The 114,041-nt window shown below is 67.0% G+C and carries 102 protein-coding genes and 4 pseudogenes (1 of these 106 running past the window's edge); 37 read left to right on the forward strand and 69 right to left on the reverse strand.

Features of this window, described 5'->3' with window-relative positions:
- Positions 1-44 precede the first annotated feature (44 nt).
- From RR42_RS31565 to RR42_RS31575, 3 genes are all read right to left on the reverse strand, one after another.
- Complete coding sequence (locus tag RR42_RS31565; protein ID WP_043355798.1) at positions 45-524, reverse strand: DUF1348 family protein; 480 nt, start codon at positions 522-524, stop codon at positions 45-47.
- Between the two features lie 200 nt (positions 525-724).
- On the reverse strand, positions 725-1,345 hold the full coding sequence (locus RR42_RS31570; RefSeq protein WP_043355800.1) for a flavin reductase family protein: 621 nt from the start codon (positions 1,343-1,345) through the stop codon (positions 725-727).
- A gap of 151 nt (positions 1,346-1,496) precedes the next feature.
- Positions 1,497-2,180 carry a GntR family transcriptional regulator gene (locus RR42_RS31575; protein WP_043355802.1) on the reverse strand — a complete coding sequence of 228 codons (684 nt, stop codon included), beginning with the start codon at positions 2,178-2,180 and terminating at the stop codon, positions 1,497-1,499.
- A 73-nt stretch (positions 2,181-2,253) separates the two neighbouring features.
- Here RR42_RS31575 and RR42_RS31580 point away from each other — a divergent pair, with 73 nt between their 5' ends.
- From RR42_RS31580 to RR42_RS37990, 4 genes are all read left to right on the forward strand, one after another.
- Positions 2,254-3,018 carry an enoyl-CoA hydratase/isomerase family protein gene (locus tag RR42_RS31580; protein ID WP_043355804.1) on the forward strand — a complete coding sequence of 255 codons (765 nt, stop codon included), beginning with the start codon at positions 2,254-2,256 and terminating at the stop codon, positions 3,016-3,018.
- Positions 3,019-3,114: 96 nt separating this feature from the next.
- The gene (locus RR42_RS31585; protein WP_052495103.1) at positions 3,115-4,092 is read left to right on the forward strand and encodes a Bug family tripartite tricarboxylate transporter substrate binding protein; all 978 of its coding nucleotides are present in this window, start codon (positions 3,115-3,117) and stop codon (positions 4,090-4,092) included.
- Positions 4,093-4,154: 62 nt separating this feature from the next.
- Complete coding sequence (locus RR42_RS31590; protein ID WP_043355805.1) at positions 4,155-5,330, forward strand: CaiB/BaiF CoA transferase family protein; 1,176 nt, start codon at positions 4,155-4,157, stop codon at positions 5,328-5,330.
- 90 nt (positions 5,331-5,420) lie between these two features.
- On the forward strand, positions 5,421-6,545 hold the full coding sequence (locus RR42_RS37990; protein ID WP_052495104.1) for a tetratricopeptide repeat protein: 1,125 nt from the start codon (positions 5,421-5,423) through the stop codon (positions 6,543-6,545).
- Here the strand turns inward: RR42_RS37990 and RR42_RS31600 are convergent.
- The gene (locus RR42_RS31600; RefSeq protein ID WP_043358280.1) at positions 6,536-7,249 is read right to left on the reverse strand and encodes a hypothetical protein; all 714 of its coding nucleotides are present in this window, start codon (positions 7,247-7,249) and stop codon (positions 6,536-6,538) included. The two genes, RR42_RS37990 and RR42_RS31600, sit on opposite strands and share 10 nt — an antisense overlap.
- A gap of 523 nt (positions 7,250-7,772) precedes the next feature.
- On the opposite strand from RR42_RS31600, the gene RR42_RS31605 reads away from it, so the two are divergent.
- Complete coding sequence (locus RR42_RS31605) at positions 7,773-9,191, forward strand: NCS2 family permease (protein ID WP_043355806.1); 1,419 nt, start codon at positions 7,773-7,775, stop codon at positions 9,189-9,191.
- 207 nt (positions 9,192-9,398) lie between these two features.
- Here RR42_RS31605 and metC read toward each other — a convergent pair whose 3' ends face one another.
- Genes metC through RR42_RS31630 form a run of 5 tightly spaced genes read right to left on the reverse strand, consistent with a single transcriptional unit; the run spans position 9,399 to position 13,888 of the window.
- Positions 9,399-10,607, reverse strand: coding sequence for a cystathionine beta-lyase (gene metC / locus RR42_RS31610; RefSeq protein WP_043355809.1), 1,209 nt, complete (start codon positions 10,605-10,607; stop codon positions 9,399-9,401).
- Between the two features lie 34 nt (positions 10,608-10,641).
- Positions 10,642-11,499, reverse strand: a complete 858-nt coding sequence (locus RR42_RS31615; protein WP_043355810.1) for an amino acid ABC transporter ATP-binding protein — start codon at positions 11,497-11,499, stop codon at positions 10,642-10,644.
- Entirely contained in the window at positions 11,486-12,307 is an 822-nt protein-coding gene (locus tag RR42_RS31620) for an amino acid ABC transporter permease (RefSeq protein ID WP_082055171.1), read from the reverse strand. Before RR42_RS31620 ends, RR42_RS31615 begins: the two co-directional genes overlap by 14 nt.
- Positions 12,294-13,040, reverse strand: a complete 747-nt coding sequence (locus RR42_RS31625; protein WP_043355812.1) for an amino acid ABC transporter permease — start codon at positions 13,038-13,040, stop codon at positions 12,294-12,296. The genes RR42_RS31620 and RR42_RS31625 overlap by 14 nt, the downstream gene beginning before the upstream one ends.
- Positions 13,040-13,888, reverse strand: coding sequence for a transporter substrate-binding domain-containing protein (locus RR42_RS31630; protein WP_043355814.1), 849 nt, complete (start codon positions 13,886-13,888; stop codon positions 13,040-13,042). The genes RR42_RS31625 and RR42_RS31630 overlap by 1 nt, the downstream gene beginning before the upstream one ends.
- 241 nt (positions 13,889-14,129) lie before the next feature.
- On the opposite strand from RR42_RS31630, the gene RR42_RS31635 reads away from it, so the two are divergent.
- The gene (locus tag RR42_RS31635; RefSeq protein WP_173430740.1) at positions 14,130-15,146 is read left to right on the forward strand and encodes a tripartite tricarboxylate transporter substrate binding protein; all 1,017 of its coding nucleotides are present in this window, start codon (positions 14,130-14,132) and stop codon (positions 15,144-15,146) included.
- Between the two features lie 448 nt (positions 15,147-15,594).
- Here the strand turns inward: RR42_RS31635 and RR42_RS31640 are convergent, their stop codons facing one another.
- Positions 15,595-17,856, reverse strand: a complete 2,262-nt coding sequence (locus RR42_RS31640) for a rhodanese-like domain-containing protein (RefSeq protein ID WP_082055172.1) — start codon at positions 17,854-17,856, stop codon at positions 15,595-15,597.
- A gap of 286 nt (positions 17,857-18,142) precedes the next feature.
- On the opposite strand from RR42_RS31640, the gene RR42_RS31645 reads away from it, so the two are divergent.
- The 3 genes and pseudogenes from RR42_RS31645 to RR42_RS39085 all read left to right on the forward strand — a co-directional run.
- Entirely contained in the window at positions 18,143-18,745 is a 603-nt protein-coding gene (locus RR42_RS31645) for a cysteine dioxygenase family protein (RefSeq protein ID WP_043355816.1), read from the forward strand.
- 49 nt (positions 18,746-18,794) lie between these two features.
- Positions 18,795-20,298: pseudogene (locus RR42_RS31650) on the forward strand (rhodanese-like domain-containing protein).
- Between the two features lie 279 nt (positions 20,299-20,577).
- A pseudogene (locus RR42_RS39085) lies at positions 20,578-21,186 on the forward strand (DUF3363 domain-containing protein); the annotation flags it as partial.
- Between the two features lie 671 nt (positions 21,187-21,857).
- On the opposite strand, the gene RR42_RS31660 reads toward RR42_RS39085, so the two are convergent.
- The 10 genes from RR42_RS31660 to RR42_RS31705 form a co-directional block, all read right to left on the reverse strand.
- Positions 21,858-23,234 (reverse strand): MFS transporter, encoded by a 1,377-nt coding sequence (locus tag RR42_RS31660; RefSeq protein ID WP_043355818.1) that lies wholly within the window; start codon positions 23,232-23,234, stop codon positions 21,858-21,860.
- Positions 23,235-23,289: 55 nt separating this feature from the next.
- Complete coding sequence (locus tag RR42_RS31665; protein ID WP_236702089.1) at positions 23,290-24,186, reverse strand: SDR family NAD(P)-dependent oxidoreductase; 897 nt, start codon at positions 24,184-24,186, stop codon at positions 23,290-23,292.
- 3 nt (positions 24,187-24,189) lie between these two features.
- On the reverse strand, positions 24,190-24,954 hold the full coding sequence (locus RR42_RS31670; protein WP_043355820.1) for an SDR family NAD(P)-dependent oxidoreductase: 765 nt from the start codon (positions 24,952-24,954) through the stop codon (positions 24,190-24,192).
- A gap of 165 nt (positions 24,955-25,119) precedes the next feature.
- Complete coding sequence (locus tag RR42_RS31675; protein WP_043355821.1) at positions 25,120-25,908, reverse strand: enoyl-CoA hydratase/isomerase family protein; 789 nt, start codon at positions 25,906-25,908, stop codon at positions 25,120-25,122.
- A 28-nt stretch (positions 25,909-25,936) separates the two neighbouring features.
- Positions 25,937-26,833, reverse strand: coding sequence for an alpha/beta hydrolase (locus RR42_RS31680; protein WP_011295809.1), 897 nt, complete (start codon positions 26,831-26,833; stop codon positions 25,937-25,939).
- A gap of 157 nt (positions 26,834-26,990) precedes the next feature.
- Positions 26,991-27,611: a flavin reductase family protein gene (locus RR42_RS31685; RefSeq protein WP_043355822.1), complete on the reverse strand. Its 621-nt coding sequence runs from the start codon at positions 27,609-27,611 to the stop codon at positions 26,991-26,993.
- Positions 27,612-27,837: 226 nt separating this feature from the next.
- A complete protein-coding gene (locus tag RR42_RS31690; protein ID WP_043355823.1) occupies positions 27,838-28,251 on the reverse strand; it encodes a tautomerase family protein in 414 nt (137 codons plus the stop codon).
- Between the two features lie 63 nt (positions 28,252-28,314).
- A complete protein-coding gene (locus RR42_RS31695; protein ID WP_043355824.1) occupies positions 28,315-28,725 on the reverse strand; it encodes a hypothetical protein in 411 nt (136 codons plus the stop codon).
- A gap of 46 nt (positions 28,726-28,771) precedes the next feature.
- Positions 28,772-29,665 (reverse strand): alpha/beta hydrolase, encoded by an 894-nt coding sequence (locus tag RR42_RS31700; RefSeq protein ID WP_043355825.1) that lies wholly within the window; start codon positions 29,663-29,665, stop codon positions 28,772-28,774.
- An 8-nt stretch (positions 29,666-29,673) separates the two neighbouring features.
- A complete protein-coding gene (locus RR42_RS31705; protein WP_043355826.1) occupies positions 29,674-30,657 on the reverse strand; it encodes an MBL fold metallo-hydrolase in 984 nt (327 codons plus the stop codon).
- A gap of 82 nt (positions 30,658-30,739) precedes the next feature.
- Between RR42_RS31705 and RR42_RS31710 the strand changes: the two genes are divergently transcribed.
- Both RR42_RS31710 and RR42_RS41320 read left to right on the forward strand, forming a co-directional pair.
- Positions 30,740-31,246 carry a winged helix-turn-helix transcriptional regulator gene (locus RR42_RS31710; protein ID WP_043355827.1) on the forward strand — a complete coding sequence of 169 codons (507 nt, stop codon included), beginning with the start codon at positions 30,740-30,742 and terminating at the stop codon, positions 31,244-31,246.
- Between the two features lie 189 nt (positions 31,247-31,435).
- Positions 31,436-31,623 (forward strand): annotated as a pseudogene (locus RR42_RS41320) (IS5/IS1182 family transposase); the annotation flags it as partial.
- Positions 31,624-31,710: 87 nt separating this feature from the next.
- On the opposite strand, the gene RR42_RS40580 reads toward RR42_RS41320, so the two are convergent.
- A complete protein-coding gene (locus RR42_RS40580) occupies positions 31,711-31,884 on the reverse strand; it encodes a hypothetical protein (protein WP_158408328.1) in 174 nt (57 codons plus the stop codon).
- A gap of 1,080 nt (positions 31,885-32,964) precedes the next feature.
- Between RR42_RS40580 and RR42_RS31720 the strand changes: the two genes are divergently transcribed.
- On the forward strand, positions 32,965-33,258 hold the full coding sequence (locus tag RR42_RS31720; RefSeq protein ID WP_043355829.1) for a helix-turn-helix domain-containing protein: 294 nt from the start codon (positions 32,965-32,967) through the stop codon (positions 33,256-33,258).
- The gene (locus RR42_RS31725; RefSeq protein ID WP_043355831.1) at positions 33,255-34,556 is read left to right on the forward strand and encodes a type II toxin-antitoxin system HipA family toxin; all 1,302 of its coding nucleotides are present in this window, start codon (positions 33,255-33,257) and stop codon (positions 34,554-34,556) included. The genes RR42_RS31720 and RR42_RS31725 overlap by 4 nt, the downstream gene beginning before the upstream one ends.
- Before the next feature lie 41 nt (positions 34,557-34,597).
- Here RR42_RS31725 and hutG read toward each other — a convergent pair whose 3' ends face one another.
- The 6 genes from hutG to RR42_RS31755 all read right to left on the reverse strand — a co-directional run bounded on the left by hutG (position 34,598) and on the right by RR42_RS31755 (position 39,580).
- Entirely contained in the window at positions 34,598-35,539 is a 942-nt protein-coding gene (hutG, locus tag RR42_RS31730) for a formimidoylglutamase (protein WP_043355833.1), read from the reverse strand.
- The gene (locus tag RR42_RS31735) at positions 35,536-36,297 is read right to left on the reverse strand and encodes an amino acid ABC transporter ATP-binding protein (protein ID WP_043355834.1); all 762 of its coding nucleotides are present in this window, start codon (positions 36,295-36,297) and stop codon (positions 35,536-35,538) included. Before RR42_RS31735 ends, hutG begins: the two co-directional genes overlap by 4 nt.
- On the reverse strand, positions 36,294-36,962 hold the full coding sequence (locus RR42_RS31740; protein WP_043355835.1) for an amino acid ABC transporter permease: 669 nt from the start codon (positions 36,960-36,962) through the stop codon (positions 36,294-36,296). The genes RR42_RS31735 and RR42_RS31740 overlap by 4 nt, the downstream gene beginning before the upstream one ends.
- 14 nt (positions 36,963-36,976) lie before the next feature.
- Positions 36,977-37,726 (reverse strand): glutamine ABC transporter substrate-binding protein, encoded by a 750-nt coding sequence (locus RR42_RS31745; protein ID WP_043355837.1) that lies wholly within the window; start codon positions 37,724-37,726, stop codon positions 36,977-36,979.
- Positions 37,727-37,802: 76 nt separating this feature from the next.
- A complete protein-coding gene (locus RR42_RS31750) occupies positions 37,803-38,570 on the reverse strand; it encodes an IclR family transcriptional regulator (RefSeq protein WP_043355839.1) in 768 nt (255 codons plus the stop codon).
- A 293-nt stretch (positions 38,571-38,863) separates the two neighbouring features.
- Positions 38,864-39,580 carry an SDR family NAD(P)-dependent oxidoreductase gene (locus tag RR42_RS31755; RefSeq protein WP_043355841.1) on the reverse strand — a complete coding sequence of 239 codons (717 nt, stop codon included), beginning with the start codon at positions 39,578-39,580 and terminating at the stop codon, positions 38,864-38,866.
- Positions 39,581-39,788: 208 nt separating this feature from the next.
- On the opposite strand from RR42_RS31755, the gene RR42_RS31760 reads away from it, so the two are divergent.
- Both RR42_RS31760 and RR42_RS31765 read left to right on the forward strand, forming a co-directional pair.
- Entirely contained in the window at positions 39,789-41,888 is a 2,100-nt protein-coding gene (locus RR42_RS31760) for a TonB-dependent siderophore receptor (protein WP_043355843.1), read from the forward strand.
- A gap of 92 nt (positions 41,889-41,980) precedes the next feature.
- Positions 41,981-42,865, forward strand: coding sequence for an EamA family transporter (locus tag RR42_RS31765; protein WP_082055174.1), 885 nt, complete (start codon positions 41,981-41,983; stop codon positions 42,863-42,865).
- On the opposite strand, the gene RR42_RS31770 is transcribed toward RR42_RS31765, so the two are convergent.
- Positions 42,862-43,497, reverse strand: a complete 636-nt coding sequence (locus tag RR42_RS31770) for a GNAT family N-acetyltransferase (protein ID WP_043355845.1) — start codon at positions 43,495-43,497, stop codon at positions 42,862-42,864. The two genes, RR42_RS31765 and RR42_RS31770, sit on opposite strands and share 4 nt — an antisense overlap.
- A gap of 88 nt (positions 43,498-43,585) precedes the next feature.
- Here RR42_RS31770 and RR42_RS31775 point away from each other — a divergent pair, with 88 nt between their 5' ends.
- From RR42_RS31775 to RR42_RS31800, 6 genes are all read left to right on the forward strand, one after another.
- Positions 43,586-44,089, forward strand: a complete 504-nt coding sequence (locus tag RR42_RS31775) for a winged helix-turn-helix transcriptional regulator (protein WP_043355846.1) — start codon at positions 43,586-43,588, stop codon at positions 44,087-44,089.
- Positions 44,090-44,436: 347 nt separating this feature from the next.
- A complete protein-coding gene (locus RR42_RS31780) occupies positions 44,437-45,759 on the forward strand; it encodes an MFS transporter (RefSeq protein WP_043358285.1) in 1,323 nt (440 codons plus the stop codon).
- A 91-nt stretch (positions 45,760-45,850) separates the two neighbouring features.
- Positions 45,851-48,400, forward strand: a complete 2,550-nt coding sequence (gene nirB, locus RR42_RS31785; RefSeq protein WP_043355847.1) for a nitrite reductase large subunit NirB — start codon at positions 45,851-45,853, stop codon at positions 48,398-48,400.
- Positions 48,401-48,445: 45 nt separating this feature from the next.
- The gene (gene nirD, locus RR42_RS31790; RefSeq protein WP_043355849.1) at positions 48,446-48,817 is read left to right on the forward strand and encodes a nitrite reductase small subunit NirD; all 372 of its coding nucleotides are present in this window, start codon (positions 48,446-48,448) and stop codon (positions 48,815-48,817) included.
- Positions 48,814-50,043: an NAD(P)/FAD-dependent oxidoreductase gene (locus RR42_RS31795; protein WP_052495107.1), complete on the forward strand. Its 1,230-nt coding sequence runs from the start codon at positions 48,814-48,816 to the stop codon at positions 50,041-50,043. Before nirD ends, RR42_RS31795 begins: the two co-directional genes overlap by 4 nt.
- Before the next feature lie 65 nt (positions 50,044-50,108).
- The gene (locus tag RR42_RS31800) at positions 50,109-52,901 is read left to right on the forward strand and encodes a nitrate reductase (protein ID WP_043355851.1); all 2,793 of its coding nucleotides are present in this window, start codon (positions 50,109-50,111) and stop codon (positions 52,899-52,901) included.
- 47 nt (positions 52,902-52,948) lie between these two features.
- Here RR42_RS31800 and RR42_RS31805 read toward each other — a convergent pair whose 3' ends face one another.
- From RR42_RS31805 to RR42_RS31825, 5 genes are all read right to left on the reverse strand, one after another.
- The gene (locus RR42_RS31805; RefSeq protein WP_144410002.1) at positions 52,949-53,203 is read right to left on the reverse strand and encodes a hypothetical protein; all 255 of its coding nucleotides are present in this window, start codon (positions 53,201-53,203) and stop codon (positions 52,949-52,951) included.
- A 302-nt stretch (positions 53,204-53,505) separates the two neighbouring features.
- A complete protein-coding gene (locus RR42_RS31810) occupies positions 53,506-54,069 on the reverse strand; it encodes a TetR family transcriptional regulator (RefSeq protein WP_063778471.1) in 564 nt (187 codons plus the stop codon).
- Between the two features lie 18 nt (positions 54,070-54,087).
- Positions 54,088-54,501: a nuclear transport factor 2 family protein gene (locus tag RR42_RS31815; protein WP_082055175.1), complete on the reverse strand. Its 414-nt coding sequence runs from the start codon at positions 54,499-54,501 to the stop codon at positions 54,088-54,090.
- 27 nt (positions 54,502-54,528) lie between these two features.
- A complete protein-coding gene (locus RR42_RS31820; RefSeq protein ID WP_043355858.1) occupies positions 54,529-55,314 on the reverse strand; it encodes an SDR family NAD(P)-dependent oxidoreductase in 786 nt (261 codons plus the stop codon).
- A gap of 56 nt (positions 55,315-55,370) precedes the next feature.
- Positions 55,371-56,219, reverse strand: a complete 849-nt coding sequence (locus tag RR42_RS31825) for an alpha/beta fold hydrolase (RefSeq protein WP_043358288.1) — start codon at positions 56,217-56,219, stop codon at positions 55,371-55,373.
- A 150-nt stretch (positions 56,220-56,369) separates the two neighbouring features.
- On the opposite strand from RR42_RS31825, the gene RR42_RS31830 reads away from it, so the two are divergent.
- Positions 56,370-57,146: an SDR family oxidoreductase gene (locus tag RR42_RS31830; RefSeq protein ID WP_043355859.1), complete on the forward strand. Its 777-nt coding sequence runs from the start codon at positions 56,370-56,372 to the stop codon at positions 57,144-57,146.
- A gap of 13 nt (positions 57,147-57,159) precedes the next feature.
- Here RR42_RS31830 and RR42_RS31835 read toward each other — a convergent pair whose 3' ends face one another.
- On the reverse strand, positions 57,160-58,026 hold the full coding sequence (locus RR42_RS31835) for an SDR family NAD(P)-dependent oxidoreductase (protein ID WP_043355860.1): 867 nt from the start codon (positions 58,024-58,026) through the stop codon (positions 57,160-57,162).
- Between the two features lie 270 nt (positions 58,027-58,296).
- On the opposite strand from RR42_RS31835, the gene RR42_RS31840 reads away from it, so the two are divergent.
- The 6 genes from RR42_RS31840 (at position 58,297) to RR42_RS31865 (ending at position 64,571) form a co-directional block, all read left to right on the forward strand.
- On the forward strand, positions 58,297-59,886 hold the full coding sequence (locus RR42_RS31840; protein WP_052495108.1) for a DUF1302 domain-containing protein: 1,590 nt from the start codon (positions 58,297-58,299) through the stop codon (positions 59,884-59,886).
- Positions 59,887-59,991: 105 nt separating this feature from the next.
- Positions 59,992-61,320, forward strand: a complete 1,329-nt coding sequence (locus RR42_RS31845; RefSeq protein WP_419188922.1) for a DUF1329 domain-containing protein — start codon at positions 59,992-59,994, stop codon at positions 61,318-61,320.
- Positions 61,321-61,405: 85 nt separating this feature from the next.
- Entirely contained in the window at positions 61,406-62,188 is a 783-nt protein-coding gene (dmpE, locus tag RR42_RS31850; RefSeq protein ID WP_043355862.1) for a 2-oxopent-4-enoate hydratase, read from the forward strand.
- 55 nt (positions 62,189-62,243) lie between these two features.
- Entirely contained in the window at positions 62,244-63,155 is a 912-nt protein-coding gene (locus RR42_RS31855; protein ID WP_043355864.1) for an acetaldehyde dehydrogenase (acetylating), read from the forward strand.
- 10 nt (positions 63,156-63,165) lie between these two features.
- Entirely contained in the window at positions 63,166-64,188 is a 1,023-nt protein-coding gene (gene dmpG / locus RR42_RS31860) for a 4-hydroxy-2-oxovalerate aldolase (protein ID WP_043355866.1), read from the forward strand.
- Positions 64,189-64,337: 149 nt separating this feature from the next.
- Positions 64,338-64,571 (forward strand): type II toxin-antitoxin system Phd/YefM family antitoxin, encoded by a 234-nt coding sequence (locus RR42_RS31865; RefSeq protein ID WP_043355867.1) that lies wholly within the window; start codon positions 64,338-64,340, stop codon positions 64,569-64,571.
- A 213-nt stretch (positions 64,572-64,784) separates the two neighbouring features.
- On the opposite strand, the gene RR42_RS31870 is transcribed toward RR42_RS31865, so the two are convergent.
- The 19 genes from RR42_RS31870 to RR42_RS31960 all read right to left on the reverse strand — a co-directional run bounded on the left by RR42_RS31870 (position 64,785) and on the right by RR42_RS31960 (position 85,966).
- The gene (locus RR42_RS31870; protein WP_043355868.1) at positions 64,785-65,861 is read right to left on the reverse strand and encodes a Rieske 2Fe-2S domain-containing protein; all 1,077 of its coding nucleotides are present in this window, start codon (positions 65,859-65,861) and stop codon (positions 64,785-64,787) included.
- Positions 65,862-66,003: 142 nt separating this feature from the next.
- Positions 66,004-67,194 carry an NADH:flavin oxidoreductase gene (locus tag RR42_RS31875; protein WP_043355869.1) on the reverse strand — a complete coding sequence of 397 codons (1,191 nt, stop codon included), beginning with the start codon at positions 67,192-67,194 and terminating at the stop codon, positions 66,004-66,006.
- Positions 67,191-69,653: an efflux RND transporter permease subunit gene (locus RR42_RS31880; protein ID WP_043355870.1), complete on the reverse strand. Its 2,463-nt coding sequence runs from the start codon at positions 69,651-69,653 to the stop codon at positions 67,191-67,193. Before RR42_RS31880 ends, RR42_RS31875 begins: the two co-directional genes overlap by 4 nt.
- Before the next feature lie 55 nt (positions 69,654-69,708).
- Positions 69,709-70,689: a WD40/YVTN/BNR-like repeat-containing protein gene (locus tag RR42_RS31885; RefSeq protein ID WP_043355875.1), complete on the reverse strand. Its 981-nt coding sequence runs from the start codon at positions 70,687-70,689 to the stop codon at positions 69,709-69,711.
- Between the two features lie 72 nt (positions 70,690-70,761).
- A complete protein-coding gene (locus RR42_RS31890; RefSeq protein WP_043355877.1) occupies positions 70,762-71,964 on the reverse strand; it encodes an acetyl-CoA C-acyltransferase in 1,203 nt (400 codons plus the stop codon).
- A 19-nt stretch (positions 71,965-71,983) separates the two neighbouring features.
- Positions 71,984-72,439 (reverse strand): MaoC family dehydratase, encoded by a 456-nt coding sequence (locus RR42_RS31895; RefSeq protein ID WP_043355879.1) that lies wholly within the window; start codon positions 72,437-72,439, stop codon positions 71,984-71,986.
- Between the two features lie 305 nt (positions 72,440-72,744).
- Complete coding sequence (locus RR42_RS31900) at positions 72,745-73,563, reverse strand: SDR family oxidoreductase (protein ID WP_052495109.1); 819 nt, start codon at positions 73,561-73,563, stop codon at positions 72,745-72,747.
- Positions 73,564-73,568: 5 nt separating this feature from the next.
- Entirely contained in the window at positions 73,569-74,795 is a 1,227-nt protein-coding gene (locus RR42_RS31905; protein WP_043358290.1) for an acyl-CoA dehydrogenase family protein, read from the reverse strand.
- Positions 74,796-74,806: 11 nt separating this feature from the next.
- Positions 74,807-76,051, reverse strand: a complete 1,245-nt coding sequence (locus RR42_RS31910; protein WP_043355881.1) for an acyl-CoA dehydrogenase family protein — start codon at positions 76,049-76,051, stop codon at positions 74,807-74,809.
- A 14-nt stretch (positions 76,052-76,065) separates the two neighbouring features.
- Entirely contained in the window at positions 76,066-76,941 is an 876-nt protein-coding gene (locus RR42_RS31915; RefSeq protein ID WP_043355882.1) for an SDR family oxidoreductase, read from the reverse strand.
- A gap of 50 nt (positions 76,942-76,991) precedes the next feature.
- The gene (locus RR42_RS31920) at positions 76,992-78,143 is read right to left on the reverse strand and encodes an acetyl-CoA C-acetyltransferase (RefSeq protein ID WP_043358291.1); all 1,152 of its coding nucleotides are present in this window, start codon (positions 78,141-78,143) and stop codon (positions 76,992-76,994) included.
- Between the two features lie 22 nt (positions 78,144-78,165).
- Complete coding sequence (locus RR42_RS31925; protein ID WP_052495111.1) at positions 78,166-79,275, reverse strand: acyl-CoA dehydrogenase family protein; 1,110 nt, start codon at positions 79,273-79,275, stop codon at positions 78,166-78,168.
- Positions 79,276-79,329: 54 nt separating this feature from the next.
- Positions 79,330-80,499, reverse strand: a complete 1,170-nt coding sequence (locus RR42_RS31930) for an acyl-CoA dehydrogenase family protein (RefSeq protein ID WP_043355883.1) — start codon at positions 80,497-80,499, stop codon at positions 79,330-79,332.
- Positions 80,500-80,508: 9 nt separating this feature from the next.
- Positions 80,509-81,327, reverse strand: coding sequence for an enoyl-CoA hydratase family protein (locus tag RR42_RS31935; protein ID WP_052495112.1), 819 nt, complete (start codon positions 81,325-81,327; stop codon positions 80,509-80,511).
- A 12-nt stretch (positions 81,328-81,339) separates the two neighbouring features.
- Positions 81,340-82,449: an NAD(P)H-dependent flavin oxidoreductase gene (locus RR42_RS31940; protein ID WP_043355887.1), complete on the reverse strand. Its 1,110-nt coding sequence runs from the start codon at positions 82,447-82,449 to the stop codon at positions 81,340-81,342.
- Positions 82,446-83,336 carry an enoyl-CoA hydratase gene (locus RR42_RS31945; RefSeq protein ID WP_043355888.1) on the reverse strand — a complete coding sequence of 297 codons (891 nt, stop codon included), beginning with the start codon at positions 83,334-83,336 and terminating at the stop codon, positions 82,446-82,448. Before RR42_RS31945 ends, RR42_RS31940 begins: the two co-directional genes overlap by 4 nt.
- Positions 83,337-83,344: 8 nt before the next feature.
- Positions 83,345-84,148: a CoA-transferase subunit beta gene (locus RR42_RS31950; protein WP_043355889.1), complete on the reverse strand. Its 804-nt coding sequence runs from the start codon at positions 84,146-84,148 to the stop codon at positions 83,345-83,347.
- 26 nt (positions 84,149-84,174) lie between these two features.
- Positions 84,175-85,065 (reverse strand): CoA transferase subunit A, encoded by an 891-nt coding sequence (locus RR42_RS31955; RefSeq protein ID WP_043355890.1) that lies wholly within the window; start codon positions 85,063-85,065, stop codon positions 84,175-84,177.
- A 4-nt stretch (positions 85,066-85,069) separates the two neighbouring features.
- A complete protein-coding gene (locus RR42_RS31960) occupies positions 85,070-85,966 on the reverse strand; it encodes a VOC family protein (protein ID WP_043355891.1) in 897 nt (298 codons plus the stop codon).
- Positions 85,967-86,383: 417 nt separating this feature from the next.
- Between RR42_RS31960 and RR42_RS31965 the strand changes: the two genes are divergently transcribed.
- Together RR42_RS31965 and RR42_RS31970 are read left to right on the forward strand one after the other, a co-directional pair.
- A complete protein-coding gene (locus RR42_RS31965; protein ID WP_043355892.1) occupies positions 86,384-87,583 on the forward strand; it encodes a helix-turn-helix transcriptional regulator in 1,200 nt (399 codons plus the stop codon).
- A 202-nt stretch (positions 87,584-87,785) separates the two neighbouring features.
- Complete coding sequence (locus RR42_RS31970) at positions 87,786-89,288, forward strand: DUF1254 domain-containing protein (protein ID WP_043355893.1); 1,503 nt, start codon at positions 87,786-87,788, stop codon at positions 89,286-89,288.
- Between the two features lie 89 nt (positions 89,289-89,377).
- Here the strand turns inward: RR42_RS31970 and RR42_RS41850 are convergent.
- The 10 genes and pseudogenes from RR42_RS41850 to RR42_RS32015 form a co-directional block, all read right to left on the reverse strand.
- A pseudogene (locus tag RR42_RS41850) lies at positions 89,378-89,515 on the reverse strand (IS66 family transposase); the annotation flags it as partial.
- Between the two features lie 92 nt (positions 89,516-89,607).
- Complete coding sequence (locus tag RR42_RS31975; protein WP_043355894.1) at positions 89,608-91,248, reverse strand: FadD3 family acyl-CoA ligase; 1,641 nt, start codon at positions 91,246-91,248, stop codon at positions 89,608-89,610.
- Between the two features lies 1 nt (position 91,249).
- Positions 91,250-92,278, reverse strand: coding sequence for a ferredoxin--NADP reductase (locus RR42_RS31980; RefSeq protein WP_043355895.1), 1,029 nt, complete (start codon positions 92,276-92,278; stop codon positions 91,250-91,252).
- Between the two features lie 11 nt (positions 92,279-92,289).
- Positions 92,290-93,057 (reverse strand): SDR family oxidoreductase, encoded by a 768-nt coding sequence (locus RR42_RS31985; protein WP_043355897.1) that lies wholly within the window; start codon positions 93,055-93,057, stop codon positions 92,290-92,292.
- Positions 93,041-94,819: an FAD-binding protein gene (locus RR42_RS31990; RefSeq protein ID WP_082055176.1), complete on the reverse strand. Its 1,779-nt coding sequence runs from the start codon at positions 94,817-94,819 to the stop codon at positions 93,041-93,043. Before RR42_RS31990 ends, RR42_RS31985 begins: the two co-directional genes overlap by 17 nt.
- 27 nt (positions 94,820-94,846) lie before the next feature.
- Positions 94,847-95,365, reverse strand: a complete 519-nt coding sequence (locus RR42_RS31995; protein ID WP_043358295.1) for a flavin reductase family protein — start codon at positions 95,363-95,365, stop codon at positions 94,847-94,849.
- A 58-nt stretch (positions 95,366-95,423) separates the two neighbouring features.
- The gene (locus RR42_RS32000) at positions 95,424-97,166 is read right to left on the reverse strand and encodes an FAD-dependent oxidoreductase (protein ID WP_043355899.1); all 1,743 of its coding nucleotides are present in this window, start codon (positions 97,164-97,166) and stop codon (positions 95,424-95,426) included.
- A gap of 19 nt (positions 97,167-97,185) precedes the next feature.
- Complete coding sequence (locus tag RR42_RS32005; RefSeq protein WP_043358296.1) at positions 97,186-98,379, reverse strand: acyl-CoA dehydrogenase family protein; 1,194 nt, start codon at positions 98,377-98,379, stop codon at positions 97,186-97,188.
- Between the two features lie 121 nt (positions 98,380-98,500).
- Positions 98,501-99,652: an LLM class flavin-dependent oxidoreductase gene (locus tag RR42_RS32010; RefSeq protein ID WP_043355900.1), complete on the reverse strand. Its 1,152-nt coding sequence runs from the start codon at positions 99,650-99,652 to the stop codon at positions 98,501-98,503.
- Positions 99,637-99,825 carry a hypothetical protein gene (locus RR42_RS32015; protein ID WP_043355902.1) on the reverse strand — a complete coding sequence of 63 codons (189 nt, stop codon included), beginning with the start codon at positions 99,823-99,825 and terminating at the stop codon, positions 99,637-99,639. Before RR42_RS32015 ends, RR42_RS32010 begins: the two co-directional genes overlap by 16 nt.
- Before the next feature lie 50 nt (positions 99,826-99,875).
- Here RR42_RS32015 and RR42_RS32020 point away from each other — a divergent pair, with 50 nt between their 5' ends.
- Together RR42_RS32020 and RR42_RS32025 are read left to right on the forward strand one after the other, a co-directional pair.
- Entirely contained in the window at positions 99,876-100,811 is a 936-nt protein-coding gene (locus RR42_RS32020) for a 5'/3'-nucleotidase SurE (protein WP_052495113.1), read from the forward strand.
- 14 nt (positions 100,812-100,825) lie between these two features.
- Complete coding sequence (locus RR42_RS32025; RefSeq protein ID WP_043355904.1) at positions 100,826-101,185, forward strand: VOC family protein; 360 nt, start codon at positions 100,826-100,828, stop codon at positions 101,183-101,185.
- A gap of 5 nt (positions 101,186-101,190) precedes the next feature.
- Here the strand turns inward: RR42_RS32025 and RR42_RS32030 are convergent, their stop codons facing one another.
- A complete protein-coding gene (locus RR42_RS32030; protein WP_043355906.1) occupies positions 101,191-102,378 on the reverse strand; it encodes a helix-turn-helix transcriptional regulator in 1,188 nt (395 codons plus the stop codon).
- 440 nt (positions 102,379-102,818) lie between these two features.
- On the opposite strand from RR42_RS32030, the gene RR42_RS32035 reads away from it, so the two are divergent.
- The 3 genes from RR42_RS32035 (at position 102,819) to RR42_RS32045 (ending at position 105,806) form a co-directional block, all read left to right on the forward strand.
- Entirely contained in the window at positions 102,819-103,628 is an 810-nt protein-coding gene (locus RR42_RS32035) for an SDR family NAD(P)-dependent oxidoreductase (protein ID WP_043355908.1), read from the forward strand.
- Positions 103,629-103,692: 64 nt separating this feature from the next.
- Positions 103,693-104,685 (forward strand): alpha/beta hydrolase, encoded by a 993-nt coding sequence (locus RR42_RS32040; protein WP_043355910.1) that lies wholly within the window; start codon positions 103,693-103,695, stop codon positions 104,683-104,685.
- Positions 104,682-105,806, forward strand: coding sequence for a 3,4-dihydroxy-2-butanone-4-phosphate synthase (locus RR42_RS32045; protein ID WP_043355912.1), 1,125 nt, complete (start codon positions 104,682-104,684; stop codon positions 105,804-105,806). Before RR42_RS32040 ends, RR42_RS32045 begins: the two co-directional genes overlap by 4 nt.
- A gap of 149 nt (positions 105,807-105,955) precedes the next feature.
- Here RR42_RS32045 and pcaD read toward each other — a convergent pair whose 3' ends face one another.
- The 4 genes from pcaD to pcaH all read right to left on the reverse strand — a co-directional run bounded on the left by pcaD (position 105,956) and on the right by pcaH (position 110,048).
- Positions 105,956-107,149 (reverse strand): 3-oxoadipate enol-lactonase, encoded by a 1,194-nt coding sequence (gene pcaD, locus RR42_RS32050; protein WP_043355914.1) that lies wholly within the window; start codon positions 107,147-107,149, stop codon positions 105,956-105,958.
- Between the two features lie 71 nt (positions 107,150-107,220).
- Positions 107,221-108,633, reverse strand: a complete 1,413-nt coding sequence (locus RR42_RS32055; protein ID WP_082055177.1) for a 3-carboxy-cis,cis-muconate cycloisomerase — start codon at positions 108,631-108,633, stop codon at positions 107,221-107,223.
- Between the two features lie 107 nt (positions 108,634-108,740).
- Positions 108,741-109,319, reverse strand: coding sequence for a protocatechuate 3,4-dioxygenase subunit alpha (pcaG, locus tag RR42_RS32060; protein WP_043355916.1), 579 nt, complete (start codon positions 109,317-109,319; stop codon positions 108,741-108,743).
- A gap of 3 nt (positions 109,320-109,322) precedes the next feature.
- A complete protein-coding gene (pcaH, locus tag RR42_RS32065) occupies positions 109,323-110,048 on the reverse strand; it encodes a protocatechuate 3,4-dioxygenase subunit beta (RefSeq protein ID WP_043355917.1) in 726 nt (241 codons plus the stop codon).
- Positions 110,049-110,143: 95 nt separating this feature from the next.
- On the opposite strand from pcaH, the gene RR42_RS32070 reads away from it, so the two are divergent.
- A complete protein-coding gene (locus RR42_RS32070) occupies positions 110,144-111,094 on the forward strand; it encodes a LysR substrate-binding domain-containing protein (protein ID WP_043355919.1) in 951 nt (316 codons plus the stop codon).
- Positions 111,095-111,134: 40 nt separating this feature from the next.
- On the opposite strand, the gene mdtD is transcribed toward RR42_RS32070, so the two are convergent.
- A complete protein-coding gene (mdtD, locus tag RR42_RS32075; RefSeq protein WP_043355921.1) occupies positions 111,135-112,586 on the reverse strand; it encodes a multidrug transporter subunit MdtD in 1,452 nt (483 codons plus the stop codon).
- A 334-nt stretch (positions 112,587-112,920) separates the two neighbouring features.
- On the opposite strand from mdtD, the gene RR42_RS32080 reads away from it, so the two are divergent.
- Positions 112,921-114,041: the beginning of a hemagglutinin repeat-containing protein gene (locus RR42_RS32080; RefSeq protein ID WP_043355924.1), read on the forward strand. Its footprint extends 6,913 nt past the window's final position; the window shows 1,121 of its 8,034 coding nt (coding positions 1-1,121); it begins with the start codon at positions 112,921-112,923; its stop codon lies off the right edge, out of view.

Here is a 114,041-nt window from a genome sequence, read left to right on the forward strand (position 1 = left end):
GCCAGAATCTTTTTGAAATGGCCTCTAAGAGGTTGAAATGGCCTCTAAAGGCCGAGATCGCTCAGGCTGGCGTGGTCGTCCGGCCGGCGCCCCAGGGGCCAGAAGAACTTGCGCTCGGACGCCTTGATCGGCGCATCGTTGATGCACGCAAAGCGCCGCTGCATCAGGCCGGCTTCGTTGAACTCCCAGTTCTCGTTGCCGTAGGAGCGATACCAGTTGCCCGAATCGTCATGCCACTCGTACGCAAACCGTACCGCGATGCGGTTGCCGTCGAAAGCCCACAGTTCCTTGATCAGGCGGTAGTCCAGCTCCTTCTGCCACTTTCGCGCCAGGAAGCCGACGATGGCCTCGCGCCCGTTCACGAACTCCGCGCGGTTGCGCCACGCGCTGTCGACGGTGTAGGCAAGCGCCACACGCTCGGGGTCGCGGCTGTTCCAGCCGTCTTCGGCGCCGCGTACTTTCTGGATGGCGGTTTCACGGGTGAACGGGGGCACGGGCGGGCGGATTTCGGGGTTGGACGGCATCGACTTCTCCTGGCTGTGACAGCAATGCATTGAAAAAAGGCGGCCTGCAGCGCATTCGGCGAATCCATAATGATACAGACCTGTCTACATTATTTTAGTAGACAGGTCTGTCTGTCAAGGAAAATCTGCAGGCGTGAAAAAACCGGCAATCCGCCGGCCTGGAATCCGCCATCGACGCCGAGAAGGCGTCGAGGAAGCGCTCAGCGCGGGCGCCGCATGCGGAACAGCGCCTCGGGTCCGATCTCGAAGTAGTCGGCCGGCCCGCCGCCGCGCAGGATCGGCCGGGCCGCGGCCGTGTCATAGATGCCGTCCTTCAACAGCGCCTTGTCCACGTGCACGCCGACCACCTCGCCCAGCACCAGCCAGGTCGGCACCTGATGGCCATCGGCGCCCTCGAGCTGGATCAGCTGGGTGAGCTTGCACTCGAACGAGACCGGGCTTTGCGCCACCCGCGGCACCGCGACCAGGCGCGACGCTACCGGCGTGAGTCCTGCCAGCTCGAACTCGTCGACCTCCGGCGGCACGGCCGCGCAGCTCGCGTTCATGGCGTCGGCCAGCGGCCGCGTGGCCAGGTTCCAGCAGAACTCGCGGGTCTGCTCGATATTGCGCACGCTGTCCTTGTAGCCAATGCTGGAAAAACCCACGATGGGCGGCGTGTAGTTGAAGGCGTTGAAGAAGCTATAGGGCGCGAGATTGACGATCCCATCGCCCGCGCGCGACGAAATCCAGCCGATCGGGCGCGGCCCGACGATGGCGTTGAAGGGATCATGCGGCAGGCCATGCCCGTTGGCGGGCTCGTAGAAATAGGGTTCGGCAGACACGAAGCGGGAGACTCGGGAAAACAGCGTTGAGAAGCGGAGGCAGCGCCGCCGCCCCCTTGACCAGATGTTACCGGGCGCCCGTGAGCGCCAGACAAGCCGTCTGCGATGCTACCAGTTGGCGCGCCAGCGCGTTCGGCGCGGCGCGGTTGGCTCAGCGCCCTCCCGCGGCGGCGGCCGGCTCGTCATAAGCGTCCTGCGCCAGCAGCACCAGATCGGCGACGGCCTTGCCACCCGCCGAAAGATGCGCGCGCATCGCGGCGGCCGCCGCGTCCGCGTCGCCCGCCAGTACCGCCGCCACGATCACGCCATGCTCCTGGAAGGAACTCGGCACGCGAGCGGGGTTGATGAGTCCGCGATGGCGCCAGTAGATCGCCAGCCGCCGCCGCAGCATGCGAATCTGCTCAGCCAGATACGGGTTGGCTGTCGCCTGATAGAGCACGTCGTGGAAATCACGGTTGGCGTCCACATAGCCCGGCGTATCGGCCGCCTCCACAAAGGCCCGGCCATGCTCGAACGCCAACGACAGCGCCGCCCTGCCCGCCTCGCTGATGCGCTGCGTTGCCAGCCGGGCCACCACGCCCTCCATCTCAGCCAGCGTCTCGAACATTGCCACCAGTTCGGCCACGGTTGGCTTGTGCACGAAGATCCCCGCGCGCGGCACGATCGTCACCAGGCCTTGCGCCGCCAGCATCAGCAATGCCTCCCGCACCGGCGTGCGCGAACTGTCGAACTGCTCGGCCAGCGCCCGCTCGTCCAGCTGCGATCCGGGCTTCAGCTTGCCGGCGTGAATCTCTTCCTCAATCGCCTCCCGGATCCGGTCCTGGAGTGACTGCACGGGTAAACCTCGATTTGATGCTTCCTTTGGCATATCTAAAATCTACCTCAATATATCTAAACATCAATCTTATATGCAAATACACGGCGAACCCCGGCTCAGCATCGATGGAAGCGTTGCAACCATCACCTTTGAACGCCCCGAAGTGGCGAATCGGCTAAGTCCGCGTGATTTGCTGGTACTTCGCGAGCATATCAACTCCATCAATGCGATGGAGCGTGTTTTGGTTCTGCGCTTCACCGGTACCGGCAAGTATTTCTGCAGCGGCTACGACATCGGCGCGCTGGCCAACGCCGACGAGGCGGGGGCGCCGGCCTTCGGCGAGATGATCGACCTGATCGAAGCCGCTCGCCCGGTCACCATCGCGGCGGTCAACGGCGGCGTCTATGGCGGCGCCACGGATCTGTGCCTGGCCTGCGACTTCCGCGTGGGCGTGCCCCACTGCGACATGTTCATGCCAGCGGCCAGGCTCGGCCTGCATTTCTACCGGGGCGGGCTGGAGCGCTATGTCAGCCGGCTGGGCGTGGACACCGCCAAGCGCCTCTTCCTGACGGCTGACCGGCTCGATGCGAATGAAATGCTCAAGGTGGGCTTCCTGACCGAGATCGTCGCGGCCGACACCCTGGCGCAGCGTGTCGATGCGCTCAGCGCCACGCTCGCCGGCATGGCGCCCATTGCCCTGCTGGGCATGAAGCAGGCCCTGAACCAGATCGCGCGCGGCGCGCTGGACACGGCCGCGCTGGAACGCGAGATCGCGCGGGCCGGAGCGTCGGCGGATTTGTGCGAGGGCGCAGCCGCCTGGCGCGAGAAACGCGCCGCGGTATTCACCGGCAGGTAGGCGCGCCGCGCAAAGCAGAAAGCGGAAGACAGAAGACAGAAGACAGAAGACAGAAGACTGAACACGGTACGCAAGAAACAAAACCCGGAGACAACGATGACAAAGCGGCACCCCACCCTGCTGTTCCTGCTAGCATCCGCATCCGCTCTGGCCGGCCCCGCGCTGGCGGCGGACGCCTTCCCGATCAAGCCGATCCGCGTGGTGATCGGCTTTCCTGCTGGCGGCGGCGCCGACAACGTGGCGCGGCTGTATGGCGACGCGCTCTCCAAGGAACTCGGGCAGCCGGTTATCGTCGACAACAAGCCTGGCGCGGGCACCACCATTGCCGCCGAGACCGTGGCCAAGGCGCCGGCCGATGGCTACACGCTGTATATCGCCTCGGCCAGCCTGATGGGCGGCGACAAGGTGCTCTACAAGAACATCCGCTACGAGCCCACGGACTTTGCGCCCATCACGCGGCTGACCGTCTCGCCGCTGCTGCTGGCGGCCAACAAGGAATCCGGCATCACCAGCGTGGCCAGCCTGCTGGCAAAAGCCCGCCAGCACCCCGGCGCGCTCAACTACTCGTCCTCCGGCAACGGCGTGATCACGCACCTGGCCGGCGTGCAGTTCACCAGGCTGGCCGGCGTGCAGCTTACCCACGTGCCCTACAAGGGCGGCGCGCCGTCCGCGCAGGCGGTGGCCGCCGGCGATGCGCAATTCACCTTTGCCACGCCAGCTTCCGTGCAGGCCATGATCGATACCGGCAAGGTGGTCGGCATTGCCGTCACCTCCGCCAAGCGCTCTTCCGTGCTGCCGAACTATCCGACCGTCGCCGAAGCCGGCATCAAAGGCTACGACGTGACCAACTGGTATGGCCTGTTTGCCCCGGCGCAAACGCCGCCCGCCGTGATCGAGAAGCTCTTCGCCGCTTCCGCCAGGGCACTGGCCAAGCCGGAATTGCGGGCCAGGCTGGCCAGCCGCGGCGAGGAAGTCTCGCCGTCCGCATCGCCCGCGGAGTTCCGGCAGTTCGCGCAGCGCGAAGGCAAGACCGTGGCAGACCTGACGCTGAGCAGCGGCGCCAGGATCGACTGAGCCGCACGCCCTTCCCGCACTCGTTCGATGTACCCGGGGCCTCCCGGCCCAAAAGGATTTCCATGAATCGCAATGCCGCAAACCTCCCGCTCGCGGGCTTTACCGTGGTAGACCTGACCCGTGTGCTGGCCGGTCCCTACTGCACCATGATGCTGGCCGATCTCGGCGCGCGCGTGATCAAGATCGAGAACCCCGCGGGCGGTGACGACTCCCGGCATGTCGGCCCGTTCGTGGATGGCGAGTCGGCGTACTTCGCCTCGGTCAACCGCAACAAGGAATCCATCGCGCTCGACCTGAAATCCCCGCGCGACCGTGAAGTGCTGGCGGCGATGATCGCCGGCGCCGATGTGCTGGTGGAAAACTTCCGTGCCGGCGTGATGGAAAAACTCGGCTTTACATGGGAAGCCTTGCACGCCGCCAATCCGCGCCTGGTCTATGCCTCGATCTCCGGCTTCGGCCAGACCGGCCCCTACCGCGACCGGCCCGCCTACGACATGGTGGTGCAGGCAATGGGCGGCCTGATGAGCGTGACCGGCCAGACCGGCGGCGACCCGGTGCGGGTCGGCGTGTCCATCGGCGACCTTGGCGCGGGACTGTATGCCGCCATTGGCATTCAGTCCGCGCTGCTCAAGCGCAGCCGCACAGGGCTTGGCGAGCGCGTCGATATCGGCATGCTCGATTGCCAGGTCGCGCTGCTGGAAAACGCCATCGCGCGCCACTCCGCCACCGGCGCCGTGCCCGCGCCGCTGGGCACGCGCCATCCCTCCATCACGCCGTTCGACATGTTCAAGACCGCTGACGGCTTCATCGTGATTGCAGCGGGCAACGACACCTTGTTCCAGAAACTCTGCGCCGCGCTCAGCCTGCCGGCGCTGGCGGCCGACCCGCGCTTTGCCACCGTGCTGGCGCGCAACCAGCACCACGCCGAACTCAAGACTGGCATGGAAGCGCGCCTGGCTGATGCGGACAGCGCCACCTGGTCGGCCACGCTGGAAGCCGCCGGCGTGCCGCACGGCCCGCTGCAAAGCGTGGCCGACATCGTGCAGGACCCGCACGTGCAAGCGCGCGGCATGCTGCTGCAAGCCAGCATCGGCGAGGACCGCCCGATCACCCTGGCCGGCAACCCGATCAAGATCGGCAGCCAGGCAGGCGCGAGCCGCTTCCGGCGCTCGCCAAGGCTGGACGAGCATCGCGCAAGCCTGCTGGAGGAGTTTGGCCAGCATGTCAACATTGACTGACGTTGGATGGCGGTGAACGAAACCAGCGCGGGCACGCCGCATACCCGCCAGACCGGTTAAGCTTGCGCCACCGCAACCACGCCGCTTGCCATGACCAAGCCGAGTACGGACCCGAGCGCGCCCGAAGCCGCGCTGGCAGTTGAGTTGGACGTTGAACTGGAGGCCGGGCTGACGGCGGCCATCACGTATCTGAACCAGGGCAACGTCGATGCCGCCGCCAGCCATGCGGCCGCGCTCATCGGCCGCTACCCGGCGCATCCCGCCGTGTGCCAACTGAGCGCGCAGATTGCCCTGCAGCGTGGTGATGCCACGCTGGCGCGGCGCCATATCGCGCAGGGACTCTTGCTGCGGCCGGATCACCTGCCCTCGCTACTGATCGCCGGCCGGGCGGCGCTGGCCGATGGCGCGGCGGCAGAGGCGCTGCCGCCCCTGTTGCGCGCCTGCGCGCTCAGCGGAAATGCCCTGGAGCCGAGCTATCTCGCTTGCGTCGCCCGGTTGCAGAGCGGAGCGGCGGACGCTGTGGCGGAACTGGGCCTGCTGATCCAGCGGGCGCCGGGTTTTGCGCCGGCGTGGATCGAACTGGCGGAGGCGATGCGCCAGGGCGGCGAGCTGCAAGCCGCGCTGGCGGCGCTGGACCGCGCCCTGGCGCTGGACGGCAATATCGCGCGCGCGCAGTTCCAGCGGGGCAAGGTGCTGCATGCGCTCGGGCGCAAGGCCGAGGCTGCCGGCGCCTTTGCCGGTGCCGTGGCGCTGGAGCCGCGCAGCCGGGAGGCGCGCCTGAACCTGGCCATCGCGCAGCAAGAACTCGGCGAGCTGAGCGCCGCGCAAGCCACGCTGGAAGCCCTGGTCGGCGCGCATCCGCGGGACTACGACGGCTGGATCCAGCTTGGGCTGGTGCGGCAAGACCGGCGTGACCTGCGCGGTGCGCAGGCCGCCTTGCGCAGCGCCCTGGCCTGCCAGCCGGACGCTGCGCCGGCGGCGGTCAACCTTGGCATCGTGCTGCAGGAAGACGGCCAGCCGGATGCGGCCCTGGCCGCCTATGCCCACGCCTACCGCGTTGCACCGGAGACCTTCGGCCGCATCGCGCAGGCGCTGTGCTCGGGACCGCACGGCCGGCTATGGGCCGACCTCGGCGCCTTGCGTGCCTTGCTGGCCAGCCTCGGCGTACCGGGCAACCCAGGCAACCCAGGCAACCCGGGCAGCATTCAGGACTGACCACCCCGCTCGCGCGGCGCGCGAAAGCGCTTGCGGTACACGCCGGGCGTGGTCAGCACCTCCGCCGCCAGCTTCTCGTAGCGCCCGGCGCCCTGCGCGTCGATCGTGCCGAAGGACAGCGCGAGCTCCGCTCGCGGCACCGGGCAGCACTGGGCGACAGGCGTGCCTTTGGGCAGCACACCGTCGAATTGCGCATCGGTCCATAGCGCCGGGAAATTGATGCCCACGTCATGGAAGCGGTCCGCATCGACGAGGCCGCTCAGCGTGCGGAACGGCAGATCCCAGCGGTTGGCCGGATGCATCGCCAGCAGCGACCACCCCGGCGGCAGCTCGATCGTCCAGAAACTGTTGAATTTCAGGGCGACGGCATCCGAGTGCAGCGGCGTGCCGCCCAGTTGCTCCGGCACGTGAAAACTCAGCGGCGCGCGCGGATGGCCGTCGATGCCCGGCTCAGGCAAGTCCCAATCCCACGAGAACACGCCCCGCTCCACGCGCACGTCGCATGGCAGCAGGATCACAAAGCCATGGGTCATGGCATCGATAAACGGCGGGCATTGCTTGATGGTGCGGATGTCCCGGCCGTGCAGGGGCGAGAACGCCTTGGGACGCATCGCCCGCACCCAGTCCGGCAGCGCCTGCTGGGCTGGCCGCGGGCGCGGGAGGTGGTCCTGCAGCAGCGGATCGCAACGGAAGGTCACTTGCATGGCGTGCATGGCTTGGCTAGGTGGAGGCGCTCGATGGGCCGGAGTGGCCATGCAGTGTAGGGGCGAAGTGGCGAAACCGTCTAGTTGCAGTGCCCGCCACCGCACCCCTTACCCAAGGTCCCGGCAGTCCTGACAATTTGGGCGGCATTCGCACGATCGCCGCTTTGGTAGTTGCCTTCCTGCCCGCGTCCAGCCACAATCCGCGCATTTCTGAATGCCGCGCCAGCCGCCAGCGCAACCTGCCACTCATATTCAATTCCCAATGTCTGCCATGTTCCGGCCGTTATGAACGAAAGCCGGCCCTCCCTTAGTCTTGCGCCATGTCGGACCGGCAGCGCCAGCACGGAGTGGCGAGCAAGCGGCCGACAGCGGCGTACCGGGCCGCATGCGGTGCCGAACGCGACACAAAGCTTGTGCGCGGCGGCCCGCAGACAGCCTCGGCAACGACAACGAAAAAGCGAGACAGCCTGGGGTTGAGCGACGTAGCCGCCGCCCCAGCGCACCACAAAGGAGACACTCCGCCATGCTTGAACAGCCGTTCCCCGGACATGCCGCCGCCCCCGGCACCGACGCGATCGAGGCCAAGGCCATCGACGCCATCGCGTCCGTGCAAGCCAAGGGCTTGCTCGACCGTTACTTCCAGATCAGCGAGCGCGGCAGCACCGGGCGCCGCGAGACATTGGCCGGCGCCACCACCTTCATGGCCATGGTCTACTCCGTGTTCGTCGTGCCGGGCATGCTCGGCAAGGCGGGCTTCGATGGCAGCGCCGTGTTCGTCGCCACTTGCCTGACCGCGGCGTTCGGTTCCTTGTTGATGGGCGTGTGGGCCAAGCTGCCCATCGCCATCGGCTGCGCGATCTCGCTGACCGCTTTCACCGCCTTCGGGCTGGTGCTCGGGCAGGGGCTCTCCCCAGCCGTTGCGCTTGGCGCGATCTTCCTGATGGGCGTGGTCTTCACCACCATTTCCGTGACCGGCGTGCGCTCCTGGATCCTGCGCAACCTGCCGGCGGGCGTGGCGCACGGCACGGGCATCGGCATTGGCTTGTTCCTGCTGCTGATCGCGTCCAACGACGTGGGCCTGGTGATCAAGAACCCTGGCGCGGGCCTGCCGGTCGCACTGGGCAAAATCACCGCCTTCCCGGTCGTCATGTCGATCCTCGGCCTGGCCGCCATCTTCGGGCTGGAGCGGCGCCGGGTGCCGGGCGGCATCTTGCTGGTGATCGTCGCCATCTCTGCGCTGGGCCTGGCCTTCGATCCCGCCGTCAAGTTCACGGGTGTGTTCGCGCTGCCCGCGCTGAGCGCGCCGGGCCATGCCTCGCTGATCGGTGCGATGGACATCAAGGGCGCGCTGTCGCTGACGGTGCTGCCCAGCGTGCTGGCATTGGTGATGACCGCCGTGTTCGACGCCACCGGCACCATCCGCGCCGTCGCGGGCCAGGCCGGCCAGCTCGATGCGAAGGGCCAGATCCCCAACGGCGGCCGTGCCCTGACCACGGACTCGCTCAGCTCGATCTTCTCGGCCTTCTTCGGTGGCGCGCCCGCCGCGGCCTACATCGAATCGAGCGTTGGCGTGGCCGCCGGCGCAAAGACCGGCCTGGCCGCGGTGGTAGTCGGCCTGCTCTTCCTGGCAGTGATCTTCTTCTCGCCGCTGGCCGGGCTGGTGCCTTCGTACGCGACGGCACCTGCCCTGATGTATGTGGGCCTGTTGATGCTCAGCAGCGTCAGCAAACTGCATATGGACGATATGGTCGACGCCATGGCCGGCCTGGTCTGCGCGGTCTTTATCGTGCTGACCTGCAATATCGTCACGGGCATCATGCTGGGCTTCTGCACCCTGGTGATCGGCCGCATCGTGGCCGGTGAATACCGCAAGCTGAACGTGGGCACCGTGGCCATCGCGCTGGCGCTGGCCGTGTTCTACGGCGGCGGCTGGGCAATCTGAGCCTTGACGGCCGTGGCACTGCCCGCGGCCGGCATCGAGAGGCGACACCGCGCGGTCCGGCGGGCCATGCGGTGTTGCCACGCAAGCGGGTACTGAAAGCCAGCGCAACGATGACACTGGCTTTTTTGCGAAGCGGGCAAACATCCCGTCCCGCTTCTTTTTTTTAGCGGCCTTGCCCTTTCGCGAACGGCCGCAAATCGCACAGCCTCAGGCCGCCGCGCGCCGTTGCGGCACGGATGCCTGCACCGTCGCTGCCAGCCCCTGCGCCAGGTCGGCGATCAGGTCCTCCGGTGCTTCCAGGCCGATATGCAGGCGGATCACCGGCTCGGCGCCGCGCCAGTACGAGTGTTCCGCCAGGCGCTCCGGCGCTGCCACCTGCACCAGGCTTTCATAGCCGCCCCACGAAGCCCCCAGCCCGAACAGGCTCAGCGAATCCACCAGCTTGCGCGCCGCTGCCACGTCGGCGGTGGGCAGCGAAAACGAGACCAGCCCGTTGGCGCCTGAGAAATCCCGCAGCCACAGCGCGTGGCCGGGGTCCGAGGGCAAGGCAGGATAGAACACCCGCCCTACCGCCTCGTGCGCTTCCAGGAACTGTGCCACCGCCAAGGCATTGCGCTGGTGCTGGGCCAGCCGCACGGCCAGCGTGCGGATGCCGCGCAGCGCCAGGTAGGCATCGTCCGCGCTGATGGCCAGGCCGAAGCCATCGTGGGCGTCGGCAATGCGACGCGCCAACGCCTCGTCCTTGACCACCACCGCGCCCTGCATCAGGTCGGAATGGCCGCTGATGTACTTGGTCGATGCCAGGATCGATATATCCACGCCAAGCGCCAGCGGCTGCAGCGCATGGCCGGAAGCCCACGTATTGTCGGTGGCCACCACCACGCCGTGGCGGTGCGCGATCTGCACAAGGCGCGGCAGGTCCAGCACCTCGTACAGTAGAGAGCTGGGCGACTCCAGGTAGAGCAGACGCGTGTTCGGGCGGATCAGCGCGTCCAGATCGTCCTGGCTGGGAGAGAAGTAGCTGACCTCGATGCCCAGGCGGCGCAGCAGCGTTTGCTCCAGCCTGCGTACCGGCGCGTAGACGCTGTCCACCACCAGCGCATGGTCACCCGGCGACAGCAGCGCCAGGAAGGTCAGCGAGATCGCCGCCAGCCCCGAGGGCGCCAGGAAGGCGCGGTTGCCGCCTTCGAGTCCGGCAATCGCGTCTTCGAGCGCGCGGTGGGTATCCATGCCGTGCCGGCCATAGGAGCTGACACGCTCGCCGCGCGCATGGCGGGCCCGGATATCGTCATAGGCGTCCGAGTTCTCGAAGCGCACGGTGCTGGTGCGCACCACCGGCACGTTGACCGGGCCGTGGCCTTGGACGAAGGGCGGCGTGCCGGCGTGGATCAGTTGGGTATCGCGATGATGGCTCATGGTTCCTGGATCGGGATGGTGGCTTGCGCCGCGCTCAGACGGCGAAACGCAGCTTGTCGAAGGAGAAGACAAAGGGATCGGCCTGCGCGCGCGGGGCCGCGCCAAGCGAGCGGTTGAGAAAGGCACGCGTGCGCTCGCTGCGCGGCGCGCTGAAAATGCGGCTGGCCGGGCCATGCTCGACAATGCGCCCGCCTTCGGTGAAGTAGACCTCATCGCTGATGTCGTGGGCAAAGCGCATCTCGTGCGTCACCAGCAGGCAGGTCAGCCCCTCCTCGACCAGGTCGCCGATCACGGTCAGCACCTCGCCCACCGTCTCCGGGTCCAGCGCGGAGGTCACCTCGTCGAACAGGATCAGCTCGGGCTCCATGGCCAGCGCGCGGGCGATCGCGACGCGCTGCTGCTGGCCGCCGGACAGCTCGCCCGGATACGCGCCTGCCTTGTCGGCCAGGCGCACCTTGCGCAGCAACGCGATGGCGGTGGCCTCAGCCTGGGTGCGGCCACGCCCCAGCACGCGCAACGGCGCGATGGTGAGGTTCTGCAGCACGGTCAGGTGCGGAAACAGGTTGTACTGCTGGAAGACGAAACCCACGCGCTTGCGCAGCGCAATGCGCTCGGCCTCGCTGCGCAGCTCGCGCACGGAAACGCCGCCGACCGTCACCGTGCCCTGCTGCGGCTCCAGCAGGCCGGTAAGGCAACGCAGGATGGTGGACTTGCCCGAGCCGGACGGGCCGATGATGGACACCGCCTGCCCGCGCCGCACTTCCAGGTCGATGCCCTTGAGCACCGGGTTGCCGCCAAAGGCAAGGTGCACGTCCTTGAGCGCAACCAGCGGCGCGGCAGCCTCGGTGGCCACGGACAATACGGGTCCGCCGTTATGTTCAGGCAACAGCATATTTTTGTTCCAGGAAACGGGTGAAACGCGAAATCGGGTAGCACCAGGCAAAGAACATCGCCAGCACGGTGAAATAGATCAGCACGGTAAAGGCGGTCTGGTTGACGGTATTGCTGGCGATCTGCGCGGTATCGAGCAGATCGTGCACGCCCACCAGCGAGGCCAGCGCGGTGCCCATGGTGAGCGTGGCGTACAGGTTCATCCACGGCGGCAGCATGCGGCGCACGCACTGCGCAACGATGATCAGCCGCAGGATCTGCCAGCGCGAGAACGCCATCGAGCTGGCCGCCTCCCACTGCGTGAGCGGGATCGACTGCACCGCGCCGCGCAGCACCTCGGCCACATTGGCGCTGGCCGGCAGCGCCAGCCCCACCACCACCTTGAGCCAGTCGGGGAACGGCACGATATGGCTGCCGATACTCACCTCGAACGGGAAGACGTAGGTGGAGAAGTAGATCAGCACCAGCCAGGGCGCATTACGGAACACCTGCACGTACAGATGTGCCGGGCGCGACAGCAGCGCCACCGGCGACAGCCGCAACGCGCCGACCAGCAGCCCGCCGGCTGTGCCCAGCAAGATCGCCAGCAGGCTCACGCCGATATTGACCAGGAAACCGCGCACCAGCGCCGGCGACCATTGCCAGGCGCTGGCCAGCGCGCGGGCCAGGTCCGGATGGCGGGTCGCCGCGAGCGCCACCGCCACCAGCGGCAGCAGCCACAGCCACCCCGCATAGCGACCGGCGCGACCGGCACGGCCGGCGCGCGACGTTGCGGGCGCGGCGGGAAAAGTGGAATCAGCGCTCGCCATAGCCGGGCATCCTTAGTCGAAGTTCCAGCCAGTTGCCCGCCTGGCTGACCACCCAGGTCAGCAGGCCGAAGAACAACAGCAACAGCACCATCAGTTCCAGCACGTTGTCGCGCTGGGTCCAGATCATGATGGAGGCGTAGGTGATATCGCCCACCGCAATCGCGGACGCCACCGCCGTGGCCTTGACCAGCTCCACGGAATTGTTGACCAGGGCAGGCAGCGCGAAGCGCACCGCCAGCGGCAACTGCACGCGCCAGAGCAGCGTGCGGCGATCAAAGCCCAGCGACGCCGCCGCCTCCAGCGTGACCTTGGGCACCGCCTCGATGCCAGCGCGCAAGGCTTCGGCATGAAACACGCCCTTGTGCAGCGACAGCACCACCACCACCCACAGGAACGGCGTGAGCGGATTGGTCCGCTGCGCGTCCTGCAAGGCATGGGTGATCAGCATGTTGAGGACCAGGAAGGCGCAGTAGAGCTGCACCAGGGTTGGCGTGTTGCGGGTGACTTCCACAAACGCGCGCGTGGCACCGGCCAGCAGCGCGTTGCGCGAGGTCAGCGCCGCCGCCATTCCCACGCCGGCGACCAGGCTGCCGGCAAGGGTGCAAAGCACCAGCTCGATGGTTACCCAGGCGCCATGCACGAAGGAGGCGCGGTCATAGGCATCGGCGAGGAACGCGTAGTTCAGGCCGATGCGGTGCGCCGCATCGATCCACCAGGCAATCGCTGCTTCCATCAGGAACGGCCGCCCTTGAACTTGTCATGCAGCTCGGTCAGCGCCGGCGACGGCGGCAGGATGCCGGCCTTCTTCTCGGTGGCAACCAGCCAGCCGCTGCGATGCCAGTCCTGCACGATGCGGTCCACCGCAGAAATGGTGTCCTGCTCGCCCTTGCGGGTCCAGATCACGGTCGGCGCGGGATTGAGTTCAGGCAGCACGATGCGGTAGTTCTGCCATTCCGGGTTGCCCCGCACCAGCGGCTGCAGCAGCGTGTTGTCGTGCACGGCGCCGGCGCAGTTGTCACCGCGCAGCGCCAGCAGCGATTCCGCCGAGCCCTTGAAGCCCTTCGGGATGGCGCCGTATTCCACCTGCACCGGGCGCGTATAGCTGCTGCCCTGCGAGATGCACACCGTCTTGCCCTTCAAGTCTTCCCAGCGGCGGATATCGCTTTGCCTGGGCACAATCACCGCGCCGCCCACGCGATAGTAAGGCGTAGGCACGTGGCCCAACTGCTCACCGCGCTCGGCGTTGTATTCCATCGCCGCGATCAGCACGTCGACCTTGCCCTGCTGCAGGAACTGCACGCGATTGGACGGCTGCACCTGCACCGTTTCCAGCTCCACGTTGAGCTGCCTGGCCAGGTCCTGCGCGAGGTCCGCATTGAAGCCGACAGGCTTCTGCGTGGCGGGATCGATCGAGCCGAAGGCGCTGCCGGACAGCATGATGCCGATCACGATCTTGCCGCGCTGGCGGATCTTGTCGAGCGTGGCGTCGGCCTGCGCGGCGCCGGCAAGGAAAGTGCCGGCCAGCAAGGCGGCAGCAAAGACGAGAGGACGCGGGGAGCGCAGCGAAAGAGTGCGGGTCATGGTGTGTTCGAGTTTTTGTTGGCTACGTCGTGGTTGTCTAAGTCATGGTTGGTGCAATGCAGCCGGCAAACTGTACGCAAGCGCCGACGGGCGCGGAACGAATAAAAGAGCCAATCGTTATGCGCATTCCGTTGCCCGTGGCAGCACAGTGCGGCCGCATATCCATGCGCGGAAAGATTCGTTGGCCGCGGGGGCCACGCTTTCTAAGCTTTGCGCTCGATTCGCCTCAGGCAAACCCATCATGCAACGTCGCGCCCTGCTCCGCTCCCTTCTCTGCCTGCCCGTCGCCGCTGCCGCGGCTGCCATCGCTGGCGTACCCGCTGGCGTACCCTTTCACGGCGACGCCACGCCGGCCCCGCAGGCCTTCCCCGCGCGTCCCGTGCGCATCGTGGTGCCGGTGGCGCCCGGCGGCAGCGCCGACAAGCTCGCGCGTACGCTGGCGCTCAAGCTCAGCGAGAAATGGGGCCAGCCCGTGGTGGTGGAGAACGTGGTGGGCGCCAGCGGCACCCTGGGTGCCGCGCAGGTGGCGCGGGCCAAGCCCGACGGCTACACCTTGCTGCTGGGTGGCGAAGGCGTGACGCTGAACGCCTCGCTGTTCAAGACACTGCCGTACGATGCGAGCCGCGCGTTTCGCGGTGTCAGCAAGGCCGTGGTGAATCCTCAGATCCTGGTCGCCAGGCCGGATCTTGGCGTGCGCAGCCTGCAGGACTACATCGCGCTGGCACGCAAGAGGCCTGGCGAAGTCACGCTTGGCCTGCCAGGCAATGGCGGCATTGCCCACGTGGCCCATGAAATGCTATCGCGCCAGACCGGCATCAAGGTCAACTACATTCCCTACGCCGGGGGCGCGCCCGCCACGGTCGACCTGCTTGGCGGGCATATCGACGCAACGCTGATCACGCTCGCGGCGGTGACCGACTACGTGCGCTCCGGCCGGCTGACCGCGCTGGCGGTGACAACGCCTTATCGCTCGAAGGCGCTGCCACAGGTGCCGACCATGGCGCAGGCAGGTGCTGCGGGTTTCGCGGTGGAAAGCTGGCAGGGGCTGCTTGCGCCTGCGGCTACGCCGGCTGATGTGGTGGATCGCATTAGCCGCGATGTCGCTGCAGTGCTTGATGTGCCGGCTACGCGGGGGCAGTTGGAGGATGCGGGGTATGTTGTGGTGGGGTCTTCGGCACAGGAGCTGGATGCTGCTTTGGCTCGGGATTTGCCTAGGTATGCTTCGGTGATTTTGGCTTCGGGGATGTCGTTGAGGTGATGGTTTTTGGGTGGGGTTTTGCTGCGGCTGCGCTGCGGCTGCTTAACGTCAAAGTCAAAAGCAACTGCCGTTTCACCACCCCTGCGGGGCGGCGACCTACTTTCTTGTCTTGCCAAGAAAGTAGGCAAAGAAGGCGCGCCGGATGGGGCGACACCCCCTCGTCGGCAGGCAAAAAGAGCGGCCGGGACCCAAACTCGCATCGCCTTACGGCGATACTCAGACATGGGTCCCTCTTTTCCGCTCTTTTTGCCTGCCGACGAGGCGCCCCATACGGCCTGGTACACCTACACGGCTCGCTTCGCATCGCGTTGGGGTGTGGCCCGCCCTTCGGGCGCCTCACACGGCTACCACAGTTGGTTGATCTTGCCGCTGGTTGGCTCCCCTCTCCCGCTTGCGGGAGAGGGGACGGGGGAGAGGGCGGGGGCTGGCCGATGCGATGCCTTTGCGCTTACTGCTGCCTGTAGTCCACCAGCCGCACCGGCAAATCACCGTCGCGCTCGAGTTGGTCGACCAGGCCGATTTCCCAGTTCAGGTAGGCGTGCATCTCGGACTTCCGGCGGTCTTCATCCTCGTAGGCGTAGGCGCTGTACCACGCGTCTTCGTCGCCGGTCAGGATGCGCGCTGCGGCGGGCGTGCCGGCCTCGCCGGTTTCCGTTGGCAGGCCAAGCGCTTGCCAGCGTGCGTTGCCGCCGAGCAGTGCGCGTACGTCGCGCTGGCTGGTGCGGCGCAGCTCGGCCGCTACCGCTTGCGCCAGCACGCCGTCGGATGACGTCACCACGATGATGTCGTCGGCACTGGCGTGCTCCAGCACCAGCGCGACCTTTTCTGGCGTGGCGAACCATGCGCCGGGCAGGTGGCCGCGTCGGAATGCCAGGCTGCTATCCACGTCCACCACCGTTGCCCCGCCCTGCGCTTGCAGCGCGAACAGCGATGCGGCTTCGATCCACGGCGCTTCGGCCTCGGAGGCGCGCAGCACGCGCACGGGCTCTGGGCCGGATTCGCGCGGTGCCAGCGGTGCCGGGCGGAACAGGTAGACCTCGTGGCCGCTGAACTGGGCCAGCCAGGCCGCCGTGATCTGTGCGCGCACGCCATCCCAGTCAGCCAGCACGATGCGGGCGCGACGGGTGCCGGCGTAGGCGTCGGTGGCCTGCACCAGCTGGCCACCGGGGGCGCTACGCCAGCCCGGCAGGTGGCCTGCGGCGTATTCCTCGGGCGAGCGGACGTCGAAGCGGTACAGCGTGCGGTCATCCGCCTGCTGCGCGAAAGCGGCTAGCTGCGCCGCATCGATATGTTGCACGCCAGCGCGCTGCGCCACGCGGGCAGCCCGTTCACGCGCCGCGGCCTGGGCGGCTTCGTCGGGCTGTGGCGCGCAGCGGGTCTGGCCGTGGTCGAGCTGGTAGCCGGCCAGCAGCCATGCCATGGTGCCGTCCTTGAGCGACACCACGCGATTGGGAATGCCGGCGTTGATCAGCGTCTGCGCGCCCACGATGCTGCGCGTGCGGCCGGCGCAATTGACCACCACCAGCGTCTCGGGATCGGGTGCGATCTCGCCGATGCGGTAGACCAGCTCAGCCCCCGGGCAGTCCACCGCGCCGGGGATGCTCATGTTCTGGAATTCCGTGAAGGGGCGGCTGTCCACCACCACCACGTTGTCGCCACGCGTCTGGTGCAGCTTGAGCGCCTCGGCGGTGATCCACGGCGTGTGCAGCTCGTGCTCGATCACCTCGCCGAAGGCTTTGCTGGGCACGTTGGTGCCGCTGAATACCTCATAACCCGCCGCCTGCCAGGCGCGCGTGCCGCCTTCCAGCACGGAGACGTTCGTGTAGCCGAAACGCAGCAGCTTGGCCGCGGCCGCATGGGCGATGTCTTCCGCCAGGTCCGTTACCACGATGCGCGTGGCCCGGCGCGGTACCAGGCGGTCGATGGTGGTCTCGAGCCGGCCCAGCGGCGCGGGCACCGCGAACAACAGGTGTTCACGCGCGAATGCGCCCTCTTCCCGCGCGTCCAGCACCGCGAGCTCCTCCCCCTGGGCAATGGCGCGCTTAAGCGCGGCCGGGCTCACCAGCGGATGGCGGATCAGCGCAGGCGCGGCAAAGGTGCGGTAGCTGTATTGCGTGCCCCCCTCGGGCGCGGGGTCGAACTTCACGCGGCCGGCGAGGCGGGTCAGCGTGAGGCCGTAGAAGTGCAGGTGCAGCCCGGGCGTGTCGCCGATCAGCTCGATGGTATGCACATCGGTGGGCGACAGCGTAATGGCATTGCCCGCCCGCACATCGAGCTGGCGCAGCGGCTCCAGCGTGTCCTGGCCGGGCTTGCTGCCCTGGCTGCGGTGAAAGATGACATTGCGCTCCACGCCGCGCACTCCGGCGATCACTGCCCAGGTGGTGTGGTCGTGCGGCGGCTGCGCCTTGCCGGGCAGGCCGGCGGATGCGAACAGCGCGAAGCCGCCGTCCGGATCTTCGGCCAGCCGGTAGATGGCGGCTGGCCGGGCCGCGTCCACGGGGAAGTGTTCAGGCGGGAACAGGTGCGCCTGGCCGGCCAGCGCCACCAGCTCGTCGGCCAGCGCGGCCAGCGGCGCCCTGTCGGCGGTGTAGGTGGCCGCGATCTCGCGGGCGTGGGCGATAAAGGCCGCGACGGCGGCGGCGCGGGCATCGCTTACGTCGCCGGCGGCCGCGTCATCGGCAAGGGTCTGGGTCAGGTCGGTAATGGTCATGGCGGGGAAATCTCGATAATGGGGGGAGAGTGCGAGTCTTGCGCGGACAATGGCTGAATGGCTGGCCTGCGCACAGGCACTAGAGCCTAAGAGAAGTTGCGCCGCCGGCTAACGAATCAGATCGCAGATCGTTATGCCCTGGCCGCCGCGCACGGGCGCGCTTCGCCCGCCGGCACGGCTTCGCATATGCATCGTCGATATTGTTCGTTCTTGCGCAGCCGCACATTCCTTAGAGTGGAGCCCTGCCGCCATCCGCCGCGGCTTCGCACCGACCAAGGATTCCCCCATGACGACTCAGAGCCAGCGCAATGCCGCCATTGCCACCACCCTTGCCGAAGTCCGCGCGCTGACCGCGCAGCGCGACATCGACCGCGCCACGCTGGCACAGGTCGCCGCGGTACTGCAGAACCTGGCCAGCCGCAAGGACCTGTTCAGCTTTGCGGACTTCCCGCCGCCCAGCGACGGCACCACCACCTCCACCCGCTACCGCCTGAGCGAGGAGGGCCAGCTGCCGGCGCTCTACCTCAACGCGATTGTGCCGGGCAAGAAGACGATCCCGCATAACCACGACACGTGGGCCGTGATCGTGGCCGTGCAAGGCGATGAGCTCAACCGCGTCTACCGCCGCACCGACGACGGCGGCAGCCCCGGGCAGGCCAGCATCGAACTGGAGCGCGAACTGGTGGTGCGCCCGGGCACGCCGATCAGCTTCCTGGCGCAGGACATCCATAGCATCCACGTGGTGGGCGACGCCCCCACGCTGCACTTCCACCTCTACGGCCGCCCGCTCGAAACCCTGACGGGGCGCATCGGCATCGAGCCGGAAACCGGGCGCATCGTCAACTACAACGCCACCCAGATGAACCGCAGTGAGAAAGCAGCAGCCTGACATTGCGGCCAAGACGACAGCCCCATTCCTTGTTCACGCGGAGCACGCCATGACCCGATCCATCGACGCCGTCGCCTTGCGCGGCTGGCTTAACGACGGCCAGCCGCTGGCGCTGTTCGACGTGCGCGAGCACGGCCAGTATGGCGAGGGCCATCCCTTCTTCGCCGTGCCGCTGCCCTACAGCCGGCTGGAGCTGGACGTGTCCCGCCTGGCGCCGCGCCTGGCCGAGCGCATCGTGCTGCTCGACGACGGCGACGGCGTGGCCGAGCGCGCGGCGCGGCGGCTGGCGGAACAGGCCTACCGGGACGTCACGCTGCTGGTCGGCGGCGCTCCGGCCTGGGCCGCGGCCGGCTTCACGTTGTTCAAGGGCGTCAACGTGCCGTCCAAGACGTTTGGCGAACTGGTGGAACACCTGCAGGAAACGCCGCGCCTGAGCGCCGCGGAACTGGTGGCGCGCCGCGACAGCGGCGAGCCGCTGCTGCTGGTGGACGGCCGCACCTTCGAAGAACACCAGAAGATGACCATCCCCTGCGCGCACAGCCTGCCCAACGGCGAGCTGGCCCTGCGCCTGGCGACGCTGCTGCCGGATGCGCAGACCACCGTGGTGGTGCACTGCGCCGGGCGCACGCGCAGCATCATCGGCGCGCAGACGCTGCGCAACCTTGGCCTGCCCAATCCCGTGCTGGCGCTGGAGAACGGCACGCAGGGCTGGTACCTGGCCGGCCACGCGCTCGAGCACGGCAGCCAGCGCCGCTACCCGGCGGCCCGCCGGCCAGCGAGCTGGCCGAGGCGCGCGCTCGCTCGGCCCGGCTGCTGCAGCGCGCCGGCTTGCCCGCGCTGTCGGCCACGCAGGCGCAGCAGTGGCTGGACGACGAGAGCCGCACCACCTACCTGCTGGATATCCGCACCGCCGAGGAATTCGCGCAAGGCTCGATCGACGGCGCGCGGCACGCACCCGGCGGCCAGCTGGTGCAGGCCACCGACCAGTACATCGGCGTGCGCGGCAGCCGCGTGATCGTGTTCGACGACGACGGCGTGCGCGCACCGGTGGTGGCCAGCTGGCTTTACCAGCTGGGCTATGAGAGCGCTGTGCTCGCGCACGGCGTCAATGCCGCCATCAAGGCACCCGCGCCGCCGCGCACCCTGCCCGCCCACGCCCTGCCGGTGCTCGACGCCAACCTGCTGCGCGCGCTGCACGCCGAGGCGCCCGACGTGCTGCGCATCGACCTGCGCGACAGCGCCGAATACGCGCGCGGCCATGCCGAAGGCGCGGCCTGGTCGATCCGCCCGCGCCTGCCCGTCACCCTCGAGCGCCTCGGCGCCACCCACGCACCTGGCGGGCAGCAGGGCTGCCCGAAGCGGCCAAGCCATTCGGGCTGCCGCCGGAAGCGCGTATCGACTACCTGTTTTTCGTGCACGACCGGCACGAGGGCAACAAGGATGCCGCGCGTGCCTACCTGGCCTGGGAAACCGGGTTGATTGCACAGTGCGCACCGGATGAGCTGGTGTTGAAGATCGTCATTCGTGCGAGCCGCGCTCATCATTCATGCTAGCGTAGCCTTTTCACGCTCAGCATTCATGCGACTGTAGCTTTTCAATGCGAACCAACGTTCCTGTCGGACGTTGCGCAAGCTTTGCGAAGCAACTGCGATTTTGGCGAGTTCGACGTAGTCTCACGAATGCTGAGCATCCATGGCCTTGACGTTGCCTTTCAGCAACTGTCGAAAAGCGTACTTACGGAACGAATTCGCTTAGAAATCAAAGTGTTTTGGCAATGTGATTGGTTTTACACATTGTGTACATCGCTCGCACGATTCCTGTTCCTCAACAACCGCGCCGATCACCACCTGGCCATCGAACAGGGCCGGGCCAAGGAGAGACGCGACCCGCAGGAAGTCGTCGCCGCTCACGTTCGGCGGCTAGAGGCACTGCGTCGGGCCGGCATCGTGGCGCGCATTTCCGAAGGGCTATGGAAGGTGCCGGACGACCTGGCCGAGCGTGGCCGCCGGTACGATGCGCAGCGCCTGGGCGGCGTGGCCGTAGAGCTGAAATCGCACCTGCCAATCGAGCGGCAGGCCCGCGTCATCGGCGCGACTTGGCTTGACCAGCAACTAATTTGCCGCGGCCGAGGACTTGGCGACCTGGGCTTTGGCGGCGATGCCAAGCAGGCCATGCAGCAGCGCGCCGACTTCCTCGAAGAACTGGGGCTGGCGCAGCGGCGCGGGCAGCGCGTGATCCTGGCGCGCAACCTGCTAGGCACGCGGCGCAATCGGGAGCTAGCGCAAGCCGCCAAGGACATCGCCGCCGAAACCGGCTTGGAGCATCGCCCGATGGCGGACGGGCAGCGCGTGGCCGGCATCTACCGACGTTCCGTCATGCTCGCCAGCGGCCGATACGCGATGCTCGATGACAGCATGGGATTCAGCATGGTGCCGTGGCGGCAATGGCCGCAGTCAGGTGCCGAGAGGGGCCTGATTGTTCGCCGGCGTGGGCGGGTCGATGAAGCTTGGCTTGGCGCTGCATATCTGCGTCGTGTGCATAAGCGGGCGGCCGCTGAACACACTTTGGGTCCTCCCTGTTACCCTACTGCGTCACCTCGGTGCGGACTCGACATCGAGGTTCCCTACCTTGCGTCGCTGCGATCGCTGTATACGCACGCGCATTCTGTCGAGCCATCAGCATCTGGCCTGCGAGACTGCTGGGTTCCGCCGGACCAGCGAACCCAGCGCCGAGCGCTAATGCGGGTTCTGCGCGACGAAGTGCAGTGCCGCGTCGATCGTGGACAACTTTTGGTGCATGTAGGTCAATGGCTGTATGAGCCACCCGGTGATCATCGCGATTGGGATGTCGAGATCCCCACGCACGACGGAATGGTCACGAAGGCGACACCACCCCTCGGCCCGCGCGGCCGTGCTACGTCGACTGGCAACGCTGCCCATGTCGACCTCAACGCGTCAGCGCCGATATTTTTCGACCAGACGGCCGGCCGTCTTCCGATGCTGATGTCGTGCTGCTCGTACGGCCGCATCGCCATACTGCACGAGCCGCTGGTCGTAATAAGACTACCCAACCATCCCGAACGACCAGAAGGACCAGAAGGACCATTCGAGGGTCAGGTTCGCAAACTGAGTGCCTGTGAGCTACCTATTTCACTATGCTCAATACGCGTACGCTCATTGCGCATGCCCAAAACGGCGACGGCGCAGGCTGCTACGACCATCGGCACCGCCAGCGCCAGGAAAATCTGTCCGAGTCCCCATCCCCAGCCCATCATGGTTGCGCCGATAAAGCCGCTGGCAATAGCGCCCAAGCGGCCGAAGCCATGCATCCAGCTGATCCCTGTCGAGCGAGCCGCTGTTGGGAATGACATGGCCGAGAGCGCCTGCAAGCCAGTCATTGATCCGTGGAAGAAGCACCCCAAGGCAAACATCAATACGCACAAGGCACCAAAATTTCTTGGTGCGACGCTGAGGGAGGCGAGGAATGCGCCAGCGATCAGAAACGTCGGTACCAGTACCCAGTGCGGACGTACGCGATCCATGATCGCACCGATACAAATCGATCCAATCGGACCGCCGAGCGTGATCAGGGTCGTAATGACCACGCCCTGCCCGAGGGTGAAACCGGCGTCCTTGGCAATGACTGGCAGCCAGTTGACCATTACGTACGTGGCGCACACGCCCATGAAATACGCGACGCACAACAAAAATGTCCCCATGGCATAGGCTTTTGTGAACAAGATGGCGACAGATCCCTTTGATTGATCAACGGGCGTTGGAATCCAAAACGTGGCATCCGAGAGGACGCTGGAGCCTCTGTCGATTTTGCGGAGAATTTTAGGAATGGCAGCAAGGCGCTTTCCTTTAAGCGTGAGAAATGCCACCGATTCAGGCAGCCAAATAGCTAGGATAAGGGCCAATACGATCGGGAGTAGCCCGCCGATTGCGATCATGACGCGCCATCCAAACACCTGGAGTAGCCACGCCGCAATCAGGCCGGCAACGGCAGCCCCGCCAGTAAAGCCGCTGTAGACGATCGTTACGATTAACGAACGTTTCCTCACGGGTACATACTCGGAAATGAGCGTAACAGCATTCGGCAATGCCGCGCCGAGGCCGAGGCCTGTCAAGATCCGCAAGGTGATCAACGTATTGACGTCTGGCGCCTGAGAGGAAACCAGAGTCAGCACCCCGAACCAGAACACGCTGGCGGTCAAAATGAGCTTGCGACCGTAGCGGTCGCCGATTGGGCCTGCAATGAGGGCGCCGACTGCTACGCCGAAGAAGACCGCCCCCAAGATTGAGCCCATTTGCGACTTTGTAATGCCCCAGGTGCGAATGATTTCCGGTGCAGCGAAGCCCATGATCGCGACATCCATTCCATCAAATGCAACGACCAGAAAAACCAAAATAATAATGAATATCTGATAGCGCCCAACCGGGCGCTCATCAATAAACGAAACGACATTAATTTTTTTCTTATCCGACATTGTTGTCTCCGTATTTTTTCGTTTAATTGCAGCGTATATCGCGCCGTGGTACGGCTTAAATAATTGAGCGCCCCCCGTCGATGAGCAGGGTCTGGCCAGATATGTACGATCCGGCTGGCGACGCCAACAAAATCGCGGCGCCAACGATGTCGTCTGGTTCGGCGATGCGGTTAGAGGGGGATTTGGCGGCCATCGCTTTTACGGCGTCCGGGGTGCTCAACATGACTTGCGAGAACGCCGTGCGCACCATCGATGGGGCCAAGGCGTTGGCGCGAATGTTCCATTGCCCCCATTCGGCCGCGATGCTGCGTACCACGCCGTTCAGCGCGGCCTTAGCCGCACCATAGGCGCCAAGAGCCGGACTGGCGCGTTCCGATGCGATACTGGACGTCATGAGAACGCTCCCGTAACGGCGTTCCGCCATCTCTGGCAAGAATTGACGGATCAACACCAAGTTATTTCGCACTGTTGTGAGGAGCAAAGAGTCCAGTAGATCAATATCGGTTTCGGCAATTGGCCCGACCGGGACCGGACCTGCCGCATGGCAAACGACAATATCGACATGACCGAAGGCGCGCTTAGACTCTTCAGAAAAATTCTTGACGTTGTCGAGATTGGTGATGTCGCAGGGGATACCCTTAACGTCGAAACCCTCACTTGCCAATAACAACGCTGCCGAGTCGGTGTCCGACTGGAGATGGCTTGATACGACGACTTGCGCACCGCATTGGGCCAAGCCCCGAGCAATTGCCAAGCCCATTCCAGAAGTGGATCCGGTCACTACTGCAACTCGTCCAGTAAGGTCAAATCCCTTGTAATTCATAGTTTTTCTCTCTCCGTTAAAGTAAATGAGAATTTTAAGGATGGAATCGGAAAATTCTGTTGAACATTGAGCAGGAAACTTGCGCACCCAGATCTGGATAATCGATCCGGTGGGGCAGGCTCCGTTCAAATGTTATTGCGCCAATACGCCGCCATCAACGGGAAGGATGTGGCCGGTAACCATGCTCGATGCGGCAGTAGCAAGAAACAATACTGGCCCGGTCATGTCCGCAGGTTCGCACAGTCGTCCTAGCGGTGTCAGCGCTTCGAACTTCGCAACCACATCCGGCTGACTTGTGAGCGCTTCGGTCATTGGAGTGCGAATAATGCTCGGCGCTACAGCGTTGACGCGGATGTTGTAGGGCGCCCATTCGACAGCCCACGAACGGGTCATGTTGACCACCGCGCCTTTAGTAGCCTGGTAGACAATATTCGGATACCAACCGCCGGAAATACCAAGTATCGATGCGGTGTTGACGATTCGCCCGCCACCGCCATCGCGCATGTGCCGCGCGGCGGCCCTGGCGCAAAGAAACATGCCGGTCATGTTTACTGCTACAACCGCATTCCAATCCGCGATCGTCAAATCAAACGAGGTGTTGCGCCGATTGACACCTGCGTTGTTGAATAGCACGTCGATTCGACCGTGTTGGCGGGCGACGTCCTCCATGACGCTTTCGATCGCGTCTTCATTGGACACGTCCGCAACCGCATGTTGTGCCATCGAGCCTATCTCGTTGGCCACCTGTTCTGCCGCCGCGCCGTTTGTATCTAGTACAACGACCCGGGCACCTGCGCCAGCAAACGTGTGTGCGAGGGCCTTGCCAATACCGCTTCCGCCACCAGTAACGACGGTGACCTGGCCAGTAAGGCGAAAATCGGGGAATGGATGAGGCATGTGAATTCCTTCTGTTAATCAAGTGAGGTACTGGGGCAAGGCAACCCGTCACGATCGTGGCGCTGAGCGCTTCATCCCGCTTCTAGCGCGCCAATCCCCGTGCGCCTCGACCACCCGCTCCAGCAACTCCTGCATGTGCGCTCCTTGCAGGGCTTGCGTGGCGGATCAACGGCCCTTGAATTCGAGCGGTGGGCGCGGTGTGCCGGCCTTCAGGGCCTTGATGGCCGAAGCAAGCCCGTCCTTCACGTCCTCTGTCTCGAACAAGGGCATGGCAACGTTGAACATCACATCGTCGGCCGCCTGGACACCGCCGTTGGCCCAGGCCCGCAGCAAGGCCTTGTGGGCGGCGTGGGCGCGCGTCGGGCCGTGCACGAACTTTCCGGCGAACGCGTGCGCCTCTGCAAGCAGCCCGGCATCGGCGACGACGCGGTTGATCACGCCGAAGCGCTCCATCGTTGCGGCGGGGACGCGCTCGGAAGTCAGTGCCCATTCCATGGCACGTGCGCGTCCTGCGCGTTCGGCGACGCGGTAAATGCCGCCCAGCAGGGTCACTAAGGCAAGCGACTGTTCCGGATGGCAGAACGTTGCGCTTTCGGCGGCAAAGATGACATCGGCGCGCAACGCCAGCTCGAAACCACCGCCGGCGCACAAGCCGTGCACCACCGCGATGACAGGCAAGGGCAGGCGTTCGAATCGATTGAAGACGTCCATGTAACCCTCGAAGCGCGCACGCAACTGGCGGGGGGTGTCGTCGGGCCACGGCATGATGTCGCCGCCAAAGCTGAAGTTATCGCCTTCAGCGCGCACCAGCACGACGCGTGCGTCGCTGCGTTCGATCGCGTTGATTGCTACAGCCAGTTCGTCAACCATCCGGTCGCCGATACGGTTTTGCGGCGAGCGATCGAGAATGATCGTGGCAATGCCATGCTCGATGGTATGGGTGAGATGAGACATGTCGGGCTCCTGCGTTGTTGCAAAGTGGTTACGCGAGGTGCTCCTTGAACCAGTCCAGTGCGGCGGCACTGGATTGATCGAACCTTGCGACGTACGGATCGAAGTGGCCACCCGGGATCGTCACGAGGCGCTTCGGCTCAAGGGCCCGCTCGTAGGCCGCCAGCTCGAGATCGGTCAGCGTGATCGTGTCTTGGAGCGCGACGATCATCAGCAGCGGCGTGGGAGACACGCGCGCAATCCACGCGCCCGGTTCGTACATGCGCGCAGCACGCGTAGAGCGCACGGTGACGCTGTTCTCCCAGGCACCGTCAGGCACGGGCTGCAGATAGAACTCGATGGCGTCCTTGGCGCGGTACGAAGCAGGGACGGCCGGATCGGCGCTGACGATCGTCTGCCGGCGCGGCGGCTCGCCGCGTGCCTGCGCGCGTTCGTCCGCCGAGAAGGCCTCCTCGATGGCGGCGACGGCGTCGGGCGGAATGCGGCGCAGTCCTTGCTCGAAGCCGCTGATCGTCGGCACCTGCGTGACTACTGCGCGCAAGCGGCGTTCAGTTGCGCCAAGCACGAGTGCGTGGCCGCCGGAATAGCTCGTGCCCCACAAGCCGATGCGCTTCGGATCGACGACGTCCTGGTGTTCGAGGAAGCTGATCGCGCGCCGCCAATCGGCGATCTGACGCCATGGGTCGATATCCTGGCGCGGCGTGCCGTCGCTGGCGCCGAAGTTGCGGTGGTCATGCAGGAGAACGACAAAGCCGTTTGAGGCGAATTTCTCGGCGAATCGCTCCAAGCCGTGCTCCTTCACGCCTGCGTAGCCATGCGCCATGGTGATGGCGGGATGGGGCCCGGTGCCGCCGGCTGGTACATAGAGCCAGCCGCGCAGCGTGACGCCGCCCTCGGCTTCGAATGCGATATCGGTACGTTGAAACATGGGATTTCTCCTTGTAGAAAGATTTCAGGCGACGCCGTAAAAGTGACTTGCGTCGACCTTGCCTTGCAGGTGGCGACCGAGTCCCGCGGAAAATTTCCGGCCGCCATCAAGCGGCCAGCGATGAATCGCTACGTGCACGATCTCGCTCGACGCCAAGTCAATCACCCGGTCGCTCAAGCGTGAAGAGCTGTCCCGCGCCGATTTCGAAGTAGTCGGCCGGCCCACCGCCGCGCAGGATCGGGCGCGCCTGCGCAGTCTGGTAAACGCCGTTCGTGATGAGCTGCCGGTCAATGTGGATCGCTACTGCTTCGCCTAACACCAGCCACGCCGGGAGCGCCGCGCCGCCCTGCGCCTCAAGCTGCACGATCTGGGTGACCACGCACTCGAACTGCACCGGGCTAGCCGCAACGCGCGCTGGCCGCACCTTGGCGGAGGGCAGCGTCTCCAGCTTGGCCAACTCGAACTCATCGACGTGCGCGGGCACCATTGCCGCGGAGGCGTTCATCGCCTCGACAAGCGGTCGCGTAGCTAGGTTCCACACAAACTCGCCGGTGTCACGCGCGTTGGCGAGCGAGTCCTTCGCACCAAGCGAGCAAAAGCCGACGACCGGAGGCTTGTAGCTGAACAGGTTGAAGAAGCTGTAGGGCGCAAGGTTGCGCACGCCGTCGCTAGAGATTGTGCTGATCCACCCAATCGGTCGCGGAGCAACGATGGCGTTGAGCGGATCATGACGCAGGGCATGCCCCCGTGCCGGTTCGTAGAAGTGCCAGTCGGTCATAGCTCTAACTCTTTGTGGACGGGCGCAAGGACTGCAGACTCCAAGCCTCCGGCTCGGTGAGTCTGCTGCACAAAGGGCCGGAGCGTTGGCACATTCCAATCGCGAGTTCCGTCCAGGGAATGGTTTCGGATCGAAGCCTCGTGGTCCCACGCCTTAGAAACGAACGAGACTTCCGTTTCCCGCCAATTCAGCGCCTAACTTCAAGAACAGGGCAGGCGCGTCCTTCTTACTTGTTCACCCAAGGCATGGAAAGGTCGATATCAGAGACCAGCTTTCCGCCTCCAAAGCTCATGTTTTCCAAGGGAATGGCATACATCATCAAGCTGATATCGTCTTCGCTGACGCCAACCTTTTCTACTGCGTATCGGGTAACCAACTCCGCGAGCTTGCGTTTCTGCTCCACGGTCCTGCTCGTACCGAACGTCACCGTTACGACCATGCGCTTGTCGGATCTCTCCATGGCAGGAAAGGTCGGATGAATGAAGAATTCATCGTCCTTGTGCTCACTGATGATGACGAAACGGTCATCCATAGGCGCATCCATGGCTTCATGAAGAGCGAGATTCAAGGCATCCGCCAGGGCCCGCTTTTCTTCGCTAGAGAACTTTTTAGCTGGAATGTGAGCGTGAAATGTTGGCATGAGTGCTTCCTTGGTTGTGTTGTTCAGGTCAAATGAGGCGATGAAGTTGGATGTTTTCCCTGCTTAACTAAAGAAGTCTTGACCGAGTGTTCCTTCGAGTCGCCCCTTAAGGCCAGATGAGAATTCACGAACGACGGGAAACGGGCTTTGGAAGAGCTTGATGTTGTTGATGAGACCAGACTCATTCCGAGTGAGTATGGTGGTGCCGGCGACCGGCTTGCCACCGTGGATGGCATCCCACTCAAGGTAAGTCTTCGCACCGTCAACCGTCTCCGCAGTGAACACGAATTGTTCGTACATCGTGCTCGTCGCGGCAAAGAACGCCCCGATGAGTGTCGGGCCGACCACGGCCTTGCTGAGGGCAGAGGTCTGAAGGCTGGCGTCAGCGGTGAACGACGCCGCGAATTCGCTGGTTCCTTTCTTCTTGACGATTTCCATCCAGGCCGTTGCCGGTGTCTTGGTGTCAGTAGTCATTGCATTCTCCAATCTGGTGTCTAAGTCTTCGTTGAGGGCGTGCGTGCTACTTCTCGAGGTGCCCAATGAGAAACTCGCCGGCTCTCTGCAGCGCGTCGTGGGCCTGAGGCAATGAGGCTGTCTGAATGTGCCAGACGTGCAGCATCTCCGGCCAGACCTCGAGGTACGACTTGCCGCCGGCCGCGCGCACCTTCCGGTCAATTTCAAGGGCGTCGTCGAGAAGTACTTCGTCGCTTCCGACATGGATGAGCAGTGGAGGAAAGCCGCGCATGTCGGCGAACATCGGTGAGATGCGCGGATCCTTCAAATCGTGGTTGCCAGCGTAAGCCTCGACCATCGCCCGCATCGCGCTCGCGTTGACCATTGGGTCGCGGTCGGCCAACTGCGTTAGCGAGGGCAGCGTCAGCGTTAAGTCTGCCCATGGGCTAATGAGTAGTGCTGCTCGTGCGTCCTTGTGGCCCTTCGAGGATGCGTAGGCAAGGACGTTGAGAGCCATGCCGCCGCCACTGGAATCTCCGGTCACGGCAAACGGCTTGCCAAGCGCACGCACTGCTTCGTAGCCGCGGATGGACTCGTCGTAGGAAGCAGGGAATGGGTGCTCGGGCGCCCAGGAGTGGTCCAGGACGATAACCTGGGACTTAGCCGCTCGAGACAACTCTCCGAGCATGCCCAGATGCGAGGCAGGAGAGCCAGCCACCCAGCCGCCACCGTGGAAATGCAAAATGACACGGTCTTTGGACGCATCGGGAGCCGTAATCGCCACCGCGGCTATGCCACCGAGTTGGGTCGGCTCGACGGTTAGGTCAGCCGCCGGCGGGTTTGCTTGTGAAATTGCCTCCATGCCGACGCGGAGCGTCTCGATCGTGCTTACGGGATGCGCAATGTTGAAGGCGAACATCGCTTCGCGGAGCTTGCGGGCGGAAGAGGAATCGTAGGCCATGGTTCACCTCACTTTAGGTTGAGGAAAGTTGCGGGTACCCAGTCGTAGCCAGTGCCGGTGTCGGCCTTTCGAATACGGCCCAGGCCGGGGAACGGCATGTGGGCTGCGGCAATCATCGTCTTGTCCGCGGCGAGTTTCACCAGAAGGTCTTCACGGGTTTTGATGGCCGTCGCGCCGTCCGAGTCGAAGGCGATGCCGATTTCCGGGTGCGGCATCTGGACGGCGAGGACGTGAGCGGTGTCACCCCAGACCAGCAACGACTGACCCTTTGAGGAAATCATGTAGCCGGTGTGACCGGGCGTATGGCCGGGAATGGCATACGGTGCGATGCCGGAGACGATTTCGTCCATGCCTTCGTACGGCTTCCATTTGCCGGCAGCGATGTAAGGCGCGGCTGCATCCTGTGCCACCTTGAAGAAGATCTTTGCGTCTTCCGGGGCCTTGGCCATGATTTCCTTCGACAGCCAGAAGTCGGAGTCGGCCTTCTTCATCATCACGGTCGCGTTCGGGAAGACACGTTTCCCTTCCTTGTAGATTCCGCCAACATGATCGGCGTGAAGATGGGTCAGCAGCACCAGGTCAACTTGCTCCGGCTTGTAGCCGGAGGCTTTCAAGTTCTGCACCAGCTTGCCCAGCGCAGGTGGGCCCCAGTGGCCGCCCGCACCCGTGTCGATGAGAACAAGCTTGGAGCCGGTGTTGACCAGGTAGCCTTGGACGGTTGCCGAGACATTCTTGGGGTCGTTTTGAAAGGAGCGCTCCAAGAGGGACTGGATGAGTCCCGGTTCGCCATGCAGGAGGCTGGAGTCAATGCCGGCGCTGCCGTCATGAAGCGCGGTGACTTCATAGTCGCCAATCATGGCGCGATAGAAGCCCGGAACCTGCTTGTGCTGCATCGGCGCTGCAGCGTGGGCCGGTGCTACTGCAACGAAGGTGCCAGTGAATGCCAGCGATACCGCGAGAACGGCATGCGAAGTGATGGTTGAGAATTTCATAGTGTTTCCTAACGATCTGCCAAGATCTCTACGAGCACTTGCATTGTGCAAGTGGTTGCATGGTATGCCCAGCAATTGCATAATGCAAGTAGAAATTCAGGAGAAGACTTTGTCCCAAACAAGACGATCGGGCTGCCCGATCAACTTGACGCTTGAGCAGATGGGCGACCGCTGGAGCCTGATCGTTATCCGCGATGTCATGTTCGAGAACAGGCGCAGCTATGGCGCTCTGCTGGAGCACAACAAGGAAGGCATCGCCTCGAACATCCTCGCAAGCCGGCTGAAGCACTTGACCGCGTCTGGCCTGCTGACACGATCTCCGGATCCGAATCATCAGCAGAAAGGCATCTACAGCCTCACGGAAGCGGCCATACAGCTTGTACCTCTGCTCGCATATATGGCTGTCTGGGGCCTTCGGCATACGCATCCGGAGGCGTCTTTGCGCTCGGAACTGCTGGAAAAGGGCGGCCCTTCACTTTGGAGTGCCCTTATGGATGAACTACGTTACCTGCATCTCGGTGCACCGCGTCCGGCACGCTCAGTATTGGGCGAGCTCGGGGCTGACTACGAGAAGGCAATCACTAGTTAGTAATTAGCTCAGGAATTGCGGGACGTGACGAGCAAATTGCTTGGCGCACTGAAACAGGATCGATGCAGTGTTGACGATTCGCCCGCCGCCGCCACCGCGCATCTGCCGCGCGGCGGCCTTGGCGCAAAGGAACATGCCTGTCATGTCTACCGTCCCTTGCGGTGAATACACGGATCAGTACCTCGTCTGAGCACAAGCAACGTCAACGACGTGACGCAAGCTTGCTTGCTACTGCAAGGTGAAGAGACGGTGGCCTTCAGCGATGCTGGGTACCGGGGCGCGAATAAACGCGAAGAAGCGCAGGGCCGAAGTGGCACGTGGCGATGCAGCCGGGTATGCGCGGACAACTGGATCCACGGCGCAAGTGGACGCGCTTGCCGTGAAGTGTAGTAAAGATGCAACTTTTGCGTAGTAAAGTTGCAACCATCCTATGAATCCCTCGATTTGTTCTACGGGGCCGACTTTCACAGCAGCAATTCGGGCAGCAAGGCGACGACTCCCTTTCGCGCTCTCATTGCGCTGACGAGCTTGCGGCTTTGCTGTTCTACGCGCCCAACCTTTTGCGCCAGCTTAGTCATGATGGCGCGCGGATGGCCTTTCTGTTCGACCACGTTGAAGCCGCTCAGCCAGCGCACCACCCCTGTCGGCGGATGCAGCGGCTTGCACCGGAGGGCATCGGGATGGCGGCAGCCGCACTAATGCATCGCCGAAAGCAGCCAGGCAGCAGCATTCGTCTGCGCTCGTGCCACCTTGATAGTCGGCATGCCTGGATCGAAGACCCGGGTAGCGTTGCGGATCCACCGCCGTTGGAGCCGCGGCAGGCTCGCCCACGATCGGCGCAGCAGTAGCCGAGTCAGCCGCTCGCAATCGCGAAGCAGATCGTACGATTCGGCTTCTGTCATCCCGCCGAACCCAAATGTCGTGCCGCGCAGTGCCACCGCCCTGCCCTGCCAATTGCCGATAGCTTGTGGCGGCAGCCATAGCACCCGGCGCCAATAGCATATGAGCGCGTCGCGGCCATTCACTGCTTTCTGTTCTGGCGCGGGGCTGCTTCCTGTACCGGGATCGGCGGCACTATCAGTATTGGCAGTACCATCGCTACACCTGCAGCCGCACTGTCTGCTGCGCAGCCACGTAACCGGACTCCCGGACGGCTCGCTCCCAGTGCGCTGGCTCGAGCACCAACCCTGTTGAGTCCCACTGGGGCCCGTTCAGCAACTGTTGAAGATCGTCATTCGTGCGAGCCGCGCTCATCATTCATGCTAGCGTAGCCTTTTCACGCTCAGCATTCATGCGACTGTAGCTTTTCAATGCGAACCAACGTTCCTGTCGGACGTTGCGCAAGCTTCGCGAAGCAACTGCGATTTTGGCGAGTTCGACGTAGTCTCACGAATGCTGAGCATCCATGGCCTTGACGTTGCCTTTCAGCAACTGTCGAAAAGCGTACTTACGGAACGAATTCGCTTAGAAATCAAAGTGTTTTGGCAATGTGATTGGTTTTACACATTGTGTACATCGCTCGCACGATCCCTGTTCCTCAACAGCTGGGCCGCCTCCGCATTCTGGCGTCCGCAGGGCAAGCGGCAGACCAGAGCAAGGCGGCCTGATCACGCAAGCCACTATGTTATGACATATAAACTTGATATATATTATGCAATAACATAAAAAACGCCGTCGTATGCTATGCTATTTCATATCTTCTTAGATGAAAATATGCCATGGCATCACTCTACGACCAGCTCCGGGCACGCCGAGCCGCACGCAAATCCTCGCTGGGGGAAGTGGCCCGGCTGATCGGCATGGCGCCGTCCAACCTGACCACGGCGCTGAGCGGCCGCAGCGATGTGCGCGCCTCCACACTCGAAGCCGTGGGTGCCGCGCTCGATGCGGAATGGGTCCTGGTGCCCCGCGAGCACCTGCTCGCCGTGAAGCGCCTGGTCGAGGGCAAGGACAGCGGACCGGACCGCGAGGCCAAGACCTCGGTGGAAATGTTCCTGGAGCAGGAATCATGAGCACCGGGCTGCGGCCCCGCTATCTGGAAGTGCACCTGCACGGCGTGCTGTGCGGCCATCTGTGCGAGGTCGGGCGCACCTGCCGCTTCGTGCCGGCGGAAGCCTTCCGTGGCGACCCGCTGCGGCCCACGCTCAGCCTTTCGCTGACCTTCCCCGGCAACGACACGCTGAGCGCCTCGGTGCTGTCCAACCCCTTCCATCCCGCGCTGTACAACACCAACGCGGCGTTGCCGCCCTACTTCGCCGGGCTGCTGCCCGAGAGCGAGCTGCGCAAGCGCCTGGAGGCCACGCGCCGCCATCCCGAAGACCGTGACGATTTCGGCATCCTGGCCGCCGCCGGCGACGACCTGCCGGGCGCGGTGGTGGTGCGCCCCGCGCCCATCGATGCCCTGCCCGCGCACGTGCGCACCATCGGCGTGACAGGCGGCGCGGACAACCTGGAAATCGCCGTGATCGAAGGCGCCACCGAAGGCGCGGCCTCGGTCTCGGGCGTGCAGAACAAGCTGGCGCTTTCCACCGCACATGCCGGCAAGCGCTACACCATGCCCACCCACGGGCACCTGTCGGACCTGATCGCCAAGCTGCCCGCGCGCAACGACGATAGCCAGGTCTTCAACGAATACGTGTCGATGCAGCTGGCGCAGGCCGCTGGCGTGGCGGCAGCGCCGTGCCGGCCCGTGCCGCTTGCCGCCATCGAGGTTGAGGGGCTGGCCGAGGCCCTTGGCGCGGATCTGCACTTCCTTGCCGTGGACCGCTTTGACCGAGAACCTGGCGGACGCGTGCATGCCGAAGACGGTTGCCAGTTGCTGACCCGCATGCCCAATAGCAAGTACGCCGGCCGCGACGCCTACGCCGTGCTGGTGCAATTGCTCGACCGGCTGAGCGTGCGCGGGATCGAGGATGTGCGGCAGTTCTTTATCCGGCAGGCCGTCAACACCCTGCTGGGCAACAGCGACGCCCACCTGAAGAACTTCTCCTTCCTGTACCGCAACGGCATCGCGCCGGAGCTGTCGCCCGCCTATGACATCGTCAGCGTGGCCGCCCTGCCGGGCTTTGCCGGCTTCGGCCAGAACGTGGCCATCGACCGCCAGCAGCGCGGGCAAACGTTGCAGACCTACCGCGACTTCGCGCGCGAGGCCCGGATCGCCGAGCGCATCGCCACCGCCGCCGTGAAAGACGCTGTGGCGATGGCCAACGAGCGCTGGCCGGCATTGCTGGAGCAGTTGCCGGCGCCGGCGGGCATGCGTGCCGTCGTGCTGGAACGGCTGGCGACGTTGCCGCTGGCACGGCGGAAATAGACTGCCGCTGGGAGACGGACCCCGGGCAAGCGGGCACCGCCTCAGGCCAGCAGCCGGTACGCCAGCCGTGCCGCCACCCGCGCGCCCTGATGATCGCGGTCGTAGCTGGGGTTGTACTCTGCCAGGTCAGCCACGCGCAACTTGCCGCTGCGCCGCACCTCGCCCACCAGCGCCTCGACTACCGCCAGCGGCACGCCAAAGGCAGCGGGCGCCGAGACGCCCGGCATGACGGCCGCCGGCAGCGCATCCAGATCGATGGTGAGATAGACATGCTCGGCCAAGGCCATGCGCTCCCGCAACGCGGCCAGGCGAGCATCGAGATGCCGTTCCTGCAAGTCGACATCCTCGACGTAAGACACCCCCAGTTCGTCGGCCCGGGCAAACAGGGCCGGCGTATTGGCAAGACGGCTTACGCCCAGGCAGACATAGTCGAAAGGCAGCCCGCGGCGCGCACTCTCGCACGCGATCTGGTCGAACGGCGTTCCGGAGCTGGCTGGCCGGCTGGTACGCAAGTCGAAGTGTGCATCGATATTCACGATCAGCAGCCGGCCGCCGTCGCCGGCGGCATCCAGATGCGCCCGCAACCCCTGCCAGCTGCCCCAGGCGACTTCGTGGCCGCCGCCCAGCACCAGCGGCAAGCCGCCGCCGTCCAGCACGGCACGGACCGCCCCCGCCAAGCGTTCCTGGGCGGCTTCCAGCGCATCGTCTTCGCAGATCACGTTGCCAGCGTCGTACAAGGCCGGCAGTCCGTGCGCGGGCACGTTGGCCAGGGCGCGGCGGATTGCATCCGGCCCCTGCGCCGCGCCGGCGCGGCCGTGGTTGCGCAGCACGCCGGCATCGCAGGCAAAGCCCACCACCACCGGCGACCCGGCCGGCAGCGGCGCGCCCGCGGCGCGCACGACATGGAACAAACGCCTGGTGTCACCACGCTCGCCGGCGTCGCTACGGCCCTGCCAGACAGACTCTGTCATTGCCATGCTCATTGCCGCGTCAGCACGGCTTGCAGGAAACCGCGCGTGCGCTCCTGCGTGGGCGCGGTGAAGATGACGGACGGCGGACCGGCTTCGATAATGCCGCCGCCGTCCATCACCACCACGACATCGGCAACCTCGCGGGCAAAGCCCATCTCGTGCGTGACCACGACCATCGTCATGCCTTCGGCGGCCAACACCTTCATCACTTGCAGGACCTCGCCCACCAGCTCAGGATCGAGCGCAGAGGTAGGCTCGTCGAACAGCATCACACGCGGCGCCATGGCGAGCGCGCGCGCAATGGCCACACGCTGTTTCTGTCCACCCGAGAGGCTGGCCGGCATGGCGTGCGCCTTGTGTGCCAGGCCCACTTTCTCCAGCAGCGCCATCGCCTTGCGCTCGGCGTCGTCGCGCGAGGCGCCGCGCAGCATGCGGGGACCAAGCGTGACGTTGTGCAGCACGGACAGGTGGGGGAACAGGTTGAAGGACTGGAACACCATCCCGACTTCCGTGCGCAAGCGGTTTAGTTCCGGGTCGGCGATCAGCAGCCCCTGATCGAGCAGCTTGGTGCCACAGATCTCGATGGTGCCGCTCTCCGCCTGCTCCAGGCCGTTGCAGCAACGCAGGAACGTGCTCTTGCCCGAGCCGCTGGGCCCGATCACCACCACCACTTGCGATGGCTCCACATCGAAATCGATGCCCTTCAGTACCGTATGGTCGCCGAAGGATTTGCCCAGATTGCGGATCCGGATGATTGCGGAATCGCTCATTGCACCATGCCTCCCATACGCAGCCGTTGCTCCATGTGCCGCAGGAACAATCCAGCGGCGCTGGTCAGCAGCAGATAGACCAACGCGATTGCCAGGTACACCTCCAACGAGCGGTAGGACACACTGATGATCTTCTGCCCCTCGTGCATCACGTCGTGAATGGTCAGCAGCGATACCAGTGCAGAGTTCTTGATCAATGCGATGAACTCATTGCCCAGCGGCGGAATCATGCGCACGATCGCTTGCGGAAGGATCACCGCGCGCATCGCCTGGCCTGACGACATGCCGATGGAACGCGCAGCTTCCATCTGGCCCTTGTCGACAGACTGGATCGCGCCCCGCACGATCTCGGAGACATAGGCGCCGGAATAGATGCCCAGGCCGATCACGCCGCAAACGAATGCCGGTAGCAGGATGTCAAACTGCGGCAGCCCGAAGAACAGCAAAAACAGTTGCACCAGCAAAGGCGTGCCACGGATCGCGGTCACGTAGGCGGTACAGAGGCCATACACGACGCGGCGCCGCGGATCGAGCCGGCCGATGCCAACCAGCAAACCCATCACGCACCCGAGCACCAGCGCGCAGGCTGTCACCTCGACCGTGACCCCGGCGCCGCGCACCAGGTCGGGCCAGCCGGCCCAGACCGGCGAGAAGTCCAGCTCCATGATGCCATCCCTCCTTACTTATGCGCGGCGCCGAACCACTTCTGGACCAGCTGCGCATAGGTGCCATCGGCCTTGAGCTTGGTCAGCGCGGCATTCACCGCGCGTGTCAGCTCCGGCGTATCCTTGCGCACCGCCATGCCGTACTCCTCGGTGGTCAGGGCCTTCTCGACCACGCGCATACCGCCGCGCGCCTTGACATATTGCATTGCCGCGGGCTTGCCGGTCACTGCCGCATCCGCGCGGCCGATCTCGACAAGGTTGAACATTTCCTGGTTTTTTTCGACTTCCACGCGCTGGACCTGCGGATAGTTCTCGCGCAGGAAATTGACTGACTTGGTGCCGACCTGCACGCTTACCTTCTTGCCATTGAGATCCGCCGGCGTATTGATGGCGGTATTGCCGGATTTAACCAGCGCGACCAGGCCGCCGGTGTAGTAGGGATCGGTGAAATCCACCACCTTGCGGCGCTCCTCGGTGATGTAGATGCCGGACACCGCCATGTCGAAGCGGCGCGAGATCAGGCCGGGGATCAGCCCCTTGAAATCGATGTCGGTCCATTCGACGCGCTTGCCCATCGTCTTGGCGAGCGCTTCGACCAACTCGACATCGAAGCCCGTGCGCTTGCCGTTCTCGACGAATTCCATTGGCGGGAAGGTGGCATCCGTGGCCACCCGCAGGACTGCGTTGTCCTGGGCTCGCGCCAGGCCGGCAGCGAGGCTGAGGCCCATCAGGCCGATAAGCAGGCATTTGCGTCGAAGATTCATCAATCGCTCCTCTCGTAGGTATTGGATCTGGTACTGGTTATTGCGTATCCGGTACTGGGTGCCAGGGTGCCGGGTACTAGAAGGACTGGAGCCCAGCCGAGACTCTTCCTGCGGCCGACCTCGTCATCTCGATCAGGAGCGGCTCGCGCCCCTGCGTGCGGGTGGCCGGTGCCATCAGCGTGATCGAGCCGACCGCCGCCGTCTTCTCGCGCCGGCGAAACACCGGCACGCTGACGCCCCATACGCCGGCATCCACCTCGCCCTGGCTGACTGCATAGCCAGCCCGCTCGATGCCAGCAAGTTCGTCCAGCAATTGTTCTGCCTGCATGGCGTCCATATCGGGCAGGCCAAGCACGATGCGCCGGCGTGCGTCCTCGTGCATGAACGCAAGCAGGGACTTTGCCGACGCCCCCGCCCGCAATGGCACGCCGCGCCCCTTTTCAAACGAGCAACGCAGCGACTGCCGGCTCTCAATCATTTCCAGGCAAACCGCCTGGTCCTTGACCGCCACCACCAACCCTACGCTCTCGCCGGATTGCTGTACCAGCCATTGCATTTCCGGCTGCGCTTCGCGCGCGAGGTGCGAGGCCATGTCAAAACCAAGCGCCAGCTGCAGGCTGATCGGACCGGGCGCATACCGTCCATCCGACTCCAGCACGAAGCCCCATTTCTTGAGCAGCACCAATTGGCGATACAGGGTGCTCTTGGGCAAGCCGGTGGCAGCGCCCAGTTCGCGCACGGTCATCGGCTTGCCCTGCTGGGCCAAGGCGGCGAGCACAAACAGCACGCGATCCGCGCCAGCGGCGGGGTAGTTGGTTTCGGGGGCGTCGGCTTCGATCTGCATGGGACGAGAGCATGCGCGTGTTTTCCCAAATATCAAAACCTCGATTCCCAATACTCGGGAAAACGGGACTGGGATTTACCCTAGCATCGAAATGGACTTCCGCTTGCGTCATCACCGGGGTTCTCCCGGATCCACTTCCCATGCCATGTACACATCAAGCGCCAATCGCTGCGAAGAACGACTACCTGCGCGACATGGATGCATGTGTCCCGGGCAGGCTTTGCGCCTGCCGAGTCCGGGGAATCCATATAGGAGAAGCCTCGCACCGTGCCGGCCCACGTGCCGGCCGCGGGTCAACTCAACCCATCCAGCACCACATGCTGCCCATGGATCGCCTGCGCCGCGTCAGAGGCCAGGAAGGCAATGGCGCGCGCCGCCGACGCGGTCGAGACCCAATCGGTGGGATCGGCAGCGGGCATGGCCTGGCGGTTGGCATGGGTGTCGAGCGTGCCCGGCGCGACACTGTTGACGTTGACGCCGGCGCGGCGCACCTCCTGCGACAAGCTCTCCACCAGACGCTGCAACGCGCTCTTTGACGCGCAGTAGGCACCCATCGCGGCGGCCCCGCTGGCGGCGCCGCGCGCGGTCACAGCCACGACCTTGCCGGCGCCCTGCGCAAGCATGGCGGGCAACAGATGCTGCGTGACGGCCACCAGCGACCAGGCGTTCAGATCCATCATCCGCATCCAGGATTCGCGGCTGAGCGCATGCACGGGCTCGCCCATCTCGAAGCCGCCGGCCACGTGCACCAGCACATCCACGCCACCGAACGCGTCGAGGATACTGCGTGCCGCCATGGCCATGCTCTGCGTCGAGGTCACGTCCGCCGCCAGCAACAGGTGCCAGTCCGCAGCCTCGGGCACCGGCGCATGCGCGCGCAGCACTGCCACGTCGCGGTCGATCAGGGCCAGCCGCGCCCCCTCGTCCGCGAACGCCTGGGTAACGGCGCGGCCAAGCGCGCCACCGGCGCCAGTAATCACGATGCGGCGGGGGGATGCTGACGGTGCCATGGTGTTCTCCTGTTCGGGTTTCTGTCTCCTAGTCACCATAGCCTGCCGCGCTTGAGGTGCAAAGCGCGTTGGAGGGCGAGGCGCAAGACCGGCGCATGCATTCGGCCTCGCCGTGGCCGGCAAAGCACGTATCGATTTCATTGCAAAATCTTACAAACGCTAATCATTATCATTTACAATCCGGCGCTTTCCGCACTCTCGCAGCGCCATGCTCACTCGCCAACTGATTGCCCCGGCCGCCCTGGGCTGCCTGTTCTCCCCCGTCATGGCCCTGGCCGCCCCGGACGCCGAGACCACCTTGCCGTCCGTCACGGTCAGCGCCGCCGAAGACCCCCGCGCCGACACCGGCTTTGCCACGCGCCGGGCAGCTGGCGTGACCAAGTCCGGCGCGTCCGCGGCGGACAGCGCACAGTCCATCACCGTGATCACGCGCGACCTGATGGACAGCCAGCAAGCCCAAACCCTGGGTGACGCACTGGCCAATTCCGCAGGCGTGGTCACCAATGTCTACGGCCGGCGCGGCTGGGACGACTTCATCATCCGCGGCCAGCGCGCATCGGAATCCGTCTTTGTGGATGGCCTGCTGGTCGAGAGCAACAACCGCGTGGCGCAGGAGCTGTTCGGCGCCGAGCGCGTGGAAGTGCTCAAAGGCCCGGCCTCGGTATTGTTCGGCAAGGTGCAGCCCGGTGGCATGGTCAATATCGTCAGCAAGCGCCCCAGGCCCGAACGGTTTGGCGAACTGGGGCTGACGGTAGGCAACTACGGCTTGCGGCAGGTCACGGCGGACGTGGGCACGCCGCTGTCGGAAAACGGCAAGGCCGCGCTGCGCGTGAACGCTCTGGCGATGAACAGCGACGACGCGACCGACTACGTCTATTACCGCAACCGCTATATCGCGCCGTCGCTGTCGCTGGACCTCGGCGCGCGCACCGACCTGACCCTGCTGGCGAGCCACAACGCGCGGCAATATGTGCGCCAGCAAGGCCTGCCCGTGAATGGCACGCTCACCGCCAACCGCAACGGCACCCTGCCCAACAGCCGCTTTACCGGCGAGCCGGGCCTGGCGCCATACGACGGCGAGCAGAACCGGCTGGGCTATGCGCTGACCCATCGCTTCGATTCCGGCTGGACGCTGAACCAGAATTTCCGCTGGCAAACGCTGTCGCTGGCCGGCACGCTGATCGCGGGCGGCACCATGGCAGTCAACAGCCAGTTGCTCAACCGCAGCGGCACGCAGCAGGACTTTTCCGGCACCACCGTCGGCGTGGACACCAACCTGCAGCGGCGCTTCGAGATTGCCGGGCAGCAGCATGAGATCACGCTCGGCGTGGACTACAACCGCAGCAACGAGAGCCGCCTGCAGCGCACCTGCCGCGTCGCGGCGCTGAACGTCTACAACCCGGTCTATGGCGCGGCCGTGAACTGCCCCAGCGCCTACAGCCTGAACCAGGAAGACAATGTCAGCACGCTGGGCTTCTACGCGCGCGACCAGGTGCGGCTTGCCGAGCGCTGGCTGCTCACCGCCGGCCTGCGCCACGACACCGCCCGCACCAGCACCACGGACCGCCTGGCCGCCACGCGCCTGGACGACACCGCGCGGGCCGTCACCGGCAGCGCCGGGCTGATGTTCGACCTGACCAGCTGGGCACGTCCCTATGTCAGCTACGCAACCTCGTTCCTGCCCAATAGCGGCACCGACGTCAACGGCAGCACCTTCAAGCCCGAGACGGGACGCCAGGCAGAGGTGGGCATCAAGTTCGATCTGCCCAACAAGAGCGGCCTGCTGACACTGTCGGCCTTCGACCTGACCCGGCGCAACGTGCTGAGCTCGGACCCGGTCAATACCGGCTTCAGCATTGCCACGGGCGCGCAGCGCACGCGCGGGCTGGAGGCAGAGCTGACGGCGGATCTTGGCGGCGGCTGGAGCCTGGCCGGCGCCTATGCCTACATCGCCAGCGAGGTCACGGAAGACACCGTTGCCGCCAATGTGGGCAAGCCGCTCAACAACGTGTCCCGGCACAGCGTCTCGCTTTGGGGCACCAAGCATTTCCGCGGGCCGCTGGCAGGCTGGTATGCCGGTGCCGGCATGCGCGCGCAGAGCGCCAAGGGCGGCTACACCTTCAACTACACCGTGCCCGGCTACGCGGTGGCAGACCTTGGCGTGGGCTATGTGGCATCGCACTGGAAGGCCGCGCTCAACGTCAAGAACGTGTTCGACAAGGCGTACTACGCCGGCGGCCTGAGCAACAACATCGTGCCGGTGGGCAATCCCCGTACGGTCATGCTCAACGTGGCGCTCAGCTACTAAGCTACGCTGTGCGCTTGCAGCACATCGCAGCCTAGCCAGCCGGGCCAGGATCGTTCAAGATTCGGGCTCGCAGAATCGCCTGAGAGTCGCAATTGCCGCTGAATCGCCTGAATCAAAGTGCCACCCTGATCGCCGTGCTGGCCTTGATCGGATCGATGGCTTCGCTCTGCGTCGGTACGTCGTTTGCCAAGAGCCTGTTTGCCGAAGTTGGCGCCCAGGGCACCACGGCGCTGCGGGTGAGCTTCTCGGCGTTGATCCTGCTGTGCGTGTGGCGGCCCTGGCGGATGCCGCTCAGCCTGGCCAACGCCCGCGTGATCGCGCTATACGGCGCGGCGCTGGGTGCCACCAACCTGCTGTTCTACATGTCGCTGCGCACCGTCCCGCTCGGGCTGGCGATTGCCATCGAGTTCACCGGGCCGCTGGCGCTCGCCGTGTCGTCGTCGCGGCGGGCCATCGACTTTCTCTGGATTGCCTTTGCGGTGGCAGGCTTGCTGTTGCTGTTGCCGCTCGGGGAGAACGTTGCCACGCTCGATCCCGTGGGCATCGGCTACGCGCTGGCGGCCGGCGTGGGCTGGGCGCTGTACATCATCTTCGGGCAGATGGCAGGCAACGCGCACGGCGGGCAAGCCACCTCGCTCGGACTGACCATGGCATCGCTGGTCGTGCTGCCCTTCGGACTGGCGCATGCCGGCGCGGCCATGTTCAGCCCGTCGCTGCTGGTGGCAGGGCTGGCGGTTGGCCTGCTCTCCAGCGCCATCCCCTATTCGCTGGAAATGGTGGCGCTCAAGCGGCTGCCGCGCCGCACCTTCGGCATCCTGCTCAGCATGGAACCCGCCATGGGCGCCCTGGCAGGCCTCGCCTTCCTGCACGAGACGCTGAATACGCAGCAATGGCTGGCGATTGCCAGCATCATCACGGCGTCAGTGGGATGCACCGTGACAGCCGGATCGCGCAGGCGCGCAAGCGCGGAGGCCTAGGGCGCCGGGACCCGGGCGGCGCCCTGCAACGCGCCGTTGCCGGCCAGCTCGCCCAGCACCAGTTTCACCTCATACAGCAGGCTGTCTTCCGGGTTGCGCCGGGTGGAGAAACCGAACTCCCGCATCAGCGCCAGCATGCGGCGGTTCTCGCTCAGCACGTCCCCGCGCAGCAGATGCAGGCCGGCGACCAGCGCCGCGTCGCGCAAGCGCTGTATCAGCCGGCGGCCGATACCCTTGCCTTGCCAGTCGTCGGCCACCGCCACGGCGAACTCGCCAACGTCGCCGTCTTCGCCACGCGTCACCACGTAGTTGCCGTTGGCGACAATCATCGGCAGCCCCTCCACTTGCGCCGTGACCACCAGCGCCAGGCCGGCGTTGCTCTCGATAAACAGGTCGATTACCTCGTCGGACACGCGTCCGCCGGTCAGGAAGCGGTAATAACGGCTTTCGTGCGACAGGGCCTGGACGAAGGCCCGCTCTCTATCGGCATCCGCGGCACGAACGGCGCGCACGACCACGCGCTCGCCACCGCTCAACTTCCAGGTCTCGGCGCATTCCGGACAGCCAGCATGCCAGCCGCCGCCGGTCAGGGGGGATTGGCCGGCAAGGCTGGGGGGATTCGAGGGCTGCATTTCCGGCTCCTGACTTCATATTTAGTAGTCAGAAGTATAGGCAATACCCTGACTTTTGCAAATGAAGTTAGCCTGCTATGCTCATTGCATGGATCTCACCACCCAAGAACTCCGCAACTGCTCGATTGCCGCGACCCTCTCGCTGGTTGGAGAGAAGTGGACAATTCTTATCTTGCGCGACGTTTTCCACGGTATCAGGCGCTTCGACGATTTTCTGGAGCGCCTGCAGTGCTCCCCCGCCGTGCTGTCGGCCAGGCTCAAAACGCTGACCGAGGCAGGCATCCTGCGCAAGGTGAGCTATCGGGAGCCGGGCGAGCGGGAACGGTTCGAGTACCGGCCGACGCGCGCCGCGGTGGAGCTGCTGCCGGTGGTCATCGGGCTGATGCAATGGGGGGATCGCCACCTGGCCGCCAGCGGCCAGGGGCCGGTGACCTTGCTTACCGCACAGCAGGGGCGCCGCGTGCGCGCGGCGCTGGTGGATGACGCGGATCAGCTGGTGCGGCCCAACGATATCGAGATTTGCCACGCTAGCCAGCGGCCAGCGCCGGCGGCTGAGGGCGAATTCCCGCACGCGCCTGCCACGCAGGCGTGATCTTGGGCGCGATCCTGGGCGCGATCGGCCGTCAATCCTTCGGCCACGGCCTGCACCACCCCGCGCACCGCCCGGCCCATTGCACTGCACCATGACCGTGCCGCCCCGCCCCACCTCGGCGCATCGCCTCCCGGCCTGACGCTCCTGCTCGGCGCAAAAAGCCCGCCATCCATCACAAACAGCCCTGGCACAACGCTTGCGTAATAAGACGTGAGCGGACCAACGGCGGCCCGCTCACCTCACACAGGGTGGTAGCGGTCTTCACCGCTGCCACCAGGACAACGGCGTCCCCTGATCTGGTCTTCACGACCGGATTGCGGGACGCCATTTGTTTTTATGGAGCCATGATGACCGGCAAAGCCACCCGCATCGAACTGCTAAGCCTGCGCACCCCGCAGATGCGCGCCTTCCACCTGACGTGGATGGCCTTCTTCGTGTGCTTCTTCGCGTGGTTCGCCTGCGCGCCGTTGATGCCGGTGCTCAAGGGCGAATTCGGCCTGACTCCCGACCAGATCGCCAATATCAATATCGCTGCGGTGGCCGTGACCATTCTCGTGCGGTTGGCCATCGGCCCGCTGTGCGACCGCTTTGGCCCCCGGCGCGCCTACACCGGCCTGCTCGCACTGGGTGCAATCCCCGTGCTGGGCGTGGCGATGGCGCAGAGCTACGAAGCCTTTCTGTTCTTCCGCCTGTTGATTGGCGCGGTTGGCGCGAGCTTCGTGATCACGCAGTACCACACCTCGGTGATGTTCGCGCCCAATGTGGTGGGCACCGCCAACGCGGCAGCCGCTGGCTGGGGCAACGCCGGCGGTGGCGCCGCGCAAGCGCTGATGCCGCTGCTGCTGGGCGGCGTGCTGATGCTGGGCGTGAGCCACACCATGGGCTGGCGCCTGGCGTTGCTGGTGCCGGGCGTGCTGATGCTGATCATGGCGGTGCTGTACTGGCGCTATACGCAGGACTGCCCGCAAGGCGACTTCAAGGATCTGCGCGCGCGCGGCATCGCCATCGACAGCGGCAAGAAAGGCGGCTGGGCCAGCTTTGTCGCCGCTGCCGGCAACTACCGCGTGTGGATGCTGTTTATCACCTACGGTGCCTGCTTCGGCGTGGAGATCTTCATCCACAACGTGGCCGCTACCTATTACGTGGATCACTTTGGCCTGTCGCTGAGCAGCGCCGGCCTGGCCGCCGCCAGCTTTGGCCTGCTCGCCCTGTTCGCCCGTGCCCTGGGCGGCTGGCTGTCGGACAAGGCTGCGCTGCGCCGTGGCCTGGATGCGCGTTCCATGCTGCTGTTCGTGCTGATCCTGGGCGAAGGCCTGGGCCTGTTGTGGTTTGCGCAGGCGCATAACGTCGTGGCTGCCGTTGCCGCCATGCTGGGCTTTGGCCTGTTCACCCATATGGCCTGCGGCGCCACCTATGCGCTGGTGCCCTTTATCGACCGCAAGGCGCTGGGCGGCGTGGCCGGCATCATCGGCGCCGGCGGCAACGTGGGCGCCGTGGCGGCGGGCTTCCTGATGAAGGGCCTGGGCGGCAACCTGCAGCAAACGCTGACCGTGCTGGGCACGGCGGCCATGGTCTCCGCCTTGTGCGCCATCGCCGTGCGTTTCTCGGCCGAGCACAAGGCCAGCGAGCAGGCGCTGTTCGACAACGCGCTGGCCAGTTCCGGGTCCTGAGCCCGCCCGACGCCACGACGCAACGACGCAACGACGCAACGACGCCACCAAAGCACACGCACCAGCGGCCCCACAGAACAAGGAAACCATCATGAAACTGATCATCATCGGCCACGGCATGGTCGGCCACAAATTCCTGGAATGCCTGGCCGAGGCCGGCTCGCAAGATCTCGAAGTCACGGTGCTGTGCGAGGAACCGCGCCCAGCCTACGACCGCGTGCACCTGTCCGAGTTCTTTGCCGGCAAGTCCGCCGAGGATCTCTCGCTGGTGGAAGCCGGCTTCTTCGAGCGCAGCAACATGCTGCTGCGCCTGAACGCGCGCGCCACCGGCATCGACCGCGCGGCCAAGACGGTGACGGTTTCCACCGGCGAGACGCTGTCCTACGACAAGCTGATCATGGCCACCGGCTCCTACCCCTTCGTGCCGCCGCTGCCCGGCAAGGACCGCAAGGATTGCTTTGTCTACCGCACCATCGAAGACCTGGAAGCCATGCAGGAATGCGGCGCCCGCTCCAGGACCGGCGTGGTGATCGGTGGCGGCCTGCTGGGCCTGGAATGCGCCAAGGCACTGCGCGACATGGGCCTGCAAACCCATGTGGTGGAATTTGCCCCGCGCCTGATGGCGGTGCAGGTGGACGACGGCGGCGGCGCGATGCTGCGCCGCAAGATCGAAGAGCTTGGCGTCACCGCGCATACCCGCAAGAACACCGTGGAGATCGTGGACGGCGAAGACGGCACCCATCGCATGAACTTTGCCGATGGCAGCCACCTCGACACCGACATGATCGTGTTCTCCGCCGGCATCCGCCCGCGCGACGAGCTGGCCCGCGCCAGCGGCCTGGCCATTGGCGAGCGCGGCGGCATCGCGGTGGACAACCAGTGCCTGAGCTCCGACCCCGACGTGTACGCCATCGGCGAATGCGCGCTGTGGGACGGCAAGATCTACGGCCTGGTCGCGCCCGGCTATGAAATGGCCCGCGTGGCCGCCAAGCACCTGCTCGGACACCGGGCCGAGTTCGCCGGCGCCGACATGAGCACCAAGCTCAAGCTGATGGGCGTGGACGTGGCCAGCCTGGGCGACCCGCACGGCAATGCGCCCGGCAGCCGTTCGTTCCAGTTCACCGACGAGCGCAAGCAGGTCTACAAGAAGCTGGTGGTGTCCGAGTGCGGCAAGTACCTGCTGGGCGGCGTGCTGGTAGGCGATGCCGAGGAATACGGCACCCTGCTGCAGATGATGCTCAACAAGATCGAGCTGCCCGAGTCGCCGGAATTCCTGATCCTGCCGTCCTCCGACGGCCAGGCCAAGCCGGGGCTGGGCGCCGATGCCTTGCCCGATTCCGCGCAGATCTGCTCCTGCAACAACGTGACCAAGGGCGATATCTGCGCCGCCGTCTGCAGCGGCACCACCAATATCGGTGACATGAAGCGCTGCACCAAGGCCGGCAGCACCTGCGGCGGCTGCGTGCCGCTGGTCACGCAGGTCATGAAGGCCGAGATGAAGAAGCAAGGCCTGGCGGTAAACAACCACCTGTGCGAGCACTTTGCCTACTCCCGCCAGGAGCTTTACCACCTGGTGCGCGTGGGCGGCTTCAAGACCTTCGGCGAACTGCTGGCTGCACATGGCAAGGGCCTGGGCTGCGACGTTTGCAAGCCCACCGTGGCGAGCATCCTGGCATCGTGCTGGAACGAATTCGTGCTCAAGCAAGAGCACGCCAGCCTGCAGGACTCGAACGACTACTTCCTGGGCAACATCCAGAAGGACGGCACCTACTCGGTCGTGCCCCGCATGCCGGGCGGCGAAGTCACCCCCGATGGCCTGATCGCGGTCGGCCAGGTGGCCAAGAAGTATGGCCTGTACACCAAGATCACCGGCGGGGCGCGGGTCGACATGTTCGGCGCGCGCGTGGAAGAGTTGCCGATGATCTGGGAAGAACTGATCGCGGCCGGCTTCGAATCGGGCCATGCCTATGGCAAGTCCCTGCGCACCGTGAAGTCCTGCGTGGGTTCCACGTGGTGCCGCTACGGCGTGGACGACTCGGTGGGCCTGGCCATCGAGATCGAAAACCGCTACAAGGGCCTGCGCGCCCCGCACAAGATCAAGTTTGGAGTTTCCGGCTGCACCCGCGAATGCGCCGAAGCCCAGGGCAAGGACGTGGGCATCATCGCCACCGAACGCGGCTGGAACCTGTACGTGTGCGGCAACGGCGGCATGAAGCCCCGCCACGCCGAACTGCTGGCCAGCGACCTGGACCGCGCAACGCTGCTGCGCTACGTGGACCGCTTCCTGATGTTCTACGTGCGCACCGCGGACCGCCTGCAACGCACCAGCGTGTGGCGCGACAACATGGAAGGCGGGCTGGACTACCTCAAGGCCGTGGTGCTGGACGACAGCCTGGGCATTGGCGCCGAACTGGAGGCGCAGATGCAGCACGTGGTGGACACTTACGAAGACGAATGGAAGGCCGCCGTGACCAACCCGGAAACCCGCAAGCGCTTCCGCCACTTCGTCAACAGCGACCTGCGCGACGACAACCTGGTCTTCATGGAAGAGCGCGGCCAGATCCGCCCGGCTACGCCGGAGGAACGGAACTTGCGTAAATCCCGCCTTGAGCAGATCCCTGTGATCGTCAAGGCAGCCTGAACCGTACCGACCCATCATCTCGCGCCAACGCCCAAGGAGAACATCATGAGCCCCACCCACCATACCGAAGCCTGGACCGCCGTTTGCAGCCTGCGCGACATCGTGCCCAATACCGGTGTGTGCGCACTGGTGGACAAGGCACAGATCGCCGTGTTCCGGGTCGGCGACGGCTACAGCGACGATCAGGGCGGCAATGGCGACCAGGTGTTCGCCATCGCCAACTACGATCCCAACGCCAACGCCGCCGTACTCTCGCGCGGCCTGGTCGGCAGCCTGGGCGAACGCATCGTGGTGGCGTCGCCGATCTACAAGCATCACTTCGACCTGCAGACCGGCGAATGCCTGGAAGCGCCCGAGCACTCCATCGCGGCGTATCCGGCCCGCGTCCATGACGGCAAGGTCTGGGTGGCCGCATGACCACGCCCGCCAAACCCCGCCTGGTGGTGGTCGGCAACGGCATGGCCGGCATGCGCACGGTCGAGGAACTGCTGAAGCTCGCGCCCGACCTCTATGACATCACCGTGTTCGGCGCAGAGCCGCACGGCAACTACAACCGCATCCTGCTCTCGCCGGTGCTGGCGGGCGAGAAAACGGTCGCGGACATCATGCTCAACACCCGCGACTGGTACGCGCAGAACGGCATCGAACTGCTGGCCGGCGATCCGGTGGTGGCGATCGACCGCCGCCGCCGGCTGGTGCGCTCGCAATCCGGGCGTGAGGTGGGCTATGACCGCCTGCTGCTGGCGACCGGCTCCAAGCCTTTCATCATCCCCGTGCCGGGCCACCAGCTCGATGGCGTCATCGCCTTTCGCGACATCCAGGACGTGGAAACCATGCTGGCGGCGGCCCGCAACCATCGCCACGCCGTGGTGATCGGCGGCGGGCTGCTCGGCCTGGAAGCCGCCAACGGCCTGATGCGCCAGGGCATGGAGGTCAGCGTGGTGCATGTGGCCGACAGCCTGATGGAGCGTCAGCTCGACAAGCCCGCCGCCGCGCTGCTCAAGCAGGCGCTGGAGCGCAAGGGCCTGCGCTTTTTGCTGGGCGCCAATACCAGCGCCATCCTTGGGGAAGACCGCGTCACCGGCGTATGCTTCAAGGACGGTACCCAGATCCCCGCCGACCTGGTGGTGATGACCGCCGGCGTGCGCCCCAACATCGAACTGGCCCAGCAGGCCGGGCTGCGCTGCGAGCGCGCCATCGTGGTCGATGACACCTTGCAGAGCTACGATCCGCGCGTGTATGCCGTGGGCGAATGCGTGCAGCACCGCCAGGCCACCTTCGGCCTGGTCGCGCCGATCTGGGAACAGGCGCGCGTGGCCGCCGCGCACCTGGCCGGCGCCGGGCATCGCCGCTACGTGCAGCAGGCCACCGCCACCAAGCTCAAAGTGACTGGCGTGGATCTTTACTCGGCCGGCGACTTCATCGGCGGTGAAGGCAGCGAGGATCTCGTCATGCGCGATCCGCGCCGCGGCATGTACAAGCGGCTGGTGCTGCAAGGCGGTCGGCTGGTCGGGGCGGTGCTGTACGGCGACGTGCAGGACGGCCCCTGGTACTTCGACCTGATCCAGAGCGGCGCCCCGGTAGGCGCCATGCGCCAGAGATTGCTGTTCGGCAAGGCACAATGTGAGGCCATGGCAGCCTGAGCACCCGAACGCCCGAACGCTTGAACGACCTAGTCCCCGATTGACCGCCAGCAGCGAGCGCTAACGTGAACCTGTCCGATATCCCCGTCATCCTCTCCACCGGTTCGCCCACCCTGCTGTCCGCCGACGCCTCAGTCACCGTCACCGATACCACCTGCCCGTATTGCGGCGTGGGCTGCGGCGTGCGCGCCACCCGCCATGCCGACGGCAGCGTGGAGGTGGCCGGCGACACCAGCCACGGCTCCAACCAGGGCCGCCTGTGCGTGAAGGGCTCGGCGCTGGCGGAAACCGTCGGCCTGGAAGGCCGCCTGCTGCACCCGCAAGTACGCGGTGCCGACGGCGCCTTGCAGCCAGTGTCCTGGGACCATGCCCTGGACAAGGTCGCCCAGGGCTTCAAGGACATCATCGCCGAACACGGCCCCGATGCCGTGGCGCTCTACGTCTCCGGCCAGTTGCTGACCGAGGATTACTACGTTGCCAACAAGCTGATGAAGGGCTTTATCGGCAGCGCCAACATCGACACCAACTCGCGCCTATGCATGTCGTCGGCGGTGGCCGGGCACAAGCGCGCCTTTGGCGAGGACCTGGTGCCGGGCAACTACGAAGACCTGGAACTGGCCGACCTGGTGGTGCTGGTCGGCTCCAACACCGCATGGTGCCATCCGATCCTGTTCCAGCGGCTGCTCAAAGCCAAGGAAGCGCGGCCAGAAATGAAGCTGGTGGTGATCGACCCGCGCCGCACCGCCACCTGCGAGCTGGCCGACCTGCACCTGCCGGTCAAGCCCGGCACCGACGTGTGGCTGTTCAACGGCTTGCTGCACTACCTGGCACAGCACGGCGCGGTGGACCAGTCATTCGTCGACGCCCACACCAGCGGCCTGGACGCCGCGCTGGCGGCCGCCGGCCCGGACTGCGCCGACATCGCCAAGGTAGCCAAGGCATGCAAGCTCGACCCTGAAGCCCTGCGCGGCTTCTACGCATTGTTCGCCGCCACGCCCAAGGTGGTGACCGGCTTCTCGCAAGGCGTGAACCAGTCGTCGGCCGGCACCGACAAGGTCAACAGCATCATCAACTGCCACCTGGCCACCGGCCGCGTGGGCCAGCCCGGCATGGGCCCCTTCTCGCTGACCGGCCAGCCCAATGCCATGGGCGGGCGCGAGGTCGGCGGGCTGGCCAATATGCTGGCCGCGCATATGGAGCTGGCCGACCCGCTGCACCGGGAAATCGTGCAATCGTTCTGGGGCTCGCCTGCCATCGCGGACAAGCCAGGCCTGAAGGCGGTGGAGCTGTTCGAGGCCATCGAGCAAGGCCGGGTCAAGGCCGTGTGGGTGATCGCCACCAACCCGGTGGTCAGCCTGCCGGATGCCGACCAGGCCCGCCGCGCGCTGGCCAAGTGCCAACTGGTGGTCAGCTCCGACATCATGCTGCGCACCGATACCAACGACGCCGCGCACGTCCTGCTGCCCGCGCTGGGCTGGGGCGAGAAGGACGGCACCGTCACCAGTTCCGAGCGCCGCATCTCGCGCCAGCGCGCCTTCCTGCCGGCGCCCGGCGAGGCCCGCGCTGACTGGCGGATCCTGTGCGATGTGGCCACGCGCATGGGCTTTGACGGATTCCGCTTTGCCGGACCGCACGAGATCTTCGACGAGCACGCGCGGCTGAGCACCTACCGCAACGCGGGCAGCAGCGATCAGCCCCACGCGCCACGCATGTTCGACCTCGCCGGGCTGGCTGGCATGAGCCAGAAGCAATTCGACGCGCTCTCACCGGTGCAATGGCCGGTGATGGCCACGCCCCCGGGGCGCCTCGCCAACGCGTCCGGCGGCACTGCCCGGCTGTTCGCCGATGGCCGTTTCGCCCACCCCGATGGCCGCGCCCGCTTTATCGCCACCGCGCCGCGCGCGCCGTTCCACGCCACCGATGACGAGTTCCCGCTAGTGCTCAACACCGGCCGCGTGCGCGACCAATGGCACACCATGACCCGCACCGGCAAATCGCCCAAGCTGGCCGACCACATCGCCGAGCCCTTCGTCGACATGCATCCGCAGGATGCCCTGCTATCCGGCGTCAGCGAAGGCAAGCTGGCCCGCGTGACCACGCGCTGGGGCGCCATGGTGGCGCGGGTGCAGCACAGCGGCGGCATCCCGCGCGGCAGCGTATTCGTGCCGATCCACTGGAACGGCCAGTTCAGCTCCGACGCGCGCGTGGGCGCGCTGGTCAACCCGGTGGTGGACCCGGTCTCGGGCGAGCCCGAGTTCAAGCACACGCCGGTGCGCGTGGAAGAGTTCCGCGTGTCGTGGCATGGCTTCGTGTTGAGCCGCGAGGACCTCCAGGCGGACGAGCTGACCTACTGGACGCGCGTCCAGGGCCGCCAGTTCCAGCGCTACGAGTTCGCCGGCCGCGAGAATATCGCCGACCGCGCCGCGTGGGCCCGCCAATTGCTCGGCATCGACGACCCCAATGCGGACTGGATCGAGTACGAAGACCGCACCGCCGGCATCTATCACGCCGGCCACGTGGTCGACGACCGCCTGCAGGCCTGCCTCTATGTGTGCACGCGCCCCGACCTGCCCTCGCGCGCGTGGCTGTCCACGCTGTTCGCCAAGGACCGCCTGGAAGACGCCGATCGCATCGGCCTGCTGCTGGGCCAGCCAATGGAAAAGGGCGCGGACGCCGGCCCCACCGTGTGCTCCTGCTTCGGCGTGGGGCGCAACACCATCTGCGATGCGGTGCGCAAGCATGACCTCAAGACACCGGCCGAAGTCACCGCCTGCGTGAAGGCGGGCGGCAACTGCGGGTCCTGCGTGCCGGAGTTGAAGAAGCTGCTGGCAGAGATACGGGTGGCGGAAGTGGCTTGATGGTGGCCTGCGGCGCTCCAGGGCAAGCCTGCGGTGCTCCCTGGGTACTATGGCGGCGGGCGATAACCCAACGCCATCACGGCCGCGATGCCCCGGCTCTGCCGGCAAGCATCGTCGCAATCGCTCAGCGCGGCGTCCACCGCCGCCCGGATATCCGTCGCGGCGCTCGCGGCCGCCGCTATGCGCTCGCTCGCGCTGTCCTCTCTGGCCACAGGCGCGCCCGTCCTCTGGCCGGCAGCGACGCCCAGCGCCAGCACGGCGCAGGTTCCCAACAGACATGTGATGCGATATCGATCCTTCACAATTGCCTCCTCTTTGCTCGTATCCCTTTTCTTGCATTGCCATGCTCATGTGGCGCGGTGGCGCGGTGGCGCGGTGGCGCGGTGGCGATGCACTTGCGCCAGCACGGTCTGCTGAACTGAAAGGTAAGTGCCGGAGGAGAGAACCTCTTCGTCCATGCGGACTAGGGTCAATCCCGTACGCCCATGCGCGCCGTGTACTTCAAGACCGGATTGGCGATGGATAGGGGCATGGATAGGGGAACAGGCGGGAAGCGTGCGGAATTCGCCGCGAGCTACCGGCAAGGCGCCCCGGGCGCAGCCGGCTATTCCCCATAGAGCCGCAGCAGCGGCCCGACGCAGCCGGCCAGGTCCACCGGCGCCAGCCGCAGCGAACAGGCGCTCAGCAGGCCCCATAGATGCGCCGCCAGCAGCGCGCCCTTGCTCTGCTCGCCCAGCAGCCTGCCAAGGCCATCACACAACGCCCTGGCGCGGGCACGGATGCGGACCGTGAGGTGGCAAAGCTCGCACCCAGGCGTGCACGCGTGGTGCAGCAAGCCGAGGATGATGCCCGCATAGCGCAGCACGGCCTCATCCTGCAACATCGTCGCCAGGGCGCGCTCCAGATCCGGGCGGGCCAGGCCCCCGCCGCTACCGCCGAAGGCTGCGAGCCGGCTGGCCAGATGCGCCTCCGCCCGCGCCATGATGGCGGCCAGCAGCTCGGCGCGGCTACGGAAGTGTCCGTAGATCGCGCCGCGCGTCATGGCGATGGCGCTCGCTACCTGCTCCAGCGTGACGCATTGCACGCCCTGGCGCTCGAACAGCAGCTCCGCGCTCGCGAGGATGCGCTCGCGCGTGGCGGCCGCATCACGCGGACAGCGTCTTACCATGCCCGCACGGCACGCACCTTACTGCGGATGCACGTCATCCGGCCCCCAGAAGGCGCGCATGCCGGTAATGCGCCCGTCCGCACCGAAGGTCATCACATCGGTCACGTCAATGCGTACCGAATGCCCCTGCATGCGCGCATACACCGCGAAACTCAGGGCCGCGGCGTTGCCGTGCGACCCCCGCGGCGGCGCCACCACTTCCAGGCGAGCGCCGAGCGACGCCGCGTGCCTGTAGAAGGCGAGGATGCGCTCGCGCCCGGCAATCACAGGGCTGCCAACGGGGTCCTCGACGGTAGCGTCGTCGGCAAACAGCGCCACCACGCGCTCGGCGTCCGCCGCATTGAAAGCGGCCACGTAATCGAGCAAGGTGGCTTTCATGCCGGCGCTCTTGCTCGCGTCCATGGTCATGGTTTTGGTCGTGTCGATGCTCATTCCCTTCCTCGTTGAAGCTGAAGACGCTCAACGCGCGGTGTAGCCGCCGTCGATCACCAGTTCCGCGCCGGTCACGTAGCGGGCAGCGTCGGACACCAGGTAGAGGATGCCTGCGGCGATGTCGCGCGGCTCGCCAAGACGGCCCATCGGCGCCTGCGCGCCAAGATAGGCGAACAAGCCCTCACCCTGCCCCGAGGCATGCGCCACTTCCTCCAGCATCGGCGTGCGGATATAGCCCGGATGGACGGAGTTGGCACGGATGTTCTTGCCTGCGTAGAGCATGGCATCGGTCTTGGCCATCATCCGCACCGCGGCCTTGGAGGCGTGGTACGGCGGCACGTCCGGGCCACCGACGATGCCGTACATCGACGACACATTGACGATCGAGCCGCCACCCGCACGCTCAAGATGCGCGATGGCATGCTTGGTGCACAGGAAAGTGCCGGTCACGTTGACGTCCATCACCCGCTGCCATTGCGCCAGCGCCAGTTCGTGGGTGGGCGCGTTGACGCCGTCGATGCCGGCGTTGTTGATCAGGATGTCGAGGCGGCCAAAGCGCGCGGCGATCTCGCCGAACACCTTGCCCACCTCAGCCTCGCTGGACACGTCCAGCTTCCAGAAGGCGGCCTGGCCGCCTTCGGCCTCGATGCGCCGCACGGCGGCCTGGCCGTCCGCTTCCAGCAAATCGAGCACCGCGACCTTGGCGCCGGCGGCAGCCAGCACGCGTGCGGTCTCGGCGCCGATGCCGCGCGCGGCGCCGGTGATGGCGGCCACCTTGCCGCGCAGGTCGAACAGGTTGAACGGGTATTCCATGTTGTCTCCAGGTTTATGGTTCTTGGCGCTGCCGACACGCCGGCCGCACAGCCATGCTACACGGCGGCCTCGGCCGTATCCGCGAGAAAGCCCAGGCACTCGCGGTTGAAGTAATCGCTGTGCTCGACCATCACCCAGTGGCCGCAGCGATTGATCAGCACGAAGCGCGCATCGCGGCACCCCTGCAGGAACTTGAGAGCGCCGCCGGCGGGGTTGAAGCGGTCTTCGGTGCCCCAGAAGCCCAGCACCGGGCACGCGATCTCGCCCAGGCGCTCGGTCAGGTTGGGCACCTTCATGGTGGCCAGCACCTCGCGCGGCTGCGCCTTGCACACGGCCATGCGCTCATCCACCAGCGCATCGGTGACCAGCGTGGCGTCATGCACCAGCAATGTCAGCAACTGGCGCATGGTGTCAGGGTTCATATGCCCGCCGGTAAACAGCGACACCATCTTCTCGATGCCTTCCATGCGGAAATAGGTCTCGCGGTCTTCGACGCCACCCGGCGCCATCATCACCAGGCGGCTGACATGCTCCGGGTAATCCAGCGCGTATTTCAGCGCAATGGCGCCGCCCAGCGAGTTGCCCACCAGCACGCAGCGCGGCAGCGCCAGCGCCAGCAATTGCGCGCGCAGCGCGGCGACGAAGAAGTCCAGCGTGTATTCCACATCCGCCGGTTTCGATGACTGGCCGTAGCCTGGCAGGTCGACCACCACGGTGCGAAAGCCCGCCGCGGCAAAAGCCGGTGCGTTGTGCTTGAAGTTGCTATGGCCGCTGGCACCCGGGCCGCTGCCGTGGATGAACACCACGGGTTCGCCAGCACCTGCATCGAGGTAGTGCAGGCGCAGGCCGTCTGGCGTGGTGATGGTTTGGCCGGCTGGCAATGCCGCAGGCGACGTACTGGACATGTCGGTGTCTCCCCTGTTGTCATGACGAACCTGGCCGATCATGCTCATGCGCAACGCGGCAGGCATCGTCCTTTCGGACTACGAAGCGTCCCGTGGATTTCCCTAAGATCGCACTGACCAGCAAGGCAACGAGACCAGGGAAAGACAGAGATGACGGGATTCGATTTCAGCGGCAAGACAGTATTGGTGACAGGCGGCGCGCGCGGCATTGGCCGTGGCATCGCCGAGGGCTTCCTGGCAGCAGGTGCCCGCGTGTTCACCTGCGGGCGCACGCCACCGGAGACTGGCGGGGGAAAGCCCCGTCAGGCGGAGTTCATCTCAGCCGACATTCGCGACGCCGAGCAGGTGGAGTCCCTGCTGACCCGGATCGTGGACAGCGCCGGCTCGCTCGATATCGTGATCCACAATGCCGGCGGCGCACCCTTCGCGCTCGCCGCGCACGCCTCGCCGCGCCTGATGGAATCCATCATCCGCCTGAACCTGGTGGCGCCGCTGCAACTGGCGCAGCGCGCCAACGCGCGCATGCAGGCCCAGGCCTGCGGCGGCACGCAGATCTTCATCGGCAGCATCAGCGCGCTGCGGCCCTCCCCCGGCACCGCGGCCTATGGCGCGGCCAAGGCGGGCATCCTGAGCGCAGTCCGCTCGCTCGCGGTGGAGTGGGCGCCGCGCGTGCGGGTGACGGCCGTGAGCCCGGGACTGGTCCTCACCGAGGCTGCGCAGCAGCAACACTATGGTGATCCGGCCGCGCTCCGGCAGGTGGCTGATACCGTGCCGCTCGGGCGGCTCGCGGACCCGCGCGACATCGCCGACGCCTGCCTCTTCCTGGCCTCTCCGCATGCCGCCTATGTATCGGGGGCCAACCTGGTCATCGACGGCGGCGGCGAGCGGCCGGCCTTTCTCGACGCGGCCGCCCGCCACGCGGGCTGACCACGCAGCGCGGCTACTCGACCTTGGCCGGGTGCGCCTGCACCGGCCCACCCAGCACCGAGCGATAGGAAACGGGCGCCTTGCCGTCGATATCAAGAATGCCGTACTCCTGCGCAATCTCGGCGCTGATCAGCACGTGGCCCGATTTGTCCATGACAGCAGCGTCGCCATGCAAGGCAAGTATGACCTTGCCGGTGAACTCGGGGCTCTCCGCGCTCGGCGCAAAGGCGGCGTATTTGTCGGGCTCGCGCGCCCAGACCCGCATGGTGCGCTCGGTGCGCAGCGGGCCCATCCAGACCGATACCGCGGCCACGCCGTACGGGCGCAGGTCGACCGCCATGTCCTTGGCGAACTTGTCCACGCCGCACTTCTGCGCGCCGTAGGCCGGGCCGTGCATATAGCAACTCGCGCCGAAGGACGACGTGAACGCCATCAGTCCGCGCCCGCCAGCCACCATCAGGGGCGCCGCATGCCAGCTCGCCACATAGGCCGAGCGCAGGCCCACGTCGAGGATGTCCACCAGGGCCAGCGGCTTGTCCCAGAAACCGCCCGGCTCGATCAGTGCGTCGTGCAGGAAGGTAGCGTTGTTGACCAGGATGTCCAGCCGCCCCGATTCGTCGCCCACCTGCTCGAACAGCCGGCGTACCTGCGCATCGTCGCGATGGTCACAGGCCACCGCGATGCCCTTGCCGCCGCGCGCATCGATCTCGCGCGCGGTCTCGTGGATGGTGCCGGGCAACGGCGCCTCGCCGCTGCGCTCGGTGCGCCCGGTGACGTACACCGTCGCGCCGGCTTGCGCCAGCGCCAGCGCGATGCCCTTGCCCGCGCCACGCGAGCCGCCCGTGACCACCGCAACGATGGATTCCTTTGCACTGCGCATTGCATTCCTCCTCTGTGATTCCCACACCGCGATCCCGCTGCGCGGGGCGATGCCCGACGCTATCGCGCATGCCGCCGCGCTTCATCCTCCGTTCGGACTAGCGGCGTGCCCGCGCGTCGCGCCGCTGGCCATCGCCTAGGGGAAACCGTCTAGTCCGTTCTGACGATTCCGCGCCCTGCCCCGGTCATTACGCTTTCCATCAAAGAAGAAGCCACAAGACGTGCCAGGTCAATGCATCACCGCGCATCACCAACACCATAGGGAAGACATATGCAAGCGTCACAAACGGGTACAACGCAGGGTACACCGCAGGGTTCACCGCATCGCACGCGCAGGCTGCGGCCAGCCGCCATCGTGTCAGCCATCGCCGCGGCGATCACACCCAACGCCTGGGCCGGCAACACCATCGATCTCGGCAACGATACGTCGCTGAACTACTCCTTTACCGCCACCTACGGCGCCGCGGTCCGCACCGGCGCGCCGAGCGGCGCACTGCTGTCACCGTCCAACGTCAACGGCGACGATGGCGACCGCAATTTCAAGCGCGGCGACATGATCGCCAACCGTGCCACCCTGCTTGGCGAAGCCAATCTGCAGCGCGGCGAGTTTGGCGTGTTCGTGCGCGGCAGCGCCTTCTACGACCGCGCCTATCGCACCTCGAATTCCAACGATGCGCCGGCCACCGTCAACCACAGCGGCGCCTTCAACGCGTTCACCGATTCGGCGCGCTACTACCACGGCCAGCGCGCGCAACTGCTGGACGCCTACGCCTACGGCACCTTCGGCATCGACAGCACACGCCTGAACGTCAAGGTCGGCAACCAGGTGGTGGCATGGGGAGAGAGCCTGTTCTTCCCCAATATCGCCGGCGCCCAAGGCCCCGCGGACGCCACCAAGTCCTTCGTGCCGGGCGCCGAGGTCAAGGACATCCTGCTGCCGGTACCCCAGCTCGCGCTGCAATGGCAGGTCAATCCCGACCTCAGCCTGCTCGGCTACTACCAGTTCACCTACAAGCCCAACCAGCTGAGCGCGCCCGGCAGCTACTTCAGCACCAGCGATATCGTCGGCCCCGGTGCGCAGTACATCATCGGCCCGGGCGGCTTCCAGATCCCGCGCGGGCCGGACATCAACCCGTCCAACTCCGGCCAGTGGGGCCTGGGCACGCGCTTTCGCGTGTTCGGCGACACCGAGCTCGGCCTGTACCAGTTGCACTACCACGACAAGAACCCGAGTGTAGTGACCTCGCTGTTCCCGACACTGCAATACCAGCAGAAATTCTTTGGCGACATCAACCTGACCGGCGCCAGCTTCTCCACCCAGATGCTTGGCGCCAATATCGCCGGGGAAGTCAGCTACAAGGACGGTGTGCCGGTCCTGGTCAACGTGGCCGGATCGCCCACAGCCACCCGCGGCAAGGTGCTGCAGGGGCAGCTCTCGGCCATCTACGCCATCGGGCCGAGCTTCCTGGCCAACTCGCAGAGCCTGCTCGGCGAAATCGCCTACCAGCACGTCGTCGGCGTGACACCGGTCAACGGCTTCAGCACGCTGACCAACACCACCAACTCGGCAGCGCTGCAGCTCGGCTGGTCGCTGACCTACAACAATGTCTTCGACGGCTGGGACATGACGGTGCCGCTCACCTATGCCCAGGCCCTCAGCGGCAAGTCGGCCGTGGCCGGCGCCTTCGGCTCCCTGACCGGCTTCGGCGACCGCCGCGCCAGCGTGGGCGTGACCTTCAAGTACCTCAACAACCTCGAACTGAACCTCACCTACGCCATGTTCATGGGCGGCGCCAACACCCTCAACCGCCCGCTGGCCGACCGCGACTACGTGGCATTCAACGCGAAGTACTCGTTTTAACGTTTTGCGGGGCCAGTGCCCGCGAGGGCCGGCCTCATTCCCAGGAGCGCACTCATGCAACAGCATACGAAGACAACGATCCGCGGCACGCTGCTGGCGGCCAGCATGATGCTGGCTGTCGCCGCCTACGCCAAGGTGACACCGGATGAGCTCAAGCAGCTCGATGACAAGCTCACGCCCATGGGCGCGGAACGCGCCGGCAGCAAGGACGGCCAGATCCCCGCCTGGAGCGGGAAGTGGCTTGGCGTGCCAGCGGGGGTGCAGTGGAAGCGCGGCGAGCGCTATCCGGACCCCTACGCCGCGGAGAAGCCGCTCGCCGTCATCACCGCGCAGAACATGGCGCAATACGCCGAGCACCTGACCGAAGGCACCAAGGCCTTGTTCAAGAAGTATCCCGATACCTTCAAGATGCCGGTCTACCCGAGCCACCGCGATTTCCGCTACGAGGACGCGGCCTACAAGAATATCCGCCTGCTCGCCCCCGAAGTCAGCATGACGGCGGACGGCAATGGCCTGAGGAACGCGCCGCCGCAAGCGCCGTACCCAATCCCCAAGAGCGGGCTGGAACTGATGTGGAACTTGCGCTTCGCCTCCTCCATCGGCACGGAATCGGCCACCTACGGCCAGGCGGTGGTGTACCCGGACGGCAATATCGCCTGGGGCCGCGTGCGCTACAACATCTTCTCGCCGCGCAACGCAGCCAGCTTCGACGCAAAGAGCGCGCTCAACAGCAAGACCTTTTTCCGCCAGGCTACCGAGCTGCCGCTGCGTGATCGCGGCACGTTGCTGGTGGGCTATGAGCTGTGGGACCAGGAAGGCGCCAACACCCGCCGCACGTGGCAATACAACCCCGGCACGCGGCGCGTGCGGCAAACGCCGGAGTACGGCTTCGACCAGCCCTCCGGCCCGGGCGGCTTCCGTACCGTCGACGACGACCGGCTCTTCAATGGCTCCGGCGAGCGCTACAACTGGAAGGTGGTGGGCAAGAAGGAAATCTATGTGCCCTACAACAACTACAAGCTGATGAGCACCGCGGTGAAGTACCAGGATATCCTCGGCAAGGGCCACGCCAACCCGGACCTGATGCGCTACGAGCTGCATCGCGTGTGGGTGCTGGAGGCCTCGCTCAAGGAGGGCTTCCGCCACCAGTACGCCAAGCGGGTGCTGTACATCGACGAGGACAGCTGGAGTGCGGTGATCGCCGAGAACCATGACGCGCGCGGGCAGCTGTGGCGGGTCAACCTGGCCGGCTCCGTGTACGCCTACGATGCCCAGCGCTTCTACACGACCACGGCGTTCTATCACGATCTGGTGTCGGGTGCCTATTTTGCCGATCGCCTGACCAACGAAGAACCGATGCCGGTGCTCAACCACAGCCCGGAATTCAACGAGTCCTACTTCTCGCCGGACGCCGTGCGCGGCTCGGGCACCTGATACCGGCCCCCCGGCCTCACCGCAGGCTCGCGCGGACCCATGCCAATGGCATCGGTCCGCCGCGGCCATCCAGTCCCTTCCCGCCATGAAACCTGACCTGATCGCCTCGCTAGGCGAGGAACTCCACCAGGCGCTGACCGCGCGCGTGCCGGTCGCACCCCTGAGCGGACGTGGCGACCCGATCACGGTGCGCGACGCCTACCGCATCCAGCAACAATTCGTCGCGCACCGTCTGGCACACGGCGACCGCATCACCGGCAAGAAGATCGGCGTCACCAGCCTGCCGGTGCAGCAGATGCTGGATGTGCACCAGCCCGATTTCGGCATGCTGCTGGCCAGCATGCGCTACCCCGACGGCCAGCCCATCCCCGCCGCCACGCTGATCCAGCCGCGCGCTGAGGGCGAGATCGCCTTCTTTCTCAAGCGCGACCTGCGCGGCCCCGGCGTGACCCGCGCCGACGTGCTGGCCGCCACCGAAGCGGTTTCCGCCTGCTTCGAGATCGTCGATTCGCGCATCCTCGACTGGCGCATCCGCATCGAGGACACCGTGGCCGACAACGCCTCCTGCGGCGCCTACGTGCTGGGCGAGGAGCGCGTAAGCCCGGCCGGCCTCGACCTTGCCGGCTGTGCCATGACGCTGGAAAAGAACGGCGTCGTGGTCGCCACGGGGCAAGGCAGCGCCGCCCTCGGCCACCCCGCCGAAGCGGTGGCCTGGCTGGCCAATACGCTGGGCGCGCTTGGCATCGGCCTGCTCGCCGGCGAGACCATCCTGTCCGGCTCGCTCGCGGCGCTGATTCCGGTCGTTGCCGGAGACCGCCTGCACCTGCGCATCGACGGCATCGGCAGTTGCAGCACCCGATTCACCTGACTCACCTGACTCACCTGAACTCTCCCACCCTGCCCGCTCCAAGCAAGGAAGCCCCATGGCAAAAATCAAGTGTGCCCTGATCGGCCCCGGCAATATCGGCACCGATCTGCTCTACAAGCTGCGCCGCAGCACCATTCTGGAACCGGTGTGGATGGTCGGCGTCGACCCGGCCTCCGACGGCCTCGCCCGGGCCCGCGAACTGGGCCTGAAGACGACCGACCAGGGCCTCGACGGCCTGCTTGCGCACCTGGCCGCCGACGACATCCGCATCGCCTTCGATGCGACCTCGGCCTACGTGCACCGCCAGCACTCCGACCAGCTCACCGCGCGCGGCGTGCGCGTGATCGACCTGACGCCGGCGGCCATCGGCCCCTTCTGCGTGCCGCCGGTCAACCTGGACGAACACCTCGGCAGCAATGCGATGAACGTCAATATGGTCACCTGCGGCGGCCAGGCGACCATTCCCATGGTGTATGCGGTATCGCGCGTGCAGGCGGTGGCATATGGCGAGATCGTCGCCACCGTTTCCTCGCGCTCGGTCGGGCCAGGCACGCGCCGCAACATCGACGAGTTCACCCGCACTACCGCCGGCGCCATCGAGCAGGTGGGCGGCGCGCGGCAGGGCAAGGCCATCATCGTCATCAACCCGGCCGAGCCTCCGCTCATCATGCGCGACACGATCCACTGCCTGACCGAGGACGAGCCGGACGTGGATGCCATCACGGCGTCGGTCCACGACATGATTGCCGAGGTGCGGCAATACGTGCCCGGCTATACGCTCAAGAACGGCCCGGTCTTCGACGGCAAGCGCGTTTCCATCTTCATGGAAGTCGAGGGCCTGGGCGACTACCTGCCCAGGTATGCCGGCAACCTCGACATCATGACCGCCGCCGCCGCGCGCACCGCCGAGCGCATCGGCGCCGCCATGCTGCGCGGCGCGTTGCCCGCCATGGCCACTACCGCATAAGGAGTTAGAAATGAGCCAACGCATTACCGTGCATGACATGACCCTGCGCGACGGCATGCACCCGAAGCGCCACCAGATCTCGCTCGACCAGATGAAGACGATCGCCCGCGGCCTGGACGAAGCCGGCGTGCCGCTGATCGAAGTGACCCACGGCGACGGCCTGGGCGGCGCCTCGGTCAACTACGGCTTTCCCGCGCATAGCGACGAGGCGTACCTGCAAGCCGTGCTGGGCGAGCTCAAGCAAGCCAAGGTCTCCGCCCTGCTGCTGCCGGGCATCGGCACCATCGAACACTTGCGCATGGCGCATGAACTGGGCGTGCACACGATCCGCGTAGCCACCCACTGCACCGAAGCCGATGTCTCCGAGCAGCATATCGGCATGGCGCGCAAGCTCGGCATGGACACCGTGGGCTTCCTAATGATGGCGCACATGGCGCCGATGGCGACGCTGGTGGAACAGGCGCTGCTGATGGAGTCCTATGGCGCCAACTGTCTCTACATCACCGATTCGGCGGGGCATATGCTGCCGCACGACGTCACCGCCAAGCTGACGGCCGTGCGCCAGGCGCTCAGGCCGGACACCGAACTGGGCTTCCATGGCCACCACAACCTCGCCATGGGGATCGCCAACTCGCTGGCGGCCGTGGCCTGCGGCGCCACCCGCATCGACGCGGCCGCCGCCGGGCTGGGCGCTGGCGCCGGCAATACGCCGATGGAAGTCTTCGTGGCGGTCTGCGAGCGCATGGGCATCGAGACCGGCGTGGACGTGTTCCGCATCGCCGACGTGGCCGAAGACCTGGTGGTGCCCATCATGGACCAGCCGATCCGCATCGACCGCGATGCGCTCACGCTGGGCTACGCCGGCGTGTACTCGTCTTTCCTGCTGTTCGCCAAGCGCGCCCAGGCCAAGTACGGCATTCCGGCGCGCGAGATCCTGGTCGAACTGGGGCGCCAGCGCCTGGTGGGCGGGCAGGAGGACATGATCGAGGACACCGCCATGACGCTGGCACGCGAGCGTGGGTTGCTGGCCTGACGGCACGCGGCGGCGCACGCACTTGCCCTCGTCACCTCCCGTGGCCTGGGCAGATGCCTGTATCGTCACCCGCCGCCAAAAGAAGGTTCGAATCTGCCGGTCATCTTGATTTAGAGTATGTGACCATGGACATACGATCAGGAGCAGAGATGGCGAGGCAAGTCTCAAAATCGGACTTCAAGGCACATGCGCTGGCGTACTTCCGCCAGGTTGAGGACTCGGGCGAACCGCTGGTGGTGACCAACCACGGCAAGCCGGTTCTCGAGGTCCGGCCGTATCGGAGTCCTTCACGTAGCCCGCTGGAAATCCTGCGCGATTCCGTGGTGCGCTACGACGCACCGACCGAGCCGGTGGACGCCGATGATTGGGAGGCGGCGCAGTGACCGTCCTGGACACGCGCGCGCTCGTCTGGTGGGTGAGTCGCGGCACTGGTGGCGCGCGAGCGCCTTGTCCGCTGGTGACGAAGGACGAGAAGATCCGCGCCTACCCGCACGTCAAGACGATCTGGTAAAGGCTCCCGTAGCCGGTCGCGCGCTGTGCCGTAACGCAGCGCCGAGCGGGCGCGGCGGGCCAGGAAGCCCCCGCGTCCGGTATGCCTACCCCTCAAACACGTGATGCAACGCCGGCGGCTCGATCCCGGCGACATTGAGCTCGAACTTGCGCCGCTCCACACTGCCTGGCGGCACGCTTTCAATGTCTGTGTAGAACTGCCCGTACCAGTCGCGCATCTGGTAGATCGGGCCGTCGCCCTCGCACAGCAGCGGGTTGTCGATGCGGATCTTGCTGTCCCAGATCACGACGTCTTCGTAGAAGGCGCCGCGCGCCTGCTCCACGTAAGCCTGCGCCATGGCGCGGTTCTGCGCATCCGACAGGCCCGGCACGCGCTTGACCAGCACGCCGTAGCGCAGCTCGAAGCTGTTGGCGTCCACCGGCACATGGCAGTTGAGCAGGATGGAGTGGATGGGCTGGTCACCCATGCGCCCGCTCATTTCGGTGATGTGGTACGCGGGGCCGAAATAGGTGGAGAGCGCGGTCAGCTGGTCATCGCCCGAGAGCCTGGCGCTGCGGCCGATCATCAGCTGCGTTCCCTTGTGGCCCTCGAACAGGTTGGCGAAGTAGTCGACCGGTGCGCCGTGCACCGTGCCGAAGTGGGCCATGTCGGAGATATTGTCGACCAGCTCGCGGCAGTTGGTGTGGATCAGCATCTTGTCCAGCGCCCAGTCCGACCACTCGTCGGAGAAGCACGCCTCGATGCGCGGGATGGCCACTTCCGGCGGCGGCGCGTTGCCTTGCGGGTCGTGCCAGATGAACAGCAGCTTGTTCTGCTCGCAGGTGGTCCAGCTGCCGATGCGCGCCTTGGGCGGCACCCGCTTGCAGTATGGGATCGATTTGCAGCCGCCGTCGCCGCCCCATTGCCAGCCATGGAACGGGCAGGCGATGTTGTCGCCCTGCACGGTGCCCGTGCTGAGATCCGCGCCCATATGGGGGCAATAGCCGTCGATGATCTTGATATTGCCGGCCGAGTCGGCAAAGGCGGCGAGTCGCCGGCCGAAGATGTCGAGCCTGTGAGGTTGGCCATCCCTGTAGTCGGCCGCCAGCCCGAGGCAATGCCAGCCGCGCGCGAAGCGTGCCTGCGGCGGCCGGGATTCAATCTTGTAGCCTTGTGTGGACATGTCTTCTCCTGATAGTTCTATGCGGCCCGCCGCGCCGGCGCCCCGGCGCCGGACCCCGGGCCACGCACCACGATACGGACCGGGCACGCGCGGTTCATCGTCCCTTCGGACTAGCCCCGGCCTTGCGGCCCGGAGCGCCACTTCAGCCCTGCGCCAGCGGGCAGCGCACGCCCCCGGGCGCATCCAGCAGTGCCACGCAGCGGTTGCAGTGCGTGCAGCCGCTGGCGTGACGATCGTCCGCGCGCAGGCGCTCGACGAAATGCGCGTCATGCAGCAGCGGGCGGCCCAGCGCGACGGCGTCGAAGCCTTCCTGGTCCAGCACGCGGCTCACGTCCTCGCCGCTGGTGACACCGCCCAGGTAGATGAGGGGGATCTCCACGGCATCCCGCACGCGCCGTGCCTGATCGAGGAAGTACAGCGGGGCGAAAGGCTGCGATGCAAACAGCGACGGCCCGGCCAGCCGGAAGAAAAACCGGTACAGGCGGCTGCGCTCGTTGCGGATCATGTCCGGCAGTGGGCTTTGCCCGCGGAACAGGTACATCGGCGAGCGGCTGACAAAGCCACCGCTGAGCTCGATGGCATCGATGCCGCCCGCGGCAAGCAACCGGCAGGCTTCGACGCTGTCGCCGACATGCACCCCGTTGGGCAGGCCGTCGTCCAGGTTGAGCTTGGCCAGCAACGCCATGTCGCCGCCCACCGCCTCGCGCACCGCGGCAAGTACGCGCAAGGGCAGCCGCATGCGCCTGGCAAGGCTGCCACCATACTCGTCCGTACGGCGGTTGGTGGCCGGGCTGATGAACTGGCTGAGCAGGTAGCCGTGCCCCATGTGGATCTCCAGCGCATCGAAGCCAGCGGCCTTGAGCAGCGATGCACTGGCGGCATAATGCGCCACCACCTGCTCGATATGGCTCGACCGCATGGCGCCCGCGATGGGCTCCCCGGCCAGCAAGCCGTAGTCATTGAGCGTCACGGACGGGCCGCGCGAACGCTCCCCGAAAGGGCGCTTCAGCCGCGAGAACGCACCCGCGTGCGCAAGCTGGGCGGATACCCGCCCGCCGGCCGCATGCACGCCGTGCGCCAGCCGGCGCAGCCCGGGCATGGCGGCCTCCCCCACGACGATCTGGTCATCGAAGGTGCGGGCGCCGGGCGCCACCGCGCAATAGGCCACCGTAGTGAGCGCGGCGCCGCCGCGGGCGATGCCGGCATGGAAATCGGCGAGCGCGGCGCTTGGCTCCCCGGCCGGCGCGCGCCCCTCGAAGGTCGCCGCCTTGATGAAACGGTTCGGCAGCGTGACGCCCGCCAGCCGCAGCGGCGTGAAGGCGCGGGCGCTCATATCGCGTCCGACTTGAGCGCGCGCTCGCCGGCTGCGGCCATGTCGCCCGCGTGAGCCGGCGCACCGGCGCCATGCCCTTTGGCGCGTGCGCGTTCCTCTTCCTCCACGCCCAGCCAGCTGGCCAGCGCCGGCAGCAGGAACACCGCGCCAAACAGGTTGACCATGAACATGAAGGCCAGCAGGATGCCCATGTCCGCCTGGAACTTGAGCGCGGCGAAGGCCCAGGTGCCCACCCCGATGCACATCGTCATGGCCGTGAACAAGGCGGCCGTGCCACGCTGGCGCATGGCTTCGGCGAACGCCTGCGGCAAGCCCTGGCCTTCGTCGCGCAGCTGGTGCTGCATGCGCTCATACAGATAGATGCCGTAGTCCACGCCCACCCCCACCCCCAGCGTGATCACCGGCAGCGTCGAGACCTTCAGCCCGATCCCCAGCCGCGCCATCAGCGCGTTGCACAGGATGGACACCAGCGTCAGCGGCACGATGATGCAAAGCACGGCGCGCCAGGAGCGGAAAGTCAGCAGGCATAGCAGCGTGATGGCGCCGAAGATCGCCAGCAGCATGGTCACCTCCGCCTCTTCCACAGCTTCGTTGGTGGCCGCCATCACGCCGATATTGCCGCCGCCAAGACGGAAGGCCACGTTGGGCGTGTGGTCGGCGGCGATGAAGCGCTGGATTTCCTTCACGATGTGGGCAATCGTGGCCCCTTCGTGGTTGGCGGTGTAGATCAGCACCTGGATCGCCTGGCAGTTCGACGTGTTCATGCCGTTGTCCGGATCGAAGGCCTTGGCGCCCTGGCTCAGGCCCTCGCTATTGCGCGGCAATGCCTCCCAGCGCGGATTGCCTTCGTTGTAGGCCCCGATCACCACCTTGGCCAGCGAGGGCACGCTCACCACCGATTGCACCCCGGCCACGCCGCGCAGGTTCATCTCGAAGCGCTCCACCGCGCTCATCACCGGATAGTGCAGGCAGGCATCGTCGAAGCCCTTGGGTTCCACCACCACCGTGAGCACGTCCACACCGATGTTGTACTGGCCAACGACCTTCTCGCTGTCGCGGTTGTAGCGGGAGTCGGCGCGCAACTCGGGCGCGCCATTGCCGATATCCCCGACCTTGAGCCCGCGCGATTGCAGCGCGCCCACCGCCAGCAGCGCCAGCGACACACCGAACACCGCCAGCGCCGGCCCCGGCCGGGCAAAGCGGCCGAACCGGTCCCAGAAGGCGCCGTGCCGCCCGGCGCGCACGCGGGCAGCCGCCACCACGCCCGGTTCCAGGCGCGTGTACGACAGCAGCAGCGGCAGGAACACCTTGTTGGTCAGGATCATCAACAGCACACCCAGGCACGCGGTAATGCCCAGCTCGCGCACGATCTCGATCTCGATGCGCATGATCACCATGAAGCCCAGCGCGTTGGTCAGCAAGGCCACCGTGCCCGGGATAAAGAGCTTGCAGAAAGCCGCGCGGGCGCTCTCGACCGGGTCGTGGCCCAGCACCACCTCCTGCTTCCAGGCATTGGTCATCTGCACCGCGTGCGAGACCCCGATGGAGAAGATCAGGAACGGCACCAGGATCGACATCGGGTCGATGCCGTAGCCCAGCAGAGGCAGCAAGCCCAGCAGCCAGGCCACCGGCAGCAGCGCCACCACCAGCGCCAGCAGGGTGATGCGCAGCGAGCGCGTGTAGCCATACAGCATCAGCGCCGTCACCACGAAGGCCAGCGCGAAGAACACCATCACGCCGGCGATGCCCTCCTCCACATCGCCCACCAGCTTGGCAAAACCGATGACGTTGACCTCGACGTCGGGGCCGGCAAAGCCGGCGCGGATCTTCTCCAGCTGGCGCGCCACTTCGCCATAGTCGAGCGCCTTGCCGCTAACGGGATCGACTTCGCGCAGTTCGGCCCGGATCAGGGCAGACTTGAGATCATTGCTGACCAGGCGGCCGATCTGGCCGGAGCGCGCCACATTGCGGCGCACCTGGTCGAGCTGCTCCGGCGAACCGGAGAACCGCCCCGGCACCACCACGTCACCGCGAAAGCCCGCCTCGGTCACCTCGGTGTAGCGCACGTTCGGCGTGAACAGCGAGAACACGCGCGCGCGGTCCACCCCGGGGATGAAGAAGACCTCGTCGGTGGCCCGGCGCACCTTGTCCATGAAGGCCTGGTTGTAGATATCGCCGTCGCCCTTCCAGCGCAGGCTGACCAGCACGGTGTTGGCGCCCGAGAAGGTGCTGGCGTACTTGCCCAGCACCTGCATATAGGGATGCTGGAGCGGGATCATCTTGTTGAAGCCCGGATCGAGCCGCAGGCGCGTGGCGGACAAACCCATCGCCACGGTCATCGCCAGGCACAGCACCAGCAACAGGCGGCGGCGGCGGATCAGCAGGTCCGCGCAACGCGCGACGAAGCGGCTCAGGCGGGTTGTCGTGGCCCGGGGGCCGGAGATTTCGGGGCGGGTCATGGCGTTCTCGCTTCTATGCAATGCGGTGAGGTGCGCTGTTGGTGCGGCGGCGGGATCAGGGCGCGGCGTCCGGCGCCAGGGTGCAGCGGGCAATCCCCGCGTTGCCGGCCAGCGTCAGGACATGCCCGCCGGCAGCCGGGATGAGCGCGGCCAGCGTCTGCGCGCCGCCGCCCGACACCGGCTTGAAATGGCGCCCGCCATCGGCCGAGACGGCCAGCATGCCGCCCTGGCCGGCCACCGCGATGCGGCCGTCGGCGAGTTGCACGCCACCGAAGAACGAGGTCTTGAGCCCCACCTCGGCGGCCTCCCAGGTCGCGCCGAAGTCGGCGCTGCGCAGCACGTTGCCGCGCATGCCATAGACCAGCCAGGCGCCACCGCGCAGCGGCAGCACGCCGTAGAGCGAGCCCGCGTAGGGCACCTTGACCGCTTCCCAGGTGCCACCGCCATCGGCCGAGCGCAGCACCAGGCCGTTCTCGCCCACCAGCATCATGCGGCCCTGGCTATCGCCGGCGATGCCGTTCAGGTGCTTGTCCTGCATCTGCGGCGTGGCGGCGGACTGCCAGTGCGCGCCCTGGTCGTGCGACACCAGGAAGCGCCCGAAGCTGCCGATGGCGAACCACGGTCCGGCCGCCTCGCCCCAGACGCCCAGCAGGGGGTCCGGCTGCGCCGCATCGAAGGCTACTTGCCGCCAATGCTCGCCGCCGTCGGTGGTGCGCAGGATCCAGCCGCCGTGGCCTACCGCCACACCGACCCTGTCGTCCTTGCCGAGCGCGAAGGCAAGCTGCGTGAGCGCGGCGCCATGCTCGGGCGTCACGCTGGCGCGCCGCCAGTGCGCACCTTCGTCGTCGCTGAGCAGGATGGTGCCGCGCTCGCCCACCGCTACCAGGCGGCTGCCGGCCCGGGCGATGCCATTGAGCTGCAGCCGGTCCGCTCGCAGCGCGGTCGCGGCGAAGGCTGGCAAGGGCCGCGGCGAGAAGGACCATGCCGCGGCGGCCAGTACCGTCAGCGACATGGCGATGCCAATCACTTTTTTCATTGTCGTCTCCTCCGTGCCGGGGGGCATGGCCGGCCTTGTGCCGGCCGCTCGCACTGCCACCGGCAATGGCCGCTACAGCACGTCGAACAGCGCGGCGGCGCCCATGCCGCCGCCGACGCACATCGTCACCACCGCATGCGCGGCACCGCGCCGGCGCGCTTCGAGCAAGGCGTGCGCGGTCATGCGCGCGCCCGACATCCCGAACGGATGCCCGATCGCGATGGCGCCGCCGTTGACATTCAGGCGCGCGTCGGGAATGCCGAGCGTGTCCCGGCAGTACAGCACCTGGCAGGCAAAGGCTTCATTCAGCTCCCACAGGCCAACGTCCTTGACCGTCAGGCCGTGGCGCGCCAGCAGCCTGGGCACGGCGAACACCGGGCCGATGCCCATCTCATCCGCCGCGCAGCCAGCCACGGCCATGCCGCGATAGCGCCCCAGCGGGCGCAAGCCACGGCGCTCGGCCTGTTCACCACTCATCAGCAGCACGGCGGCGGCGCCGTCCGACAGTTGGGAGGCATTGCCCGCGGTGATGTGGAGCCCTTGCGGCACCGTGCGCCCGCCACTCCATACCGGCTTGAGCGCGGCCAGGCTGTCGGCGCTGGTATCGGGCCGGTTGCATTCGTCCAGCGCGAGGCGCACGGTTTCGTACCCGGTGAGCGCGCCCGCCTTGTCGAACAGCGCGCGGCGGGTCTCCAGCGGCACGATCTCGTCGTCGAACAGGCCCTGGCGCTGCGCCTCGGCGGTGCGCTGCTGGCTGCGCAGCGCGTATTCGTCCTGCGCGGCCCGGGCAATGCCATAGCGTTGCGCCACCACTTCGGCGGTCTCGATCATCGCCATATAGGCGTCCGGCTGCCGCGCCAGCACCGCCTCGGATTGCGCGCGATAGGCGTTCTTGTGCTTATTCTGCGTCAGCGAGATCGACTCGGCGCCGCCGGCCACCACGATATCGGCCTCGCCGCAGATGATGCTTTTCGCCGCCGTGGCGATGGTCATCAGCCCCGACGAGCACATGCGGTCCATGGTCATGCCCGGCACGCTGTCGGGCAGGCCCGCCGCCACCGCGCACAGCCGGCCCAGGTTGTAGCCCTGCGTGCCCTGCTGCGCGGCGGCGCCGATCAGTACATCGTCGACCTCGGCCGGGTCGATCCCCGCCCGCTCCACCACGGCGCGCACCACGTGAGCGCCCAGCGCCGGCGCCTCGGTATCGTTGAAGGCGCCGCGGAATGCCTTGCCGATGGGCGTACGCGCCACGGCGACAATGACTGCTTCTCTCATGCTGCTTTCCTTGGAAGGATCAAAAGTAATAGCGGCTGATGGTGTCGGCCACGCAAGCGGGCTTATCCTCGCCCTCGATTTCCACGCTGACGCGCACCACCGACTGCACACCGCCGGGCAGCGCCTCTGCGCGCACCAGTTCGCCCACGCCACGCAGGCGCGAGCCGACCCGCACCGGCGCCGGGAAGCGCACCTTGTCGCAGCCGTAGTTGACGCCCCAGCGCAGGTTCTCCACCGTCAGGATCTCCGGCAGGAACTGGTTGACCAGCGACAGGGTGAGGTAGCCGTGCGCGATGCAGGCACCAAAGGGGCCTTGCGCGGCGCGCCCGGGATCCACGTGCAGCCATTGGTGGTCGCCGGTGGCCTGGGCAAAGCCATCGATGCGCGCCTGCGTGATGACGGTCCAGGCGCTGTGTCCCAGTTGCTCGCCCACGGCGCGCATCAGCGCCTCGGCGCCATTGAATACTCGTGTCATGCCTCTCCTTGCCTTGCTGCTTCCCTGTTGCGGGGGTTCCTGCTCCGCACCGTCGCCGATCTCCATCGCTGGTTTGCTCCCCTCTCCCACTTGTGGGAGAGGGGCCGGGGGAGAGGGCGGGCGCTCGTCACGCTGTCGTGCCGTCAAAAACCACGGGCTTCGCTTCAAGTGGCTCCTAGCTAAGCCACCCCTCTCCCCGGCCCTCTCCCCCTGAGGGGAGAGGGAGAGACAGCCGTCGTCATGGCGCGCGGCTTTGGCCTGCTCCGCGGCTTCGGCCGATGCCTCTGGTTTTTCTCCGATAGCCGCTACGCCCGCTGACTGCTCACAGGCAACACTTCGCCCGTCATGTACGACGCATAGTCGCTAGCCAGAAACACCATCACGTTCGCCACCTCCCACACCTCGGCCGCCCGCCCGAACGCCTCGCGCGAGGCCAGCTCCCGCAGCAGCTCCGCTGGCGCCGACTTGCGCAGGAAATCGTGCAAGGCGATGCTCGGCGCCACCGCATTGATGCGCACGCCGAACTCCGCAGCCTCCACCGCGCTGCAGCGTGTCAGCGCCATCACGCCGGCCTTGGCGGCGGCGTAATGGGCCTGCTCCTTCTGCGCTCGCCAGCCCAGCACCGAAGCGTTGTTGACAATCACGCCGCGCCGGCGCGCCTGCATATGCGGCAGCATGGCCCGCGTCATGCGGAAGGTGCCGGTAAGCGTAATGTCGAGCACCCGCGACCATTCGGCATCGTCCATCTCGACTATGCGGCGCGAGCCGCCCAGCCCGGCGTTGTTGATCAGCACATCGGTGCCGCCCAGGGCCTCCTCGGCCGCCGCCACCAGGGACCGCACCTGGGCCTGGTCGGAGACGTCACAAAGCTGGCCATGGATCGCCTGCAGGCCGGTTTCGGCGCGCAGGGTTGCCACGGCCTCGTCGAGCCGCTTCTCATGGATATCGGAGATCATCAGCGCGCGGCAGCCCTCCTCCGCGCAGCGCCTGGCGGCAGCGAAGCCGATGCCCGCGCCGGCGGCGGCGGTAATCAGCACGCTCTTGCCGGCCAGCAGCTGGTGGCCGGCCACATAAGCCGGCGGTGGGATCGGGGTGCCGGCCATGGCCGGTTGCTTGTCTGCCATTTCAGTCATGACTGTCCTCTGGCCTCGCGGGGCATGCCCAGCCCGCGCTCGGCGATGATATTGAGCTGGATTTCGTTGGTACCGGCGTAGATGGTGTCGGCGCGCGAGAACAGCGCCATCTGCTGCAGGCGCGTGCGGCGCGCGTCGGCTTCGTCGATCCGGTTAGCGTTGGGGCCAAGCACGTCGAGCGCGAGCTGGCCCAGGTCGCGGTGCCAGTTCGACCAGTAGTACTTGTAGATCAGGGTCTCGCGCTGCAACGGCGCGCCGCCATCGCCGCCACCGCCGCCACCGCCCTGCTCCGCGCCTTCCAGCATGCGCAGCGCGTTGTAGCGCATCACCCGCAGGCCGGCCCAGGCGCGCGCCATGCGCTGGCGCAGCGCCGCGTCCTGCCAGGCGCCGTTCGCGCGCGCGGCCTCGGTGATCCAGCCCAGCTCGTGGGTGAACTGCATCTGCTGGCCCAGGGTGGAGATGCCGCGCTCGAAGCCCAGCAGCGCCATGGCGATGCGCCAGCCGTCGCCCGGCGCGCCCAGCACATCGGCGGCGGCGGCGCGTGCGCCATCGAAGAACACCTCGTTGAACTCCACGCCGCCACCCATCTGGCGGATCGGGCGGATCTCCACGCCCGGTTGCGCCAGCGGCATCAGCAGGAAAACCAGGCCCTTGTTGCCGCGCGACGCCGGATCGCAGCGCGCCAGCACGAAGATCCAGTCCGACTCGTGGGCCAGCGAGGTCCACACCTTCTGCCCGCTCACGCGCCAGTCGCCGGTGGCAGGATCGCGCTCGGCGCGGGTGCGCACATTGGCGAGATCGGAGCCGGCGCCCGGCTCCGAGTAGCCCTGGCACCAGAATTCGGTGCCGTTGCGGATGCCCGGCAGGAAGCGGGCCTTCTGCGCCTCGCTGCCGAAGGCGATCAGCGTGGGACCGATCAGCCCTTCGCCGATATGGCCCATGCGGCCGGGGCCGCCGGCACGCGCGTACTCCTCCTGGAAGATCACCTGCGACATCACCGGCAAGCCGCGCCCGCCGTGCGCCTGCGGCCAGCCCACGCAGGTCCAGCCGCCTTCGGCCAGGCGGCGCTCCCAGGCCTTGCGCAGCCCGGGATGCGCCTCTTCGTCGCCGGGGCCGCCGCGATGCTTCAGGCAGTCGAATTCGCCGCGCAGGTTGGCGGACATCCAGTCCGCCACCTGCGCGCGCAGTTGCGCCTGCCCGGCGCAGGCGCTTTGGTTTTCCATCGAGTCCATGCTTATCCTTGCAGTGCTGAGTCTGCGCATGCGGCCGGCAAGCCATCTGCGATGCAAGCGAGCGCGGCCGCCGAGCCCCCCAGCCAGCCGCCGGCGGCTTGCGCGCGCTTGAAATAGAGCTGGGGGTCGTACTCCCAGGTAAAACCCACGCCACCGTGCAACTGGATGGCCTCCTGGGCGCAGAAGGCGAAGGCATCGCCGGCGGCAAGGCGTGCCGCGGCTACATCGAGCCTGGCTGTGTCCATCGCGCCACCTGCAGCGCCACCTGCAGCGCCACCTGCCACACCCGCCTGCCAGGCCCGCGCGGCGCCATGCACCGCGGAGCGCGCCGCCTCCACCGCCACCATCATCTGCGCGCAGCGGTGCTTGACGGCCTGGAAGGCGGCGATCGGCCGGCCAAACTGGATGCGCTCGGCGGCATAGGCCACGGTAAGGTCGAGGCATTGCTGGGCGCCGCCGAGCTGCTCGGCGGCGAGCATCAGGCTGCCGTGCCACACGGCCGCGCCGACTCCCGCCGCCACCCCGGCGCCTTGCGCCAGGCAAGCGTTCGCGTCCACACGCAGCCCGTCGAAGACGAGATCGGCCAGCGGGCGGGTACGGTCCAACACGTCCAGGCGGCGCAGCCCGAAGCCTGGCTGGCCTGCCAGCGCTGCGGTTTGCAGCAGGAACAGCGCCGGCTGCCCTGCCGCGTCACCGCACAGGCGCGCGGGCACCAGCAGCCAGTCCGCGCCAGCGGCGTCGAACACCTGCGCAAGCTGCCCGTCCAGCACAAAGCCATCCCCGGCCACGGCGGCAGTGACGCTCAGCGCATCGGCATCGAGCAAGCCGTGCGCGCAGGGCGCCATCCAGGCAGGCAAGGCGAGCGCAGCCCGCGCCTCGCCCTGCGCCAGCCGCGCCAGCCACGGCGCGGCGGCCTCGGGCGCGAGGCTGCCCGCCAGCGCCGGCGCCGCCAGGCAGATGGCCGACCAGTACGGCACACAGGCCAGCCGCTGGCCCATCTGCTCCATCAGCAGCGCCAGTTCGACAGCGCCCAGCCCGGCGCCGCCGGCCGGCTCCGGCAAGGCGATGCCACACCAGCCCAGCTCGCCGGCCATCTCCCGCCACAGGGCGGTGTCATGGCCGTCCCGCGCCGCGCCGGCAACCGCATCCACCACCCGCCGGACCGCCGCCGAATCGCTGCGCACGGCCAGGAAATCGCGCGCGGCGTCGCGGATCATTTGTTGTTCCAGGGAGAGCGTGAAGCGCATCGTGCGTCCTCGCCTCAGGTGCCGTAGACGCGTTGCGCGGGCTCGGCGCGGGCGAGCAGCACGTCGATCACGCCCCCCAACTCGGCCGCTTGCCAGCGCGCGCCCTTGTCGGTGCTCACGCCGGTGCGCCAGCCTTGCGCCACCGCCACCATGCCGCCCGACGCCTCGAACACGCGGCCGGTGACATGGCGCGAGGCCCGGCTGCCAAGCCAGACCACCAGCGGCGCGATATTGGCCGGGTCGTAGTAGTCGAAGCCTTCGGCCGGCGCCTTCATCACCTGCGCGAACACGTCTTCGGTCATGCCGGTGCGGGCCGCCGGCGCGAGCGCGTTGGCGGTGATGCCATAGCGCTCCAGCTCCGCCGCCTGCACCAGCGTCAGCGCGGCAATGCCGGCCTTGGCGGCGGCGTAGTTGGACTGACCCACCGAGCCTTGCAGCCCGGCGCCGGAGCTGGTGTTGATGATGCGCGCATCGACCGGCCGCCCGGCCTTGGCCGCGTCGCGCCAGCGCCGCGCCAGCAAGTTGGCCAGGCAGAAGTGGCCGCGCAGGTGCACGCGCATCACCTCGTCCCAGTCCGCCTCGCTCAGGCTGACGAACATGCGGTCGCGGCAGATGCCGGCGTTGTTGACCAGCACATGCACCTCGCCAAAGGCCGCCAGCGCGGCATCGACGATGCGCTGGGCCGTGGCCAGTTGCGTGATGTCGTCGTCGCTGGCGAGCGCCTGCCCGCCTTGCGCGCGGATCTCCCCGCATACCGCCTCGGCCGCCTCGCGGCGAATATCGTTGACCACCACGCTGGCGCCTTCGGCGGCGAAGGCCAGCGCGTAGGCGCGCCCCAGGCCGCCGCCGGCGCCGGTGATGATGACGGTCCGTGCGTCGCAGATTCCCATGTCGCTACTCCCCTTATCCGTTGCTTGCGCCAATGCCCCGCGAACCCGGCTCACAGGCGCTCGATGATGGTGACGTTGGCCAGGCCGCCGCCCTCGCACATGGTCTGCAGGCCGTAGCGGCCGCCCGTGCGCTCCAGTTCGTGCAGCAGCGTGGTCATCAGCCGCGCGCCGGTTGCGCCCAGCGGATGCCCCAGCGCGATGGCGCCGCCGTTCGGGTTGGTGCGCTCGGCCGGGTAGCCGGTCTCGGCCAGCCAGGCCATCGCCACCGAAGCAAACGCCTCGTTGATCTCCACCACGTCGATGTCCTCCCAGCGCAGGCCGCTGCGCGCCAGCGCGCGTTTCGTCGCGGGAATGGGCGCGGTCAGCATCCACAGCGGGTCGTCGCCCATCACGCTCATATGGGCGATGCGCGCGCGCGGCGTGAGCCCGTAGCGCTTGAGCGCATCTTCGGAGACCACCAGCAATGCCGCCGCCGCGTCCGCGGTCTGGCTGGAAACCGCAGCGGTCAGCGCGCTGCCGGGCATCAGCGGTTCGAGCGATGCCATCTTGGCGAGCGAGGTATCGGGCCGCGGCGTTTCGTCGTGGACCACGCCTTCGCAAGGCACGATCTCGCGCTGGAAGCGGCCGCTCTCGATGGCCTTGGCTGCGCGCTGGTGGCTTTGCAGCGCATAGGCCTCCATCGCCTCGCGCGACAGCTGCCAGTGCCCGGCGATGCGCTGCGCGGCGTGGAACTGCGACACCGGCTGGTCACCGAAACGCGCCTGCCAGCCCCCGCTGCCGGAGAACGGATCGGCAAAGCCAAGCGCCTGCCCGGCCAGCATGGCCGATGAAATCGGGATCTGCGTCATGGTCTGCACGCCGCCGGCAATGACCACGTCCTGGTTGCCGCTCATCACCGCTTGCGCGGCGAAGTGCACGGCCTGTTGCGACGAGCCGCACTGGCGGTCCACGGTCACGCCGGGCACGGCCAGCGGCAGCCCGGCGGCCAGCCAGGCGCTGCGGGCGATATTGCCGGCCAGCGGCCCGATGGTGTCGACGCAGCCGAACACCACGTCGTCATACTCCGCAGCCGGGATGGTGTTGCGGCCCACCAGCTCGGCCAGCACGAAGCCGCCAAGGTCGGCCCCGTGCATGTGTGCCAGGCCACCCTTGCGGCGTCCGGTCGGGGTGCGCAGCGCGTCGACGATATATGCATCTCTCATGGTCATTCGGTCATTCCGCCTGTCAAAGTGTTGATGCCAAGTTGGCTGTAGTGGCAAAGGTGGCAAAGGTGGCGCCGGCCCCGATCGGCACGGCCGCCCCGAGGATGTGCGCGTCCACGCGCGCCTTGTGCAAGGCCCGGTCGCCCCAGCTGTCGGCCAGGGCCCAGGCGCGCTTCATGAAGATCTGCAGGTCCAGCTCCCAGGTGTAGCCCATCGCGCCGTGCACCTGCATGGTGTTGCGTGCCGCGAGCAGCGCGGTGCGCGTGGCGGCCAGCAGCGCGTGCGACACATGCAGCCCGGCGGTGCCATGGCCTTGCGCCAGCGTGCAGGCCGCGCGGTACACCACCGGCTTGGCGAATTCGTGCTGGATGGCGACATCCGCCAGCAGGTGCTTGAGCGCCTGGTTGGCGCCGATGGCCTTGCCGAACTGCTTGCGCTGGATGCTGTAGTCGATGGCGATATCCAGCATGCGTTGCGTCAGGCCGAGCATCTGCGCGGCGACGCCGAGCGCACCGCGATTGAGCGCGGCTTCCCACACGGGCTTCGCGGCCGTCGCGCTCAGCACCAGGCTGCCGGCGTCCGGCGCCCAGCCGAGCGCGAAGAGCCGGCGTGAAGGATCGAGGCTGGCATGCGCGGTGAGCGTGGCCTGCGCCGGCAGCACCAGGTGCAGCGCGCCGCCGTGCTCGCACAGGATGGCATCGGCGACGTGGGCGTCAGCCACCAGGGCCTGGCCCGGATGCGCCACCGCCACGCGCGCGCCGCCGTGCGCGATGCGGCGCAGCCAGCTTTCGCAGCGCTCGCGGATGCCTGCGTCCTGCGTGGCGGCGTGGCAGTCCGACAGCATGCCGGCCGCTACCAGCGCGGTGTCCAGCAGCGGCTCGGCCAGCGCGAAGTAGCCGCACTCCTGCGCCAGCGGCGCCCATTCGGTTTCGGACAGCCCCAGGCCGCCGCAAGCCTGCGGCACCAGCAACGCCGTCAGGCCCTGCGCGGCCAGCCTCTGCCAAAGGGCATCGGAGCGGCCGCTGGCGCTGCTCCACTGTTCCCGCGTCAGCTCTGGCGTCACTTCGGTCATCAGGAAGCGCCTGATTGAATCGACGAACTGCTGCTGCTCTTCGTTGAATGCGAATTCCATCGTGGTTCACGGTTGGGTCAAGGACGATGTCAGACTGGCTGCCGCCGCGCGCGCTCAGGCGCGCGGCATCCCCAGCAGGCGTTCGGCGACGATGTTGCGCTGGATCTCATTGGTGCCCGCGTAGATCGGCCCCGCCTGCGCGAACAGGAAGCCGTCCAGCCAGGCACCGAGCGTGCCTTGCGCCGCGTCTTGCGCGGGCACCAGTTCACCGCGCTGGCCGAGGATCGCCAGCGCGGTTTCGTGCATGCGGATATCCAGCTCGGACCAGAACACCTTGTTGGTGCTGGACTCCGCGCCGATATGCCCGCCCTTGGCCAGCCTGCTGGCGGTGGCGTAGGTGGATAGCGCATAGGCCTCGGTATCCATCCAGGCCCGCGTGACGGCGTCGCGCAATGCGGGGTCGCGGTCGGCCGATTCCCGGTGTTCCTGGTAGAGCCGGACCAGCGCGCGCGCGGTCTCCTGGAAGCGCGCCGGGGAGCGCAGCATCAGCCCGCGCTCGAAGCCGGCGGTAGCCATCGCCACCTGCCAGCCCGCCCCCTCCGCCGCCAGCCGGTTCTCCGCCGGCACCCGCACATCGTCGAAGAAGATCTCGGCAAAGCCGGTCAGGCCGTTCAGCTGGCGGATGGGCCGCACCGTGATGCCGGGCGTATCCAGCGGCATCAGCAGGAACGTCAGGCCGTGGTGGCGCGACGACGCGGGATCGGTGCGGAACAGGCCGAACAGCCAGTCGGCCCAGACCGCGCGGGTCGACCAGATCTTCTGCCCGTTAAGCACGTACTCGTCGCCCTGCCGGATGGCGGTGCAGCGGATCGCGGCCATGTCGGAGCCCGCGTTCGGCTCCGACCAGCCCTGCGCCCACACGTGCTCGCCGGCGGCCATGCGTGGCAGGAAACGCGCCTTCTGCTCCGGCGTGCCGAACTCCATCAAGGTCGGCCCGAGCAGGAAGATGCCGTTCTGGTTGACGCGCATCGGCGCGCCAGCCCGCCAGTACTCCTCCTCGAAGATCAGCCATTCGATCAGGTCGCAGCCGCGTCCGCCCAGTTCCTTGGGCCAGGTCACCATGCTCCAGCGCCCCTCGTACAGGGTGCGCTCCCAGTCGCGATGCTGCGCGAAGCCTTCGGCGGTGTCGAAGCTGGCCAGCGGCGCGCGCGGCACGCGCTCGGCCAGCCAGGCACGGATCTCGGCGCGAAAGGCCTGCTGGCGTTCGGTGTATTCGAGATGCATCGGGCAACCTCAGGCGTTGACAGTGGAAGCCTGCGCCGCGAAGCGCGCTTCGCGCCCTTCCACGAAGGCGGCGCGCGCCTCGTCGGAATCCGCGCTCATATAGGCTTGCAGCGTGAAGCCCTGCTCCCAGCGGTACTTGTCCTCCAGGTTGCCGTCCTCCACGCCGTTGAGCGCCTCCTTGGCCAGGCGCACCATGGCCGGGCTTTTCTGCGCGATGCGCCGCGCCATCTCCAGCGCGGTATCGCGCAGCGCCGTGCGCGGCACCACCCGCTCCACCGCGCCCAGGCGGTAGGCTTCGGCGGCGTCGATCATGTCGCCGGTGAAATACATCGCCCGCACCTTCTGCACGCCAAACATGCGCTGCAGGTGGGCACCGCCGCCCATGGCGCCACGGTCGATCTCGGGCACGCCGAAGCGCGCGCACTCGGCGGCGATCAGGATATCCGCCGCGCCGCAGATGCCGATGCCGCCACCAAGCACGAAGCCGTGCACCGCCGCGATCACAGGCTTTGGATTGCGATGGACCGCGCGGAAGGTGACGTAGTTGCCGGCGTTGACCGCCACGATGCGCTGCGGGTGGGCCGCCAGCTCCTTGATGTCGACCCCGGCGCAGAAACCCCGGCCCTCTGCGCGCAGCACGATCACGCGCACGGCGTCATCCCTGCCGAGCCGCTCGATGGCCGCCGCCAGCGCATGCCAGCCCGCGCTGTCCAGCGCGTTGACCGGGGGATGGGCGATCGCCAGTTCCGCCACGCCGTCCCGCACCTCGATGTGAAAGGGCTCGTTACCGGCCAGTGCTACAGGCTCGCTTGATCTCGTCGTTGTCATGAACGTCTGCCTTCAATGGATGGCTTGGATGGGATTGCCGCGTTCCGGCCTGGCGCTGGATGGTCCCGTCAGCGCGCCCAGGCGCGCCTGGGCCTGCGCGGCAATGCGGGCAACGATCTGCTCGCAGGATTCGATGGCGCCAATGGCCGCCGCGGCCTGTCCGCTCGGCAGCACGCCTTCGTCGGGGTGGCCTTCGACCATGGCGCGCTGGATCAGCACGGGCGCGTTGGCCGCCATCAGCGTTTGCGCCGTGGTGTAGTCGTGCTGGCGCAGCGCGCGCCAAGCCACCGCCAGCATCTGCGCGAGCCCCATGCCGCTGTGCTGGCGCCACTGGCGGGCGGTAGCCAGCGCCATCAGCGTGCGGCGCAGCGCTCCGGCCTGCTCCAGCGCCAGCAGCAGGCGGTTGTCGATCATCCGTTGCGGCAGGCCGTCGATGGCAAGCGAGACGCGGATCTGCGCCGCATCCCGGACTGCCAGGTAGCGCTCCAGCGTTTGCGGCGGCACCGGCGACTCGCCGGACATCAGGAAGCGCGTGCCCATGGCGATGCCCGCCGCGCCGTAGGCCAGCGCCGCGGCCAGCCCGCGGCCGTCGAAGAAGCCGCCCGCGGCCACCACCGGCACCGCCACCTTGTCCAGCACCTGCGGCAGCAGCAGCGTGGTGGGCGTGCCGCCCGTATGCCCGCCGCCCTCCCCGCCCTGCACGGTCACCACGTCGGCGCCCAGCTCCACGGCCTTGGCGGCGTGCTTGGCCGCGCCCACGGTGGGCATGCACACCACGCCCGCGGCCTTGAGCCGGCCGATCATCGCGGCGTCCGGCCCGCGTCCGTAGCTGACCGCGCGCAGCCGGTGGCGGATGGCCATCTCGACCACCTCGTCGGCGTTGGGCTGGAACATATGGAAGTTGATGCCGAAGGGCTGGCTGGTGAGCGCCTTCACCCGCAGGATCTCTTGCTCGACTGCGCCCGGCTCGATGGTGGCGCCGGCCAGGAAGCCGAAGGCCCCGGCATTGCTGCTGGCGGCCACCAGGCGGGCATCGGCCACCCAGCCCATCGCGGTCTGCACGATCGGGTAGCGGCAACCCAGCAAGTCGCACAGCACGGTATGCAGGGGCGCGCCGCTCATGCCGCCTTCTCCTCGCCGGTGCGTTGCGAAGCCGCCATGGCGCGTGCGTCGAAGCCGCCCAGCTTGTCGCCGCTGACCAGCTCGTTGTGGGCATGGGCGAAGTGGTGCCAGGCAAAGGCAGCGTCCATGGCCGCGCGCTTGCCCTGCAGTTCCTCGACGTGATTGATGGCCTGCTTGGTGAGGCTCAAGCCCAGCCGCGGCATCTGCGCGATCTTGGCCGCCATGCCCTGCACGGTGGCATCCAGCGCCGCGCGCGGCACCACGCGGTTGACCATGCCCATCTGGTAGGCGCGCTGGGCATCCATGCGCTCGCCCATGAAGAGGAATTCCTTGGCGATGCGCGGATTGAGCTCGTAGGCGTGCGCGAAATACTCCACACCCGGAATGCCCATGCGCACCACCGGATCGGCAAAGAAGGCATCGTCCGACGCCACGATCAGGTCGCACACCCAGGCCAGCATCAGGCCACCGGCAATGCAGGCGCCGTGCACCATGGCGATGGTCGGCTTGGGCAGGTCGCGCCAGCGCCGGCACATGCCGAGGTAGACCTCCTGCTCGCGGGTGTAAAGCATCTCGCCGCCCGGCTTGCCCACATGGTCGGGCCACAGCGAAACGCGCTCGAACGACTCGCCAATGTCGCGCCCCGGCGTGCCGATATCGTGCCCGGCCGAGAAGTGCTTGCCGGCCCCGCGCAGGATCACGACCTTGACCGCATCGTCCGCCGCCGCGCGCCGGAACGCTTCGTCCAGCGCGTAGGTCATCTTGGAGTTCTGCGCGTTGTGGTACTGCGGCCGGTTCATGGTGACGATGGCCACGCCGTCGGCCGCCTCAAAAAGCACCTCGGCGTTGGGGCCCAGCCCAAGGGATTCGTTAGCTTGCGATGACATGGTGTTCCTCACGCGGCGCGCACGGCCGGGTTCTCGCGCACGATGGCGGCGCGCAGGTTGTGCGGATCGAGCCGGCCGATGACGGCCAGCTCATCCGCGGTGGGCGCGGGGGTCTGCGGCAGTATTTCCCCGGATGGGTTGGCCAGTGCGAATCCGGTGGCCGCCCGCACCTGCTCCAGGCTCACGCCAGGATGCAGCGAGCGCACGCGGATGGCGTGATCGGGACCGGTGAAATCCATCACGCACAGGTCGGTCACGATCACCCGCAGGTCGACAAAGCTGCGCATGCCTTCGATCTGGCGCGCCGGGTTATAGCCCACGCTGCACACCATATCGACCTCGCCGGCCACAAAGGCGCGCGGGCTGTGCGCCGGCACAAAGAAGGAGTTGGCATGGTGGATGCTGTTGCCGGGAAAGCCGCGTGCGCCGAGCAGTTGCTTCTTTGGCTGCGCATGGGTGCCGCCGAGCATGGAAATATTGGCCTGGCCGAAGCGATCGATCTGGGTGGGCATCACCAGCGCATGCCGACGCCCGCCCCACAGGCAGTCGAATACGCGCGCATAGCCCATCCAGCCGCTGGCGCGCACCTTGAAGCCCGGCTCGCGGCGCCCCAGCGGCACCGGCTCTTCCACCAGATAGGCTTCGCCGTCGGTCAGCATCAGGCCAGGGTTGTGCAGCAACCGCGCCAGCCCGGCCGCGATGCGCGGGCCGGTGCCGATGCCGGTGGCCATGACCTCGCCGTCGTCGCGCCAGGCACGGGCTGCGGCGGCGATCATCAGTTCGGCGAGAGTGAATTGTTGAGTGGCGCTCACGATGGCTCCTTCTCCTTGTGACGGGTTCAAAGGACCGGCAACGGCAGGTCCAGCACGTGGCGCATGCCACCGATCTTGTCCAGGTAGCTGGCTTCGGTGCCGCCGATCACGTCCTTGCGGTAGGTGGCGAAGCCCGCCTCCTGCTCGGCGCTGGCGCAGTAGGCCTTCAGCTGCGGCAGGTCAAAGCCATAGGCCGGCCCGCAGGAAGTGGGATGCGCCCCGCCTGGCGCGTGCACCACGCCGCTGACAAGCGCGCGCTCGAAGGGGTTGTTGCGCGCCCGCGCGAGGTCTTCGTCCTCCAGGCGGTCGTGCAGGACCTCGCAGCTCACATAGCACCGGCCCGCCGCCCGCGCGAACCACTCGTCGAAAAAGGGATCGGGGCCATCGATACGGGTGTTGCCCAGCACATCGCTCTCGTTGACATGCAGCAACGCAGCGTCGAGCGGGATGGCCGGCATCGCCAGCAACACCTCGCCATCGGCGTAGGGCGAGCGCACGGTCCTGAGTGCGGGGTTGCAAGCCAGCACGTCGGTCCCGAGCCCGGCGCGCGTCGGCAGGAACGGCAGGCGCGCGGCAGCGGCGCGCAAGCCGAGCTGCAACATGCCCTCGTCGAGTTCCCAGACGTCGATTTCGCCGCGCTCGCGGGCCGCGCGGAAATGCGGCTCCAGCGGGATCACGTCGAGCGAGACGAAGCCGAACACCACCTTGCGCACCTTGCCGGCAGCGCACAGCATGCCGACTTCCGGGCCGCCGTAGGCCACCACGGTAAGGTCCTTCAGCGGCGAGCGCAGGATTTCCCGCACCAGCGCCATCGGCTTGCGGCGAGGGCCCCAGCCGCCGATACCGATGGTCATGCCATCAGCGAGGCGGCCGACCACTTCGGCCGCGGTCATGGTCTTGTCCAGTGTCTTGCGCATAGTTCTAGCGATATCCGATGCTGAAATCGTGGCCCCACAGGCTGACCCGGGTGGCCTCAAAGGCGGCGTGCTGGCTCCAGTCGACCACCAGCCCACCGTAGCCGTACTCGAGGTCGAAGCCGCCGGGCGTCTTCATGTAGAAGGAAACAATGCGATCGTTGCAGTGCTGGCCCAGCGTGGCCGAGAGCGCCACGCCGTGCTGCTGCGCGCGGTCGAGCGCGCGGCCCACCTCCCCCATGTCCGGCACCTCGGCCATCACATGGACGCAGCCGCTGGGCGCGGGGGCCTCGAAGATGGCCAGGCTGTGGTGCCGCCCGTTGCCGCAATGCAGGAAGTGGATGCGCTTCTCCGGCTCCGCCGGATCAGTAGTGAAGCGCGCGCGGAAGATGTCCGACAGGCCGAAGCCCATCACATCACGCAGAAAGGCATAGGTTTCGTCAAAGGCCGGCGCCGGCAGCACGGAGTGCCCCGCACCCAGCGGATCGGTGACGAAGCACGACACGCCGATGGGCGAGACAAAGCGCAGGAAATCCGATCGCATGCCCCAGAAGATCTCGTGCCGGTTGCCGGAAGGATCGGCGAACCAGGCCACAGCCTGCGCGCGCCGCTGGATGCGCTCAGCCTCGCTGGCATGCGTGACTTCCACGTTGGCGGCACGCAACGTGGCAAGCGCGTGGTTGAAGGCCGCCTCGCCGGCCAGCTCCCAGCCCGATGCCAGGTAGCGGTCCTGCTTGCCGGGCACGATCAGGTAGCGGTAGTCGCGCTCGTCCATCTTGAGATAGAGCGCGCCATGGGGCGCATTGGTGCACGCCATGCCGAGCACTTGCTCGCCGTAGTGGCGCCAGCGCTCGGTGTCGGTGGACTCGACCACGATATAGCCGAGCGCTCGGATGTCCATCATGCTGCCTCCTCGCTGTTCCTGGATTTCATTTGCTGCCGCGTTGGGTGCGGCAGGTTGGTGAAGCCATTGTTCAGGGGAAGCGGGATGTGGGCATCGTCTGTTGGGACTAGCCAGGTGGGGTTGGTTGGGCTTTTGGCGGGTGGCGCGGTGGGGCGCGAAGGGGCGCGGCTTTAGCGCCTCTGGCTGCTGGCGCGGCTGAATTTCCTGGGAAGTCTTGTGAGCCGTCCCAGCCACTTGCGCAGAGACGAGAAGCGTGGCGGAGGCGGGCGCGCGACCTCGGAATGTAGTGGACGCCCCCTGTCTGCGCAGACGATGTGCCGAAGCGCCGGTCGCCCTTCGGGTGAACGCCAATGGTGCCCGCGCCGGAATGCATGGAACAATCCGGCTGGCAATTCTTCACCTGAAGACGAGAGGAATATGTCAATGGCGAAAACCGTGCATCGTATCGAGCCTTCGATCTATGCAACGGCGGGTTTTACGGTCCCGCAGTATGGCGAGCTGCTCGACGCCATCTATCGCGGACCGCTCGAGGAAGCACCGTGGTCGAGCGCGCTCGAGTCCGTGCGCGTCCTGCTCAATGCCCGCGCCGCAGCCCTGATGCTGCGACCGCCCACGTTCGACCGTCCCGGATCGATGTTCAACATGCCGCCGCGCGACACCTATGCGCGCAACCCGATCACGTACGACAGCCATTACCATGCGCTGGACCCGTTTGTCGACCTGCCGCCAGGCACCGTGACCACGGTGGACAAGTTCCTGGGCACCGAGGCATGGTGCCAGAGCGGCATCTACCGGCAACTGCTCAAGGGCATGGATATGCGCTATATCCTTGGCGCGGATATCCAGACCGACGACGGCGTGATGTGCCGCTTCCGCCTGTGCCGCAGCCACGACGCCGGGGATTTCTCGGAGAAGGACGAAGCCGTCTGCATTGCGCTGCTGCCTCACATCAAGCGCGCCGTCGACGTGTACTCCCGCATCGATGTGGCCGAGTCCGAACGTGGCCTCTACGAACACGCGGTCGACCGCATGCAGATCGGCATGGTCATGCTGGACGACCAGGGCATCGTGCTCAAGGCCAATGCGGCGGCGCGCACGGTTCTGAGCGAGGATGACGGTATCCGCCTGCGCGGCGGCAAGTTCGAGCTCGCAGACAGCCGGGCGCGCGGCCGCTTCCGTGAGCTGGTCCGGCGCTCGATCGATTCGATCCCGATCTCACACGATGACGGCGCCCCCGGGCCCATGGTGGAGGCGATGTCCCTGGCCCGCCCTTCGGGCAAGGGCAGGCTCGAGGTGTTGATCCGCGCGATACCCGTTAGGGAATGGTCGGAAGAGAACAAATGGTGTCCCGCTTGCGTGGTGGTCATCCGCGACCCCGCGTGCAGCTCCCGGACCTCCGTCGAGGTGTTGCGCCAGTTGTTTGATTTCACGCCGGCGGAGGCATCGCTGGCGCTGCTGATGGCCAACGGCTGTTCGCTGGAAGCCGCAGCCGAAGCGTTGAAGGTGAAGACCAATACCGTGCGCAGCCATTTGCGCTCCGTCTTCCAGAAAGCGGGCGTCACCCGGCAAGCCGAGCTGGTGCGCACGCTGCTCAACAGCGTCATGTCGCTCAGTTGAGCCACGCACGCGCCGTGGGCCGGCGCCACCCATATTTGGAGTAGATCCCAGCCATTCACCCGGACGATGCCGGCGCCCGGCATTGCGGGGACACTGACGTGCGTAGCGGCTACGGCGGGCCCTGGGCAGTCATGCCCGGCGGCGTCGTGCCGCGCTGCTGACCCGATGCCATCGGGCAGCCTTACCGACAAGGAGCACATCGATGAATGCCAACTGGTCGCGGCGCGCCTGCGCCGCCATCCTCGCCCTTGCTTGCCTGCAGGCCCACGCCCAGCCGACGCCGGCGCCCCTGGCCCCGGCGGGCATCGATGCGCGGCTTGCGCCTCATCAGATCGAAGCGCTGACCCGGCAGGCGTACTTCTGGGGCCTGCAGCAAGCCGGGTTCTACGAGTTGCGCTACGTCTTCACGCAGGCGGAGGCGATGCCCGCATATCGCGGCATCAACCGCCTGGCGCAGAACCGGAAGCTCTTCACCGCGAAAGAGCGTTTCGCGACCACGCCGAACGCCTCGACCCTGTATGCCGGTGGCTTCTTCGACCTGTCCCGCCAGCCGGTCGTGGTTACCTCGCCCAAGGTCGAAGATGGCCGCTACTGGAGCATCCAGGCGCTTGACCAGTACGCCGGCTGGTTCTTTATGGTGGGTAGCCAGTTCACCGGCAACGCGCCGCAACGCTACCTGATCGTCGGGCCGAACTGGCACGGTACTTTGCCGCAGGGGTTTCGCGGCACCGAGGTCGTGCGAGCGCCGTCCGACGCGTTCGCGATCACGCTGCGCGTGGCGATCACCACGCGCGACGACGCCGACTTCGAATCCGCACATCGCCTGATGGACGGTGTGGCTGTCGAGCCCCTGGAGCGCTGGAAACGCAACGGCGGCAAACCGGTGCCGCTGGCCGAGGTCCCGAAGCAGGCCGCGAACTACCGCACCTTTGCGCGCATGTCTCAGATTTCCGACATGGCCAACTCGATGACGGCCACCGATTACCTGCAGTTGGCCAGCCTCGTGATCAACGACGAATCCCTGACCCTGCGTAGCGACTCGGTGACCGAGCGCGATACCTTGCGCGCGCTGGGGCCGCTCGGCCTGCGCAAGGGCGTGAGATTCGATCCGGAAAGGCTCACACGCGCGCAGCGCAGCGCCGTGCAGAAGGGGTTCGACGCCGCACGTGCCGAGGCGCGCGCGGCGTTCAGCGCCGCGCAGGCCGACATGAACGGCTGGAAGCTGCAGAGCAGTCTCCTCAACAACGGCAACGACTTCAAGGCGAGGGCCGGGGCCGCGGACATTGCCTGGGGCAGCCCCGTGCCATACCAGTCGCACACCATTGCCTACGCCATGGCGGACGCACAGGGCAGGCCGCTCGACAGCGCCCGTCGCTACACGATGACGCTCGACATGAAGAACCTTCCTGCGGTCACCGAGTTCTGGGAGCTGCCGGTCTACGACGACAGCGGCTACTTTGTCGACAACCCGATCGACCGCTACAGCGTAACGAGCTACCAGGTCGCGGCCGGGCAGTTTGCGGTGAACGACGGCAAGCTCACCTTGTATTTCCAGCATGACAAGCCGTCTGACCCGGAACAGGCGCGAAACTGGCTACCGCTGCCCCCGCAAGGACCGTTCCGCGTCGCTGCGCGCTTCTATGGACCGACCGCGCCGCTGATCGACGGGTCTTACGCCATGCCGAAACTGGTACGAAGAGATTGAGGAGAGAACGTAACTATTCAGCCACCACGCGTCAGACAGGCGAAGGTACGTTGCCCGAAAATGCAAGGGTCGGCGCCTGGAAGAGCGCGGCCCTGTTTTCGCAGGGAGGCAAGATAGGAGCGAATGGTGCAGAACGCGCTCAGCCCGTGCGGGGTGAGCAAGCCGCCCGAGACCTTCCGTTTGAGTTTGGGCATGCGGATGTCGCGTTCGGCTTGGTTGAACCGAAATAAAGCGATCCTTGCAGGAGGCTGGCGTGGCCTCATTGGGAACGCCAGAGTTTCGTCGTACGGCCCTGGGTTCCAACAGATTCCTTGGCCCCTCACCCCTCCCGCAACCGATACTTAAGAATCTTGCCGGCCGCGCTGGTCGGCAGCGTCTGCACGAACACCACCTCGCGCGGCACCTTGTAGTTGGCCATATGCCGGCGCGCCCAGTCGATCAGTTCGTCTGCGCCAACCTTGCTGCCATGCCGCAGCACCACAAAAGCCTTCCCCGCCTCGCCCAGGCGCTCGTGCGGAACGCCCACCACCGCCACTTGCGCGATCGCCGGATGGGATACCAGCAGCTTCTCGATCTCGGCCGGATAGCAATTGAAGCCGCCGACGATAAACATGTCCTTGATGCGGTCGGTGATACGCAGGTTGCCGCGCACGTCCAGCGTGCCGATATCGCCAGTGCGCAGCCAGCCGCCCGCATCGATGGCTTCGGTGGTCGCCTCCGGTAGCTGGAAGTAACCGCGCATCACGTTGTAGCCGCGCACCGTCACCTCCCCCGGCTCGCCCGCCGGCACCGGATAGCCGGCGCCATCCACGCAGCGCAGCTCGACCCCCGGCATGGCGCGGCCCGAGGTCAGCGCCACGATGTCGGCATCGTCTGCGGCACGGGTCAGGGTGGCGAAACCGCACGACTCGGTCAGGCCATAGCCGGTGAAGATGTCGCGAAAGCCGAGCTCGCGCCGCATGCGCTGGATCAGCACGGGCGGGATCGCCGACGCACCTGTCACCGCAACCCGCAGCGAGGACAGGTCGAACTCGCGCAGGCGCGGATGGTTCAGCAGTGTCTGGTAGAGCGTGGGCGGCCCGGGCAGCACCGTGATGCGCTCGTTCTCGATGCGGGTCATCACGGCCTCGGCATCGAACACCAGATGCGGCAGGATGGTGGCGCCGCTGGCCAGCGCGGCCAGCCACCCGGCCTTGTAGCCAAAGGTGTGGAAGAAGGGATTGACGATCAGGTAGCGGTCGCCGGCTTCCACGCCGGTGATCGAGGCCCAGCCGTGGATGGCCTGCAGGTTCTGCGCATGCGCGGTCATCACGCCCTTGGGGCGCCCGGTGGTGCCGGAGGTGAACATGATGTCCATCAGGGTGTCGCCGGACACGGCACTCTCGCAGGCACGGAATGCAGCCTCGCCGGTTTGCGCCGCCAGTGCCAGGAAGTCCGCCCAGGCAAGCTCGTCCGGCGCCATCTGCCGCCCTGCGCGCCCGCGCAGCACCACGATCCGCTCCAGCGTGCCGGGCCGGTGCGGCGCCAGCATTTCCGGATAGCTCTCGCCGAGGAAATTGTCGATGCAGAACAGCACCCGCGCGCCGCTGTCGGCCAGGATCGCGCCGGCTTCCATGCCCTTCATGCGGGTATTGATGGGCACCAGCGCCGCCCCAATGCTGTGCGCGGCCAGGGCGGCGACGATCCATTCCGACAGGTTGGGCGCCCAGACGGCGACCCGGTCGCCAGGCAACAGGCCCAGCGCGAGCAGCGCACGCCCCGCCTGCGCACGCAGCGTGTCGAGCTCCGTGAAGCTGAGCCGCAGCCCGTCCTCCTGGATGGCGATGCGCGCGCCGTGGCGCGCGGCGGCTGTGCGTACCAGTTCCGGGATGGTGGCCGGGATGGTGGCGGGGATGGCCTGCCCCGCGCTGGCGGCGCCGGCCAACCTCGGTTCGGTTTCGATGGTGTCGGTTGTCATCATGTCAGTCTGGAAATTTCAGGTGCAGTTCGCTGCCGGCCGCGCGGGCCTGGCAGGCCAGGGTCCAGCCGGCCTCACGGTCGGCGGCGTCGAGCACGTGGTTCTCCCCCAGCGTGGCCTCACCGTGCGTCACCTGGCACATGCAGGCGCCGCAAAGGCCGGAGCGGCAGGAGTTCGGCGCCGCCACGCCGGCCCGCAGCATGGCGTCGAGCACGGTTTCGCCGGCGTGCGCGTCGAGCCGGTGGCGTACGCCGTCGAGCTCCACTTCCAGTGCGGCGGGCGCGCAAGCTGCCGGCGTTTGTTCTTTGGCCGGCACCGCGGCCGGCGGCGGCGCGCCGAAGCGCTCCACGTGAATCCGCTCGCGTGCCACGCCAAGCGTCTGCAATGCGGCCTGGGCACCGTCCATAAAGGGTCCCGGCCCGCAGATAAAGCAATCGGCGTGGCCCCACGGCGCGGCCAGCGCTTCAAGCTGGGCCTGCGAGGGCGGCCCCTGCACGCTGTCCAGCCAGTGGATCACGCGCAGCCTGTCCGCGTGGCGCGCAGCCAGCTCGCACAGCGCATCGCGGAAGATCACGCTGCGCTCGTCGCGGTTGGCGTAGATCAGCGTGACGTTGCCGCCGCCATGGCGCAGCGCGGCCTTGGCGATCGACAGCACCGGCGTGATGCCGCTGCCGCCGGCAAACAGCAGCAGGTCGCCATCCAGGCTGCGCGGCGTGAAGACGCCGGCGGGCGGCATCACCTCGACCGTGTCGCCGGCGCCGAGCCGGTCGCAGATCCAGTTGGATACGCGCCCGCCGCGCACGCGCTTGATGGTCACCCGCAGCGCGCTGTCGACCTGGGGGCTGCTGGACAGCGAGTAGCAGCGCTGCTGCGCGGCGCCCTCCAGCGGCACCTTGAGCGTCAGGAACTGGCCCGGCCGGTAGGCGAACGTATCGCGCAGTCCGTCGGGCAGCTCGAACACCAGCGAGCTTGCCTCGTCGGTTTCGGCCACCACCTGGGCGATGCGCAGCGGGTGGAATTGCGCTTGCACCATGATGTCCGCGATCAGGCTACGCCCATGATGGTCTGCGCATTGTCGATGCGCAGCTCGGCGCCGTTGACAAAGCGCGACTCATCGGAGGCCAGGAACAGCACCAGGTTTGCCACGTCGCCGGGCAGGCACATGCGCTGCATCGGATCGCCGCCCTGCTGCTCATGGGTGGCCGGGGCGTCGGCCGCGCCTTGCATCAGCGCGGCCGTCATCGGCGTCAGGATGCCATCCGGGTGGACGGAATTGCAGCGGATCTTGTAGCCGCGCTGCTTGCAGTAGGCTGCCACGCTGCGGGTGAGCGCAGCCACCGCGCCCTTGCTGGCGCTATAGGCACAGAACACACCCATGCCGCCCAGCGCCGCCACCGAAGACATATTCACGATGACCCCACCGCTCGCCTTCATCGCACCCACGCCGTACTTGCAGCCCAGGAAATAGCCATCGGCATTGATGCGCATGACGCGCTGCCATTGCTCCAGCGTGGTGTCCTCCACCGAGCCCAGCGCCAGCACCGCGGCGTTGTTGACCAGCACGCCCGGCGTGCCGAAACGGTCCTGGGTGCGCTGCATGACCTGCTGCCAGCCGGCTTCGCTGGCGATATCGTGGGGCACGAAGATGGCGGTGTCGCCGATCTCGCGCGCCACGGCGTGGCCGGCCTCCTCGTTCAGGTCGGTCAGCACCACGCGCGCGCCCTCGCGCGCCAGCAGCAAGGCATCTTCCTTGCCGACGCCGCTGGCGGCGCCGGTGACGATGGCGATCTTTCCTTCAACCCGGTTGCTCATGGCTTGTCTCCTTGGTGTGTTCGATGGTGTGGGTGTGTTCGTCGGTGTCTTCAATGCGGCCCGCCTGGTCCGCCAGGGCAACGAGATGGCGCCCGGCATTGCGCCCCGACCAGATGCAGTCGGCCAGCGAAAGGCCGCTCACGTAGTGATTCGATGCGATGCCGACCGCGGTGCGGCCGACCGCGTACAGGCCCGGGATCGCCGCTGCCTGCCCGCCGGCGCCTTGCGCCAGCACCTGGCCACACGCCTCGTCCACGCGCAGGCCGCCAAGGGTGATGGCGGGACAGGGAAAGGTGCGGCTGTGCGCGCTGATGTCGATGGCCAGATAGGGCCCGTGCTCCAGCGATGCGCACATCGCCGCGGATTTCCCCACGGGGTCGGGCCGCTCGCCGCGCGCCGCCGCGTTATACGCAGCCAGCGTCGCCAGCAAGGCCGCGCTCGGCATGCCCAGCTTGTCGGCAAGCGATTCGATACCCGGGGCACGCGTGGCGCCAAACAGCATCAGCATGATGGCGGGCACGCGCTGAAAGGCCCAAAGGCGTCCGCTCACGCAATCGCGCAGGGCCGCGCGCGCCAGCCCGGCGTTCAGGATCAGCCAGGCGCGGCCACCGTGCTCCTCGCAGATGGCGTGGCCCAGGCGCGCGCCGTAGACTTCTTCGTTGCCGATGCGCGCGCCTTGCGCGTTGACCACGCAGCCGCGCGCCCAGTCGAACGGCGGATTGACGAAGCGCCACGCGGAAACACGCTCCAGGTAGCGCGCCGCCGCCCCGACGGACAGGCCGAGGCGGATCCCGCTGCCATCGCAGCCGGTGGTGCCCAAGCGCCAGTTGCGGCGGTACTTGGGGGCATGCGCGGCCACCATGGCCGGGTTGAAGATAAAGCCGCCGGTGGCCAGCACCACGGCACCGGCACGCACTGCATAGGGCTGGGCGAATTTCGCTTCCAGTTGCGTCACGCGCCGGCGCAAGGCATCGGCCAGCGCCGGGCAAAGATTGTGCAGGCGCTCGGCCCAGCGCGCCAGGCGGGCATGCCGGCGTTGCAGGCGGCCCGGCGGCAGGCGCCGCAGTTCCACGCCGATGACCGCGCCCTGGCCATCGACGATCAGGCGGCGCGCCGCGGCATGGCGCATCACGTCCACCCCGGCCTGCGCCTGCACCGCGCGCCGCAGCACGCCGTACAGCACGTGGCCGGACATGCCATTGCCCTTGCAGCGATGGCCGCGCGGCGCCGGCTCGGCATGGCGCGCGTAGTCCGCCACGGCCTCGTTGCCCGAGTAGTAGAGGTAATAGTCCTGCGCGGGATACGAGGTCTTGCGGGGCGGCACAGTGGCGGCAAAGCGCGCGCCCAGTTGCTCCAGCCAGGCGATCATGCCCGCGCTGCGCTCGCAGAAGGCATGCAGCGTGGCATCGCCCACGGCGTCGCCAACCTCCTGGCGCAGGTAAGCCGCCATGGCCTCGGGCGTGTCATGGTAGCCGGCAGCCTGCTGGTATGGCGTGCCACCGCCGGCATACACCACGCCGCCGCTCCTGGCGCTGGCGCCGCCGCCTTCGAAGCGCTCGGCCACGACCACGCCGAGCCCGCCCCGTGCGGCTTCGAGCGCCGCGCAGGCGCCCGCCGCGCCGAAACCGATCACCGCCACGTCGCAGCAGGCATCCCAGCCGTAGGCGAGCGGGTCGGCGACGACCAGCGGCGGCGATACCGCGTTGACCCCGCCTGAGGTCGGATCAGAAGCGGGATCGGGAACGACGGCGGTGGCGGTCATGGCGCGGGCTCCGGCATCTGGTTCACCTCACGCTGCCCGCAGGCTGGCGAGCGGCGCCGAGGTGGAGTAAGCGCCGTCCACATAGACCAGCGGCGCCACCTCGCCGGCCAGCCGGACCTCGCGCAGGCGGCCGATGAAGACGGCGTGGGTGCCGTAGTCGAAACGGCCGTCCTGCTCGCAGATCAGGTTTGCCTGGGCATCGCGCAGGAAAGGCACGCCCAGCAGGTCGGCCTCCCACTGGCCCGTGGTAAAGCGCTCCTCGCCCTTGAGGCGGCCGCTGCAATCGACTGCGATGTCGCGATGATCGGCGGCCAGCAGGTTGACGCAGAAGTCCACTCCGGCATTGAGCGCCGGGTAGATCGAGGCATTGCGGTGGATGCAGATCAGCAGCGAAGGCGGATCGGCGGACAGCGAATCGACCGCCGTGACCGACATCGAGTAGCGGCGCTCGCCCTCGCGGCAACTCACCACCGCTACCGAGCGCGCCATGCGGCGCATTGCCATCAGCATATCGTCGCGCAGCGACGGGGAAATAGTCTGGTTCATCATGCCTCCTGCTTGTATGCCGCGCGGCGCGGTAGCCGCATCGCGCTGCGTCATGGTGTTATTCCGCCTGGCCCTGCCCGGTTGCCCCGCCCGCCAGCACATCGGCGGCGATCAGGCCAAAGGTCATGGCCGGCCCGATGGTGGAGCCAGCGCCCGGATAGCTGGCGCCCATCATCGAGGCGCTGGTATTGCCGATGGCGAACAACCCGTCGATGGGCGAGCCATCCTCGCGCAGCACGCGGGCGCTGGCGTCGGTCGCCAGCCCGCCCTTGGTGCCGATATCGCCCGCGTCGATGCGCACCGCGTAGAACGGCGGGCGCCCGATCGGCGCCAGGCACGGGTTGGGGCGGACCTGGGTGTCGCCGTAGTAGGTATCGAAAACGTTGTCGCCCTTGCCAAAGTCCTCGTCCACCCCGCGCGCTGCGAAGCCGTTCATGCGGTTGGCGGTATGCGCCAGGGCAGCGGGGGCGATGCCGACGCGCCGGGCGAGCGCATCGAGCGATTCGGCGCGCACCAGGATGTCCGCGAAGGGCGCGGGGATGCGGTGGTCCGGCATGATCGATCCGGGCAGGATCGGCCCGCAGGGATACTTGCGCCGGAAGGTGGCATCGAACACCAGCCACGCCGGCACGCTGCAGCCCGTCTGCTCGTGGTCGCGGTACATCGCGGGCACGAACTCGGAATACGGCGCGGCCTCGTTGACGAAACGCCTGCCGCGCCCGTTGACGACGATGCAGCCGGGCAACGCGCGCTCGACAAAGATCGCGCGCTGTTTTTCCTCGCCGCTGACCTTCACCGTTGGCGCGCCCCAGACATGCGACATCAGCTCCAGCGCCGCGCCCGCGCGCTGCGCGGCCTGGATGCCGTCGCCGGTGTTGTGGGGCGGCGTGGCGCTCCACTCGGCCCGGCTGGGGTGCGGCAGGTATTGCTCGCGCATGGCCTGGTTGCGCTCGAAACCGCCCGCGGCCAGGATCACCCCGCGCCGGGCTTCGATGCGCACGGGTACGCCATCGCGCCGCGCCTGCACGCCGGTGACGCGCGCCGCGCCGCCGTGCTCCTCCACCAGCAGGTCTTCCAGCGCGGTATCGAGCCACAGCGGGATGCCGCGCGTCATCATGGCGTGGCGCAAGCCGCCCACCAGGCTGTTGCCCAGCGTAAGCCGACGGTCGCGCGCGGTGCGCCGGCGCCAGCCCAGATCCAACCAGTAGCGCCCGAACTGCCGGGCCGCCACGCCCAGCCAGCCCCGGCTTTTGCTCAGCATGGCGTGGGCCTCGGCGGAGGTCACCGCCACCCGGCCCGCCACCAGCGTCCCGGGCGAAGGCGGGCGCAGCCGCTCGAACTCCGCGCCCAGCAGCGCGCCATCGAACGGCATCGGATCCAGCGACCGGTATCCCGGCAACGCGCCCGGCAAGCGCTGGAAGTAATCGGCGTAGCGCGGCAGCGAGTAGTAGCGCACCCCCGTGCGCTGCTCCAGGTAGCCAAGCATGCGCGGACCATGTTCCAGGTAGGCGCGCAGCTTGGCGGGCGTGGAGCGGCCTTCGGTGCACGCTTCGAGATAGGCGAGCGCGGCGTCGTAGCTGTCGCTGCCTCCCGCTTCTTCGATATGGTGATTGAGCGGAATCCAGATCCCGCCGCCGGATACCGCGGAGGTGCCGCCGTACTGGCCGCTCTTTTCCACCACCACCACGGACAGGCCGCGATCCGCCGCGCGGCAGGCTGCCAGCATGCCGCCCGCCCCGGAGCCAACCACCACCACATCAAACACGGCGGTGCCGCCTGCCTGCCCTGCTTCCTGATTCATGATCCGCTCCACGCCGGCCTCAGATAAAGAAATCGGTGTTGGTGCGGCCCATCATCACGCCGCCCAGGTTCTGGCCGAACCGATCCAGGTTGTTGGCGTAGTGGGCGCGCGCCGCGTGCAGGTCAAGGAAGCGGCGCACCAGCGGATTGGTGACGTAGATGCCATTGCCGCCGGCGTAGCGCAGCAGGCTGCTGGCGAGCTGCGCGCAGCGCTCGGCCACCTGCGACGACTGGTAGCGAAAATGCAGGCGGCGCGCGGTATCGAGCTGCTCGCCGCGCTGCGCCGTTGCCATCAGCTCGTCGAAATTGCGGCGCAGGATGGTGCGCATCTCGTCGATGCCGGCCGCGGCGTTGGCGCAGGCGAGTTGCGCGCCGCCGTCCTCGGCCGTCCTGCCGCCGCTGTTGGCGCTGACGCGGCCATCGGCATAGGCAACGAAATCGTCGAGCCCGCCTTCCAGCGCGCCGATGCAGGCCGTGCAGACGGCACGCACGAAGATCTGGGCGAACGGCAACTGGTACAGCGCCGCCTTGTTGAGCGACAGGCCGGGACTGGTGCCTATGGCGCCGTCGATGGCGCTGTGGGTGCGGTAGGCCGGCACGAAAACGTCGTCCACCACGATGTCGTGGCTGCCGGTGGCACGCAGGCCCAGCACATCCCAGTTGCGCACGATGGTGTAGTCGCCGCGCGGCAGCAAGAAGGTGCGGTACTCGGGCGCAGCGCCAGGCTGCTGCGGCGGCACCAGCCCGCCGAGGAAGATCCAGTCGCACAGCTCGCTGCCGCTGGAGAACTTCCAGTGCCCGGAGAAGCGGAAGCCGCCGTCCACCGGCACCACCTTGCCCACCGGCATATAAGTCGAGGCGATCAGGGTAGACGCGTCCGTGCCCCAGACGTCCTGCTGCGCGCGGCCGTCGAACAAGGCGAGCTGCCAGTTGTGCACGCCCACCACGCCATAGACCCAGGCGGTGGACATGCAACCCTTGGCCAGGGCCATCTGAATCTCGAAGAAGGTCTGCGGGTCCAGCTCATGGCCGCCGTAGCGGCGCGGCTGCAGGACCTTGAAGAAGCCCGCGGCCTGCATGTCGGCCACGGTGTCGGCCGGGATGCGCGCTTGCGCCTCGGCCTGGCCCGCGCGCTGCGCCAGCACCGGGATCATTTCGTGCGCGCGGCCGATCAGTTCGGCTGCCAGTCCTTCGGGGTAGTTGTCTCGATGCACCGCCATCTCCTCTTGCCGGCCGCCGGGCCGGTCTTGTCGTGCCTTCATGCTGCCATCGCCGCCGCCCCGCGCCATCGTCCGAGGGGACTAGTCGCGCGGCAGCGATGGGCCGGTGGCTCGCTCAGGCGAGCGCGCGCAGCTTGCGGCCCTGGGCGCGGAAGTGCGGGATCACGTGTTCGCCGATATTGCGGATGGTTTCAAGCTGGGCCCATTGCGGCACCGTGCCCATCTGGCAGATGAACAGGATCTCGTCGGCGCCGGCATCGATCAGGCGCTGCACATAGCCGATGCAGTCCTCCACCGTGCCGTAGGCATGGTTGGGGTTGAGCATCATCATCGACGGATCGCTGAAGTCCACCGTGACCTTCTCCGAGGCGAAGCTGGTCTTGATCACGGCCTTGCCCTGGGCGTCCTCCTCCGTGACGTTCTCCGCGTCCCATGCATCGGGATTGGGGCGCTCGCCGCCGGAGTACCAGTACGCCAGCGACTCCATGAAATAGCGCTGCCCCTTGATGCCGATCTTGCGCGCGGCCTTGCCGTCTTCCAGCACGATGGTCGGACACAGCGCGGCAAGATGCTGGTGAGGACGCAAGCCAACCTGGTCCCCCGCCTGGCGCGTCTCGTATGCCTTGCGATAGATGGCGTTCTTCTTCGCCACGTCTTCCGGGCCACCAAAGCCAAGCACCAGCGCGCCCATGCCGCGCGCGCCGGCGCGCTGCAGCGTGTCGGCGTTGGTGCATGCCAGGTACATCAGCGGATGCGGGTCCTGGCGCGGCTTGGGATGGATGGGGCGGCGCGGGATCTTGATGTACTCGCCGTCGTGCTCGATCTCGTCCTGGGTCAGGATCTTCGGAATCAGGTACATCGACTCATCGATCATGGGGTGCAGGGTATTGAGGTCGTAGCCGAAGGTGCCCGCTTCCTGCTGCGTGCCGCCCTTGCCCACGCCGAGGTGCACGCGCCCGCCGGAGAGGATGTCGAGAGTGGCCACGCGCTCGGCCACCTTGACCGGATGGTTCATCGCCGGCGGCAGGCAGACCACGCCGTGGCCGATGCCGATGCGGCGCGTGCGTCCGGCCACGAAGGCCAGGAACGTCTCCGGCGCGCTCATGTGTGCGTAGTTGGTCAGCGCCGTGTGCTCCACCGCCCAGACGACATCGAAACCCATGTCCTCGGCGAGCTCCACCTGCTCCATGATTTCGTCGAACACCTTGTGGTCGCCGGCGCGCGACGCGTCGACAGTCTGTGCTTCGTAGATCAGCGAAAATCGCATTGCGGTCCCCTTCCTTTGCATTTGGTTTCCAGGCCATCGGCCGGCAGCACCGCCGCGTTGTCGTGGCGGGCGGCGCCATCGCCGGCACCGTTATTGCTGGCCTGCGTGAGCGCAGTGTGAGCGGCCGGGGAGAGCGCGGCATCGTCTGATTGGATTATGCGCAGCGGCACCATATCCCTATCATGTGCAGGACCACCCACCACCTCCACACGGATACGCCCTCATGAACATGCCTACGCTTCGCCGCACGCTGCTGCTGGCCGCCCTGCTGACCGGCGCCGCCGCGCCCGCCCATGCGCTCGACATCCTGTTGTCCAACGACGACGGCTATCAATCGACCAATATCCGCGCCCTGTACGCCAGGCTGAAGCAGGATGGACACCACGTGGTGATGGCCGCGCCGAAGCGCAACTTCAGCGGCGCCTCGGCCTCGTTCGAGTACTTCAAGCCGGTCGACGTGCGCCGCGACGCGCAGGACCCGAACGTGCATATCGTCGACAGCACGCCGGCAGTGGCGGCCATGTATGGCCTGGACCGGGTGTTCCGGGACAAGGCGCCCGACCTCGTCATCTCCGGGCCGAACATCGGCTGGAACACGGGCTATCTCGTCAACCTGTCCGGCACCATCGGCGTGCTGGAAATAGCGCTGCGGCGCGGCGTGCCGGCCATAGCGGTGAGCGCCGACCACAGCGAGGACGCGCCGGCCAGGGTGGCGGGCATCGTGTCCGCGCTGGTGACGCAATTGCAGGCGAGCGGCAAGAGCCCGGGCGAGGCGCTGCTGCCGCCGGGCGTGGGGCTGAACGTGAACCTGCCGCGCACCAACGCCATCCGGGGCGTCATGCAAACGGTCAATGGCGACTACTCGCCCTACCACATGGTCTTCGTCGACGATATGGCGCCGCACGCGCTGCCGGGCACGACGCTGCCGGCACGCCCGGGAGTGGTGCTGGGAGACGCCAGGACCCAGTACGATGGCGGCGCCGCCCGCTCCGAGGGACGCGAGGTGGAGCGCGGCAATATCACCATCAGCGTGATCGGCGCCCGCCTCGACGCACCGCCCGCGCAGGGCGAGGCGGTCTACCAGCGGCTGAGCGGATTCGTGGCGGCCTGTGAAGACGCCAGCGGTGCCGTGTGCCGCCAGGCGGCGGCAGCCCGCTGACAAGGAGCGCCAACATGCAATCGAACCTCTTGCTTTACCCGGTGGACGATATCGACGCCGCCCTGCCGTTCTTCGAGCAGGGCCTGGGCCTGGCGGTGAAGTTTCGCGATGGCGGGCGCTATTGTGCGCTGGATGCCGGCCCCATCACGATAGCGCTGGTGGCCGGCGAGGAGCGGCTTGTCTCCCAGCCCGCGCTGGCATTCCGGCTGGAAGCCGGCGAGGATATCGCCGCGGCGATCGCGCACCTGCTGGCACGCGGCGCGCGGATCGCGCAGCCGCTTGCCAGCGGCCCGCACGAACTGCGCGCGGTGCTGGCCACGCCGCAGGGATTCCCGCTGGTGGTCAGCGCCAAGCCCGCCAGGCCGGCGGGCTAGCGTGCTTAGCCGAGCGCCACCACGCTGCTGAGCAACATGCGCACCAGCGTGGCCTGCCGGGTCACGCCGGTCTTGGAGAAGATGGCGCGCAGGTGTGCACGCGCCGTGTTCTTGCTGATGCCCAGCTCCTCGGCCGCTTCTTCCAGCGCGAGGCCGTTGGCCAGTTGCAGTGCGAGCTGGGTTTCCGCCGGCGTGAAATCGAACAGCTTGCGCACCACCTCGTGCGAGGCCTGCGACTTGCGCTCCGGGTCGCGGATGAAAATCACGCACGAAGGCCGGCGCTTGTTGTCTTCCGACCACTCGCTCAGCGGAATCGTGCGGATCAGCACGCCCAGCTTCGCGTTGCCCGAAGGCCGCGTGATCGACATCGCCTCCATCACCGCCGGCGCGTTGCCGATATGGCCCATGATGGCCTGGCGCAGCAGGCGCTGGAACTGGCGGTTCTCCTGCGCGTACTCGACATCCAGCGAGCCCCTGGCAATGCGGATGCCGTCCTTGTCGGCAAGGATCTCGTCCGCGGCCGAATTGGTCCGCATGATGGCGCCGGTCTCATCGAGTATGGCCATGCCGACCAGCATGCGGTCGATGGCGCTGGCGTACAGCGTGCGCTCCGACTCCACCACATCCATGCGCGAGTGCAGATCGACCGCGCGCCGCAGGTGCGGCAGCAGCATCGCGCAAATGGTCTTGTCCGCCTCGGAGAAGTCCGGCGCGTCGGCGTTGCGGCACACGCGAAAGCGGCATTCCACGCCGTCGTCGGTGCGGATATCCGCGCCCAGCAGATAGCGGATGCCGAGCGGCTTCAGGAACTGCTGATAGAGTTCGCTGTTGCACCACACGCCCGTGCCAAGCTGGTCGTCGATCGTCACCACGCGGTCGGCGGGCAAGCCAACGAAGGGGTCGAGCGCGTAGTAGTAGTTGTTGTACATGGCCTCGCCGGGCAAGGTGGTGCCGCCCTCTTCGCTGGCATTCACCATCAGGCCCGGCCGGTCGCTGGCCGGCGAGCGCAGGATCAGCGTGACGTAGTTCGCACGCAGGTGGGTGCGGATGAGTTCCAGCGCCTTGCTCCAGGGCACCTGCTCCATGGGCCCCTGGTAGACCTTGCCAAGCAGCGTACTGAAATCCGCCAGCGAGAGCGACACCGGCGCATCGCAATGCGCCGGTTCCTGGCTGTGGCTTGCCTCCATCAACATACCTCTTTGTCTCCTGTTATTCACGCCTGGCTCTGCGGCCGGCGTTCGCCATGACAGGGGCACTGCGGCCCCCCGGCGGTTCCCGATTATATGGATCGCCACTGTGCCGGCGGCAGGATTGCGCGTCATGGTTTGCACTGATTTTGCGCTGATCCGCGCGCCCTGTGATGCCGCCGTCGCTTCATGCCGCACGGCGTTGCCGGCGCTTGTTTCCGCACCCGCGTCACCGCTTGCTGATAGGCCAGACCTTACGCTCCTGCCGCGCGCTCACATACCGCAAACGGACTAGGCAACTCCCCTCTCAGGGCAATCCCTGAGGCTGGCGGAGCGACTGGCTCCTCACTCAAACAGACGATGCGTGGGCCGGGCCCGGCCGATAGAAATGGGAGGACGCAATCCTGCGCACCATCCATTTCAACCCCTTCGAGAGGAGCACCGCCATGGCGGCAAACGAGACCGGAAAGACTGCAGTGATCACAGGCGCCGGCGGCGGCATTGGCCGGGCCCTGGCCCACGCGCTCGCCGCGCAGGGTGTGGCGCTGGTGCTGGCGGACAAGGATGCCGACGCGCTGCGGCGCGTGCACGGCGAACTGGCGCACCACCCGCAAGCGATAGCCATGCTGCCAACCGATGTGGCGCAAGCTGCCCAGGTCGAGCAGCTCTGCGCGCGCAGCTTCGAACTGCTGGGCCGGGTCGACCTGCTCTTCAACAATGCCGGCGTGCTGGCGACCGGCGCCTGCTGGGAGCTGGATGCCGCCGTGTTCGAACGCGTACTGAATGTCAACCTGTGGAGCGTCATCCACAGCTTGCGCGTCTTCGTGCCTCGCATGGCGGCGCAAGGCAGCGGGCACATCGTCAACATCGCCTCCATGGCAGGCCTTGCCGTGGGCCCCTGGCTTGCGCCCTATACCGTGTCCAAGCAGGGCGTGGTGGCGCTGAGCGAAGGGCTGGCGATGGAGCTGCAGGCGGCGGGCTTGCCGCTCAAGGTGTCGGTGGCATGCCCAGGCCCGGTGGCCACCGGCATTGCGCTCGACCTGCCAGCCGGCGCGCAAAGCGGCGTCGGCGGCATGAACCAGGCGCTACGGGCGAGCATCGCGCAGGGCATGCCGGCGGCAACCATGGCCAGGCACATCCTCGACGGCGTGTGCGCAGGAGATTTCTGGATCCTGCCGCACGCTGAAGCGGCTGCCGCCGCGCAAGCGCGCGCGAACGGCATCGCCAGCGGCAAGGCGCCGGCCTTCGCCGTCTGAAACGCGCCTGCCCGGCCCGCACCCCTGCCCCCCTGCCCCCTCCCGTCCGCATCAGGAAAAACCCATGCAATTCGACCCGCAAGTCCGCGCCCTGCTCAACGCCATGGCGCAGTTTCCGCCACTCGACTTCACCACCATCACACCGCTGGCCTACCGCGCCGCGCTGGCCGCGCACCCCGCTTTCGCGCCAGGCGATGCGGTCGCGCAAGAACGCGAGCTGAGCGTGGCCGGAGCCGCCGGCCCCTTGCCCGCGCGCCTCTACCGGCCGCACGGCGACGGCCCCTGGCCGCTCACGGTGTTCTTCCACGGCGGCGGCTTCGTCACCTGCGGGATCGAAACGCATCACAATATCTGCCGTTCGCTGGCGAACCGCGCTGGCACCCTGGTGCTGTCGGTCGGCTACCGGCTAGCGCCGGAGGCACGCTTTCCGGCGGCTGCCGACGATGCCTGCGCGGCGCTGCGCTGGAGCGCGGTGCACGCCGCCGACCTGGGCGCGCTGCCCGACAAGCTGGCTGTCGCCGGCGACAGCGCGGGCGGCAACCTGGCCGCGGTTGCGTGCCAACAATTGCGTGACAGCGTGGCGGTGCGCCACCAGTTGCTGCTGTATCCCTACCTGGACTGCGCGGACGAATCCGGCAGTTGGCGCACCTTCGCGCAAGGCTGCTTCCTGACCGAGGACATGTTGCGCTGGTATGCCCGCCACTATCTCCCCGAGCCACCCGACCCGCGCCATGGCGCCGATGTGCGCGCCAGCCCGCTGCGCCAGCGCGAGCTGGCGGGCGTGGCGCCGGCCACCATCATCACGGCCGAATTCGACCCCCTGCGCGATCAGGGCGAAGCCTACGGCGCCGCCTTGCAGCGCGCCGGCGTGGACAGCGTTGTCCGTCGCTGGCCAGGGCAGATTCATGGCTTCATGAGCATGCAGGGCCTGCTGGGAGCGGCCGATGCGGCGCTCGACCTGGCGGCAGGCGCCTTGCGCGCAGCCTTTGCCGACGTTGCCGATATTGCCGATATTGCCGATGTTGCCGATGTTACCGATACGGGGAAGCCAGCATGAGCCCCGCACCCATCGGCGACGTGCTGCGCGCCATCGCCACCGGCCAGCGCGTTGTCGTGATTGAGGAAGACACGGATGATGCCAGCGGCTGCGTGCTGGCCGCCGCCGACCAGGTGAGCGAGGCGGACGTGAATTTCATGGCAGCGCACGCACGCGGCCTGGTCTGCCTGGCCATCACGGAATCCCGCCGGCGGCAGCTCGGCCTGCCGATGATGGCCAGCGGGCGCCGCCATGGCCGCAGGCAGGAGCCATTCACCGTGTCGATCGAGGCGGTGCAAGGCGTCTCCACCGGCATCTGCGCGGCGGACCGCGCGCTCACCATGCGCGTGGCCGCCGCCGCCAACGCCGGGCCCGGCCACCTGGTCCAGCCGGGCCACGTCTTCCCCGTGGTGGCGCAACCGGATGGCGTGCTGCGCAGCGCGGGCTTTGCCGAGGCCTGCTCCGACTTGCCCAGGCTCGCCGGGCGCGAAGCCGCGGGCGCCTATGCGGTGCTGCTGGACGATGCCGGCGAGGTGCTGCGCGGCGCCGCCTTGCTCGCCTTCGCCCGCGAGCACGGACTGCTGGTCTGCGCGATCAGCGACCTGATCCATCATCGCCTGCTGGTGGAGGGCGCGCTGCGCCGCAGCCAGAGCAGCCGGCTGGCCACGCCCTACGGTGAGTTCGTCGTGCATGCGTACCACGATGCGCCGATCGACGCCGTGCACCTGGCGCTGGTACTGGGGCAGCCGGACCCTGCCGAGCCCGTGCTGACGCGCGTGCAAACCGTGGAAACCTTGCGCGACCTGTTTGCGTTCGAATCCGCGCATGCGGCGCCCGGCACGCCGGGCTGGAACCTGGCGCGGTCCCTCGCGCGCATCGGCGAGGAAGGCCGCGGCATCCTGGTGCTGCTGGCCGAACGCGAAGCCCCGCATCACTTGCTCGAGCAGCTCGCCCTGCTGGACCAGTCCGGGCCAACCTGGCAGACCGCGCGGCCCGCTTTCGCGCAACGCGCGCTGGGCGTAGGCGCACAGATCCTGCGCGACCTCGGCGCGCGCAAACTGCGCATGCTGGGCGTGCCGGTGCCCTACCGCAACATCGCGGGCTTCGAGCTGGAGGTGACCGGGTTCGTGCCGCCGGGCTGAATCAGCGCGGGCAGTCTGCCGCCAAGGATGACCTGGCGGATGCTGCGAGACACCCATGCTTGCCTGGCTTCGCCCGCATGCCTTGGCAGCACAGCCAGGTCCAGCACACCAACACCGAACACGACGGCAGCCCCCGCGCACAACCCCGCTTACACCCCCTTCAAATCCTCCTCGGCAAACACCTCCTCCGCCATGTGAAAAGCCGAATTGGCCGCCGGCACGCCGCAATAAATAGCGGTCTGCAAGAGCACTTCCTTGACCTCGTCGCGGCTGACCTTGTTGTTGGCCGCGGCGCGCAAATGCAGCTTGAGCTCTTCGCCGCGGTTAAGCGCCACCATCATGGCGATGGTGATCAAGCTGCGCGAATGGCGCGGCAGGCCTTCGCGGGTCCAGATCTCGCCCCATGCATAGCGCGTGATCAGGTTCTGGAATTCTTCGGTCAGCGGGTTGAGCTTGGCCAGCGAGCGATCCACGTGAGCGCTGCCCAGCACCGCGCGGCGCACGGCCAGGCCAGCCTGGTAGCGCTCGCCATCGTTGGCGGGGCGGCCCGCGGCTTGTTGCGCATCGCCGCCCAGGAAGTCCAGCAATGCCTCGGTGAAGCGCGCGGGCTGTTCGCGGTTGGACAAGTGGGCCGCTTCCAGCTCCAGATAACGCGCGCCCGGAATGGCGTCGGCCAGGGCGCGCCCTTGCTCCGCGGTCGTGGACGGGTCCGCGCTGCCGGCAATCACCAGCACCGGCACGGGAATCGTCTTGACCGCTTCGCGCAGGTCGGCGTCGCGCACCGCGGCGCAGTTGGCGGCATAGCCCCGGGCATCGAGGCCGGTCAGCACCTGGCGCAGGTCGTCCAGCTGGTTGCCGGCGGCGCTGACGAAGGCAGGCGTGAACCAGCGCTGCAACGAGCCTTCCACCAGCGGCGTCATGCCGTCGCGCAGCACGCCTTCGATGCGCGTGTTCCACGCCTCGTGCGTGCCGATCCTGGGCGCGGTGTTGGCCAGCACGATGCGGGTGAAGCGCTGCGGTGCGTTCACGCCCAGCCACATGCCGGTGAGGCCGCCCATCGACAAGCCGCAGAAGGCAGCCTTCTGGATCTGCAAGGCATCCATGAGGGCGATGACGTCGCTGCCCAGTTCCGCCACGCTGCTCGGGCCCGGGGGCAATGCGGACCGCCCGTGGCCGCGGGTGTCGTAGCGCAGGATGCGGAATTGCTGGCCCAGCGCTTCGACTTGCGGCGCCCACATGGTGTGGTCAGTGCCCAGCGAGTTGGAGAAGATGAGGACGGGCGCGGATGCCGGGCCTTCCAGCGTGTAGAAGAGGCGGTTGCCGGCGTGGGTGATGAAGGGCAAGGTGGTCTCCAGGGAATTCGGTTTGCGGTTCAGTTACGTTACGTGTTCTTCGTGTGTTCTTGGTGTGTCCTTCAAGCGCCCGTGGCTGGGTTCCCAGGGCGCTCAATGCTGGCCTGGCCGGCTTCGTGCCGCCAGGCCGCCAGGACCGCATCGACGAATCCCGCCGCCTGCCCGGCATAATTGGCCGGATCGCAGACCCGGTCCAGCGCCGCCGCATCCATCAACCCCGCATGCGCTGCGTCCTCGGCCAGGGTCGCGCCCAGGGCTTGGCGCAATGTCGTGCCTTCGGCCACGGCCCGCCGGCAGGCGCCTTCCACCAGATGATGCGCGGGCAGCCGGCCAATCTTGCCGCCGAGCTCCAGCATGGCGGCTTCCGCCAGGATCAGCCCGTGCGTCACGCCCAGGTTGGCGCGCATTCGCGCGGCATCCACCTGCAATCCGCCCACCACTTCCAGCATCTGCCGCAATGCCCCGGCTGCCAGCGTGACGATTTGCGGCAAGGTATCCCATTCCGCCTGCCAGCCGCCCAGCGCGCGCTCGTGCTCCTGCACCATGCCGGCCAGCATGGTCGCCACCAGCGGCGGCACGCGCACGGCGGCGGTGAGCACGGCGGCGCAGCCAACCGGGTTGCGCTTGTGCGGCATGGTGCTGGAGCCGCCGCGCCCCGGGCCGGTGGGCTCCGCGACCTCGGCGACTTCCGTTTGCATCATCAGCGACACGTCGCGGGCGATCTTGCCCAGCGAGCCGGTGAGCATGCCGAGCGTGGTGGCTACCTCGACCATACGGTCCCGGTAGGCATGCCAGGGCGTGGGCGCCACCGCCAGCGAGAGCGCACTGCCAAGCGCCGTTGCCACTGCCGGCGCCGCGGCGCCCAAGCTAGCCAGCGTGCCGGCGGCGCCGCCGAATTGCAGCGTGGCAGCCTGCGCGCGCGCGGCGTCGAGGCGGCGCAGGTCGCGGCGCAGGGCATCGAGCCAGCCGGCGGCCTTGAGGCCAAAGGTAGTGGGCAGCGCGTGCTGCAGCCAGGTGCGCGCCACCATCGGCGTGTCGCGGTGCTGCGCGGCGAGCGCCGCGCAGGCATGGCCGAGGGCCTTGAGATCGGCGTCGACCGCCTGCAAGGCTTCACGCAACTGCAGCACCATGCCGGTGTCGATCGCGTCCTGGCTGGTGGCGCCCCAGTGCACGTAGCGCGCGGCTTGCGCGTCGCGCGCGGCCACGCGGGCGGTGAGCTGCCTGACCAGAGGAATGGCAAGGTTGCCGCCTGCCACGGCGGCGGCGGCCAGCGCATCGAAGTCGATCTCGCCGGCGCGGCAGGTGGCGGCGATCGCCTCGGCGGCGTCCGCCGGGATGACCCCGCAGCTGGCTTCGGCGCGCGCCAGCGCGGCTTCGAAATCGAGCATGCGCTGCACGGTCGCCGTATCGGAGAAAGCGGCCAGCGTGGCGGCGCTGCCGAACATCGGGTCGGTCAGTCGGGATGAAGTCGGCATCGATTCAGATTCGCATCGGCATGGAAAAACCCCAGCGCCGGGCCACGATGGGTCCGGCGCCGGGGCTCGGTTCAGCGCGGGCGCGCTGGCAATGGCTGCGCGCGGGATCAGATGTCGAAGAAGACCGTCTCGTCCTGGCCTTGCAGCACGACCTGCCATTGCAGCCTGCCTGCGCCTGCCTGCTGCGCCACCAGCGTGTGGCGGCGCGCGGCGGGCACCTGCGACAACACCCAGTCGCGTGCGTTGGCCTGCGCTTCGTCCGGGAAGTATAGGCGCGTGGACAAGTGCTTGAGCAGGCCGCGCATAAACAGCGAGACGACGATATGCGGCGCCTGCGGCTGGCCGTCGGGGCCGGGCACGGGGCCTGGCTTGACGGTGACAAAGCGAAAGCTGCCGTCGGGCCCGGTCGGCAGCCGGCCAAAACCGGTGAAGCCGGGCACCAGCGCCGTCTCGGCGCCGTCGCGCGCATCGTCGGGGTGGCGGTAGCGGCCGGCCGGGTTGGCTTGCCAGATTTCGACCATGCCGTCGGGCACGGGATCGCCCTTGCCGTCGATCACGCGGCCTTCGATCACGATGCGCTCGCCCGTCAGCTCACTCGCCTCGGCGGTCAGGTCGGCGCGGTCAAGGCCGGACAGGCCGATATGCAGGTAGGGTCCAACGGTCTGGGATGCGGTGGCGTACAACATGGCTTACTCCATCGGCGTGGCATCGCGGCCACGCAGCACGATATCGAAACGGTAGCCGAGCGCGTACTCGGGGACCGTGGTTTCCCAGTCGAAGGTGGACACCAGGCGATCACGCGCCTTGGCGTCGGGCACGCAATTGAAGATGGGATCGAAGGCGAGCAGCGGGTCGCCCGGGAAATACATCTGCGTCACCAGCCTCGTGGCATAGGCGTTGCCGAACAACGAGAAATGGATATGCTGCGGCCGCCAGGCGTTGTGGTGGTTACGCCAGGGATAGGCGCCAGGCTTGATGGTCTTGAACTGGTAACGGCCCTGCGCGTCGGTCACCGCGCGGCCTTCGCCGGTGAAATTGGGATCGAGCGGCGCGTCGTGCTGGTCCCGCTTGTGCACATAGCGGCCGGCGGCATTGGCCTGCCAGACCTCGATCAGCGCGTTCGGCACGGGACGGCCGTTTTCATCGAGCACGCGGCCGCTGACCAGGATGCGCTCACCGATGGGTTCGCCGGCGTGGCCGGCGGTGAGGTCGCTGTCGCCGTTGCGCACGAACTCGGCGCCGAACAGCGGGCCGGTGACCTCGGACAAGGTCTGGTTCAGCGCCACCAGCGGCTCGTTGGGCGAGCGCAGCGCCGTGGAACCGTAAGGGTCAAAGCGGTATTCCGGCTGGGTGTCCCAGTAGTGGCGGCGATATTGCGCCAGCCCTGGTGGCAGCTTGATGGGCGAGTCGGCCATGATACGTGTCTCCGTGGGGTGGAATTTTCATTACTTTATTTGCTGTTAAAGCGCATGTATATTGAGTTTTTCGACTATTTGCATAACTTTTAGATATGCAGCCAACCTTCCGCAACCGTGTCCGCCTGCGCCACCTGCATTGCTTCGTGGCCGTGGCGCAAACCCAGCACCTGGGCCAGGCCGGGGAGCAGCTGGGCCTCAGCCAACCCGCCGTATCCAAGACCCTGACCGAGCTGGAAGCGCTGCTTGGTGCACGTTTGCTGGCCCGCGGCCGGGCGGGCACCGAGTTGACCGAGCTGGGCCAGCGATTCCTGCGCCACGCCCTGCGCGTGCTGGAGGACCTGGACGAAGCCGCGGTAAGCGTGACCGGTGCGCACGCTGCGGGGCTTGAGCACATCCGTGTCGGCGCCCTGCCCAGCGTCGTGCCCGACCTGCTTCAGGAAGCCGTACTGGCCTTTCGCCGCACGCATCCGGACGTGGGCCTGGCGGTGCAGACAGGCATGAACCGCACGCTGATCGACGGGCTGAAGGCCGACGTGCTCGATATCGCCATCGGCCGCATGGACAATCCCACGGTGATGGAGGGTCTCTGGTTTGAAATGCTGGATGCGGAGCCACTGCTGCTCGCCGTGCGCAAGGGCCACGCGCTGGCGAAAGCGCCCCCTTCCATGGCGGAGATCATGGCTTGCCAGCTGGTGGTGCCCGCGCAAGGCTCGGCGCCACGGCACAGCGCCGAGAGCCTGCTGGCCCGGCACGGCTTCATGCTGCCACCGGGCGTGCTGGAAACCTCGGACGCTTACCTGGGCCAGCTGGTCGCCCTGAAATCCGACGCCATCTGGCTGGCGCCGCGCTGCGCCATGCGCCAGGCGCTGGAAAGCGGCGAGCTGGTGCTGCTGCCCGTCTCCGGCCAGGGCAGCGAGGAACCGGTCGGGCTGTTGCGCCAGGGCGGCCGCGAGCTAGGCGCCGCCGCCGAGGCCTTTGTACAGGACCTGCGCGAGCGCGCCGCGGCACGCTCGCACGGGCTGGCTGGCAAAACCAAGGCGTAACCAAGACAAAATCAAGGCATAACCAAGACATAACCGGCGGCTACATCTCCGTCGCATCCTCGACGCCCTTGCCGGCCGGACGGGCCACGTCCGGGGACAGTTGCAGGAAGATCCAGGCAGAAGCCGAGGTAATCAGCCCCACACAGATAAACGTGGCATGGAACGCCGGCAGCGCGCTGGTGGCGCCGTGCCGGCCGAAGGTGCCCTGGAAAGTCGCCAGCAACGCGCCGGCTGACGTCACCGCCAGGCTCATCGACAGCATCTGCACCATCGACAGCAGGCTGTTACCGCCGCTAGCCCCGGCCGTGCCGAGGTCCTTCAGCGTGACCGTGTTCATGGCGGTGAACTGGATCGAATTGACCATCCCGAACAGCGCCAGCTGCACCAGTACCAGCGCCAGCGGCTGGGTGGGCGAGATCAGCGCGAACGACGCCATCGCCAGCCCCACCAGGAAGGTATTGGTGACCAGCACCTTGCGATAGCCATGACGCTCGATCAGGCTCGTGGCAAGCCGCTTGGACGCCATGCCCGCCGCCGTGATCGGCAGCATCATCATGCCCGCCTGGAACGGCGAGTAACCCAGGCTGACCTGCAGCGTCAGCGGGATCAGGAACGGCATGGCGCCGTTGCCGATGCGCGCAAACAGGTTGCCCAGCAGCCCCACGCTGAAGGTATGGATGCGAAACAGCCGCAGCGCAAACAGCGGCCGCCGCCGCCGCGAGGCATGCAGGACATAAGCCGTGAGTGACGCCATGCTGGCAATCAGCAGCATCAGCACGGTGGCATGCTCGAAGCCAAGCTCCGCCAGGCCATCCAGCGAAAACGAAATCGTCAGCATCGAGATCGCGAGCAACAGGTATCCGCTCAGGTCGAACGCCGCCACCCCGTGCAGGCGCGCGTTGGGCATGTAGCGCATGGTGGCCAGCCCGCCCAGCAGCCCCACCGGCACATTGATCAGGAAGATCCAGTGCCAGGAAAAGGTCTGGGTCAGCCAGCCCCCCAGCGTCGGCCCGATCAGCGGCCCCACCATGCCCGGAATCGCCACAAAGCTGAGCGCCTGCAGGTACTGGTCCCGCGGGAACGTGCGCAGCACCGCCAGCCGCCCCACCGGCAGCAACATCGCGCCACCCACGCCCTGCACCACCCGCGAGACCACCAGCCAGGTCAGGCTATTGGAATAGGCGCAAGCCAGCGAGCCTGCGACAAACAGCACGATAGCCGTCTGGAAGATGGTGCGGGTACCAAAACGGTCCGCCAGCCAGCCCGACGCCGGAATGATCACCGCCATGGTCAGCGAGTAGGCAATGATCACCGACTGCATCCGCAGCGGGCTCTCCCCCAGGCTCCTGGCCATCGAAGGCAACGCCGTGTTGACGATCGTGGAATCCAGCGTCTGCATGAAGAAACCGATGGCGACCACCCACAGCATGATCCTGCGGATGTGGTCGTCGGCGGTGGCTGAGGTGGGGGGGGAAAGAGGCGTGTCTTGCATCGGGATGGGCGGGCCCCGGCACGCAGACGCGCCGGCAAGACCCTGTGGGTCGCGTTCCGTAGCAGTGTAGCGGAGCTGGATGGCGGCGCGCGCGAATTCCGGGACGGCCCCGCTCCAGCCACAGGCCTGGCCGGCGGCCTCGGATCATCCAGCGCGTCATGCCATGCCACCCGGGACGGATGAAATCGGCGATTCGGAAATTTCCGTCCTCATTTTCGTACCTGTCCGATTTCAATCCGAATCTCGGCTCGGTATCGTGGATCTGGCCTGGGCTTAGTCCAGCCTCGCCCAAGCGTCAACGCGCTTGCATACCCGACTTCTCTCAAGACGCAGGATGAACAAAAATATCCATCGCCTGGTTTTCAACGCTGCGCGCGGCATGCTGGTCGCAGCCCCCGAACATGCCGCGGGGCGCGGCAAGGGCCGCCAGGGCAACGCCGGGCGCGGCGGCCAGGGCTCGGTGCTCGTGCCCGCTTTCGTGCCAGCATTCGTGCCGGTGCTATGGCTCACCGCGTTGACAGCCTCGATGATGGGCTTGCCGGTGTTGCTGGACCAATCGGCGCACGCGCAATCCCTGCCGATTCAGGTGGACAAGCAAGTGCCGGGCCAGCGTCCGGTGGTGGGCGTGGCGGCCAACGGCGTGCCGGTCGTCAACATCCCCCCGCCCAGCCGTAACGGCGGCACCAGCGTGAGTCATTTCATTCAGTACAACGTCGGCCCGTCCGGCGTTGTACTGAATAACAGCGGGGCCAACAGCCAGACGCGGATTGCGGGCTGGGTCCAGGGAAACACCATGCTCGGCAACGGGCACGCCAGCAACATCGTGGTCCAGGTCACGCAGCCGAACCCCTCCCGATTGCTTGGCGCGCAAGAAATCGCCGGGAACCGCGCCAATCTGATCCTGGCCAATCCGGCGGGGTTGCATTGCTCGGGCTGCGGGGCGATCAACGCGGACCGCTTCACGCTTTCAACCGGACGTCCGGTGTTCGGCGCCGATGGCAGCCTGGCCGGCTTCGACGTGCGGGGCGGCAACATCGGCATCGACGGACAAGGCTTGTCCAGCCCGCAGGCGCAGGTCGATCTGCTGGCGCGCTCGATCCAGGTCAATGCGCAGCTGTGGGCCACGCACCTGAATGTGGTCGCGGGTGCCAACCAGGTCGGCTACGAAACCCTGAATGCCGCCGCGCAGGCGGGCAACGGCCCCGCCCCGCAGTTCGCGCTCGACGCCTCGGCGCTGAGCGCCATGTACAGCGGGGCGGTCAGATTGATCGGCACCGAACGCGGTGTCGGCTTTCATCTCGGCGGCGGCGTCACCGCCCGCTCCGGCGACATCGTGGTGGACAACAACGGCGACGTGCGTATCGTGCCAGGCGGCCGCCTGCAAGCCGAGGGCAGCGCCTCCCTCGCCGGCGCCAGCATCGACAACGCGGGCACCATCACCACGCGCGGCGGCAT

This window comes from Cupriavidus basilensis (assembly GCF_000832305.1).
Classification (GTDB): domain Bacteria; phylum Pseudomonadota; class Gammaproteobacteria; order Burkholderiales; family Burkholderiaceae; genus Cupriavidus; species Cupriavidus basilensis_F.

Bases quoted from the DNA above. Each gene is read 5' to 3' on its own strand.
- RR42_RS31700 (WP_043355825.1), bottom strand. From the start codon at position 29,665: ATGGCCTACGATTCCTCTTCCGCCCGCAAGCTCCGCGAAGCGATGTTC.
- hutG (WP_043355833.1), bottom strand. From the start codon at position 35,539: ATGAGCATGGCAATGACAGAGTCTGTCTGGCAGGGCCGTAGCGACGCC.
- RR42_RS31690 (WP_043355823.1), bottom strand. From the start codon at position 28,251: ATGCCAACATTTCACGCTCACATTCCAGCTAAAAAGTTCTCTAGCGAA.
- RR42_RS32040 (WP_043355910.1), top strand. From the start codon at position 103,693: ATGCAATTCGACCCGCAAGTCCGCGCCCTGCTCAACGCCATGGCGCAG.
- RR42_RS32020 (WP_052495113.1), top strand. From the start codon at position 99,876: ATGAACATGCCTACGCTTCGCCGCACGCTGCTGCTGGCCGCCCTGCTG.
- RR42_RS31755 (WP_043355841.1), bottom strand. From the start codon at position 39,580: ATGGCACCGTCAGCATCCCCCCGCCGCATCGTGATTACTGGCGCCGGT.
- RR42_RS31625 (WP_043355812.1), bottom strand. From the start codon at position 13,040: ATGGAAGCAGCGATTGCCTGGTGGATCGATGCGGCGCACCGCATCGGC.
- RR42_RS31940 (WP_043355887.1), bottom strand. From the start codon at position 82,449: ATGAGCGGCGCGCCCCTGCATACCGTGCTGTGCGACTTGCTGGGTTGC.
- RR42_RS31795 (WP_052495107.1), top strand. From the start codon at position 48,814: ATGACCACGCCCGCCAAACCCCGCCTGGTGGTGGTCGGCAACGGCATG.
- RR42_RS31640 (WP_082055172.1), bottom strand. From the start codon at position 17,856: ATGACCATTACCGACCTGACCCAGACCCTTGCCGATGACGCGGCCGCC.
- RR42_RS31760 (WP_043355843.1), top strand. From the start codon at position 39,789: ATGCTCACTCGCCAACTGATTGCCCCGGCCGCCCTGGGCTGCCTGTTC.
- RR42_RS31920 (WP_043358291.1), bottom strand. From the start codon at position 78,143: ATGAGAGATGCATATATCGTCGACGCGCTGCGCACCCCGACCGGACGC.
- pcaG (WP_043355916.1), bottom strand. From the start codon at position 109,319: ATGTTGTACGCCACCGCATCCCAGACCGTTGGACCCTACCTGCATATC.
- RR42_RS31695 (WP_043355824.1), bottom strand. From the start codon at position 28,725: ATGACTACTGACACCAAGACACCGGCAACGGCCTGGATGGAAATCGTC.
- RR42_RS32055 (WP_082055177.1), bottom strand. From the start codon at position 108,633: ATGCCGACTTCATCCCGACTGACCGACCCGATGTTCGGCAGCGCCGCC.
- RR42_RS31880 (WP_043355870.1), bottom strand. From the start codon at position 69,653: ATGACCCGCCCCGAAATCTCCGGCCCCCGGGCCACGACAACCCGCCTG.
- RR42_RS31915 (WP_043355882.1), bottom strand. From the start codon at position 76,941: ATGGGAATCTGCGACGCACGGACCGTCATCATCACCGGCGCCGGCGGC.
- RR42_RS31635 (WP_173430740.1), top strand. From the start codon at position 14,130: ATGCAACGTCGCGCCCTGCTCCGCTCCCTTCTCTGCCTGCCCGTCGCC.
- RR42_RS31685 (WP_043355822.1), bottom strand. From the start codon at position 27,611: ATGACCGACTGGCACTTCTACGAACCGGCACGGGGGCATGCCCTGCGT.
- RR42_RS31745 (WP_043355837.1), bottom strand. From the start codon at position 37,726: ATGAATCTTCGACGCAAATGCCTGCTTATCGGCCTGATGGGCCTCAGC.
- RR42_RS31680 (WP_011295809.1), bottom strand. From the start codon at position 26,833: ATGTTTCAACGTACCGATATCGCATTCGAAGCCGAGGGCGGCGTCACG.
- RR42_RS32070 (WP_043355919.1), top strand. From the start codon at position 110,144: ATGCAGCCAACCTTCCGCAACCGTGTCCGCCTGCGCCACCTGCATTGC.
- dmpG (WP_043355866.1), top strand. From the start codon at position 63,166: ATGAGCCAACGCATTACCGTGCATGACATGACCCTGCGCGACGGCATG.
- RR42_RS31900 (WP_052495109.1), bottom strand. From the start codon at position 73,563: ATGGCAGACAAGCAACCGGCCATGGCCGGCACCCCGATCCCACCGCCG.
- RR42_RS32000 (WP_043355899.1), bottom strand. From the start codon at position 97,166: ATGAATCAGGAAGCAGGGCAGGCAGGCGGCACCGCCGTGTTTGATGTG.
- RR42_RS31895 (WP_043355879.1), bottom strand. From the start codon at position 72,439: ATGACACGAGTATTCAATGGCGCCGAGGCGCTGATGCGCGCCGTGGGC.
- RR42_RS31930 (WP_043355883.1), bottom strand. From the start codon at position 80,499: ATGCATCTCGAATACACCGAACGCCAGCAGGCCTTTCGCGCCGAGATC.
- dmpE (WP_043355862.1), top strand. From the start codon at position 61,406: ATGAAACCTGACCTGATCGCCTCGCTAGGCGAGGAACTCCACCAGGCG.
- RR42_RS31705 (WP_043355826.1), bottom strand. From the start codon at position 30,657: ATGAAATTCTCAACCATCACTTCGCATGCCGTTCTCGCGGTATCGCTG.
- RR42_RS31630 (WP_043355814.1), bottom strand. From the start codon at position 13,888: ATGACCCGCACTCTTTCGCTGCGCTCCCCGCGTCCTCTCGTCTTTGCT.
- pcaH (WP_043355917.1), bottom strand. From the start codon at position 110,048: ATGGCCGACTCGCCCATCAAGCTGCCACCAGGGCTGGCGCAATATCGC.
- nirB (WP_043355847.1), top strand. From the start codon at position 45,851: ATGAAACTGATCATCATCGGCCACGGCATGGTCGGCCACAAATTCCTG.
- RR42_RS31825 (WP_043358288.1), bottom strand. From the start codon at position 56,219: ATGTCCAGTACGTCGCCTGCGGCATTGCCAGCCGGCCAAACCATCACC.
- RR42_RS31645 (WP_043355816.1), top strand. From the start codon at position 18,143: ATGACGACTCAGAGCCAGCGCAATGCCGCCATTGCCACCACCCTTGCC.
- nirD (WP_043355849.1), top strand. From the start codon at position 48,446: ATGAGCCCCACCCACCATACCGAAGCCTGGACCGCCGTTTGCAGCCTG.
- metC (WP_043355809.1), bottom strand. From the start codon at position 10,607: ATGAGCCATCATCGCGATACCCAACTGATCCACGCCGGCACGCCGCCC.
- RR42_RS31620 (WP_082055171.1), bottom strand. From the start codon at position 12,307: ATGGCGAGCGCTGATTCCACTTTTCCCGCCGCGCCCGCAACGTCGCGC.
- RR42_RS31720 (WP_043355829.1), top strand. From the start codon at position 32,965: ATGGCATCACTCTACGACCAGCTCCGGGCACGCCGAGCCGCACGCAAA.
- RR42_RS31970 (WP_043355893.1), top strand. From the start codon at position 87,786: ATGAATGCCAACTGGTCGCGGCGCGCCTGCGCCGCCATCCTCGCCCTT.
- RR42_RS32030 (WP_043355906.1), bottom strand. From the start codon at position 102,378: ATGTTGATGGAGGCAAGCCACAGCCAGGAACCGGCGCATTGCGATGCG.
- RR42_RS31980 (WP_043355895.1), bottom strand. From the start codon at position 92,278: ATGGTGCAAGCGCAATTCCACCCGCTGCGCATCGCCCAGGTGGTGGCC.
- RR42_RS31875 (WP_043355869.1), bottom strand. From the start codon at position 67,194: ATGAGCGCCCGCGCCTTCACGCCGCTGCGGCTGGCGGGCGTCACGCTG.
- RR42_RS31580 (WP_043355804.1), top strand. From the start codon at position 2,254: ATGCAAATACACGGCGAACCCCGGCTCAGCATCGATGGAAGCGTTGCA.
- RR42_RS31585 (WP_052495103.1), top strand. From the start codon at position 3,115: ATGACAAAGCGGCACCCCACCCTGCTGTTCCTGCTAGCATCCGCATCC.
- RR42_RS31845 (WP_419188922.1), top strand. From the start codon at position 59,992: ATGATGCTGGCTGTCGCCGCCTACGCCAAGGTGACACCGGATGAGCTC.
- RR42_RS32010 (WP_043355900.1), bottom strand. From the start codon at position 99,652: ATGCGATTTTCGCTGATCTACGAAGCACAGACTGTCGACGCGTCGCGC.
- RR42_RS31615 (WP_043355810.1), bottom strand. From the start codon at position 11,499: ATGCTGTTGCCTGAACATAACGGCGGACCCGTATTGTCCGTGGCCACC.
- RR42_RS31815 (WP_082055175.1), bottom strand. From the start codon at position 54,501: ATGAGCATCGACACGACCAAAACCATGACCATGGACGCGAGCAAGAGC.
- RR42_RS31710 (WP_043355827.1), top strand. From the start codon at position 30,740: ATGCAAGTAGAAATTCAGGAGAAGACTTTGTCCCAAACAAGACGATCG.
- RR42_RS32025 (WP_043355904.1), top strand. From the start codon at position 100,826: ATGCAATCGAACCTCTTGCTTTACCCGGTGGACGATATCGACGCCGCC.
- RR42_RS31955 (WP_043355890.1), bottom strand. From the start codon at position 85,065: ATGCGCAAGACACTGGACAAGACCATGACCGCGGCCGAAGTGGTCGGC.
- RR42_RS31910 (WP_043355881.1), bottom strand. From the start codon at position 76,051: ATGCGCTTCACGCTCTCCCTGGAACAACAAATGATCCGCGACGCCGCG.
- RR42_RS31590 (WP_043355805.1), top strand. From the start codon at position 4,155: ATGAATCGCAATGCCGCAAACCTCCCGCTCGCGGGCTTTACCGTGGTA.
- RR42_RS31945 (WP_043355888.1), bottom strand. From the start codon at position 83,336: ATGTCATCGCAAGCTAACGAATCCCTTGGGCTGGGCCCCAACGCCGAG.
- RR42_RS31865 (WP_043355867.1), top strand. From the start codon at position 64,338: ATGGCGAGGCAAGTCTCAAAATCGGACTTCAAGGCACATGCGCTGGCG.
- RR42_RS31735 (WP_043355834.1), bottom strand. From the start codon at position 36,297: ATGAGCGATTCCGCAATCATCCGGATCCGCAATCTGGGCAAATCCTTC.
- RR42_RS31675 (WP_043355821.1), bottom strand. From the start codon at position 25,908: ATGTCTCATCTCACCCATACCATCGAGCATGGCATTGCCACGATCATT.
- RR42_RS31960 (WP_043355891.1), bottom strand. From the start codon at position 85,966: ATGATGGACATCCGAGCGCTCGGCTATATCGTGGTCGAGTCCACCGAC.
- RR42_RS31905 (WP_043358290.1), bottom strand. From the start codon at position 74,795: ATGGAAAACCAAAGCGCCTGCGCCGGGCAGGCGCAACTGCGCGCGCAG.
- RR42_RS32045 (WP_043355912.1), top strand. From the start codon at position 104,682: ATGAGCCCCGCACCCATCGGCGACGTGCTGCGCGCCATCGCCACCGGC.
- RR42_RS31855 (WP_043355864.1), top strand. From the start codon at position 62,244: ATGGCAAAAATCAAGTGTGCCCTGATCGGCCCCGGCAATATCGGCACC.
- RR42_RS31935 (WP_052495112.1), bottom strand. From the start codon at position 81,327: ATGACAACGACGAGATCAAGCGAGCCTGTAGCACTGGCCGGTAACGAG.
- RR42_RS31810 (WP_063778471.1), bottom strand. From the start codon at position 54,069: ATGGTAAGACGCTGTCCGCGTGATGCGGCCGCCACGCGCGAGCGCATC.
- RR42_RS31605 (WP_043355806.1), top strand. From the start codon at position 7,773: ATGCTTGAACAGCCGTTCCCCGGACATGCCGCCGCCCCCGGCACCGAC.
- RR42_RS31770 (WP_043355845.1), bottom strand. From the start codon at position 43,497: ATGCAGCCCTCGAATCCCCCCAGCCTTGCCGGCCAATCCCCCCTGACC.
- mdtD (WP_043355921.1), bottom strand. From the start codon at position 112,586: ATGCAAGACACGCCTCTTTCCCCCCCCACCTCAGCCACCGCCGACGAC.
- RR42_RS31660 (WP_043355818.1), bottom strand. From the start codon at position 23,234: ATGTCGGATAAGAAAAAAATTAATGTCGTTTCGTTTATTGATGAGCGC.
- RR42_RS31820 (WP_043355858.1), bottom strand. From the start codon at position 55,314: ATGGAATACCCGTTCAACCTGTTCGACCTGCGCGGCAAGGTGGCCGCC.
- RR42_RS31965 (WP_043355892.1), top strand. From the start codon at position 86,384: ATGTCAATGGCGAAAACCGTGCATCGTATCGAGCCTTCGATCTATGCA.
- RR42_RS31670 (WP_043355820.1), bottom strand. From the start codon at position 24,954: ATGCCTCATCCATTCCCCGATTTTCGCCTTACTGGCCAGGTCACCGTC.
- RR42_RS31750 (WP_043355839.1), bottom strand. From the start codon at position 38,570: ATGCAGATCGAAGCCGACGCCCCCGAAACCAACTACCCCGCCGCTGGC.
- RR42_RS37990 (WP_052495104.1), top strand. From the start codon at position 5,421: ATGACCAAGCCGAGTACGGACCCGAGCGCGCCCGAAGCCGCGCTGGCA.
- RR42_RS31870 (WP_043355868.1), bottom strand. From the start codon at position 65,861: ATGTCCACACAAGGCTACAAGATTGAATCCCGGCCGCCGCAGGCACGC.
- RR42_RS31600 (WP_043358280.1), bottom strand. From the start codon at position 7,249: ATGCAAGTGACCTTCCGTTGCGATCCGCTGCTGCAGGACCACCTCCCG.
- RR42_RS31995 (WP_043358295.1), bottom strand. From the start codon at position 95,365: ATGAACCAGACTATTTCCCCGTCGCTGCGCGACGATATGCTGATGGCA.
- RR42_RS31840 (WP_052495108.1), top strand. From the start codon at position 58,297: ATGCAAGCGTCACAAACGGGTACAACGCAGGGTACACCGCAGGGTTCA.
- RR42_RS31985 (WP_043355897.1), bottom strand. From the start codon at position 93,057: ATGAGCAACCGGGTTGAAGGAAAGATCGCCATCGTCACCGGCGCCGCC.
- RR42_RS31780 (WP_043358285.1), top strand. From the start codon at position 44,437: ATGACCGGCAAAGCCACCCGCATCGAACTGCTAAGCCTGCGCACCCCG.
- RR42_RS32015 (WP_043355902.1), bottom strand. From the start codon at position 99,825: ATGGTGCCGCTGCGCATAATCCAATCAGACGATGCCGCGCTCTCCCCG.
- RR42_RS31835 (WP_043355860.1), bottom strand. From the start codon at position 58,026: ATGCGCAGTGCAAAGGAATCCATCGTTGCGGTGGTCACGGGCGGCTCG.
- RR42_RS31990 (WP_082055176.1), bottom strand. From the start codon at position 94,819: ATGACCGCCACCGCCGTCGTTCCCGATCCCGCTTCTGATCCGACCTCA.
- RR42_RS31925 (WP_052495111.1), bottom strand. From the start codon at position 79,275: ATGGAATTCGCATTCAACGAAGAGCAGCAGCAGTTCGTCGATTCAATC.
- RR42_RS31725 (WP_043355831.1), top strand. From the start codon at position 33,255: ATGAGCACCGGGCTGCGGCCCCGCTATCTGGAAGTGCACCTGCACGGC.
- RR42_RS32035 (WP_043355908.1), top strand. From the start codon at position 102,819: ATGGCGGCAAACGAGACCGGAAAGACTGCAGTGATCACAGGCGCCGGC.
- RR42_RS31775 (WP_043355846.1), top strand. From the start codon at position 43,586: ATGGATCTCACCACCCAAGAACTCCGCAACTGCTCGATTGCCGCGACC.
- RR42_RS31830 (WP_043355859.1), top strand. From the start codon at position 56,370: ATGACGGGATTCGATTTCAGCGGCAAGACAGTATTGGTGACAGGCGGC.
- RR42_RS31975 (WP_043355894.1), bottom strand. From the start codon at position 91,248: ATGATGACAACCGACACCATCGAAACCGAACCGAGGTTGGCCGGCGCC.
- RR42_RS31565 (WP_043355798.1), bottom strand. From the start codon at position 524: ATGCCGTCCAACCCCGAAATCCGCCCGCCCGTGCCCCCGTTCACCCGT.
- RR42_RS31740 (WP_043355835.1), bottom strand. From the start codon at position 36,962: ATGGAGCTGGACTTCTCGCCGGTCTGGGCCGGCTGGCCCGACCTGGTG.
- RR42_RS31890 (WP_043355877.1), bottom strand. From the start codon at position 71,964: ATGAGAGAAGCAGTCATTGTCGCCGTGGCGCGTACGCCCATCGGCAAG.
- RR42_RS31885 (WP_043355875.1), bottom strand. From the start codon at position 70,689: ATGAAAAAAGTGATTGGCATCGCCATGTCGCTGACGGTACTGGCCGCC.